Source organism: Prevotella sp. P4-67 (assembly GCF_002251325.1).
Taxonomy (GTDB): domain Bacteria; phylum Bacteroidota; class Bacteroidia; order Bacteroidales; family Bacteroidaceae; genus Prevotella.
Window position 1 is genome coordinate 57,672 of sequence record NZ_NPJL01000033.1, and the last position, 115,343, is coordinate 173,014.

The 115,343-nt window shown below is 47.2% G+C and carries 110 protein-coding genes and 3 pseudogenes (2 of these 113 cut by a window edge); 55 read left to right on the forward strand and 58 right to left on the reverse strand.

From position 1 onward, the window contains the following. The 13 genes from CIK92_RS05080 to CIK92_RS05140 form a co-directional block, all read right to left on the reverse strand. On the reverse strand, positions 1-693 hold the 5' portion of the coding sequence (locus CIK92_RS05080; protein ID WP_094388375.1) for a DUF2027 domain-containing protein. Its footprint begins 444 nt before the window's first position; 693 of the gene's 1,137 nt are visible here — the first part of the coding sequence; it begins with the start codon at positions 691-693; its stop codon lies off the left edge, out of view. 19 nt (positions 694-712) lie between these two features. Continuing rightward, the gene (locus CIK92_RS05085; protein WP_094388376.1) at positions 713-1,963 is read right to left on the reverse strand and encodes an S-adenosylmethionine:tRNA ribosyltransferase-isomerase; all 1,251 of its coding nucleotides are present in this window, start codon (positions 1,961-1,963) and stop codon (positions 713-715) included. Then, positions 1,963-2,649 carry a phosphatase PAP2 family protein gene (locus tag CIK92_RS05090; RefSeq protein WP_094388377.1) on the reverse strand — a complete coding sequence of 229 codons (687 nt, stop codon included), beginning with the start codon at positions 2,647-2,649 and terminating at the stop codon, positions 1,963-1,965. Before CIK92_RS05090 ends, CIK92_RS05085 begins: the two co-directional genes overlap by 1 nt. A gap of 16 nt (positions 2,650-2,665) precedes the next feature. Then, positions 2,666-5,248, reverse strand: a complete 2,583-nt coding sequence (locus tag CIK92_RS05095) for a BatD family protein (RefSeq protein WP_094388441.1) — start codon at positions 5,246-5,248, stop codon at positions 2,666-2,668. 40 nt (positions 5,249-5,288) lie between these two features. After that, entirely contained in the window at positions 5,289-5,963 is a 675-nt protein-coding gene (locus CIK92_RS05100) for a tetratricopeptide repeat protein (RefSeq protein WP_022311000.1), read from the reverse strand. Next, positions 5,960-6,982 carry a VWA domain-containing protein gene (locus CIK92_RS05105; RefSeq protein WP_094388378.1) on the reverse strand — a complete coding sequence of 341 codons (1,023 nt, stop codon included), beginning with the start codon at positions 6,980-6,982 and terminating at the stop codon, positions 5,960-5,962. Before CIK92_RS05105 ends, CIK92_RS05100 begins: the two co-directional genes overlap by 4 nt. Then, entirely contained in the window at positions 6,983-7,981 is a 999-nt protein-coding gene (locus tag CIK92_RS05110; RefSeq protein ID WP_022311002.1) for a VWA domain-containing protein, read from the reverse strand. 2 nt (positions 7,982-7,983) lie between these two features. Then, complete coding sequence (locus CIK92_RS05115; RefSeq protein WP_094388379.1) at positions 7,984-9,057, reverse strand: hypothetical protein; 1,074 nt, start codon at positions 9,055-9,057, stop codon at positions 7,984-7,986. Between the two features lie 24 nt (positions 9,058-9,081). Further along, positions 9,082-9,957 carry a DUF58 domain-containing protein gene (locus CIK92_RS05120; RefSeq protein WP_094388380.1) on the reverse strand — a complete coding sequence of 292 codons (876 nt, stop codon included), beginning with the start codon at positions 9,955-9,957 and terminating at the stop codon, positions 9,082-9,084. Further along, complete coding sequence (locus CIK92_RS05125; protein WP_022311005.1) at positions 9,957-10,952, reverse strand: MoxR family ATPase; 996 nt, start codon at positions 10,950-10,952, stop codon at positions 9,957-9,959. The genes CIK92_RS05120 and CIK92_RS05125 overlap by 1 nt, the downstream gene beginning before the upstream one ends. Positions 10,953-11,180: 228 nt before the next feature. Next, positions 11,181-11,750, reverse strand: coding sequence for a Maf-like protein (locus CIK92_RS05130; protein ID WP_022311006.1), 570 nt, complete (start codon positions 11,748-11,750; stop codon positions 11,181-11,183). A 19-nt stretch (positions 11,751-11,769) separates the two neighbouring features. Continuing rightward, a complete protein-coding gene (locus CIK92_RS05135; protein WP_094386424.1) occupies positions 11,770-12,288 on the reverse strand; it encodes an HAD family hydrolase in 519 nt (172 codons plus the stop codon). Then, complete coding sequence (locus CIK92_RS05140) at positions 12,281-12,811, reverse strand: nitroreductase family protein (RefSeq protein ID WP_022311008.1); 531 nt, start codon at positions 12,809-12,811, stop codon at positions 12,281-12,283. The genes CIK92_RS05135 and CIK92_RS05140 overlap by 8 nt, the downstream gene beginning before the upstream one ends. Before the next feature lie 388 nt (positions 12,812-13,199). Between CIK92_RS05140 and CIK92_RS05145 the strand changes: the two genes are divergently transcribed. The 6 genes from CIK92_RS05145 to CIK92_RS05170 all read left to right on the forward strand — a co-directional run bounded on the left by CIK92_RS05145 (position 13,200) and on the right by CIK92_RS05170 (position 18,807). After that, on the forward strand, positions 13,200-13,838 hold the full coding sequence (locus tag CIK92_RS05145) for a hypothetical protein (protein ID WP_094388381.1): 639 nt from the start codon (positions 13,200-13,202) through the stop codon (positions 13,836-13,838). Positions 13,839-13,997: 159 nt separating this feature from the next. Further along, the gene (locus tag CIK92_RS05150) at positions 13,998-14,933 is read left to right on the forward strand and encodes a GNAT family N-acetyltransferase (RefSeq protein ID WP_144289338.1); all 936 of its coding nucleotides are present in this window, start codon (positions 13,998-14,000) and stop codon (positions 14,931-14,933) included. 34 nt (positions 14,934-14,967) lie between these two features. After that, complete coding sequence (locus tag CIK92_RS05155) at positions 14,968-17,346, forward strand: TonB-dependent receptor (RefSeq protein ID WP_094388383.1); 2,379 nt, start codon at positions 14,968-14,970, stop codon at positions 17,344-17,346. 164 nt (positions 17,347-17,510) lie between these two features. Beyond that, positions 17,511-17,828, forward strand: a complete 318-nt coding sequence (gene rplU, locus CIK92_RS05160) for a 50S ribosomal protein L21 (RefSeq protein WP_022311012.1) — start codon at positions 17,511-17,513, stop codon at positions 17,826-17,828. Positions 17,829-17,843: 15 nt separating this feature from the next. Beyond that, positions 17,844-18,134: a 50S ribosomal protein L27 gene (gene rpmA / locus CIK92_RS05165; RefSeq protein WP_022311013.1), complete on the forward strand. Its 291-nt coding sequence runs from the start codon at positions 17,844-17,846 to the stop codon at positions 18,132-18,134. Between the two features lie 211 nt (positions 18,135-18,345). Beyond that, a complete protein-coding gene (locus CIK92_RS05170; RefSeq protein WP_094388384.1) occupies positions 18,346-18,807 on the forward strand; it encodes a hypothetical protein in 462 nt (153 codons plus the stop codon). Here the strand turns inward: CIK92_RS05170 and CIK92_RS05175 are convergent. Then, entirely contained in the window at positions 18,761-20,962 is a 2,202-nt protein-coding gene (locus CIK92_RS05175; RefSeq protein ID WP_094388385.1) for a BamA/TamA family outer membrane protein, read from the reverse strand. The genes CIK92_RS05170 and CIK92_RS05175 overlap by 47 nt on opposite strands. Before the next feature lie 77 nt (positions 20,963-21,039). Here CIK92_RS05175 and CIK92_RS05180 point away from each other — a divergent pair, with 77 nt between their 5' ends. From CIK92_RS05180 to CIK92_RS05195, 4 genes are read left to right on the forward strand one after another with little or no spacing between them, the layout of a single operon-like run. Next, positions 21,040-21,807 (forward strand): RNA methyltransferase, encoded by a 768-nt coding sequence (locus tag CIK92_RS05180; RefSeq protein WP_094388386.1) that lies wholly within the window; start codon positions 21,040-21,042, stop codon positions 21,805-21,807. Then, on the forward strand, positions 21,797-22,720 hold the full coding sequence (locus CIK92_RS05185) for a hypothetical protein (RefSeq protein ID WP_094388387.1): 924 nt from the start codon (positions 21,797-21,799) through the stop codon (positions 22,718-22,720). The genes CIK92_RS05180 and CIK92_RS05185 overlap by 11 nt, the downstream gene beginning before the upstream one ends. Beyond that, on the forward strand, positions 22,692-23,768 hold the full coding sequence (gene hisB, locus CIK92_RS05190) for a bifunctional histidinol-phosphatase/imidazoleglycerol-phosphate dehydratase HisB (protein WP_094388388.1): 1,077 nt from the start codon (positions 22,692-22,694) through the stop codon (positions 23,766-23,768). Before CIK92_RS05185 ends, hisB begins: the two co-directional genes overlap by 29 nt. Before the next feature lie 11 nt (positions 23,769-23,779). Next, positions 23,780-24,967: an MFS transporter gene (locus tag CIK92_RS05195; RefSeq protein ID WP_094386440.1), complete on the forward strand. Its 1,188-nt coding sequence runs from the start codon at positions 23,780-23,782 to the stop codon at positions 24,965-24,967. 7 nt (positions 24,968-24,974) lie between these two features. Here CIK92_RS05195 and cdd read toward each other — a convergent pair whose 3' ends face one another. From cdd to CIK92_RS05235, 8 genes are all read right to left on the reverse strand, one after another. After that, a complete protein-coding gene (gene cdd, locus CIK92_RS05200) occupies positions 24,975-25,457 on the reverse strand; it encodes a cytidine deaminase (protein ID WP_094386442.1) in 483 nt (160 codons plus the stop codon). A gap of 2 nt (positions 25,458-25,459) precedes the next feature. Beyond that, on the reverse strand, positions 25,460-26,719 hold the full coding sequence (locus CIK92_RS05205) for a right-handed parallel beta-helix repeat-containing protein (RefSeq protein WP_254045999.1): 1,260 nt from the start codon (positions 26,717-26,719) through the stop codon (positions 25,460-25,462). Positions 26,720-26,989: 270 nt separating this feature from the next. Continuing rightward, positions 26,990-28,258: an NADH:ubiquinone reductase (Na(+)-transporting) subunit F gene (gene nqrF, locus CIK92_RS05210; protein ID WP_094386446.1), complete on the reverse strand. Its 1,269-nt coding sequence runs from the start codon at positions 28,256-28,258 to the stop codon at positions 26,990-26,992. 18 nt (positions 28,259-28,276) lie between these two features. Then, positions 28,277-28,903: an NADH:ubiquinone reductase (Na(+)-transporting) subunit E gene (gene nqrE / locus CIK92_RS05215; protein WP_022311023.1), complete on the reverse strand. Its 627-nt coding sequence runs from the start codon at positions 28,901-28,903 to the stop codon at positions 28,277-28,279. A 6-nt stretch (positions 28,904-28,909) separates the two neighbouring features. Further along, entirely contained in the window at positions 28,910-29,533 is a 624-nt protein-coding gene (locus CIK92_RS05220) for an NADH:ubiquinone reductase (Na(+)-transporting) subunit D (protein ID WP_022311024.1), read from the reverse strand. A 24-nt stretch (positions 29,534-29,557) separates the two neighbouring features. Next, entirely contained in the window at positions 29,558-30,265 is a 708-nt protein-coding gene (gene nqrC / locus CIK92_RS05225; RefSeq protein ID WP_022311025.1) for an NADH:ubiquinone reductase (Na(+)-transporting) subunit C, read from the reverse strand. 11 nt (positions 30,266-30,276) lie between these two features. Beyond that, positions 30,277-31,431: an NADH:ubiquinone reductase (Na(+)-transporting) subunit B gene (locus tag CIK92_RS05230; RefSeq protein ID WP_094388389.1), complete on the reverse strand. Its 1,155-nt coding sequence runs from the start codon at positions 31,429-31,431 to the stop codon at positions 30,277-30,279. 3 nt (positions 31,432-31,434) lie between these two features. Continuing rightward, the gene (locus CIK92_RS05235) at positions 31,435-32,784 is read right to left on the reverse strand and encodes a Na(+)-translocating NADH-quinone reductase subunit A (RefSeq protein WP_094388390.1); all 1,350 of its coding nucleotides are present in this window, start codon (positions 32,782-32,784) and stop codon (positions 31,435-31,437) included. A 167-nt stretch (positions 32,785-32,951) separates the two neighbouring features. Here CIK92_RS05235 and CIK92_RS05240 point away from each other — a divergent pair, with 167 nt between their 5' ends. Continuing rightward, entirely contained in the window at positions 32,952-37,400 is a 4,449-nt protein-coding gene (locus tag CIK92_RS05240) for a translocation/assembly module TamB domain-containing protein (protein ID WP_144289339.1), read from the forward strand. 27 nt (positions 37,401-37,427) lie between these two features. Beyond that, positions 37,428-39,485, forward strand: a complete 2,058-nt coding sequence (locus CIK92_RS05245; RefSeq protein ID WP_094388392.1) for a family 20 glycosylhydrolase — start codon at positions 37,428-37,430, stop codon at positions 39,483-39,485. 334 nt (positions 39,486-39,819) lie between these two features. On the opposite strand, the gene tsaA is transcribed toward CIK92_RS05245, so the two are convergent. The 17 genes from tsaA to CIK92_RS05330 all read right to left on the reverse strand — a co-directional run bounded on the left by tsaA (position 39,820) and on the right by CIK92_RS05330 (position 54,901). Further along, a complete protein-coding gene (gene tsaA / locus CIK92_RS05250) occupies positions 39,820-40,494 on the reverse strand; it encodes a tRNA (N6-threonylcarbamoyladenosine(37)-N6)-methyltransferase TrmO (protein ID WP_094388393.1) in 675 nt (224 codons plus the stop codon). A gap of 70 nt (positions 40,495-40,564) precedes the next feature. Next, positions 40,565-41,377 (reverse strand): SDR family oxidoreductase, encoded by an 813-nt coding sequence (locus tag CIK92_RS05255; RefSeq protein ID WP_022311031.1) that lies wholly within the window; start codon positions 41,375-41,377, stop codon positions 40,565-40,567. A 1-nt stretch (position 41,378) separates the two neighbouring features. Further along, positions 41,379-42,578: a mannonate dehydratase gene (gene uxuA / locus CIK92_RS05260; protein WP_022311032.1), complete on the reverse strand. Its 1,200-nt coding sequence runs from the start codon at positions 42,576-42,578 to the stop codon at positions 41,379-41,381. A 155-nt stretch (positions 42,579-42,733) separates the two neighbouring features. Beyond that, on the reverse strand, positions 42,734-43,276 hold the full coding sequence (locus CIK92_RS05265; protein ID WP_094388394.1) for a 2-oxoacid:acceptor oxidoreductase family protein: 543 nt from the start codon (positions 43,274-43,276) through the stop codon (positions 42,734-42,736). A 25-nt stretch (positions 43,277-43,301) separates the two neighbouring features. Further along, positions 43,302-44,069 carry a thiamine pyrophosphate-dependent enzyme gene (locus tag CIK92_RS05270; RefSeq protein WP_022311034.1) on the reverse strand — a complete coding sequence of 256 codons (768 nt, stop codon included), beginning with the start codon at positions 44,067-44,069 and terminating at the stop codon, positions 43,302-43,304. After that, complete coding sequence (locus CIK92_RS05275; protein WP_094388442.1) at positions 44,066-45,148, reverse strand: 3-methyl-2-oxobutanoate dehydrogenase subunit VorB; 1,083 nt, start codon at positions 45,146-45,148, stop codon at positions 44,066-44,068. Before CIK92_RS05275 ends, CIK92_RS05270 begins: the two co-directional genes overlap by 4 nt. A 2-nt stretch (positions 45,149-45,150) precedes the next feature. Next, positions 45,151-45,384 (reverse strand): 4Fe-4S binding protein, encoded by a 234-nt coding sequence (locus CIK92_RS05280; protein ID WP_022311036.1) that lies wholly within the window; start codon positions 45,382-45,384, stop codon positions 45,151-45,153. Positions 45,385-45,397: 13 nt separating this feature from the next. After that, a complete protein-coding gene (locus tag CIK92_RS05285) occupies positions 45,398-45,577 on the reverse strand; it encodes a tetratricopeptide repeat protein (protein WP_022311037.1) in 180 nt (59 codons plus the stop codon). After that, positions 45,574-46,461 (reverse strand): bifunctional methylenetetrahydrofolate dehydrogenase/methenyltetrahydrofolate cyclohydrolase FolD, encoded by an 888-nt coding sequence (folD, locus tag CIK92_RS05290; protein WP_022311038.1) that lies wholly within the window; start codon positions 46,459-46,461, stop codon positions 45,574-45,576. The genes CIK92_RS05285 and folD overlap by 4 nt, the downstream gene beginning before the upstream one ends. 6 nt (positions 46,462-46,467) lie before the next feature. Further along, positions 46,468-47,811: a signal recognition particle protein gene (ffh, locus tag CIK92_RS05295; RefSeq protein WP_094388395.1), complete on the reverse strand. Its 1,344-nt coding sequence runs from the start codon at positions 47,809-47,811 to the stop codon at positions 46,468-46,470. 152 nt (positions 47,812-47,963) lie between these two features. Further along, positions 47,964-48,665 carry an SIMPL domain-containing protein gene (locus CIK92_RS05300; RefSeq protein WP_022311040.1) on the reverse strand — a complete coding sequence of 234 codons (702 nt, stop codon included), beginning with the start codon at positions 48,663-48,665 and terminating at the stop codon, positions 47,964-47,966. Between the two features lie 82 nt (positions 48,666-48,747). Then, the gene (locus tag CIK92_RS05305; protein ID WP_094388396.1) at positions 48,748-49,701 is read right to left on the reverse strand and encodes an endonuclease; all 954 of its coding nucleotides are present in this window, start codon (positions 49,699-49,701) and stop codon (positions 48,748-48,750) included. A 16-nt stretch (positions 49,702-49,717) separates the two neighbouring features. Continuing rightward, the gene (locus CIK92_RS05310) at positions 49,718-50,494 is read right to left on the reverse strand and encodes a prephenate dehydrogenase/arogenate dehydrogenase family protein (RefSeq protein ID WP_094388397.1); all 777 of its coding nucleotides are present in this window, start codon (positions 50,492-50,494) and stop codon (positions 49,718-49,720) included. Between the two features lie 28 nt (positions 50,495-50,522). Next, complete coding sequence (locus CIK92_RS05315) at positions 50,523-51,587, reverse strand: bifunctional 3-deoxy-7-phosphoheptulonate synthase/chorismate mutase type II (RefSeq protein ID WP_094388398.1); 1,065 nt, start codon at positions 51,585-51,587, stop codon at positions 50,523-50,525. 40 nt (positions 51,588-51,627) lie between these two features. Further along, on the reverse strand, positions 51,628-52,800 hold the full coding sequence (locus CIK92_RS05320) for a pyridoxal phosphate-dependent aminotransferase (RefSeq protein WP_094388399.1): 1,173 nt from the start codon (positions 52,798-52,800) through the stop codon (positions 51,628-51,630). Beyond that, a complete protein-coding gene (locus CIK92_RS05325; protein WP_094388400.1) occupies positions 52,787-53,617 on the reverse strand; it encodes a prephenate dehydratase in 831 nt (276 codons plus the stop codon). The genes CIK92_RS05320 and CIK92_RS05325 overlap by 14 nt, the downstream gene beginning before the upstream one ends. A gap of 396 nt (positions 53,618-54,013) precedes the next feature. Beyond that, complete coding sequence (locus tag CIK92_RS05330) at positions 54,014-54,901, reverse strand: lipopolysaccharide assembly protein LapB (protein WP_094388401.1); 888 nt, start codon at positions 54,899-54,901, stop codon at positions 54,014-54,016. A gap of 139 nt (positions 54,902-55,040) precedes the next feature. Between CIK92_RS05330 and CIK92_RS05335 the strand changes: the two genes are divergently transcribed. After that, positions 55,041-55,796: a hypothetical protein gene (locus CIK92_RS05335; protein WP_094388402.1), complete on the forward strand. Its 756-nt coding sequence runs from the start codon at positions 55,041-55,043 to the stop codon at positions 55,794-55,796. Positions 55,797-55,976: 180 nt separating this feature from the next. On the opposite strand, the gene CIK92_RS13900 is transcribed toward CIK92_RS05335, so the two are convergent. Together CIK92_RS13900 and uxaC are read right to left on the reverse strand one after the other, a co-directional pair. Beyond that, a complete protein-coding gene (locus CIK92_RS13900) occupies positions 55,977-56,168 on the reverse strand; it encodes a hypothetical protein (protein WP_144289340.1) in 192 nt (63 codons plus the stop codon). After that, positions 56,140-57,540 carry a glucuronate isomerase gene (gene uxaC, locus CIK92_RS05340; protein ID WP_094388403.1) on the reverse strand — a complete coding sequence of 467 codons (1,401 nt, stop codon included), beginning with the start codon at positions 57,538-57,540 and terminating at the stop codon, positions 56,140-56,142. Before uxaC ends, CIK92_RS13900 begins: the two co-directional genes overlap by 29 nt. A 125-nt stretch (positions 57,541-57,665) precedes the next feature. Here uxaC and CIK92_RS05345 point away from each other — a divergent pair, with 125 nt between their 5' ends. Further along, complete coding sequence (locus CIK92_RS05345) at positions 57,666-58,703, forward strand: type I asparaginase (protein WP_094386638.1); 1,038 nt, start codon at positions 57,666-57,668, stop codon at positions 58,701-58,703. A 73-nt stretch (positions 58,704-58,776) separates the two neighbouring features. On the opposite strand, the gene dapA is transcribed toward CIK92_RS05345, so the two are convergent. The 7 genes from dapA to CIK92_RS05380 form a co-directional block, all read right to left on the reverse strand. Beyond that, positions 58,777-59,664: a 4-hydroxy-tetrahydrodipicolinate synthase gene (gene dapA, locus CIK92_RS05350; protein ID WP_022311052.1), complete on the reverse strand. Its 888-nt coding sequence runs from the start codon at positions 59,662-59,664 to the stop codon at positions 58,777-58,779. Between the two features lie 76 nt (positions 59,665-59,740). Next, entirely contained in the window at positions 59,741-60,658 is a 918-nt protein-coding gene (locus CIK92_RS05355) for a DMT family transporter (RefSeq protein ID WP_094388404.1), read from the reverse strand. An 11-nt stretch (positions 60,659-60,669) separates the two neighbouring features. Next, the gene (gene truA, locus CIK92_RS05360) at positions 60,670-61,404 is read right to left on the reverse strand and encodes a tRNA pseudouridine(38-40) synthase TruA (protein WP_094388443.1); all 735 of its coding nucleotides are present in this window, start codon (positions 61,402-61,404) and stop codon (positions 60,670-60,672) included. Further along, the gene (locus CIK92_RS05365) at positions 61,404-62,864 is read right to left on the reverse strand and encodes a ComEC/Rec2 family competence protein (protein ID WP_144289341.1); all 1,461 of its coding nucleotides are present in this window, start codon (positions 62,862-62,864) and stop codon (positions 61,404-61,406) included. Before CIK92_RS05365 ends, truA begins: the two co-directional genes overlap by 1 nt. Positions 62,865-62,929: 65 nt before the next feature. After that, a complete protein-coding gene (locus CIK92_RS05370) occupies positions 62,930-64,495 on the reverse strand; it encodes an NAD(P)/FAD-dependent oxidoreductase (RefSeq protein ID WP_094388444.1) in 1,566 nt (521 codons plus the stop codon). Between the two features lie 173 nt (positions 64,496-64,668). After that, entirely contained in the window at positions 64,669-67,230 is a 2,562-nt protein-coding gene (glgP, locus tag CIK92_RS05375) for an alpha-glucan family phosphorylase (protein ID WP_094386485.1), read from the reverse strand. Between the two features lie 36 nt (positions 67,231-67,266). Continuing rightward, entirely contained in the window at positions 67,267-68,916 is a 1,650-nt protein-coding gene (locus CIK92_RS05380; RefSeq protein WP_094388406.1) for a glycosyltransferase, read from the reverse strand. Between the two features lie 149 nt (positions 68,917-69,065). Here CIK92_RS05380 and CIK92_RS05385 point away from each other — a divergent pair, with 149 nt between their 5' ends. Both CIK92_RS05385 and CIK92_RS05395 read left to right on the forward strand, forming a co-directional pair. Further along, positions 69,066-69,488 carry a hypothetical protein gene (locus CIK92_RS05385; RefSeq protein ID WP_094388407.1) on the forward strand — a complete coding sequence of 141 codons (423 nt, stop codon included), beginning with the start codon at positions 69,066-69,068 and terminating at the stop codon, positions 69,486-69,488. A gap of 435 nt (positions 69,489-69,923) precedes the next feature. After that, positions 69,924-70,616, forward strand: coding sequence for a tRNA1(Val) (adenine(37)-N6)-methyltransferase (locus tag CIK92_RS05395; RefSeq protein WP_094386491.1), 693 nt, complete (start codon positions 69,924-69,926; stop codon positions 70,614-70,616). A 9-nt stretch (positions 70,617-70,625) separates the two neighbouring features. Here CIK92_RS05395 and CIK92_RS05400 read toward each other — a convergent pair whose 3' ends face one another. Beyond that, the gene (locus CIK92_RS05400; RefSeq protein ID WP_094386493.1) at positions 70,626-71,654 is read right to left on the reverse strand and encodes a diacylglycerol kinase family protein; all 1,029 of its coding nucleotides are present in this window, start codon (positions 71,652-71,654) and stop codon (positions 70,626-70,628) included. A 158-nt stretch (positions 71,655-71,812) separates the two neighbouring features. On the opposite strand from CIK92_RS05400, the gene CIK92_RS05405 reads away from it, so the two are divergent. From CIK92_RS05405 to CIK92_RS05535, 26 genes are all read left to right on the forward strand, one after another. Then, positions 71,813-73,000, forward strand: a complete 1,188-nt coding sequence (locus CIK92_RS05405; protein ID WP_022311062.1) for an aminotransferase class I/II-fold pyridoxal phosphate-dependent enzyme — start codon at positions 71,813-71,815, stop codon at positions 72,998-73,000. A gap of 152 nt (positions 73,001-73,152) precedes the next feature. After that, the gene (serS, locus tag CIK92_RS05410) at positions 73,153-74,442 is read left to right on the forward strand and encodes a serine--tRNA ligase (protein ID WP_094386495.1); all 1,290 of its coding nucleotides are present in this window, start codon (positions 73,153-73,155) and stop codon (positions 74,440-74,442) included. A 76-nt stretch (positions 74,443-74,518) separates the two neighbouring features. Next, entirely contained in the window at positions 74,519-76,879 is a 2,361-nt protein-coding gene (locus CIK92_RS05415; protein WP_022311064.1) for a bifunctional dihydroorotate dehydrogenase B NAD binding subunit/NADPH-dependent glutamate synthase, read from the forward strand. Between the two features lie 10 nt (positions 76,880-76,889). Next, complete coding sequence (locus CIK92_RS05420; RefSeq protein ID WP_022311065.1) at positions 76,890-77,258, forward strand: DMT family protein; 369 nt, start codon at positions 76,890-76,892, stop codon at positions 77,256-77,258. Between the two features lie 10 nt (positions 77,259-77,268). Beyond that, positions 77,269-78,429, forward strand: coding sequence for a hypothetical protein (locus CIK92_RS05425; RefSeq protein WP_144289342.1), 1,161 nt, complete (start codon positions 77,269-77,271; stop codon positions 78,427-78,429). A 2-nt stretch (positions 78,430-78,431) separates the two neighbouring features. Next, complete coding sequence (locus tag CIK92_RS05430) at positions 78,432-79,304, forward strand: nucleoside phosphorylase (protein ID WP_094388410.1); 873 nt, start codon at positions 78,432-78,434, stop codon at positions 79,302-79,304. Between the two features lie 157 nt (positions 79,305-79,461). Then, the gene (mnmE, locus tag CIK92_RS05435; RefSeq protein ID WP_094388445.1) at positions 79,462-80,835 is read left to right on the forward strand and encodes a tRNA uridine-5-carboxymethylaminomethyl(34) synthesis GTPase MnmE; all 1,374 of its coding nucleotides are present in this window, start codon (positions 79,462-79,464) and stop codon (positions 80,833-80,835) included. A 268-nt stretch (positions 80,836-81,103) separates the two neighbouring features. Beyond that, positions 81,104-82,270 (forward strand): site-specific integrase, encoded by a 1,167-nt coding sequence (locus CIK92_RS05440; protein ID WP_094386504.1) that lies wholly within the window; start codon positions 81,104-81,106, stop codon positions 82,268-82,270. Positions 82,271-82,291: 21 nt separating this feature from the next. Further along, complete coding sequence (locus CIK92_RS05445; RefSeq protein WP_094388411.1) at positions 82,292-83,344, forward strand: hypothetical protein; 1,053 nt, start codon at positions 82,292-82,294, stop codon at positions 83,342-83,344. Positions 83,345-83,877: 533 nt separating this feature from the next. Further along, positions 83,878-84,633 (forward strand): hypothetical protein, encoded by a 756-nt coding sequence (locus tag CIK92_RS05450; protein ID WP_094388412.1) that lies wholly within the window; start codon positions 83,878-83,880, stop codon positions 84,631-84,633. Positions 84,634-84,791: 158 nt separating this feature from the next. Beyond that, positions 84,792-85,178, forward strand: a complete 387-nt coding sequence (locus tag CIK92_RS05455) for a helix-turn-helix domain-containing protein (RefSeq protein ID WP_254046000.1) — start codon at positions 84,792-84,794, stop codon at positions 85,176-85,178. Next, entirely contained in the window at positions 85,165-85,641 is a 477-nt protein-coding gene (locus tag CIK92_RS05460; RefSeq protein WP_094386510.1) for a helix-turn-helix domain-containing protein, read from the forward strand. Before CIK92_RS05455 ends, CIK92_RS05460 begins: the two co-directional genes overlap by 14 nt. Then, positions 85,638-86,744 (forward strand): AAA family ATPase, encoded by a 1,107-nt coding sequence (locus CIK92_RS05465; RefSeq protein ID WP_094388414.1) that lies wholly within the window; start codon positions 85,638-85,640, stop codon positions 86,742-86,744. The genes CIK92_RS05460 and CIK92_RS05465 overlap by 4 nt, the downstream gene beginning before the upstream one ends. Before the next feature lie 45 nt (positions 86,745-86,789). After that, the gene (locus tag CIK92_RS05470; protein ID WP_094388415.1) at positions 86,790-87,689 is read left to right on the forward strand and encodes a toprim domain-containing protein; all 900 of its coding nucleotides are present in this window, start codon (positions 86,790-86,792) and stop codon (positions 87,687-87,689) included. Positions 87,690-87,904: 215 nt separating this feature from the next. Continuing rightward, positions 87,905-88,354 (forward strand): hypothetical protein, encoded by a 450-nt coding sequence (locus CIK92_RS05475; RefSeq protein ID WP_094388416.1) that lies wholly within the window; start codon positions 87,905-87,907, stop codon positions 88,352-88,354. Beyond that, entirely contained in the window at positions 88,351-88,704 is a 354-nt protein-coding gene (locus tag CIK92_RS05480; RefSeq protein WP_094386519.1) for a DUF4134 family protein, read from the forward strand. Before CIK92_RS05475 ends, CIK92_RS05480 begins: the two co-directional genes overlap by 4 nt. 121 nt (positions 88,705-88,825) lie before the next feature. After that, positions 88,826-89,233, forward strand: coding sequence for a DUF4134 family protein (locus CIK92_RS05485; RefSeq protein ID WP_094388417.1), 408 nt, complete (start codon positions 88,826-88,828; stop codon positions 89,231-89,233). Positions 89,234-89,427: 194 nt separating this feature from the next. Then, positions 89,428-90,600 carry a site-specific integrase gene (locus CIK92_RS05495; RefSeq protein WP_094388418.1) on the forward strand — a complete coding sequence of 391 codons (1,173 nt, stop codon included), beginning with the start codon at positions 89,428-89,430 and terminating at the stop codon, positions 90,598-90,600. A 124-nt stretch (positions 90,601-90,724) separates the two neighbouring features. Next, positions 90,725-91,987, forward strand: a complete 1,263-nt coding sequence (locus CIK92_RS05500; protein WP_006743471.1) for a site-specific integrase — start codon at positions 90,725-90,727, stop codon at positions 91,985-91,987. Positions 91,988-92,135: 148 nt separating this feature from the next. After that, positions 92,136-92,456 (forward strand): helix-turn-helix domain-containing protein, encoded by a 321-nt coding sequence (locus CIK92_RS05505; protein ID WP_006743470.1) that lies wholly within the window; start codon positions 92,136-92,138, stop codon positions 92,454-92,456. Positions 92,457-92,468: 12 nt separating this feature from the next. Beyond that, complete coding sequence (locus CIK92_RS05510) at positions 92,469-92,783, forward strand: hypothetical protein (protein ID WP_006743469.1); 315 nt, start codon at positions 92,469-92,471, stop codon at positions 92,781-92,783. A 37-nt stretch (positions 92,784-92,820) separates the two neighbouring features. Next, on the forward strand, positions 92,821-94,071 hold the full coding sequence (locus CIK92_RS05515) for a site-specific integrase (RefSeq protein ID WP_006743468.1): 1,251 nt from the start codon (positions 92,821-92,823) through the stop codon (positions 94,069-94,071). A 67-nt stretch (positions 94,072-94,138) separates the two neighbouring features. Further along, on the forward strand, positions 94,139-94,966 hold the full coding sequence (locus CIK92_RS05520) for a hypothetical protein (protein WP_094388419.1): 828 nt from the start codon (positions 94,139-94,141) through the stop codon (positions 94,964-94,966). A gap of 288 nt (positions 94,967-95,254) precedes the next feature. After that, complete coding sequence (locus CIK92_RS05525; protein ID WP_094388420.1) at positions 95,255-95,653, forward strand: hypothetical protein; 399 nt, start codon at positions 95,255-95,257, stop codon at positions 95,651-95,653. Between the two features lie 50 nt (positions 95,654-95,703). Beyond that, entirely contained in the window at positions 95,704-96,888 is a 1,185-nt protein-coding gene (locus CIK92_RS05530; protein WP_254046001.1) for a hypothetical protein, read from the forward strand. Positions 96,889-96,905: 17 nt separating this feature from the next. Continuing rightward, positions 96,906-97,523: a hypothetical protein gene (locus CIK92_RS05535; RefSeq protein WP_094388422.1), complete on the forward strand. Its 618-nt coding sequence runs from the start codon at positions 96,906-96,908 to the stop codon at positions 97,521-97,523. A gap of 268 nt (positions 97,524-97,791) precedes the next feature. Here CIK92_RS05535 and CIK92_RS05540 read toward each other — a convergent pair whose 3' ends face one another. Together CIK92_RS05540 and CIK92_RS05545 are read right to left on the reverse strand one after the other, a co-directional pair. Further along, positions 97,792-98,541, reverse strand: coding sequence for a nucleoside phosphorylase (locus tag CIK92_RS05540; protein WP_006743466.1), 750 nt, complete (start codon positions 98,539-98,541; stop codon positions 97,792-97,794). A gap of 11 nt (positions 98,542-98,552) precedes the next feature. Then, complete coding sequence (locus CIK92_RS05545; RefSeq protein WP_006743465.1) at positions 98,553-99,053, reverse strand: nucleotidyltransferase domain-containing protein; 501 nt, start codon at positions 99,051-99,053, stop codon at positions 98,553-98,555. A gap of 395 nt (positions 99,054-99,448) precedes the next feature. Here CIK92_RS05545 and CIK92_RS05550 point away from each other — a divergent pair. From CIK92_RS05550 to CIK92_RS13725, 11 genes and pseudogenes are all read left to right on the forward strand, one after another. After that, positions 99,449-99,544: pseudogene (locus CIK92_RS05550) on the forward strand (DUF4134 family protein); the annotation flags it as partial. 26 nt (positions 99,545-99,570) lie between these two features. Further along, the gene (locus tag CIK92_RS05555; RefSeq protein WP_094388423.1) at positions 99,571-99,873 is read left to right on the forward strand and encodes a DUF4133 domain-containing protein; all 303 of its coding nucleotides are present in this window, start codon (positions 99,571-99,573) and stop codon (positions 99,871-99,873) included. A 106-nt stretch (positions 99,874-99,979) separates the two neighbouring features. Further along, a pseudogene (locus CIK92_RS05560) lies at positions 99,980-101,404 on the forward strand (conjugal transfer protein TraG); the annotation flags it as partial. A 231-nt stretch (positions 101,405-101,635) separates the two neighbouring features. Then, positions 101,636-102,361, forward strand: a complete 726-nt coding sequence (locus CIK92_RS05565; RefSeq protein WP_048317560.1) for a helix-turn-helix domain-containing protein — start codon at positions 101,636-101,638, stop codon at positions 102,359-102,361. A gap of 339 nt (positions 102,362-102,700) precedes the next feature. Beyond that, positions 102,701-103,840, forward strand: coding sequence for a site-specific integrase (locus CIK92_RS05570; RefSeq protein ID WP_048317558.1), 1,140 nt, complete (start codon positions 102,701-102,703; stop codon positions 103,838-103,840). A 25-nt stretch (positions 103,841-103,865) separates the two neighbouring features. Next, positions 103,866-104,315, forward strand: coding sequence for a helix-turn-helix domain-containing protein (locus CIK92_RS05575; RefSeq protein ID WP_048317556.1), 450 nt, complete (start codon positions 103,866-103,868; stop codon positions 104,313-104,315). Between the two features lie 97 nt (positions 104,316-104,412). Further along, on the forward strand, positions 104,413-105,255 hold the full coding sequence (locus tag CIK92_RS05580) for a hypothetical protein (protein ID WP_048317554.1): 843 nt from the start codon (positions 104,413-104,415) through the stop codon (positions 105,253-105,255). Between the two features lie 230 nt (positions 105,256-105,485). Continuing rightward, positions 105,486-105,881, forward strand: a complete 396-nt coding sequence (locus CIK92_RS05585) for a hypothetical protein (protein WP_049129886.1) — start codon at positions 105,486-105,488, stop codon at positions 105,879-105,881. Between the two features lie 35 nt (positions 105,882-105,916). Then, complete coding sequence (locus CIK92_RS05590; RefSeq protein ID WP_234187748.1) at positions 105,917-107,143, forward strand: relaxase/mobilization nuclease domain-containing protein; 1,227 nt, start codon at positions 105,917-105,919, stop codon at positions 107,141-107,143. Positions 107,144-107,162: 19 nt separating this feature from the next. Beyond that, positions 107,163-107,711: a hypothetical protein gene (locus CIK92_RS05595; RefSeq protein WP_048317548.1), complete on the forward strand. Its 549-nt coding sequence runs from the start codon at positions 107,163-107,165 to the stop codon at positions 107,709-107,711. 21 nt (positions 107,712-107,732) lie between these two features. Next, positions 107,733-107,888: a hypothetical protein gene (locus CIK92_RS13725; protein ID WP_153093198.1), complete on the forward strand. Its 156-nt coding sequence runs from the start codon at positions 107,733-107,735 to the stop codon at positions 107,886-107,888. Here the strand turns inward: CIK92_RS13725 and CIK92_RS05600 are convergent. Then, the gene (locus CIK92_RS05600; protein WP_094388424.1) at positions 107,840-109,006 is read right to left on the reverse strand and encodes a hypothetical protein; all 1,167 of its coding nucleotides are present in this window, start codon (positions 109,004-109,006) and stop codon (positions 107,840-107,842) included. The genes CIK92_RS13725 and CIK92_RS05600 overlap by 49 nt on opposite strands. Next, complete coding sequence (locus tag CIK92_RS05605) at positions 108,999-110,528, reverse strand: AAA family ATPase (protein WP_094388425.1); 1,530 nt, start codon at positions 110,526-110,528, stop codon at positions 108,999-109,001. Before CIK92_RS05605 ends, CIK92_RS05600 begins: the two co-directional genes overlap by 8 nt. Positions 110,529-110,724: 196 nt before the next feature. Between CIK92_RS05605 and CIK92_RS05610 the strand changes: the two genes are divergently transcribed. Beyond that, a complete protein-coding gene (locus CIK92_RS05610; protein WP_094388426.1) occupies positions 110,725-111,306 on the forward strand; it encodes a hypothetical protein in 582 nt (193 codons plus the stop codon). A 19-nt stretch (positions 111,307-111,325) separates the two neighbouring features. On the opposite strand, the gene CIK92_RS05615 is transcribed toward CIK92_RS05610, so the two are convergent. From CIK92_RS05615 to CIK92_RS05635, 5 genes are all read right to left on the reverse strand, one after another. After that, complete coding sequence (locus tag CIK92_RS05615; RefSeq protein WP_094388427.1) at positions 111,326-111,595, reverse strand: DUF1294 domain-containing protein; 270 nt, start codon at positions 111,593-111,595, stop codon at positions 111,326-111,328. Then, a complete protein-coding gene (locus CIK92_RS05620) occupies positions 111,592-111,969 on the reverse strand; it encodes a rhodanese-like domain-containing protein (protein WP_094388428.1) in 378 nt (125 codons plus the stop codon). Before CIK92_RS05620 ends, CIK92_RS05615 begins: the two co-directional genes overlap by 4 nt. Continuing rightward, entirely contained in the window at positions 111,969-112,370 is a 402-nt protein-coding gene (locus tag CIK92_RS05625; protein WP_094388429.1) for an FKBP-type peptidyl-prolyl cis-trans isomerase, read from the reverse strand. The genes CIK92_RS05620 and CIK92_RS05625 overlap by 1 nt, the downstream gene beginning before the upstream one ends. Before the next feature lie 11 nt (positions 112,371-112,381). Beyond that, the gene (locus CIK92_RS05630) at positions 112,382-112,906 is read right to left on the reverse strand and encodes a flavin reductase family protein (RefSeq protein ID WP_094388448.1); all 525 of its coding nucleotides are present in this window, start codon (positions 112,904-112,906) and stop codon (positions 112,382-112,384) included. A gap of 118 nt (positions 112,907-113,024) precedes the next feature. Next, positions 113,025-114,623 carry an ABC-F family ATP-binding cassette domain-containing protein gene (locus CIK92_RS05635; protein WP_094388430.1) on the reverse strand — a complete coding sequence of 533 codons (1,599 nt, stop codon included), beginning with the start codon at positions 114,621-114,623 and terminating at the stop codon, positions 113,025-113,027. A 165-nt stretch (positions 114,624-114,788) separates the two neighbouring features. On the opposite strand from CIK92_RS05635, the pseudogene CIK92_RS05640 reads away from it, so the two are divergent. Next, a pseudogene (locus tag CIK92_RS05640) lies at positions 114,789-115,343 on the forward strand (IS1380 family transposase) (it continues 731 nt past the right edge of the window).

The following is a 115,343-nucleotide window of genomic DNA, read 5'->3' on the forward strand; positions in this document are numbered from 1 at the left end:
TGCCGGTGTGTCGAAATAAATGGTCTTCTGGAACGAGTGGAGTTTATAGAACTTGACGGGGTCAAGCCTAAGTTGAACCTCAACGACAGGTTTAAGGATGAAAGACTTGTCTCTCTTGTAGGCAAAGAGTTGGAATCCCATCTTGAGAAGGCTGTTGAGCTCTTCTCTTCCTACCTCTTCTATATATAAAGATGTATTGGGTTCGATTTCTCCCTGTGAGTGTAGGGTCCAGGCATTACCTTCGGCAGTCATGAACGAGTATTGCAGACAATAGTTGCAGTCATTGACAAGGTAGGCTTCAAACCGGGTGGTCGTCATCTCCTTGATATTGATTGGGACAAAGGCAAGATAGCATGATAGCATGTTTCCGCCTTTGCGCTCTTCGGCTGGCATCTTAAAGGTAACTTCCTTGTCGGCGATGTCGACATATTCGACATCGGTATCGACATCGGAATCCGTACCATCTGCAAGCAGGGCCTTGACACTCTTGTTGTCTTTAGGCTTGCTTTCGGTCTTGGCAACTACCTTGGCAATGCTATAATCGTCATTGCCAATGACCACTACCTCATTGATGGGGGTTGGAATCTGGAAGCCGTCTTCATCCTCAACGAGGACAATATTCTTACCTTGAAATCCTGCAATGACTCCGCCGCCGGTTTCACTGAGGAAGCTAACTTTATCTCCTATTTTCATATCTTTACGTTTCTAATAATTAGGGAATTAATAATGAACTGTCTCCGTAGCTGAGGAAACGAAAATCGTGGCTTAGCGCGTAGTCATATATCTTGCGCCAGTCGCCATTGACAAATGCACTTACCAGCAAAAGCAATGTGCTTTGTGGCTGATGGAAATTGGTGACGAGCATCTTGACTATCTTGTACTCAAAACCCGGAGCTATAATAATCTGTGTGCTTGTATGCAGTGCCTCAAGATGGTTTGTCTCAAGATATGTCAGTATATTCAGAATCGCTTGACATGGGCTGATGCCATCAACTATCTTGCCATTACGGTTGTCGTCATAAGGCTCCCATTGATTGACATGGAGCTCGTCTTCAGTAGCATTGGGATTATACTGCAATTTGACACCCATATAATATAAACTCTCAAGTGTGCGGACGCTTGTCGTTCCCACGGCGATGGCCTTACAGTCGTGCTGCAAGAGGGTTTGCAGGGTGGTACGCTTGACGACAATATACTCGCTATGCATCTCGTGGGCACATATCTGCTCGGTCTTGACCGGCTTGAAGGTTCCTGCGCCTACGTGGAGCGTCAACTCCTCGCGGTGAATACCCTTGTCATCTAAAGCCTCAAGGACATCCTTGGTGAAATGAAGTCCTGCTGTAGGGGCTGCTACAGAACCCTTTATCTTGGAATAGACAGTCTGATATGTTGTCTTGTCACTTTCCTGTGTCTCGCGGTTAAGATATGGCGGTATAGGAAGCTCGCCGATGGAATCCAAGATTTCCGCAAAACTTACCTCGTCGGAATCCCAATCTAAGTTAATCCAGAAGTTGGTGCCAGTGGCGACCTCTGTGTTCTGAGAGTTGTCGCGGCTGACGGAGAGGACAAACTTATGGCCGTTGATGTCAAACTCGCGATGCAGAGAACCTTCCTTCCATTTCTTGAGGTTACCAATCATGCACCTCCACGCGCAGTGGCGACGTGTCTGGAATATCTGCTCATAGTCAACGGGGAAAGCAGGCTCCATCAAGAATATCTCTATCAATGCGCCGGTTTCCTTCCTGAAGTGCATACGCGCCTGTATCACTTTGGTATTATTGAATACCATCAATGCACCAGCTGGCAAATGGTCGGGCAGATGATTGAAAACATCTTCCGACACTACGCCGTGTTTATACAAGAGTAGTTTGCTATGATCACGCTGGGCAAGAGGAAATTTGGCTATCCTCTCATCGGGCAGCGGATAATTGTAATCACTGATTTTAATATGTTTTGTATCCATTATATCAAACTAAAAATGATTGCGAATATAACTAATAGCGCCATGACGCTGATTACTGTGTTGATATCTGAACGACGATACGCCATATCGGTGGTCGCGGCGTCATCGGAGGCCCTAACGCTTCTTGTGTCTTTTACCTTATTATACATAGTATAGGCAAAAAGGCCGCTGACACTGCCCCACACCACCCCAACGATAATGTCGCTCGGATAATGGACGCCAAGATAAAGCCGCGTCCAACAATTGACGAGCGCCCAGGTAATCAAGGTACATGCGAAGAGTCGGTCCTTAACTAACAAACTGAAGAAAACGGCCACAGCCATAGTGTTGGATGCATGGGCAGAGAAGAAACTATATCCCTCTGCACGATAATTGTTGACGACCTGAACACTATCTTGCATAAGTGTATCATGGATGGGGCGAAGTCGAGCAACGAGTGGCTTAACTATCAAGTCTGCCATTCCCTCGCTCAAGACTATAGCAAGCAAGGCCATGCTTATGACCAATGAGATTTGGACCACAGTTTTATGGTTATTTATGACCAACAGCAAGAGGGCAATATAAAGCGGTATCCACATATAGCCGCAAGTCAGCGTCACTGCCAATCTGTCAACAAAGGGGCAATGACTCCCATTGAAGACCATCAGCAAGGTTTTGTCTGCGGCATATAGTGTAGAATAATTCATGCTTTATTACAGCTAATTATATCTTCTCCAAAGATGAAGACTTAATCCATCCCTCTCTTCCATCAGCAAGTTTGATGCCGTACCAACCCTCTATGGACTGGTCTGTTATGTCTACCTTCGTACCTTCATGCAATACATAGACATCGGTAGATGTAGGAGCGGGCGTCTTCTTCACATTTACTGTGGAAGAAATGATAATTGCGCCTGTTCTGTGTAACAGCATCTCCTTTTGTTGTTGCGCGAAAAGCATGCTGAATGCGGTGACAACGATAAGAACTAAGGCGCCATAGAAACCTACCTTCCTGACCAATACTCGATTGCCAAATAAGTAGAAAAGGACCAAAGACAATGCTCCGATGATGGACACCAGGCTGACAATAGCCCAAGAATCAATGCCAGTGTAAAATACCAGTGACTGATACCATGTCTTAAAAAACATCTGGTCTTCTGGTACTATCTTGTCGATGGTCTTGTTGCGCGCAAACTTCAGGTTAAACCGTACATCGGCGTCTCCGGGCGACAACAACAACGCACGCTCGTAGGCGAGAATTGATTGCGAAATGTTGTCAGAACGAAAATACGCATTGCCGAGATTATAATAAATCTCAGGAGATTTACCGCTCTTCAGGAGCTCTTGATAATCCTGTATTGCCTGTTGGTAGTTACCTCTCTTATAATCCTTGTCAGCATTCTCTTTGGTAACAGCACCAACCTGGCATGAAACTGCCAGCGCCATCACTACCAACAACGCTTTCGTATTGATACGGTTCTTCTTTTTCATCACTCTCTCAATTTCAATAATGGCAGTCATTGCAGATTCAAAAGTCTTGTTCATATTGCCCGCAGGGTCTCCGGGCGCAAATCTTTCAAACTCGCATTCTGTCAAGGCATCAGTAAACTTCTGGATGGTGGCATCATCAACGCTGTGATTGGCCAATGTCTGTGAAATGTTATCTCTTGACAATTCTTCGATAGCCATATTCAACTTGTCGCCGACATATCCCCACAAGGCTCTAAGCACCTCGTCATAGAATTCTTCGGATTTACCTTGTATCATCAGTTTGCTTGCCTTCCTCAGTCGTTTAGTTGCAATTCTGTTGGCTTTCTTACCCTTGATTCTGACCACGTCGGCGTTAAGGACTGCCCTCTTTCTGAAAACAACCAGCAATACGACAAAGATTACTATTACAATAATCAATGAAGTCCAATAGGCTACGCTACCGAAGAACATTGAAGAGAAATTTTTGATTGTGACTCCGCCTTCTTTGATGCCACGGATATCAGTATTTTGATCCTTGGCATAGTCAGAGACGCTACCACTCTTGCCATCGCCTTTAGCTATCTGCAAATTAATGGCCTGCGTCTTCACGGTGCGATACTGATTGCGGTCAACATCATAGTAGACGAGTTCAACAGGAGGTATTGTATAGTTGCCTTGATTGCGTGGAACGGCAAGGAAATCATAAATCATGTTTCCCTCCAAGCCATTGGACGTAAGTTTGGTCTTGTCTGTAATCTTTGCATCATACTGGTCGAAATCTTTGGGGAACTTTACAACAGGCTGCTTGATAAGTTTCAAGTTGCCGTAACCACCGATAACGACTCTGAAGTTAAGAGGCTCACCCGCCTTGATATCCTTGTTGTCTACCTGGGCAGAGATATTGAATTTACCGACTCCGCCAGAGAAATTCGCCGGTTTTGTGGGTAACGGCTCTACCTCAACGGACAAGCCCGGGGCAACGATGTCGCGTTTTACCTCCACATAACCAGAGCCGCCATTGAAGAAAGCCTCAAAAGGATCAACCGAGCGATTTTCCTGAACCACGATACCATGGAAAGTGATGCTTGGTATCTTCAAGCTACCTGTCATTTGAGGGTACATGACATACTGGCTCCATGTTACGCATCTATATGGACGACCATTAACCCTCTCTATATGGAAACTCTTCTGTTGCGGCAACTTGACTTCTTGTGTATGGAAGCCTGTCAAGTCCGGCATCTTTCCTTCCAACTGAGTCAGCTCCAGCGTTGTATACACTTTGTAAGTCAGTAAGATAGGCTCCTGTTCATGAACCTTGCGTTTGTTAGCACTTACCTTGATAAAGAGTTCGTTACCAGATATTCTGCTACCTTGTTCATGGATGGCAGAAGTGTTTGGATTGTTGTGAGCATTGTTATTGTTGCTACGCGCCTGACCGGATATCGTTATCTTTGTACTATGAGAGGCAATAGTTTTGCCATGGATTTTAGCGTGAGCGGCGGGAACTGTGAATATTCCGGCCTTGTTGGCATATAGAGTATATGTGTATGTTATGGATGAACTGGAAGTTGTATGACCATTGACCATACTGAAACTTGAGACTTTGGAGGCATAAGGTCCAGCGATGACTTCGACTTCGTCAGTAGAACGCATGTTTGATCTGAAATCATCGACATCCTGAGTGCTTACTGTATATGCCACTCTGAAATTTTCACCGACATTAACCCGAGAAGGGGCAGCAACGTTAATATGCTGTCCCTTGATGGCCATTGTAATATAAATACCAACGAGTATCAATATATATCGTTTCATCTTCAATTCATTCAATATGTCTGTCATTATGATTGCGATTATAAAAAAGAACACGTATCTGACAAAATCACCAATTCTTGTCCAAGTTTCGCTTTTGTGGCTTCTGCATCGATTTCTTCAGTCTCTGCTGCGTAGCCTTCTCTTCCTGGATAGCTGCATTAAGCAGTTGCTCGGCATTGTCTTTGCTCATTTGCTCATTACTCTGCTGCTGCTTCTGCTGCTGATTATCCTTGTTCTCTTGTTTCTTGTCCTTGTTCTTTTTGTCCTTATTGTCGTCTTTGTTTTGTTGCTTGTCGTTTTGATTCTTCTGATTTTTCTGCAACCGCTTACACAATACATAATTGTAACGAGTCTCATTATCAGCAGGATTGTTTCTCAGACTTTCCTTATAGGCTTCGATGGCTTCCTTGTACATTTGGTGAGACTGGCAAATGACGCCTATATTGTGATAGGACTTTGACTTTCTTATCTTGTTGGTTTCGATTTTACCTGCAAGTTCATATTGTTTTATCGCTGCAGAGTCTTTCTTTTGTGCTTGCAAAGCACACCCCAAGTTGTATATGGCCTGAGTATTTCCGCCATTACTGGCTATAGCCTTACGATATTCAATTTCTGCTTTTGCGTAATTCTGTTCATAGAAGAACCTGTTACCTATGCGCACCAATTGTCTGTCATTCTGGGCTGACAGATGAGCGCTGATAGTAAGCAATATAGATATCAAGAAAATATACCGTAATCTCATTTCTTTTTAAACAATTTGATATTCTTGAATAAGGGATTGCGCACCTCCAGGAGACACGCTTCTATGATAAGAAGAAGCATTGCCAAGATTGCAAATGCTTGAAACTGCTCGTTGTATTCGCTGTAAATCACGCTGTCAGAGTCTCCCTTCTGCAACTTTTCAAGTTCGTTGTTCAGTTGGTCCTGCGCATCACTTGTATTGTCTACATGGATGTACATGCCACTTCCTGCCTGAGCGATATCACGACACATCTTTTCATTGAGAACAGACATAACCGTCTGCCCCGTATTGTCTGTCAAGTATCCACCATCGTCATTGGGAATTGGAGCACCTTTTTCGCTACCAACGCCCAAGATAAACACATTGATACCCTTCTTCTTTGCGGCTTTGGCTGCTTCCAACGCGCCACCTTCATGGTCTTCACCATCGGTGATGAGGATTATAGCCTTGCCCACCTTCTCCTGTTGCGTAAAGCTGTGCATGGATATGTCAATGGCTTTAGCGATGTCGGTGCCTTGGGTATTGATAAGCGACGGACTGATATTTTGCAGGAACATCTTGGCTGATACATAGTCACTGGTTATCGGGAGCTGCACAAAAGCATCGCCGGCGAAGACCACGAGTCCCACCTTGTCGTTATTGAAATTGTCGACCAGGCTTTCTACCATGAACTTGGCTTTGTCCAGACGCGAGGGAACCACATCCTGTGCCTTCATCGAATTTGAGATATCCATTGCAATAATCAACTCTATGCCGTTTCGCTTTTCTTGCGACACCTTAGAACCCATCTGCGGGCGCGCGAGGACAATAATCAGCAATGACAATGCGGCAAGACAAAGCCAGAATTTTACCGTAGGTCTATACGGAGAAGCATCAGGCATAAGCAACTTCAAGAGTTGGGGGTCGCCAAATTTCTTGAACTTGTTATGCCGCTGGCGGCATACTACCAATCTGATGAAGGCAAGTATCGGCACCACCCACAGTAACCATAAATATATAGAATCTTCGAATCTCATAATTTAGGGAATTCTTCTTAATACCGTTGTTCTTAATAATATTTCCAAAAGCAGACAGAGGATGGCCGCAATGGCAAATGGCTGATAAGCCTCATATCTCTTAGAGAATTTCTTTACGTTCATCTTTGTCTTCTCCAACTTGTCGATATCCTTGTAGATGTTCTTCAACTCAGCATTGTTGGTTGCTCGATAGAAATTGCCATCCGTTGTGGCAGCTATATCACTTAGCGTCTTGGTGTCTATCTCTACAGGTATGTTGACATACTGCACGCCGCCAGCAACTATCGCCGGATAACGTGCCACCTTGTTGGTACCCACTCCGATGGTATATACGCGGATGCCCATGCTTTTGGCTATCTGTGCCGAGGTCATAGGCGAGAGGTCTCCCATGTTGTTCGAACCGTCCGTGAGCAGGATTACCACTTTGCTTTTGGCCTTTGAGTCCTTCAGTCGTGCCACCGCGCTTGCCAAACCCATTCCTACAGCTGTTCCATCCTGTATCAAGCCTCTTGCCGCGATGTCCGTGCGTACGGTTTGAAGCATGTTGAGCAGCGATGTATGGTCGGTTGTCATCGGACACTGGGTAAATGCCTCGCCTGCAAATATCGTCAAGCCGATATTGTCATTAGGACGCCCATTGATAAATTCGGCGGCAACATTCTTGGCGGCTTCTATACGATTAGGGCGCAGATCTTCAGCCAACATTGAGGTCGACACGTCCATAACGAGCATGATGTCGATGCCTTCGACCTCTTTTTTATCCCACGCATTGTGGGTCTGTGGCCGAGCCAGAATGATTACTATCAGAACAAAGGTGATACATCTCAACAGCATCGGCAGGTTGATAATCCTTATACGCCAGCTTTTGGGAGCATATTGGTATGCGAATGTATCACTCATTCGTATTGTGGGCTCATTCTTCTTGCGATACAGAAAATACCAAAGCACATAAGGTATCAGCAAGAGAAGCAGAAAGAAATACTCTTTATTGGCAAATTCCATATTTAACTGATTAGTTGAATGGCACTATAAATGATGTAAGCCAACAGCACTATCACCAATGCAGAGGATAGGGCTATCACCCATTTTATGGCGCGTCGTGTATTCTTTGTTCGTTTGTCTTCCTGACTCAGTTGAGGCACTACCCTCTCTTCGGTAGGCACGTTCTCCAACTTGGTCTGGTCGATGAAGTTGATGGCGTTGACCAGGTTCAGGTCGTTTTCGTTGATGAGCGTAGAGTACTTGGCAAACTTCACGAGGTCGGCTGTCTCAAACAGCTCTTTGAGTTCACCTATCATCTTTTTGTCGCCATTCTGCCGCAAACGCTCGATAATCTCCGAGGAAGTCATCTCCATGGCGTTGAAACCAAAACGCTCATTGATATATTGTCTCAGAGCATCAGTGAGTTGCGTGTAGTAAGTCTTCTGGTCGTCCGAACGTTCCAGATGTTCTGCCTTGATTTTCTCCATGGCAGAGAGGGCGCGCTGGTGAGGAAGCACCTTCTTGACAATACGTATCTTGGCAATGATTGGCTTGTTTTCACGCAGACGGATATACAGGTAGAAGATGCCACCCATCAGTGCCAGTACCAATACGCTCATCCAGAACAGACCGCTCCATTCACTCCACAAGAACGGATTGTTCTGCACGGTCTTGGGAGGATAGAACTGATTGGGATGAAGCGTGTCGACATCGATGGTCATTACCTTCAGTGCCAACTGGTTGGCCTCATAGGGCTTTCCATCCACCTTTACCTTCATGCCGGGTATAGGATAGAGTTTCTCGTCGAAAGATGTCAATGTAATTCTTTTACTTATCCTTACGTTGTTGTCCACTTCCGACGTGTCGCCATCGGCCACATCAATGATTTCGACACCGGGAACAAGATAGTGCGACGGTTTGATGTTGGGCCATACTATTTTTGCTCCTTTGCGGGCTGTGACGGCAACCTCCAGGTTGGTCTGCTCACCCACAAGAATGCTTATGGAGTCGATTTTGGCTTCAACGCTTACCTGTGCTGACGACTTTACGCCCAGCAGCAGACAACACATTGATAAAAGCAAATATCTAAAATACATAAACTACTTATTCTCTATTCATACTTAACTATGTCCACGCTGGGCGAAGAGCAACATCAGACTGCGCACATAGTCTTCATTTGTAGCCACCGACACCCAGTCGACATTACATTTGACGAAAGTCTGCCTGAGCACACTCTCCCGCTGGCGCCAATAATTGGCATGAGCCTGGCGCAGCTTCTTGCTCGAAGTGTCGATATAAGTCTCGTGGCCGGTTTCGGCATCACACACCTTGAGCAATCCTACATCGGGTAGCTCTTTGGCACGCGGGTCATAGACCTGTATCGAGGCGATGTCGTGTTTCTGGCTGGCTATCTGCAACTGCTTTTCAAAGTCGTTGCGTGTATAGAAGTCGCTTAAGACAAAAGCCGTACAGCGACGCTTGGCCACACGGGTGAGAAACTCGATAGCCATGCCGATGTCCGTACGCTTGCTCTCGGGCTTGAAGTTGAGCATCTCACGGATAACATAGAGGATGTGCTTGCGGCCCTTCTTTGGCGGGATATATTTCTCAATCCGGTCAGAAAAGAGTATCACGCCAATCTTGTCATTGTTCTGTATGGCGCTGAAAGCCAGCGTGGCAGCAATCTCGGCAACCATCTCGCGCTTCAGCTGACGCGACGTACCGAAGTCGAGCGAACCCGAGACGTCGACAAGGAGCATCACCGTAAGTTCGCGCTCTTCTTCAAACACCTTGACATAAGGACGGTGGAAACGGGCGGTTACATTCCAATCGATATCTCTCACGTCGTCGCCATACTGGTATTCACGAACCTCGGAAAAGGCCATACCTCTTCCTTTGAAGGCTGAGTGATACTGTCCGGCGAAGATGTTCTGACTCAATCCACGAGTCTTTATCTCTATCTTCCTGACCTTCTTTAAGATTTCAGATGTTTCCATCAAGGAACTTCAACTTTATTGATAATCTTGGATACGATTTCTTCGGCAGTGACATTGTTGGCCTCTGCCTCATAGCTCAATCCTACGCGATGGCGCAAAACGTCGTGAGCGACGGCACGCACATCCTCGGGCACCACATAACCGCGATGCTTGATGAAGGCATAGGCACGGGCGGCCTTGGCCAGATTGATGCTGGCACGGGGGCTGCCACCGAAGGTAATCAGGTCGCTGAGCTCCTTGAGATTATAACGGTCGGGATAACGTGTGGCAAATACGATGTCGGCGATGTACTGCTCTATCTTTTCATCGATATAAACCTGGCTTACCACCTCACGCGCACGCATTATCTCTTCGGCGGTTGTCACAGGCATTACCTGTGGAAGACCGCCCACAAGGTTTTCACGCATAATCTTCTTCTCCTCTTCCAGTGTGGGATAGTCTATGATGACCTTGAGCATGAAACGGTCTACCTGGGCTTCGGGAAGCTGGTAGGTGCCTTCCTGTTCAATGGGGTTCTGGGTAGCCATAACCAGGAAGGGAGTAGGCAGCTTGAACGTATTGTCACCAATAGTCACCTGGTGTTCCTGCATGGCCTCGAGCAGAGCGCTTTGCACCTTGGCGGGAGCTCGGTTTATCTCATCGGCAAGTACAAAATTGGCAAATACAGGGCCCTTCTTGACCTGGAAGGCTTCCTCTTTCTGACTATAAATCATTGTTCCTACAACGTCGGCAGGCAACAAGTCGGGAGTAAACTGTATTCTGCTATATTTGGCGTCTATCAACTGTGACAGGGTCTTTATCGCCAGAGTCTTTGCCAGGCCGGGTACGCCTTCCAACAATATATGACCATCGCTCAAGAGGGAAATAAGAAGCGAGTCAACCAGATGTTTTTGTCCTACTATTACGCGATCCATACCTGTTGTCAGATTGGTGACAAAGGTACTTTGTTGTTCTATCCGCACATTGAGTTCGCGGATATCGATAGCTTCTGCCATAATCTTTTTTGCTTTTATATTGATTTTGGTGCAAAAGTACTACAAAACAAACATAGAGCCGAAAGATAGGTTCTAAATTATATTAAAAAAGGAGAAATATCACTTTATTTTAAGAAAAATTGCATGTTGCAAGCGCCGCAGATAGCCACAGCACAAGGGAAATCCCGTTTAGGCTGGCTGCATCGCGACATGCCAAAACGGGATTTGTCCTTACTTCATGGGGGATACTCAGAACTTGAATATCTCTTCGTATATGCGTTGTACTGGCAGCCCCATCACATTGAAGAAACTGCCTTTGAGCGCAGTGACACCTATGAAACCTATCCACTCTTGGATGCCATAGGCACCGGCCTTGTCCAGGGGGCGATAGGTAGTCACATAGTAATCGATTTCCTGCTGGGTAAACTGCTTGAAGGTTACCTCTGTCACCACGTGGAAGGCGTGCTGTTTGGTCAGGGTGGTAAGAGCCACGCCGGTGACCACGGCATGTGTCTTGCCGCTCAGTTTGGCCAGCATTGCTTTGGCCTCGGCTTCATCGGCAGGCTTGCCCAGCACCTCTCTGCCTAACACCACAACGGTATCGGCTGTTATCAGCATCTCTCCGGCACTCAGCGTATAGGCTTGAGCCTTCTGGCAAGCCAGATATTGGGGTATCTGCTCGGGGGTAAGTCCGTCGGGATAGTTTTCCTCGATACCGGGAACCACGCGCACTTCGTATTCCAAGTCCAATCCGCCCAGAAGTTCTTTCCTGCGGGGAGAGTTGGAGGCAAGGATTATATGATAAGGAGTATCTATCATCGTCTTGATATTAATACGATTACCAACCGAAAGCCTTGCTGTCGCTCAACCATTTTCCCTGAGCCATGAGCACCTGCTCGATGATGTCGCGGCCTACGCCGTAACCACCCTTGCAGCGGCTGACATAGGTGCTGATTTCCTGGATATCGGAACAGGCGTCGGCGGGGCAACACGGACAACCGCAGCGACGCATCACCTGATAGTCGGGGATGTCGTCGCCCACATAGATAACCTCGCTGTCATCCAGATTGTTCTTTGCCTTGAACTCCTGATAGGTCTCCATCTTCATAGAGCAGTTGATGTAGACATCGCCTACCCCGAGGTAGGTGTATCGTTTGACAATAGCTTCCGAACGGCCACCAGTCATGATGGCTATATGCAGCCCCATCTTGCAGGCAAGCTGTATGGCATAGCCATCCTTGATGTTGACCGTGCGCAGAGGCTGGCCCTCGTCATCCATGCCTATTGTTTCGGCCGAAAGCACGCCATCTACATCGAAGATGATGGCCTTGACCTTGGTTAAATCGTAATTAATCATTCCCGTTGTATATTGTAACATTTTCCCATTTCAGCGCATCTTCATTCTGAGGCTTGCGCTCATCGGTACAATGACCTATAGCGATGACACACAATACCTTGTAGGCATCATCGAGTCCCAGGATGCCGTGAATGACCTCGTCGGCGGTGGTACCGTCGGAGAGACCGCGGCCGTGCATCTGCGCCCAGCAGGAACCCAAGCCCAGGTCGGCAGCCTGATACTGTATGGTAACCGCAGCGATGGACGCGTCTTCTATCCAACATTCATCCTCGTCGGGGGGAGCGCAAACCACGATGGCCAAGGGCGCACCCTTGAGAAAAGCGGCTCCAGCCTCTTTGGCGTCGGCCATCTTCTCGAGCGCCACCTTGTCATCTACCACTACGAAATGCCATTTGCGGCTACTCTTGGATGTCGGCGACATAAGCGCCGACCGCAGTATGAGCTGCAGAGCCTCGGGGGCAATCTCTTCATCACTGAAACGGCGATGACTGCGTCGATGTGCTACTAAATCTTTGAAATCCATACGTCTTTACTGATTAATGTGACAACGGTGCTATCCGCCGTCGTTATTATCTGATACAAAGTTAGTGATAGCGAAGAAGAATTCAAAATAATTTCCGACATTTTTCCTCACTTTCACGATAATTGACCGGTTTCCGGTGGTCGTAATGAGTAAATAGACAATGCAGCCATACATGCCGCAGTCTAAGCAAAAACTGATTGCAGACCAGGCAAAAACTGATTGCAGACTACGAAACGGCGATGGCGAAGTGTGAAATAATTAAACGATGGTTGGCATCTGTTAAATCGCGCCTTAGACTAACTTTGGATTTGGTGGTAACAGAAAATTATGCTTACATTTGCACCATGAATTACACATCAAACTATTTACTGACTTATTGCATCTAACTATGGCAAAGTATTTCAAACAGGAGATGCCCGACCTCAGAAACACGGGCGAAAAGAAATTCTATTACCGCATGAAGGTCAACGAGAACATTGACTTTGACGAACTGGTAAGACGCCTCACCTATCCTGGTTCGGGCCTTGACAAGGGACAGGTGGTACAGGTAATCGCAGCCATCGGCAAGCAGATGGCGCTGGAAATGGCTTCTGGCAATTCGGTGACAATCGACGGCATCGGGACTTTCAGGGCGTCTGTCGGCATGACGATGCCCAAAGACCTGACTGGTACGGACACGGGAAAGGAAACCAACGCCAGAAGTTTGAAGGTGACGGGCATAATCTACAGGGCAGCCTCACAGCTGGTCCGCACGATTTCCTCACAATGCACCTTGGTACGCGACAAAGAGCACCGGCTGCGCAAGTCGCCCTACAGCAAGGAAGAGCGTATCGGCCTTGCCGTCGGCTATCTGGGCGATGGAGCCCATCCCTTCATGCGCGTCGGTGATTATGCTCGTCTAACCCGGCAGTCGCACTGCGCAGCTTCGCGCGAGTTGCAGGAAATCTCGCGGACGCCACAATCGCCTATCAGGAGAGACGGCAGAGCAAGTGCGCTCGTCTATGTGCTAAGCCGCGAACAGCTGTAGATAATCACAGGCCTTGACAGATGGCAGATTTTATACTCGCAAGGGGCAATATGCTCCGGCAGGTATAAAATCTGCATTTGTTTTGGCAGTTACAAATGTAATTTGTATATTTGCCAAATGCACCAAATACGAACGCGCATCATATCAAGAGGCACAGATATGCCGCAATCGACAAGCTGGCAGTTCCAGCACAGCCTTGTACTGTTCAGAATGTATGAACAGGCACCAGGCCATACCCCTTATATGGCCATAGCCGAAGATGAAAACGGACAAGTAGTGGGTCAGCTGCTGGCTGTGACCCGTTGGCGCAAGAGCCTGTTTCCGCTCTATCTGTACAAGCAAGCCCGCGTCTTCGGCACAGGCGACTATACCGACAATGCCAATCCCCAGGAGATATTCGGAATGTTGCTCGGACGACTGACAAGGATATTGAAAATGAAGTTGTGTCTATACATCGAGTTCTCCAACATACCCTATAAGATGTATGGTTACCAACATCTGAGAGCCTGCGGTTACTTCCCCACCGGCTGGATGGAGACTCACCTGGACCTGAAGGAGGCAAACCCGACAGACAGATTGAGTCTGAAAAGCAGCAGATACCTCAAAGAAGTCTCGGAAATGGGTCTGCAGACGCGCGAAGCGACCAGCGACGCAGAGGTCAAGGAGTTCTGCAAACTCCTCAAGAGGTCCTACCGCTACGTGCTTCAAAGTTTTCTGCCCAACAAGGAACTTATCCTTGAGTATCATCACAATCCACAAATCAAAATCTATGTCACGACCAACGGCAACAAAGTGGTTGCCGGATGCGTATGCCTCTTCGCCAATGGCAATGCGTATGGCTGTTATGCCGTGACGAACAAAAAATTGGTTCCCAAGAATCATTCATTCCACATCTCTGTATGGCATGCCATCGAAGAGGCCTATCGTCGGGACTGCGGCAAATTCTTCATCGTCGACGCCGGTCAGCCCTCCATGCACAACACACTGACGAAGATGATGCTAAATTTCGGTGCGGTTTCAACCAACAAGTACAGATGGTACCACCTGAATGTTCCGCTTGTCAATACGATTATTTGCAAGTGGATAGTGGGCTGACACAATAATCGGCCCTATCTTGCGTTATATGGTTATGAAACAATTCGTATTATTGGCTTTGCTGGCTTCAGTATGCCTCTCTACATATAGTCAGAGCTTTGTATTGCAAGGACGGGTTACCGACGACAAGGACAATCCCATCGAGTTTGCGTCTGTAACCTGTGCCCGCCAAGGCAAGGTGGCTCTCACGTCTGCCAAGGGTTCATTCACCCTCACCCTCCACTCTGCCGACTCGGTGGTCATACGCTTCTCGATGCTGGGTTATCGTGCCAAGACCCGCGTACTGCGCAACCCTCGTGGCAGACAGAACCTCCACGTGGTCATGTATGCCGACGTCAACACGCTCGGCGAAGTCGAAGTGAAAGGAGAAAAGATACAGACCGGCCAGACTCAGGAACTGAAGACCAAGGACATGAAGATGTCGCCCTCGGTGGGTGGCAATGCAGTGGAAGAGCTCATACAAAGTCAGGCGGGAGTATCAACCCATAGCGAACTGAGCTCTCAATACAACGTAAGAGGAGGCTCTTTTGACGAGAACAGCGTATATATTAATAATGTAGAGGTCTTCCGCCCATTCCTTGTGAGGTCTGGACAACAGGAGGGCTTATCGGTAATCAATCCAGACATGGTGGCGAAGATTGGGTTCTCGACTGGAGGATTTGAGGCAAAGTATGGCGACAAGATGTCATCGGCTCTCGACATCACCTATAAACGGCCACAGCGGTTTGAAGCCAATGCTTCGGCAAGCCTGTTGGGCGCAAGCGCCTATGTGGGCTTGGCCAACAAGAAGATAGCGTGGGCCAATGGCGTGAGATACAAAACCAATAAATATCTTTTGGGGTCGCTGCAGGAAAACGGAGAGTACAAGCCTAACTTCCTGGACTATCAGACCTATCTGAGCTATACTCCCGACAAGCGTTGGCAGATTGATTTCATCGGTAACATCTCGGAAAGTCACTACAACTTCTATCCCAAAGACCGCAACACGGCCTTCGGCACGATGCAGAACGTAATGAATTTCAAGGTCTATTTTGACGGGCAGGAGAAAGACCTCTTCCGCACCTATTTTGGTTCGTTAGCAATCAATCGAAACCTTAACAGCAAGACGCGGTTGTCACTCATTGCGTCGGCATTCTCGACCAAAGAGCGTGAGACCTACGACATACAGGGCCAATACTGGCTCACCCAGACCGAGACCAATGAGAATATGGCTGTCGGAACGTATTTCGAGAGCGCCCGCAACTATCTCGAAGCCCGCGTGCAAAGTCTGAAGCTGATGCTGACAAGCAAAATCAAGAAGCACGACATCGAGGCCGCATTGACACTCAAAAGGGAACACATCAAAGAGAACTCCATAGAATATGAGATGCGTGATTCGGCTGGTTACAACGTACCCAATACCGGCGAGGACCTGTATATGATATACTCCATGCGCACCCGAAACCAGCTGGATGCTTCTCGCATAGAGTCATATATACAGGATACGTGGCGATTTACATCGGGTACGGACAGCGCCACTACCCTCTATACGCTCAACTACGGACTGCGTATGAGCCACTGGAACTTCAACAAGGAAACAATCTTGTCGCCCCGCATCTCATTGGGCATCATTCCGGCTTGGTCGCCAAACACCACACTGCGCATCGCAACCGGCATCTACTACCAAGCGCCCTTCTTCAAAGAGCTTCGTGATACTACTACCGTCAACCATGTAACCGTGGCACGGCTGAACGAAAAGATAAAAAGCCAACGATCGATACACTTCGTTGCGGGTTATGACTATCGCTTCAGAAGCATGAACCGCCCTTTCCGATTTACAGCCGAAGCATATTACAAGATACTGCAGAACCTGATACCCTACTCTATTAATAATGTAAAGGTGGTATATTATGGTGACAACATCTGCAGCGGTTATGCAGCTGGACTGGACATGAAGCTGTATGGTGAATTTGTACCAGGAACAGACTCTTGGATATCACTATCCTTGATGAAAACCCAAATGAAGCTGAACGGCCACTCCATGCCGTTGCCCACAGACCAGCGGTGGGCCATGAACCTGTTCTTTACAGATTACTTCCCCGGAACCGACAGATGGAAGATGGCTCTTCGCCTTGCCTTTGCCGACGGTCTGCCATTCTCGGCGCCTCACAGAGAAACCGAGCGCAACTCTTTCAGAGCCCCTGCATACAAACGCGCAGATATTGGAATGAGCTATCGATTGTTTGAGAATGAAGCAAAGAGGAAGAATATGCCGTTCAGGAATGTCTGGCTTGGCGTAGACTGTCTCAACTTGCTCGGCATCAACAATGTAAACAGCTATTATTGGATTACCGACGTCACCAATCAGCAATACGCTGTCCCCAACTATCTCACCGGCCGTATGCTCAACGCCCGCGTGCTCTTTGAATTCTAACTGCAATACGTTAAATATGCTTAATATCGGAGAAATAAACAGTTGGCACAAGCGCCTATGTCCATAAAAATTAGTAATTTTGCAGCCGATTTAGTCCGTACGGGCTCGAACAAGTTCTGAAACACCATCAGGCGCCTGTCGGAAAAACTTATATTTTATAACAAATGTACGCAATTGTAGAAATTAACGGTCAGCAGTTCAAGGTAGAGGAAGGCCAGAAGCTCTTCGTTCACCGTATCAAGGATGCCGAGGCTGGTAAGACCGTTGAATTTGACAAAGTGCTCCTCGTCGACAAAGACGGAGCTGTCACAGTCGGTGCACCTACTGTTGAAGGTGCCAAAGTAGTAGTAGAGGTTGTGAATCCTCTTGTTAAGGGTGACAAGGTCATCGTTTTCAAGATGAAGCGTCGCAAGGACTATCGTAAGAAGAATGGTCACCGCGCCCAGTTCACACAGGTAGAAGTTAAACAAGTAGTCGCTTAAAAGGAGGATTTCAGAATGGCACATAAAAAAGGTGTTGGTAGTTCTAAGAACGGCCGTGAATCAGCTTCACAAAGATTAGGCGTTAAAATCTGGGGTGGTCAGAAAATCATCGCTGGTAACATCATCGTTCGTCAGCGTGGTAACAAGCACTTCCCAGGCGAGAATGTAGCACAGGGCAAGGATGATACTCTTTACGCATTGACCGACGGTGTGGTTTACTTCCACAAGGGCTCACGCAACAAGAGCACAGTATCAGTTCTCTCTCCCGAAGTTTACGCTGAGAAGACTAAGAAAGCTGAAGCTTAAATAAACAACAACTTATTCCAAACAAACAATACAGAAGCCAGTTCCATACGGAATTGGCTTCTTCTCGTATATATAAACGCATCGCGCAGAAGAAATTATAAGATTTATTTTGTTATCGGGCACGCTTTGATTAACTTTGCATACAGACAGCATCATGGCTGCTAAAAGTACATTATCATGAATATTTGTTATTAAGTCCGCTTAAACAAAGATGAAGAAAATCATAGTCCCCTTTATAATAATAGGTGTAACGTCACTCATTGCCTCTTGTCATACAACGGTCAGTGAAGATGAATGCATCAGTGAAAGAGTTGATTCGTTTGCGACATATTACTTTAACTGGCAATATGACAAAGCGGCGGCGTATTGTACTCCCCCATCGATAAAGTGGCTGGAATTCGCAGCAAGTCAAGTCAGAGAAGGTGATGTAGAACAACTCAAGGCAAAGGAAAGCCAACTTACTACGGAAATAATCTCAATAGATTATAGCCCAGACGAGCAGCAGGCTCGCGTGAAGCAGCGGGTAAGCAACTATATGGAAGCTCGCGGATTCGGAGAGCCTCCGGCAGAATGTGAAGAAGGCATCTACGAATGGACATTGGTAAAAGATAAGCGTGCATGGCTAATCAGAATGGAAGCCCTACCGCGAAATGAAAAGCAAAATCACGACTAAAATTGGGATGAACCAATGCATAATGCTCTGCCTTGGACTCATAGGCAGGGTTAATGGCCTTCATGCCCATATCCATACGCAAGATAAAATAGTCGAAATTTAGGCGCAAGCCCACACCATAGGCCACCGCTATCTGTTTGTAGAACTCGTTGAAGGCAAACTTGCCTCCGGGCTGGTCGGCGTATTCTTTCAATGTCCAGATGTTACCTGCATCAACAAATACAGCGCCATCCAGCTTCCAGAACATGTGCGTGCGATACTCCAGATTGAAATCAAGTTTCATATCACCCGTTTGGTTGATGAAATCAATGCGTCCATCTTTTCCCTTAAACTTACCTGGGCCCAAGCCACGGACAGTCCAACCTCTTACAGAGTTGGCTCCGCCCGAAAAATACCGCTTCTCAAAGGGCAGAATCTTACTGTTTCCATAAGGATAAGCTATGCCCAATCCAATGTGAGCAGCCAAAGTGTTGTGCTCATCAAACTTAAAAAGGTGCGTATAGTCAACATCCATCTTGGCGTATTGGGCATATGCAATTCCAAACAGCGTGTTCTGGCCATTGGAGTTGGTCTTAAACTTGGCTATATGCGACAATGAATTGAGCAGATTGCCCGAAGACTCGACATTGGCACGAACAGCATCACTGCCATCATTATAACTCAATCCGAAACCGAGCTTCATAACGAACAGATCTTCGTAATTGTAACGGAGAATGGCATTTCGATTGCCCTCGTCGTCCAAGTAATCACGCTTGAAAGTCTCGCTTATCCACGGCATTGACACATAATTGAGGTCGAGCAAATCAAAGCGGTAAGACAGATTATGATGCGCCTCCTCCCATCTATAACGCCAAGCGGCAGAGAAGACTCGGCGGTGAAATTCTGGACGATTTTGCAAGTTCCAACTTAAAGAAAGCTCAGAAGTAGCCTGACTGTTACGAGTAAAAGAATGAGAAAGGAATGGCGCAACAAAGCGAGGGAATGCCAGACGCGTCTCTATTCCATATTCCTTGTAGTTCTGGTCGTTGTATCCTTCAAGACCTTTAATCGCTTCATAAGCTCCACGCAACTCAATGCTCAACAACTCGCTTCCATGAAAAAGGTTCTTGTTCGTATATGTAAGAGAAACCGCCGCGCCCAAATCTCCGGCCGTGTTGGTACCTTCCGGTTGGAATGACACAGACGATGGCTTGTTCATGGTCAACTCGATTAACGTGTTCAAGACTTGGCTGTCAGGAACCTCTTCAAACTGGATATTCGTATAACGCACAGCTCCAAGTTTGGCAAAATTATTGTAAGTACGCTGAAGTTTCTGTTCGCTGAAGAAATCGTTCTGAACTAAAGCCGTATTGTTGAGCATAATCTTTCTGCGCAAATATCCGTTTGCGTTATCTGTATGATAGTCAATCCGTCCAACCTTATAACGCGGATGAAAAACAGCAGGGGCATCGTTGTATGCACGATAAGGATAGAGATGCATGGTAACATCAAGGAGCTGAGAGTTGGCTGCGCTATCTACAGTGAACTGAATAAAATCCTTGTTGAAACGGTAAAAACCGCTGTTAAGCAGATAGTCTGATATACGCTTACGTATATTGTCGAGCTTGTCAACACTAAACTTTGTACCTTTGGCTATATGGAATTTGGAATTGGGCTGCTCTATCTTTAGCAAATTGGCAATGCTGTCATCGTCAATTATATAATGTACATTGTCAATGAAATAGGCTTGCCCCGGAGTTATGGTATATGTAGCCGTGATTTTCTTTCCCTTCGTGCGCGTATTCAATTGCACCGAAGCATGCATATACCCCATGTTATGCATGGCTGCCAAGAGGTCACTCTGGCTCTGGTGAGCCTGATTTACATCATAAATGACCGGTTCTTCACCAATATTGCGAAGGGTACGGTTAATCCATTTGGCGGTGTCCTTTCCCGCTAAAGAATATGTGGCCAATGGTATCTTAAATATGGAGAACCACTTGGAGTTGGCCTTCTGCTTGATGTAGGGGCCAAGCACGGCGGCGTCAAAGCCTTTTTCGGTTGACTTCAACTCTACCTTATCCAACAAGTACTCGTTTTCGGATATGAACTTTGAGGCACTACATGACGACAGTAATGCTATAAAAAAAGCTATATATAGATTAATATATTTCAAAACATTCCAATTAGTTCCACAAAATTACAAAAAACAACAGAATAATTATTAACTTTGCAACAAATATTTTCGCAATAATGATCAGTAAAGCAAAGATAAAATATATCAAATCATTAGACCAGAAAAAATACCGTAATAATGAGCAGGTGTTTGTTGCCGAAGGGCCTAAAGTTGTTGGTGATTTGCTTGCCAAACATGACCCTAAGATTCTTGTTCATACTGAAGCGTGGAACCCTCCATGTATTGCCAAACAATATGATGACTGCGAAGAATACATAGTTACTGGAGACGAACTGAGGAAGTTGAGTTTCTTACAGCATCCACAAGAAGTATTGGCAGTATTTTCGCAAACACAAACAAAACTGCCAACGACATTTGCAAAGGAAATCATACTTGCACTCGACGGAGTACAAGACCCAGGAAATCTTGGTACAATCATACGCATCGCAGATTGGTTTGGCATAACCCAAATTGTATGTAGCAAGGATACGGTTGACGTATTCAACCCCAAGGTTGTACAAGCCACGATGGGAAGTATTGCCCACATATCTATAAGTTACGTTGATTTGTTTTCTTTCCTCAAGAGTGTACCCGAAGATGTGCCTATATATGGAACAGTACTTGACGGGGAAGACATTTATACCAAAGAACTTAGCAGCAATGGCATCATCATAATGGGCAATGAGGGTAAAGGAATTTCTGACCCTATCAAGTCGCTTATCACAGAGCGTCTGTTCATACCCAACTTTACCGATGGAAGAGATACTGCCGAGAGTCTCAATGTCGCCATTGCTACAGCCATTACTTGCAGTGAATTTAAAAGAAGGATAAGTTATGAAAGATAGTATATACGTTAACAGAAGCGTTTCTGCATGTTTGAAGGAAGCGACCGCAATGGCATTCAGCCATTTGAAAACCATATTGTTTACCACCTGGTTACCCTTGCTTCTCGTTTCAATTTCCTTTACGGGAATACTCTTGTCATTCACGCCAAACAAGCAAATATATGACCTTGGCAACGCCAACATCTGGCTTTCTTTGCTTTTCCTTGTGGCAATGTACATCCTATTATTTGTTAGCTGGCTGTGGACTGCGGCAAAGGCATTTGCCTTTGTCAATGGAGAAAAGACCAAGAACAACCTTAAGCGTTGCATAGCGCCAATCATAGTTCTCGTCGCGTTCAGTTTAGCTGTAAAGAGTTGTCTTACAGGCGTCATCTACGAAACCGTGAACAAATGGTTGACGACATTCAACATGTCTGAACAGGCAACAAGCGGGTTGGCGCTGATTCTGTTGATTTCTGTCATAGCCATCGTTGCAGCCCTGCTTTTGCCGCTGCTTTATGCGTTTACCCATTATATATTGGAACAAAAAGAAAGTTTAGCCAGCGTCTTCAAATCAGGCTATAAGACCGGAATCCGCCATTGGGGCTTCCTGTTCTTGTCTACGATGATTACCACATTAATCGTTGGAGTCCTGGCGGCAATCATTATGACCCCTTTGACCATCATATTGTTTGCCAACATACAAAACACCCTTGGTATAATCAATGGAGACGTGGACGGAACCCCTTCCGGTTTCTATTTCATGCTCATAACGACCAGCATAGTATGTTGTTTTATAACAACCTTCATCTCCCTGTGGCAATTATTATCAACTTGCTACGTATGCGGTTCGATAACGGTCCACGAAGCAGAGAAGAACAGACAAGCTAAAGAGATAAACCAACATGAAACCACAGAGAATCTTATTTATTGACAGAGACGGCACGCTTATCAAGGAGCCGGATGACGAGCAGATTGACTCCTTCGAAAAGCTGGAGTTTGTCCCTGGAGTCTTCAAGAACCTAAGATACATCAAAGAACATCTTGATTACAAGTTGGTAATGGTAAGTAATCAAGACGGCTTGGGCACCGACTCATTTCCCGAAGATACCTTCTGGCCTGTCCACAATTTCATCCTCAACACTTTGGCTGGCGAGGGCATCACATTTGACGCCCAGCATATCGACAACCATTTCCCTGATGACAATTCCCCCATGCGCAAGCCCGGAACTGGCATGCTCAAGGAATACATGGACAACGCCCAATACGACCTCCCTAACAGTTATGTCATCGGCGACCGTGATACCGACAGACAATTGGCCCACAACTTAGGATGCAAGGCCCTTATCCTGGGCGACGACTGCCCTTCGTGGGACAAGATATCTGAGATATTGCTGGGCGGAGAACGTATAGCCGAAATCAAGAGAGATACCCGCGAGACCTCTATCTACGTGAGTCTGAACATAGATGGAAGCGGCAAGAGCGACATCGATACTGGGATAGGATTCTTTGACCATATGCTCGAGCAGATTGCCAAGCATGGCACTGTGGATTTGACGGTAAAGGCCAAAGGCGACCTGAACGTAGACGAGCACCACACCATAGAGGACACAGCTATCGTCATAGGCGAATGTATCCTGAAAGCGCTCGGCGACAAGCGAGGCATAGAGCGCTTTGGTTACTGTCTGCCTATGGACGACTGCCTGTGCCAGGTGGCCCTCGACTTTGGAGGCAGACCCTGGCTGGTATGGGATGCCGAATTTAGAAGGGAGAGAATCGGGGATATGCCTACGGAGATGTTCTTGCACTTCTTCAAAAGCCTGTCCGATTCTGCAAAAATGAACCTCAACATCAAGGCCGAAGGAACCAATGAACACCACAAGATAGAAGGCATCTTCAAAGCCTTTGCCAGGTCTATCAAGATGGCAGTGCGTAGAGACATCTATCATTACGAACTGCCTTCCACTAAGGGTATGTTGTAAATCGAAGCAGTATGGAGAGACTATGGAACCGCAATTATATAAAGGTGATGATTGCCAACTTCATGTTGTACTTTGCCTTTTATGTGCTCACCCCTCTCCTACCTATATATCTTAATGAGTACTTTGCGGCCTCAAAAGACACTATCGGAATGGTATTGTCTGGTTATACGGTCGCGGCGCTCATCATACGACCCTTCAGCGGTTATCTGGTTGACAGTTTCGACCGCAAACACATACTGTTGATATTCTTCTCACTGTTTGCGGCCTGCTTTATAGGATATTTCTGGGCAGGCACGCTGTTGGCTTTCGCCATCGTCCGCACCCTGCACGGTGCGCCGTTTGGTGCAGTCACTGTCGCCAATTCCACCTGTGCCATCGATGTACTGCCTTCGTCAAGGCGCAATGAGGGTATAGGTTATTACGGATTGAGCAATAACCTCGCCATGGCTATTGCGCCGTCATTCGGACTGTACATTTATCACATTCTGCAAGACTTCAAATGGCTTTTCGGCGTAGCCCTAATCACTGCATTCATCGGACTGGCAGTATTGACCACACTGGAAACCAACAGCACGAGGCGCCCAGTCCAAACCAACAAAAAACTGTCTCTCGACCGATTCTTCCTCACAAGGGCATGGCTGCTGGCCATCAACATTGCACTGTTCGGTTTTTGCTTTGGAGTGCTGAGCAACTATCTTGCCATATACAGCAAAGAGAAATACGGTGTGATGGATGGCACCGGCACTTATTTCATGCTCCTCTCGGTGGGATTGTTCCTGTCGCGATTGCAAGGGGCCAAAGCTCTGCGAAAAGGCTATATAACCCGCAATACCGCCCATGGCATGTTGCTATCCCTGTTGGGTTACACCCTGTTTGTCGCCATGCCATTCCCGTACGGCTATTACATCTCAGCCATACTTATAGGTCTGGGCAACGGCCATATGTATCCCGGCTTCCTGAATATGTTTATCAATGTGGCCCATCACAATGAGAGAGGGACAGCCAATTCATCGATATTGACTTCGTGGGATTTCGGTTTCGGTATAGGCATCTTGGCAGGTGGTATGATAGCCGAACTCTTTGATTATACGGCAGCCTTCTGGATGGTTGCAGTGGTAAATGGCATAGGCGTGCTGCTATTCTTCACAGCAGCACGACGTTTCTTCTTGAAGCACAATCTTAACGAGGATGTGTTTTAGCTTCGTTTCAGAACTTCATATTGGCATCTACAAATGACAAGGGCAGCAAGTCCTTGACACTGCTCAGTTCGTATACGCCATTCTCACCATACAGCAGGATGCGTATAGGTCGGTTGTAGCGGTCTTCCATTTCCAATATCACCTGGCGGCAAGCCCCGCAAGGAGTAATGGGCGTAAGGATGAAGCCCGAATCATTGCGGGCTGCGATGGCAAGTGTAGTAATAGCGAGATGGGGCTGCATCGACTGTGCTGCAAATATGGCTGACCGCTCGGCGCATAAGCCTGAGGGGAAAGCAGCATTCTCCTGATTGGCGCCTATTTGAATGGTGCCATCCTCCAGTCGCAGTGCCGCTCCCACATAGAAACGGCTATAACGTGCATAGGAATGACGAGTGGCATCCTTGGCACGTTCCACAAGTTCTTTGTCTTCTACAGAAAGTTCATCATACTGATAAACCTTTACGTTGACTTCTATCTTGAACTCTTTCATAGTTATTGTTGTTTATATTCAAATGCTCCAATGTCGGGTTTGGGGTCTCTCGGGGTGCCGTGTCTGTCAATAGGAAGAGAGGTGGCAGGGTCGGCCTTGTCTATAGCCCCACTGATGCTGTCGAGAGAGAAATCATAGACGAGATTGCGCGTGTCTATCGTCTTGAAGTGTTTCTTCCCAAAGCGTATGGTGTCGGCAATATCTTCGTAGACCACGTTTATAAAATAAATGCTGTCTTTAGTTACTATTTTCGGAGTACGAATTATACAAGTTTCAAATTTGAAATGACAATCTTCTGCCGTTAAACCATTAATTTCGTCATCAGAATAACCTGTGATGATACTATTGCGACATAATAGACGTGCAATAGGACTTTCAAAGGTAAACGCTTGTTTGCGATTGCCATCAAAAGGATAGAATTGGGCGATGGTAGAATGATTGATGGTCACGTCGCCGCCCTTCACATAGACACAAGGCAGAAGGGTGTTGGTGATTTGGCAATTCTCTACGATTGCCTTGACGTAATTCAAAGACAATCCTACGCCACGGCAATTGTGTATCGTAGACTGTCTGATGGAAAGTTTGGTCTTGTCAATGTCGGCCGAATCGGCAACGATGCCGTTGAAGGCGCCATGTATATCGGTGTACTCGATGTCGTTTTCATACGACTCCGCATTGAACTTGATGCCCTGCCACTGACCCGAAACTCTATCGTAGGGCAGATAGGGGAACATGCGGTCAAGCCTTGAGCCACGAAGGACAACCGGGGCGTCCTTGGTTCCCAACGAACGCAGCGTGCCATCAACCTCTATGCCGGCTTGAGAATTGAAATAGAGGGTTGTACCTGCATGTATTTGCAACGTAGCTCCTTGGGATACGTGGATTCCTCCCCGTATAAGAATCGGATTGGCATCATAAATAGTTGTATCGCGAGTGATATCGAGCTTGTCAAAAGTCTTGGCGTTCCAGGAATATGCCTTGAGACATACCGTCTGGCTCACACCGTTTTCAAGAAGAAATGTAAGTTTGTCTTCTATCAACTGCGGGCCTGGCTCTCTTTGGGTCTTGGGCGTAACTTCGACAAAGACACGCAGGCTGTCGCCTTTGTAGAGTTCTATATTGTTGGTCTGATAACCGACCTCGGCACCAAGATATTCGCCACGCACATTGACACGGAATCCACTTTGGTTGCCGCGCTCCAGACGCACCGAGGTACAACGCAATCCTGCATCGTTGCGATTGTAGACCCAAAATGAGCGCATGGAGGAAGGGGTATTACTGAAAATCGTATCAACATTGACGGTGTCGGCAGAAAAAGAAAGGACTGCCGAGGATGACATTGTAAAAGTATCATCATCGCATGATACTATAAAAATGCCCAATAGCGCATGAAGCCAAACAATAAACAGCTTTTTCATTAACTATAAAACGTCCCGATGCAAGATTTATTGCCCTTCTGTCACTATTTATTTTATATGAAAAGATTGGTGCCGCGCCTTTTCAGACGTAACGACACCAATCCTTCTATGAATTTAACCGAAGTTATCGTACATAATTGCATCCTTATCAACGCCGAGACTGTCGAGATAATCTGTTACTGTCTTAATCAGCATGGGAGGACCGCAGAGATAGTATTCACAATCTTCTGGTGCCTCATGATCCTTCAAGTAGGTATCGCGGATGCAGTTAACCGCAAATCCGGTATAATACTTTACACCTGCAGCATCGGCTTTGGGGTCTTGGCGGTCGAGCGACAAGTGGAAATGGAAGTTGGGGAATTCCTTCTCAAGTTCCCAGAAGTCTTCCAGGAAGAAGGCCTCGCCCAGCGCGCGCGCACCATAGAAGAAATGCATCTCTCTGTCTCTTGTCTGGAGCGTCTTGGTCATGTGCATAATCTGTGCACGCAATGGCGCCATTCCTGCACCGCCACCAATCCATATCATTTCCTTACCAGAAGTGAAGTTGGGATGGAAATCTCCGTAAGGGCCGCTCATCATAACTTTGTCACCGGGCTTCAGGCTAAAGATATAGGAAGAGCCGATGCCTGTGGGAACATCCTGGAAGCCGACCTGCGGACGGGGCAGGAACGGAGTTGTGGCAATACGCACGGTAAGGGTGATGATATCTCCCTCGGCAGGATAGTTGGCCATCGAGTATGCTCTCACTGTGGGCACGGGGTTATGTGCCTTGAGCGAGAAGATGTTGAACTTTTCCCAGGCCTTGATATAGTCTTCGCCGATATCATTCTTATCGAAATCCACATTATAGTCTATGCAATCGTAAGCAGGTATCGTGATTTGGGCGTAGGAACCGGGAACAAAGTCCATGTGCTCGCCAGGAGGCAGAGCAACCTTGAATTCCTTGATGAAACTTGAGACGTTCTTGTTGGAAATGACGGTGCACTCCCACTCTTTCACGCCCATCACGCTATCAGGCACGCGGATGTCGAGATTGCCCTTCACTTTGCACTGACATCCCAGACGCCAATGCTCTTTAATCTGCTTGCGGGTAAAATGTGGACGCTCTGAATCGAGAATCTCACCTCCGCCAGACAGAACCTGAACCTTACACTGACCGCAACTTGCTTTACCACCACATGCAGAAGGCAGGAAGATGCCGTTCTCATTCAGGGTTGACATCAGGCTATTTCCCTGTTCTACAGAAAGCTGCTTGTCGCCATTTATCGTGATAGTCACATTGCCGCTTGGACTCAGATACTTCTTTGCGACAAGCAACACAATGACCAAAAGGAGTATAATCAAGAGAAAGACTCCGATACTTAACAATATAAACTGTTCCATAATTATATTCCTGCTCTATTAAATTTTCAGACCGCTAAAACACATCATAGCCATAGCCATGAGTCCTACTATAATAAATGTGATGCCGAGGCCCTGAAGCGGACGAGGCACATCGCTATACTGCAGCTTCTCTCGTATGGCACCCATGGCCACGATGGCCAGAGTCCATCCGATACCTGAGCCCAAAGCATAAACCAATGCATCAACTACGCTACCGATATACTGAGAATTGGATGGGTCCATGTTGATACGCTGTTGCATGAAAAGCGATGCGCCCATGATGGCACAGTTTACAGCTATCAAAGGCAAGAAGATACCCAGTGCAGCATAAAGAGACGGACTGTACTTCTCGACAACCATCTCAACTAACTGCACGATACCGGCAATCACCGCAATGAAGATGATGAAGCTGAGATATGAGAGGTCAACGCCATCGACCAGACAGTCGGGACCTAATACTTTAGTCTGAAGCAAGTAATCGACAGGCACGGTGACCAACAGCACGAATGTAACTGCAGCACCGAGTCCGAATGAGGTCTTCACATTCTTCGAAACCGCAAGGAATGAGCACATTCCGAGGAAGAATGCGAAGATCATATTATCTACAAAAATAGAACGGAGTAATAAGCTTAAAGCATGTTCCATAATGATTTATTTTTCAGTGTAAAAAAATGCACGGTGTACCCAAATAACGCATCCCAAAAGTATCAACGCCATTGCAGGCATAGTCATCATGCCGTTGTTGACATACCCGAAATCGTAAACGAAACCAGGGATGACGTCCATGCCAAGCAGGGTGCCGCGGCCAAGCAACTCGCGGATTCCACCGACAATGACCAGCACCATGGCGTAACCAAGACCGTTTCCGATACCATCGAGGAATGATGGCCATGGCTTGTTGGTCATGGCAAATGCTTCGAGGCGTCCCATGAGGATACAGTTGGTGATAATCAGACCTACATATACAGACAGCTGCACACTTACATCGTAGGCAAAGGCCTTGAGTATCTGGCTGACAATCGTTACCAATGCAGCAACGACAACAAGCTGTACGACAATACGAATACGCATAGGTATCGTATTGCGGATAATAGAAATGATAGTATTGGCAAAAGCGGTAATAACCGTCACTGCCAATCCCATTACTATCGCAGGCTTAAGCTGGGAAGTAACAGCCAAAGCAGAGCAGATTCCCAACACCTGGACAAGAATCGGATGGTCCAGATTGAGGGGATTAATCAATGCCTCTTTATTTTGTTTGTTGAATAATGACATAATCTTTGATTTTATATGTATACATTATTTATCCTTTAAGAAAACAAGGTACTTGCCAAGTCCTTCGTGAATCATGCGGGTAACACCATCGCAAGTCAGAGTGGCTCCACTTACTCCATCTACTTGAGTAGCAGGATTGTCAACCTTCTTGCAGACAGAGAGAGCGACAGCATCCTGATTACCATCAGCAAAGAGATGCTTGCCACAGAACTGCTGCTGCCACTTCTGGTTATCCTTGATTTCGGCTCCCAGACCAGCGGTCTCACCTTCGTGGTTAAAGTAAACGCCATAAATGGTTTCCTTATCCGCGTTGATGGCAATATATCCACTAATGCCGCCCCAAAGGCCCATGCCATAGACTGGCATTACATATTTCTTTTGTCCGTCTACATTGCATACAAACAGAGCGAGTTTACCGGCTTTGAAATCACCGCCATTGAGCTTGAAACCGTCATTTTCTCCGCCGGGCTTGCCAGCTGAAAGAACTTCATTCTTCTCATTGATGATTTCGTCGGCTTCAACGAGCTTGTTATAATACTCTTCTACTTGATTGTCATTGACATCACGGATGTTCAGGGCAGCTATGATCTGCTTCTTTTTGTCCAATGCCACATTCTTGTCCTGAATGGGTTTCAGCGCCTGAGAGAAGTAAGCCAGAACAAATGCCACGGCAATGACCAAGAGAGACGCGTATGCAAGAATGTATGTATTTGAATTTGTATTTAGTTTCATAATCGTTTCTCCTATTTATTAATACGTTTGATTCTTGCTGATACGTTGCGCTCGACAACACAGTAGTCAATCAATGGAGCAAAGACATTCATGAACAGGATGGCAAGCATCATTCCCTCTGGATATCCCGGGTTGAAAAGACGTATGACAATCGCCATAAAACCTATCAAAAAGCCATATATCCATTTTCCGGTTTCTGTGCGTGCCGATGTAACTGGATCCGTTGCCATAAATACAGCACCAAAAGCGAAACCACCCAAGAAGAGATGCTCGTACCATGCGAGGGGAGACAAGCCAAGTGACTGGAACAAGGCAGCTGTCAAGCCTCCGCCAAGGAAAACGCTCAACATGGTCTTCCAACTGGCCACTCCACTCCACAGGAGAATTATGGCTCCGACTCCTATAGCAATTACGGATGTTTCGCCGATACTACCGGGCATCAGACCTACAATCATATCCATCAGAGAAGTATTGGTCGGCAGATGTTGGCCCATCAAGCCCAGAGGCGTAGCCATTGTAAAGCCGTCAGCAAGCTGGTTTCCAAGACCAAAAATAGTATCATTAGCAACCCAAACACTCTCACCGCTCATCTTCGAAGGATAAGAGAAGAAGAGAAATGCTCGTGCTACGAGTGCAACATTAAGGAAGTTCATTCCAGTTCCACCGAAGATTTCTTTGGCAATTATCACAGCAAAAGCAATGGCAACCGCCATCATCCACAACGGAGTTGTAACAGGGATAATCAGGGGAATAATGATACCAGATACCAAATAGCCCTCCTGTATTTCTTCGTGCTTCCACTGCGCCCAGGCAAACTCGATTCCAAGGCCAACTATATAGCTGACCAATACCTTTGGGATTACAGCCAAGAAACCATAGGCAAATACTTCTATAAAGCTGGCGGACGCCAAGGTACCTGCCGCCGCATAATTCTGGTAACCCACATTGTACATGCCAAACAGCAACGCGGGCAGCAAGGCAATAACTACCATACTCATAATGCGCTTGGAATCAATCGCATCATGTATGTTTACACCACTTTTAGAGGTAGAGTTGGAGACCAACAAGAAACTTTCAAAGCCATCAAATAGGCTCCAGAAAGCATGATATTTCCCACCTTTCTCAAATTGCGGTCTTGCTTTGTCAAAAATGTTCTTTAAATTCATATCTTAAGCATTCTCTTTACGTAAAACATTCAATCCGTCACGTACAATTCTTTGCAGTTCAAGTTTAGATGAATCAACAAATTCGGCAACGGCAAAGTCTTCAGGACTAACTTCATAGATTCCAAGCTGCTCCTGACGGTCTATATCGCCTGTTATGATAGCTTTGATGAGATACTCGGCATATATGTCCATAGGCAGAACCTTGTCATATTCACCGCTCATAATCATATGGCGCTCTCCACCCTTGATACGTGCATCGAGGTCATATTCCTTACCTTTACACAACCAGCTGAAATAGCTCTTAGATGTAGAGAACTGACCAAATCTTGGCATTATCCAACCCAAGATTTCGTTCACATTGTCTCCTTCTGGGATTACGGTAACCTCGGATGCACATGGACTCAAGAAATCGTTCAAAGAAGACTTCACACCTGTCAATGGATTACCATTGATGATACGCACATGCTCATTAGTGGTCAATTTGGAATCAAGAATAACCGACAACGGAGTGCCCACCAGGGTTGACACATAAGAAGGTTCTTTCACCATACTTCCAGCAACTGCGATTGTACGTGTCAAGTCCACCTTACCGGTCATAAACAATCTTCCGAAGAAAATCACTGCAGATGGGTTAACAGTCCAAACCACCTCGCCCTTGTTGACAGGATTTATGTGGTTTACCTGTACACCTACATTACCTGCTGGACACGGGCCGTCAAAGACATTTACCTCTACATTCTTTGCATTGACCAAAGCCGCAGCCTGCTGTTTTGCTCCGATTCCGAGATATGTCTTTGCGATACGCGACAAAGCAGTAAGACCCGTTTGGAAAGCCTCTTCGTTACCCTTGAGTTCAACCTCAAAGTCGGCTGCGAGAGGCATATCTCTCAAGGCAGATACGAAGATAGCCTTAGGCATAACCGTCGGATTTGTAGAGACGGCATAAGGCAACTGGTTGATGTATCCGAAGAGACCCGCTTTGAGCAGAAGGTCTATCACTTGCGAACATTCGGCTGCCTTGACATCAAGAGTATCAAAACTCTGATAGTGCTGTTCGTCTTCGGCCTTGACCTTAACGCATAACACTTTACGTCGCTCACCACGTTCGACCGCGACAACTTGTCCGCTAACAGGAGAGGAAAATTTAACATCAGGATAATGCTTGTTCACGAAAAGCGCATCACCAGCCTTTACATAATCGCCTTCATGCACTACGACTTTGGGCGTAACGCCGACAAACCCGTCAGGAACAAGAGCATATTCACCAGACACGACCGCCTTTGACACTTGCTCCGAAGCCCGTCCCTTGAGATTTATGTTAAGGCCCTTACGCAATCTAATTACATTTGCCATACAAGTAAATATATTAATGTATTCTAATAAACGTCAGTTTTAATACCTATTGATTCCAAAAAACCTATGCAAAAATACTCAAAAAACCGCAGACATCGAAAAAAAAACAAATATATTTCAGTATAGGTTAAGAAAAACTTGTAATTTTGTACTTCATAATTGTTAATGTGACAAGAATTAAAAGGTTTTTCAACGTCTCGATATGGCTTGTTTGTGGATTCGTCATATCTCTTGCGATACTGACGCACACTCCGTCGGTGCAGAGTTTCATTGGCAAGAAGGTAGCCGAAGCCGTAGGCGACAAGTTAGGAACCAGAGTTAAAATCGGGCGTGTTGATATAGGTTTCTTAAACCGCCTTATCATCGACAATGTTATTATATATGATAAGGAGCAGGTTGACATGCTGAAGGCAGGACGCATTTCCGCCAAGTTTGACATCATAGACCTTTCGCGAGGCCGCATCACAATTACATCCGCCCAGCTCTTTGCCCTGCAGGCGCGCCTCTACAAGTCCGCCCCCGACAAGCAGCCCAATTTCCAGTTTGTCCTCGACTCATTGGCCTCCAAAGATACGGAGACCAAGAGCACACTCGACCTCGCCATCAAGTCTCTCGTTATACGCAACGGCCATGTCATTTATGATGAGAAATACGTTGCCCGAACCCAGCTTTTTTCCCCCAGCCATATCAACATCGACAAGATAAGTACCCATATTATGCTCAACAAACTGAGCAACGATTCCTTGAATATATATACCAAGAAGTTCTCTTGCGTCGAACAGAGCGGACTGGCGATCAACGACTTCACTTTCAGCCTTGTGGCTAACCGGAGCCATGCAGCGCTCAGGGAGTTTATGTTGGAGACGCCCCAAAGCAAGATTAAGATACCCGAGTTGGACCTTGCTTATCAATGCAATGACCAGGGGTTGATTCCTTCTTCGTTAGAATATCAAGGAGGATTATCGGGCACCATTACCCCATCCGATTTTGCTCCATTGGCAGTCTTCCTCAAAGATTTTTCTCGCCCTCTGTCCTTGCGCGCTGCCCTTAGCGGAACATCGTCATCACTGAAGCTAAAGAGTATCGCCATCCATCAGGGCAACGACGTCTCTCTTGAGGCCCGCGGAGAGTTACAAGATTGGAAAAAAACGCCTCGTTGGTCGGCCGTCATATCCAGATTTACGATGGATGCAGAGGCGGTAAAATACTTCACGGATGCCCTCGCGCCCAAAATCCAACTGCCAGAACTTGTCGGCCATATCGGCCAGACCACGCTGCATGGAAAATTCAGCGGGCAAGGCTCCGACATCGCCGCCGATGCCAATCTGTCAACGGCCATTGGCACAGTCATCCTAAAAGCCAAGACTATCAATCACTTGACAAGCGGCAGGATAGACGCGAAAGACTTGAACATCGGCATCATTGCCAATCAGGACAATTTAGGAGAACTTGACGGACAGCTGGATTTCAAAGCGCTGCACGCCAATGGCAAATATGAGCTCAAAAGTGTGAACGGAAACGTAACCAAGTTTGACTACAACGGATATAGATACCAGAATATAGCCCTGAAATACAACGCAGACGGCCAATATGACCATGGAGAAATCAGCATTGATGACCCCAACGCCAATGTGGTAGCCTTCGGTAAAAAGAAGAAGGCCAAAACACCCGAATTTTCTATCGGAGCCAAAATCAGAGGATTGAACCTTGCCCGACTCAATCTTACAGACCAATTCAAGGATGCCACAATTGATGCCGACATCGAAGCCGACATTCACGGTTCCAATTTCAACAATGCCTTGGGCTCGGTGTCTGTATCCAACTTCAATGTCAAGGGCGGAAACAGAGACTACCACCTATCCCAGTTGACCCTCAATGCACAGCGTAATGACAACGTGCATGAGCTGGCGATGAACAGCGATTTCGGAAACATCAAGGTTACAGGACGTTACAACTACGCCACACTGCTGCAGAGTCTCACCAACATAGTCGGAAGCAAGCTCCCTACCCTCCCAGGCTTGCCCAAAATGAACCATAATATAGACAACGACTTCCAGATCAATGCCCAAATCGTCAAGTCCGACTGGCTGAACTCGCTGTTAGGCATCCCATTATATCTCAAGCGCCCCCTGACCCTGGAAGGCAGCGTAAGAGACAGCAATCGTAAGATAGAAATGACCCTCAACCTTCCCTCGTTTGATTATGGCAAAAGCAGCTATGAGCGAGGCTACATCCGCCTTACCTCGCCAGATGACGTGCTCGAAGCCTTTGCCCATCTGCAGCAGGTAGGCAAAAACGATGGCGGCACCTATTGGAACATCCACGCGCTGGCCGAGGACAACAAGCTGCATACCCTGCTATCCTTTGAGAACAACGGCAAGAGCAACTTCTCCGGAATCATCAATACCGAGGCCAACTTCTACAACAACCATCACGGCATGGCCACGGCCAACATCAACATCCAACCCTCTACCATCGCCATTGGCGACAGCGTATGGCATGTCAAACCGGCAAGCATCAATTATTACGAGAACCACCTCACGGTCAACCACTTGTCGGTCGAGCACAACAAGCAGCACATCATCATCAACGGTGAAGCGACCCCAAATGCCAACGACACGCTGACCGTCGACCTGCACGATGTCGATGTGAGCTATATACTCAATCTCATCAACTTCCACTCGGTAGAGTTTGCCGGCAAAGCCACCGGACTGGCACATATCTCCTCACTGTTTGGCAAGCCCGACATGCGAGGCGACCTCTGGGTGCGCGACTTCAAGTTTGAAGACGGACGCATGGGCATCCTCACCGCCAATGTGGCGCTCAACCATCAGAAAGAGCAGCTCGACATCGATGCGACGGCTTTCGACGAGAACGATTCACGCACATACATTCACGGATATGTATCTCCGCAGCGCAATTATATCGACTTGAACATCAAGGCAAACAACACGCGTGGAGAATTCATTGAGAGTTTCTGCGGCAGTTTCATGCGCAATACCAATCTGCGTATTAATGGAAACGTCAGGGTATTCGGCGATTTGAGTGAAGTTAACCTTGAGGGCAACGCCATTGCCGATGGCTCCATGGACATCAAGCCGCTGAATACCACCTACACCCTTGAAGCCTGCCCCGTAAAACTGGTGCCCGACGAAATAAGATTGGCCAACTGCAACATTATGGACCGCAACGGCAACCGTGGTGTTGTCAACGGGGCGATATACCACAAGCACCTTACCCGTATGACCTACGACATAGGTATTACTGCCAACAATCTCCTGGCCTACGACTTCAAGACCTATGGCGACCAGACATTCTTCGGAACCGTATTTGCCACTGGCGACTGCCGCATCAAGGGCAAGAGTGGTGAGGTTGTCATCGACGCTCATGCCACTCCGCAGAAAGGCTCATTCATAGAATACAACGCGTCGAGCCCCGAGAGCATCAGTAATCAGTCTTTCATACACTGGCAAGACCGCGACAGCCTGAAACTGGCTTCCAATACCAGCCACAACGAGGTCGAGCAAGACACCGAGAGCGAGATAGACATCGCCAGCGACATCCACCTCAATCTGCAGATTGACTGTACCCCCGATGCCACGCTCCGGGTGCTCATGGACAAGCAGTCGGGCGACTACATAGCCCTCCACGGCAATGGTTCGATACGCGCCACCTATTTTAATAAGGGCGACTTCGACATGTTTGGCACCTACGAGGTAGAGAGTGGCGTCTACAAGCTGACCATCCAGAACATCATACGCCGCGACTTCCAGTTCCTCCCCGGTGGAACCATCGGTTTCGGCGGCGACCCTATGGATGCCATCCTCAAGCTCAAGGCCCAATATGCAGTCAACGGCGTGAGCCTGTCAGACTTGAACGTCGGCAAATCGTTTACCAGCAACAATATCCGCGTAAACTGCCTGATGAACATCACCGGAACGCCGATTATGCCCAAGGTTGACTTCGGACTCGACCTGCCCACCGTGAGCAATGACGCCAAGCAGATGATTACGCAGCTCATCAACAGCGAGGAAGGTATGAACCAACAGGTGCTCTATCTTCTTGCCGTTGGGCGTTTCTATTCACAGAACAACAACAGCAACTCATCGTTGACAACCCAGCAGCAGAGCCGTACATCGCTGGCTATGCAAAGTATTCTCAGTGGTACCATCAGCCAGCAGCTGAATACCATCCTCAACACGGTCACCAAGAACGACAACTGGAATTTCGGGGCCAACATTTCGACGGGTGATGAGGGATGGAACAACGCCGAATACGAGGGCCTGCTCAGCGGACGCATGCTCAACAACCGCCTGTTGTTCAACGGCCAGTTCGGCTATCGCGACAACGCCAATGCGACTACCAGTTTCATCGGCGACTTTGACCTTCAGTATCTTATCTATCCCAACGGCAACCTCGCCGTGAGGGTTTACAACCAGACCAATGACCGCTACTTCACCAAGAACAGTCTTAATACCCAGGGCCTTGGCATTATATTGAAGAGAGACTTCAATGGCTGGCGTGACCTGTTGGGGCTGCATCCTCAGAAGAAGGACAAGAAGGCTAAGAAGAAGGCCAAGAAAGCTAAAGACAAACGAAAGAATAAACAACAATAATAATTACTAACAATCAAGCTATTGACTATGAGATTTTCATTGTTTTCCTACATCATGCTCTGCATCATGTGTGTGTGTCCTGGTGTGGCCAGCGCCGCCGAAACGGCTGTCCCCTCGGGCGTAACCCCTCTGCCCAACGGCATCACCATCAAATCGGGTGAATATACCCTGCCCGGGAGCGGGGCGACTTTTTATATCAAAGGCAGCAGCCAGACTCTGGCATCTTATCTGCAAGACTGCAAACTCAGACTGCACCAAGCCGCCAATTATGCCAAGGCCGACATCGGAATTGTTATCAAAAGCAAGAAGTCTGTTCCCACTGGCAGCTATACCGACGAGTCCTACACGCTCAGCATCGCTCCCCGCCAGATACGCATTGAGGCCCAGACCGAGGCTGGCGCATTCTACGCCATCCAGACACTGATGCAGATGGCGGCGCAGCAGCGTAGACTGCAGTGCTGCATCATCAACGACTCGCCCGCCTACCGTTGGCGTGGACTCATGTTTGACGTGTCACGCCATTTCCGTCCAAAGGCGTTTCTGCTGAAGCAGCTCGACGCTATGGCCATGCTGAAACTCAACGTGATGCACCTTCACCTCACCGACGGAGCGGGATGGCGCATCCAGATAGACAAATACCCCAGACTCACTGAGTTTGCCGCCTGGCGCAGAGAGCGCAAATGGATGGACTGGGTTGCCCAAGGCAAGAAATACTGCGACTTCAGCAACGAGGCTTATGGCGGTTATTACACCAAAGACGACATCCGTGAAATTCTGGCCTACGCCGCCAAGCGACATATCACGGTAATACCCGAGATAGAGATGCCCGGCCACAGCGAAGAGGTGACATCGGCCTACCCCGAAATCTCGTGCAGCGGAAAGGCATATACCGACTACGATTTCTGTGCCGGCAAAGAATCCACCTTTACTTTCCTCCAGAATGTGCTCGATGAAGTCATCGACCTTTTCCCTTCCCCCTACATCCATATCGGTGGCGACGAGGCATCCAAGGGTGGCTGGCACAAGTGTGCCGACTGCAAGAAGCGCATGGAGAGCCTGCAGCTGAAGAACGTAGACGAACTGCAAAGCTATTTCATCAACCGCATAGAGAAATATGTCAACCAGCGCGGTCGCCAGATTATAGGTTGGGACGAAATACTCGAAGGCGGACTCACGCCCAATGCCACCGTGATGTCGTGGAGAGGCACCGACGGCGGTATCAAGGCCATCAACGACGGCCACGATGCCATCATGACTCCCGGCGAATACTGCTATCTCGACTATACGCAGGACGCTCCGTTCAAGGAGCCGCTCTCTATAGGTGGCTACACCCCGCTCAAGCAGGTGTATGACTACAATCCCGGCGCCACGCTGACAGACACGCAGAAGCGCCATCTCCTGGGCATCCAGGGCAACCTTTGGAGCGAGTATATCCCCGACGACAGCCACGCCGAGTATATGTACTATCCACGTGCGTTTGCCATTGCCGAGACAGGATGGACCAACGCCAATCTCAAGCAATATGACAGTTTCAAGAAGCGCGCCCTCGGTCTCTGCGAGATGATGAAGGCCGATGGTTACAAGACCTTTGACCTCGCCCATGAATATGGTAACCGTCCTGAGAGCAAGACCCAGATAGACCATCTGGCCAAGGGATGCAAGGTGAAATACAACATACCATACGGCGACAAGTGGAAGGCAGCAGGAGATGTCACACTTACCGACGGTATCGTTGGCGGATGGACTTATACAGACCGCCGCTGGCAAGGCACCACCGACAATATGGATGTTGTGGTTGACCTGGGAGCCGTCAAGGACATCCACTATATCGGCGCCAACTTCATGCACTCGACCGGACCATGGGTATACGCCCCGGAGAAGGTAGATTATTATGTATCGGAAGATGGCAGCAAATATGACCACGTGGCCACCATCCATTGCGACATACCCGAAGACTACGACGCCCTGCTCTTCAAGATGTACGGAACCGTATACAACGGCAAGGCGCGTTACGTCCGCATGGTAGCCCACAAGAACTACCGCGACGGAGCCTGGCTCTTTACCGACGAGATTATAGTCAATTAGGATATCTTCCTGAACGCTCAACCCCGAACACAGGTACGCAAGCCAGTGTTCGGGGTTTTCTATGATATTGCATGTATAAGCGGCCTCGCAAACTGTCTACCCCACTCCGCAGCATAGGATGAAGCAATCGGCAGAAATGCACAAATGTCCAGAGCATCAATTAAAACTAAGTTCAAAGTATGAAACGGATATTTCAGACTTTGAGTTTATTGTTTCCAAGCACGATTTCTTGAATTCACGCCACGCATCCAACTCAGAATTGAACTACATCGGGATGAGGCGTATCGACAACGATTTGCCGATGGCTCAGACTCGGCTTGCACTGGTGGAAAATCTACTTGATGACATCCGTGACGGTCAATACGCCATCATTGACCGTGAAATGGACATCATAGTCCATATAGGGCATGCCATACTCCTTCTGTCCGCTCTTGTGGTAATGCGGACGTGGGTCGAGTTCGAGCACCTTATAGAGAGCCTGGAGCTGGCTTTGACTGAAAAGGTTATGAAAGCAGTCGGGAATAACCACGGTCAAACGGCAGATGGCGTGGGTGTCGGTAAATCCACCTTTAGCCTCAGGGTGGCTGTCGGCATAAGGAATGTAGGGTTTGATGTCGTATATAGGCGTGCCATCCATCAGGTCGGCGCCCACCACCGTAATCACCGGCCCGCGGGTAGTGTCGGTCTCTATTCGACTGATGCGTACCGACGACAATCCCAGGGCATTGGGACGGAACGGAGAACGTGTGGCAAAGACTCCCATCTTCTCATTGCCGCCCAACAGCGGCGGTCGAACAACGAGCGAGGTGGCGGCATGCTTGTTGGCAGAAAAGCCCCAAATCAGCCAAAGATAATCAAACTCGTCAAGACCACGCAGCGCGTCGGCATTGCGATACTCAGGACAAAAGACTATTGATCCTTCAAGTTCTTCGACCAGTCCGCTCTGCTTAGGAATGCCAAACTTGGAGTGGAAAGGGGAATGAAAATAAGCTATAGGTTCAATATTCATAATCTACATATATATAAATCCCTCTTTCAAGACCTGATCCTGAAAGAGGGATATATGATTAAAAAATCTGTTACATAGCAAAGATGTTGAAACCACCATCTACCACAGCCACGGTGCCGGTGACAAACTTGCTGGCATCGCTCATCAGGTAATGGATAGTTCCACAGAGCTCCTCTGGCTGGCCCATGCGTCCGAACGGAGTCTGTCGTATCACGTCCTGACCGCGCTGGGTATAGGTTCCATCGGGATTGGTAAGCAGCGCACGGTTCTGGTCGGTGATGAAGAAACCAGGCGCAATGGCGTTGACTCTTATTCCCTCGCCAAACTTCTTGGCACACTCATGTGCCATGTATTCGGTGAAGTTGGAGATGCCGGCCTTGGCTGCCGCATAGCCACACACGCGGGTCAGCGGGCGGAAGGCTGCCATAGAGGAGAAGTTGATAATCGAGCCCTTGCCTTGTGCCACCATCGGTTTGAGAAACACCTGGGTGGGGATGACGGTGCCTACGAGGTTCAGATTGAGTACGCTCTGGAACTGGGATGGATCCAAATCGAAGAAGTTCTGTTCGGGGCCGATTGTGGCTCCCTTCTGGTTGCCTCCGGCTGCATTGAGAAGCGTGTCGACACGACCATACTCAGCCACAATGGCGTCGCAAGTGGCCTGAACCATCTCCTGGTTCATCACATCACACTTCATAAACTTGGCATTGCCGCCCTCGGCCTGGATATCGGCTACTATCTCTGCTCCAACTTCGGCTTTGCGTCCCAGGAGGACTACCTTTGCGCCATTGAGTGCCAGGTATTTGCCGATGCAGCGACCCAGCACGCCTGTTCCGCCGGTTATCACTACTACATAATCGCGGATATCAAATAAATTGTTCATACTATTCAAAAAAACCAGGTTGACTGTATTCTATTCCTAACTCTCTGTCGACGGTGGCCAATATGCCCTGGACCTGCCCCATGGCAAACATGCGCCCGAGGAAGCTGTAACCGGCGTTATAGCCGCGCTCGTCGTCGCCCAACATGGTCATGCCGTGGTCTACACGCATGGGGAGGTTGGGATTTTCCTTCTCAAAGATACGGGCGAGCTCAATAAGGTCTGCCCGACCGCCCAAGTGGCTGGCTTCGGTGAAATCGCCGTTGTCGAAAATGTGGCAAGAGCGCAGATGGACAAACCAAGTGCGGCTGCTGAACTGGCGCGCCATCTCTACCACGTTGTTGTGAATTCCGGCAGAAAGGCTTCCGGCACAGAAAGTCAGACCATTGTGAGGGTCATCTACGGCATTAAGGAACCATTGGATGTCTTCCTTGTTGGTGACGATACGCGGCAAACCCAGGATGGGGAAAGGTGGGTCGTCGGGGTGCACGCACATATACATGTCACATTCGTTGCAGACGGGCATGATGGCTTCCAGGAAGTAGCGCATATTCTCGCGCAGCTGTTCCTTGGTTATACCTTTATAGAGGTCAAGCAGCTCGCGGAAGAGTTCAACGGGGTGCTCGTCGCCCTCAGAGATATTGCCTGAGACGAAGCCTTGGGTTTTTACAATGATATTCTCCACCAGATTATGGTTGTCTTCCGGAGTCATGGTCTGCTTCAGCTTTTCCACCTCGTCCAAGACCTCTTGTGAATAGTCATTCTTGGCATTTGCCCTCTGCAGTATACAGATGTCGAAATAGGCAAACTGGGCATGAGAAAAGTACAGATTGGTGGTGCCATTGGGATTGGGGTGGCTCAAATCGGTCCTCGCCCAATCGAGAACGGGCATGAAATTATAACAAATGGTATGAATGCCCTCTGCAGATAAATTGCGAAGGCTGACTTTATACTTCTCAATCAGCTCATCGCGGTCTTTGCCGGCGTATTTTATTGATTCAGACACGGGAAGGCTCTCTACAACGCTCCATCGCATACCATAACTTTCGATATATGCCTTGAGGTCGTGTATCTTCTCACGCGTCCACACCTCACCATTAGGCACATCGTGAAGCGCGGTGACAATACCTTGCACACCTATCTGCCTTAACATGGCAAGAGTAATCTTGTCGTTCTTGCCAAACCATCTCCAAGTTCTTTCCATTATCTTTAATAGTTTTTCATTATATTGTTGATGTTGCAAAGATAACACTAATTTTAACCAAACGAAGAATAATGCGGTTAAAAAAAAGAAAAAAGGTCAAAAGCTATAGCTTTTAACCTTTTTATTATAGACTCTAAAGTTCTGCGCTGCAGGATTTAGATTTTCTGGATAATCTTCATACCCTCTTCTACAGCTTCCATGTTGAGAGGAATCAACTTGTGATGGCGCTCGGGAAGGCTTTTGTACAGGGCCTTATTCAATCCTTCGGTGCTGACAACTGGGCAAACCTTGAGCAGACCTCCGAGGACTATCATGTTGAACACCTTGGTATTCTTCATCTCTGCTGCTTTGTCCATGGCATCGATGCGATAAATCTGAATATCATCTCTTACTGGCGCATTGGCAATACCAAATCCATCGTAAATCAAGATTCCGCCCTTCTTCACTCTGGGCAGGAACTTGTCAAGCGAAGGCTGGTTCAGAACAATGGCGACATCATACTTGCTCAAGATGGGAGAAGAGATGCGCTCGTCGCTCACAATAACTGTAACATTGGCAGTTCCACCACGCTGCTCTGGGCCGTATGCGGGCATCCAGGTGATTTCCTTGCCCTCCATAAGTCCGGAATAAGCAAGTATCTTACCCATAGAAAGAACGCCCTGACCTCCGAATCCACTTATTATTATCTCTGTTTTCATAATAGATTTCCTTTAATAATTCAACTTACAGATTCGTCGTATCCTTTAAGTCGCCTTTGGGATAATTGGCAAACATATTCTCCTTCATCCACTCGTTGGCCTTGACTGGAGAGAGTTTCCAACCGCTGTTACAGGTCGCAACGATTTCTACCAGCGACGAGCCAAGGCCCTTCATGGATGCCTCGAAAGCCTTGCGGATGGCCATCTTGGCTTTGCGAATCGACGCAACACTCTCGACGCTCTGGCAAGTGACATAGCAGGTTCCCTTGAGATGGGCGGCAAGTTCGGCAATATTCAGCGGCCAGCCGTGGATTTCCGGGTCACGTCCATAGGGACAGGTACTTGTCTTCTGGCCTACGAGGGTGGTCGGGGCCATCTGTCCGCCGGTCATACCATAAATGGCATTGTTGATGAAAATCATTGCAATATTCTCGCCGCGATTGAGCGCATGTATCGTCTCACAAGTACCGATACATGCCATATCTCCATCGCCCTGGTAGGTAAACACGAGTCTGTCGGGCCATAAGCGCTTGATGCCAGTGGCAACTGCTGGAGCTCGGCCGTGGGCTGCTTCCTGCCAGTCGATATCCAAATAACGATAGGCGAAGACCGCGCATCCCACAGGACATACTCCGACGGTCTTTTCTGCCAATCCCATTTCTTCGATTACTTCAGCAACCAGTTTGTGAACAACTCCATGCGAGCAGCCGGGGCAATAGTGCATGGTGGTATCGTTCATTAATTTTGGCTTCTGATACACAAGATTTTCTTGAGATACTATTTCGTTGTTCATAGCAATTCCTCCTTTAATGCGTTAACAATCTCTTCGGGGTCAGGCACCATGCCACCAAGTCTGCCAAAATGCGCGACCTTGGTTTCACCATTGACGGCGAGGCGGACGTCCTCTATCATCTGACCAGCGTTCAACTCGGCTACCAAGAAACCTTTCTTGGTCTTGGCCAACTCGGCTATCTCCTTTTCGGGGAAGGGCCACAAGGTAATTGGGCGGAACAGTCCCACCTTTATACCTTCTTCGCGCGCCAACTCGACAGCCTTTTCCGAGATTCGGGCTACACTGCCGAAAGCGACAATGACATAATCGGCATCGTCAAGGTTGGTCTTCTCAAATCTGACTTCATTCTCCTTGATTATGTCATACTTCTTCTGAAGATGTATATTACGCTGCTCCATCACCTCGGACTGCAACTCGAGCGATGTCATAATATTAATGTCTCGGTCGGGAGTCCTGCCGATGGTTGCCCATGGACATTCTCGTCGTATCTCTTCCTCCGTGCGGCGTGGCTTCATAGGCGGAAGGACTACCTTTTCCATCATCTGGCCTATAACGCCATCCGACAAAATCATAGCTGGGTTGTGATACTTGAAAGCCAAATCAAAAGCGAGGTCCATAAAGTCTGCCATTTCCTGAACAGAGTTAGGCGCAAGCACAATCACATAGTAATCACCATTGCCACCACCTCGGGTTGACTGGAAATAATCACTCTGACTGGGCTGGATGGTTCCGAGTCCAGGACCTCCACGCTGAACGTTTACAAAGACACCGGGTATCTCTGCACCAGCCATATAGCTGATTCCCTCCTGCATTAGCGACACACCAGGTGATGAAGAAGTCGTAAATACCTTCTTTCCGGCTCCCGCGCCGCCATAAACCATGTTGATAGAAGCCACCTCGCTCTCGGCCTGAAGAACAACCATTCCCGTTGTCTCCCATGGCTTCAACACAGAGAGCGTCTCTATGATTTCTGTCTGTGGAGTAATTGGATAACCGAAGAAGCCATCAGCACCGCAACGTATTGCTGCATGAGCAATAGCTTCATTTCCTTTCATTAATTTTACTTCCTGTTCTGCCATAATCATTCCTCCATTTTTTTCTTATAGACAGTTATGCAACCGTCAGGACAGACAACACCACAACTTGCACACCCTATACAGTCGTCAGGATTAACTGCTTCGACATAGGGATAGCCATGTACGTTCACTTTCTTCTGAGCCAATGCAATAACATTCTTCGGGCAAGCGACAATGCACAATTGACATCCCTTGCATCTGTCAGTATTGACTACGATAGCACCCTTGATTTTGCTCATAATAATATAGTATTTAAGGATTATATGCGTCCTTGTTATAGAAGTTCAATATATCATCCAGCATCGCCTTAGCTTCAACGGCAGGAGAATCTCCATCCAAGGCAATTGCCTCAAGATAACAGTTCATGGCCTTTTGCCAATCGCCTTGTCTACGATATTCGTTGCCTTGCTGGTAATAATCGTTCGCTGTCATTTGTAAAATTCCTTTTTGCCGGCTGACAGAGTGTTCTTCATTAAGGAACAAATCGTCATTGGGCCCACCCCACCTGGAACTGGAGTTATATACGATGCAAGTGGAGCCACATTCTCGAAATCGACATCTCCGGTAAGTTTGAAACCACTCTTCTTGCTTGAATCTGGAACGCGCGTTGTGCCCACGTCGACTATAACCGCTCCAGGTTTCACCATATCAGCTGTAACGAAATGCGGTCTACCGATGGCAGCAATGATGATGTCTGCCTGCTTACACTCCTCTTTGAGATTCTGGGAATGGGAGTGACAGACGGTAACAGTACAATCGCCATATTGCTTCTGCATCATGAGCTGGGCCATGGGCTTTCCGACGATGTTACTTCGCCCGAGCACGACACACTTCTTTCCAGATGTCTCTATATTGTAATGGCGCAGCAACGTAAGTATACCCAATGGAGTCGCAGAGACGAAGCATGGCAAGCCTATCGACATGCGACCAACGTTGATGGGATGAAATCCGTCAACATCCTTACGATAGTCGATAGCCATAATGATTTTCTGCTCGTCAATGTGCTTAGGCAGGGGAAGCTGCACGATAAATCCATCAATATTTTCATCCGAATTCAGACGATTTACACATGCCAACAGCTCTTCTTCAGTCACGTCTTCTTCATAACGAATCAACGACGAAACGAATCCGCACTGCTCGCAGGCAATAACCTTGTTCTTGACGTAGGTTTCGCTACCACCATCGTGACCAACGAGCACAGCTGCCAGATGAGGGCGTTTACCTCCAGCGGCAACGATACGCTCTACTTCTTCAGCAATTTCCTTTTTAATGGCAATGGAAGTTGCCTTTCCATCAATTATTTTATATTCGGCCATACATTATTACATTTTAGGCATTCCAGGCATTCCCTTCATACGGCTCATCATACCCTTCATACTACCACCAGTAACCATCTTCATCATTTTACGTGTCTGGTCAAACTGCTTAATCAGTCTGTTCACCTCTTGAATATTCGTTCCGGAACCTTTGGCGATGCGCTGGCGACGGCTTGTATTCAAAATACCAGGATTACTACGCTCTTCAGGAGTCATACTATAAATGATGGCCTCAATACCCTTAAACGCATTGTCATCGATATCAATATCCTTGATGGCTTTGCCAACTCCAGGAATCATACTGGCCAAATCCTTCAGATTACCCATCTTCTTGATTTGGTTAATCTGGTTGAGGAAGTCATTAAAGTCAAACTGATTCTTTTGGATTTTCTTCTGGAGACGCTTGGCTTCTTCTTCGTCATACTGCTGCTGAGCTCGCTCAACCAAGCTGACCACGTCACCCATACCGAGGATACGGTCAGCCATACGCTCAGGATAGAAGACATCAATAGCCTCCATCTTCTCACCGGTACCGATGAACTTGATAGGCTTGTTGACAACCGTACGGATACTGAGGGCAGCACCGCCACGAGTATCACCATCGAGCTTAGTCAGTACGACACCGTCAAAGTCAAGTCTTTGGTTAAACTCCTTCGCGGTATTAACTGCATCCTGGCCGGTCATAGAGTCAACCACAAAGAGAGTCTCATCAGGATTAACAGCCTCCTTGAGACGAGAGATTTCATCCATCATCTCTTCGTCAACAGCCAGACGACCGGCTGTATCGACGATAACCAGGTCATAGCCTTTAGCCTTGGCCTCGTGGATGGCGTGGAGCGCAATCTCTACTACATCCTTGTTACCTTCTTCGGTATAGACAGGCACACCAATCTGAGCCGCAACAACCTTAAGCTGCTCAATAGCAGCAGGACGATAGACGTCGCAAGCTACGAGCAAAGGCTTCTTACCATTGTTGGTCTTCAGCCTGTTTGCAAGTTTACCAGTAAAAGTAGTTTTACCTGAACCCTGCAATCCCGACATTAAGATAACGGAAGGCTTGCCATTGAGCTTCAGTTCAACGGCCTCTCCACCCATCAGTTCTGCCAACTCGTCGTGTACAAGTTTCACCATCAGCTGACCTGGCTTTACCGCTGTAAGCACATTCATGCCAAGCGCTTTCTGCTTGACTGTATCTGTAAATTGCTTAGCTACTTTATAGTTCACGTCTGCATCTACCAATGCGCGGCGAACATCCTTCAGAGTTTCTGCAACGTTAATTTCCGTGATTTTTCCTTCACCTTTAAGTATCTTGAAGGAGCGTTCCAGTCTGTCACTTAAATTCTCAAACATTGTTTTGTATATTTTTATTGCAAAAATAACGAATTATTGGTACAAAAAGATGAATGGCGTGGATGTTTTATAGAATTTTAAAACATCCGCGCTATCCTCGCGCACACATATATATAGATATGTGCAATAATATTGGTACAATCGTGCGATTTTCAGTCCTTGAGAGAGAAAGTTATCGTAGTGACAACTCTCACTTTTTTAATCCAAGGAGTGTTCTGGTCCCTGTCCTCGATGCTGAACTGCCCCTGGTCGGCACTGATTATCTTGTTCAGATTGGAATGGCTGTTTTCAGCAAATTGCTGTGCCGTTTTCTCCGCATTGTGTATAGCCTCTTCCATCATTTTCGGCTTCATCGACGTGAAGGAGACGTACTCGTATACCGTCGGATTTTCATAATCGCCCCCGACGATGGCTATCCCCTGCTTCAGGAGCACACTTTGCTTGGCTATAATGCCCCTTACCAGTTTGACATTGCGTGAAGTCACGGTCATAATGGCTGTGATGACGTAGCGGTAAGGCTTGTTGTTAGACGAATATTGGTCTGCATTGAGGTCCACCACCTTGGATGCATTTATTGTAATGTCCTTGTCATTCAGTCCCGACTCATGCAGAAACTTGATTATCCGTGCCTGTTTGTTGGCAATATCATCATACAAAGCCGGCAGGTCATTACCGGTTTCCTTAAACAGGATTGGCCATGTCACCTTGTCTGCTTCCACTTCCTTCTCTGCCAGTCCCTTAACCGTAACCTTACGGTCTTTGTTGGCGAAGTCATCTATACCACACTTCAGGCAAAGCCCCAGCACGATAATGGAAAACGCCAAAATCGCCGATGAATAAATCCACTTTTTCATAATACCTTATATTATATTGTTAATCATCTGCAAATATAGGGAAAACTCATATATGTTCCAAATAAAAGCTGATGAAAACACACTAATTGCCACGAATTTTGAAACGTACTATCAGAGGCAGATGGTCACTGTAGCCATTCTGATACTTCATTCCTATGTAATTGCGACGAGGTTGCACGCCACCATATTTCTTGTCTTCAGTGAGCAGGAACTTGAAGGCACCCAGCTCAGCACCTATCCAGTCGTCCCACATAGGACGCGTACCGAAAATATGGTCAAGATTCTGCCATCTCCCGCGAAACCTATAAGTTCCCTTTGCACCATTGGCTGTGTGCAGTTGGGTCGAGAGCTCCACCAAGCCATGCTCCACGATTTTCTTGACCGACCTGTCTTTCTCGGTATCATTGAAATCGCCGGCTATCAATATCCTGGCTGATGGCGAGATGGCCAGCACCGAGTCTGTCGATTCCAACAGCTTGTCAGCCACGCACATTCGATGAGGCTGAGTTTCCTTCTCACCTCCCGAGCGGCTTGGCGCATGCACCAAAAAGACATGCAGCGTGTCATCCGTTATCGTCAAACCCTTGGCATACAGTATATCGCGCGTGGGCTTCATCCCTTTCATCGGTTCTATGCGTATGGCATAACTGTCCAATAGCTTGAACGTAAACGGAGAATACAGTAGCGCCACATCGATGCCACGCACGTCGGGCGAAGAGGTCATTACATATTCGTAACGAGCCTGACGCAGTATGGAGCGACGGGTGAGGTCAAAAAGCACACTGTCGTTTTCGACCTCGGTCAAAGCCACCAAGTCGGGGATTTCAAACCTGCCGCGATACTCTCCACATGCGATAATTTCCTGGCCTATGTGGTTCAGCTTGGTCCAATATCTGTAAGGAGTCCAGTGACGATAACTCGTAGGCAGATACTCAGTATCTTCCTTCAAACTGTCATGACGACAATCAAAGAGATTTTCGCAATTCAGTTCGACCATCGTGAAAATGCCCATCAGCAGAGCCAGCAGACTACACATACCCCTCCCGTGTCTTTTAGTCCTTTACATTCTTCCTGATTTTGGTGAGATATTCCTTCATCCCATCCGCATCACGATTGTCAATGATTTCGAGCAGTTCCTTCAACTCGCTGCGTATTTGCGACACCTGGTCATGGGTGTAGGGATTGAACAGAATTTCCTGGAGCAGGTAGTCGTCCTCGCTTAATACGCCTTTGGCGATGCGCATATGTCGCTTGAACGTGGTGCCGGGAGCGTCTTGATGCTTCATGACCGCCGCAAACACAAACGTACTGACGAAAGGTATACTCAGTGAATATGCCACTGTCTTGTCATGTTCTTCAAAGGTATATTCGTATATGTTCAGTCCCAACCGAGCATAGATGTCTTTATAGAAGATGCGTCCCATATAGTCGCCTTCGCTGATGATGATGGCATTCTCTTCCGACAGTTGGTTCAGATTGGCAAAGGTCGGACCAAACATCGGGTGGGTAGATACGTAGCGGTGATGCGTACTCTCATAGAATTCCTTCAACCCGGTCTTGACCGAGCTGATATCGCTCAGAATGCAGTCTTCCGGCAGATATGGAATGACCTCTCTGAATGCAGGTATGGTATACTTCACCGTCACCGCATTGATAACCAGTTCTGGGGCAAAACCTTTTATTTCATCAAGAGACGTAAACCGCTGGCAGTTATAGGTAAACCGCATGCGTTTGGCGTCCTTCTCATATACCGCAACCTCGTGCTCAAAGCTGAGCAGGTCGATGAAGAAACTCCCCATCTTCCCTGCTCCCATAATCAATATCTTCATAGATGCTGTTATTCTCTTTCTTGCCGTTTTAGTGGTTGATGATTTCTACCTGTTGGCGCACGCTCTCTTCGTGTACGTGTTCAAAAACCTGCGCGATAAACTCTGGCGACATACCCAGCAGCGCACCTTGCGCGCCACGCTTGTCCAAAATTTCCGAATAGCGGTTGGCCTGGAATACAGTCATGTTGTGCTCCTTTTTGTACTGACCTATCTCGCGGCATACACGCATTCGCTTCGACAGAAGGTTCATTAACTCGTTGTCCAGTTCATCCACCTGCTTGCGCAAGAGCGTTATGCCTTCGGTGGTTACATGTTCGTCTCTCACTATCAATAAACTTAATATATAATCCAATACTTCTGGCGTCACTTGTTGCTTGGCATCGCTCCATGCTTCATCAGGAGAGCAGTGACTTTCGACCAGCAGACCATCAAAGCCCAGATCCATAGCCTGTTGGCACAAGGGGGCAATCAGTTCGCGACGACCGCCGATGTGACTGGGGTCACAGATGATGGGAAGTGTTGGGATGCGACGATGCAACTCCATAGGTATCTGCCACATAGGCAGGTTTCGGTAAATCTTTTTATCAAAGCTGGAGAAGCCGCGATGAATGGCAGCCATACGCTTGATGCCTGCCTGATTGATACGCTCCATGGCGCCAATCCAGAGTTCCAGGTCGGGATTGACGGGGTTCTTGACAAACACGGGCACATCCACTCCTTTGAGCGCGTCTGCCAAGTCCTGCATGGCAAAGGGATTGGCTGCTGTGCGTGCGCCTACCCACAGGATGTCTATGCCATATTTCAGACAGAGTTCCACATGCTCGGGCTTTGCCACTTCGGTAGATACAAGCATGCCGGTCTCTTTCTTGACACGTTGCAACCAGGGCAACGCCTCTTCACCATTACCTTCAAAACCACCTGGCTTGGTTCTGGGTTTCCACACACCGGCGCGGAAGTTATGACATCCTTTAGCAGCCAGCTGTCGGGCTGTTTCCATTACCTGTTCTTCACTTTCAGCCGAACAAGGACCGGCTATGACCAACGGGCGTTCGTTATCGCTCGGCAGATTAAGAGGGAGAAGATCCAATTCCATATTATTCGTATTTTAATGTGTTGTTTTATCGTTAATATCATCACCATGCCAGACCGCCGATGCGTCTCAGTGCTTCCTGCATCTTATCGCCCTGGGCGCAGAGCGAAATTCTCACATAGCGTTCGCCATTGCTGCCAAATATGAAGCCTGGGGTAATGAAGACCCGGGCCTCGTGCAGCACCCTTTCGGTGAGTTGCTCGGCATTGGCATACTTGTCAGCGATTTTTCCCCAAAGAAACATACCCACCTGACTGTCATCATAAGTGCAGCCCAAAGCCTGCATGATGCGCTCGGCTATTTCGCGGCGACGGCGATACACGTTGATATTATATTCTCTATGCCACTCTTCGGTATTGGTTGTCAGGGCCTCCGCCGCAGCAAGTTGCAGTCCGCGGAAGGTACCGCTGTCTATATTGCTCTTGATTTTCAGTATCCAACTGATGAACTGTGGGTTTGATACACACATTCCCACACGCCATCCTGGCATGTTGTAGCCCTTCGACATCGAGTTGAGCTCTATACAACAGTCCTTGGCGCCTTCCACTTGGAGCAGAGACAGGGGATGCTCGTTGAGGATAAACGAGTAGGGATTGTCGTTGACCACTACGATGTCATGGCGGCGGGCAAAGTCGACCAGCTTGCGGTACGTTTCCATACGGGCATCGCCGCCGGTGGGCATGTTGGGATAATTGGTCCACATCAGCTTCACGCGCGACAGGTCTCTGTGCTCCAGTTCTTCGAAATCGGGCTGCCAGCCATTGTCTTCGTCCAGATTATAGTTGACCACCTTAGCACCGAGTATCTTGCTGAGCGAGGTATAGGTAGGATAGCCTGGATTAGGCACCAGCACCTCGTCTCCAGGATTGACAAAGGCGAGAGTGATATGCAGTATACCTTCCTTGCTGCCTATCAGGGGCTGCACCTCACTGGCGGCGTCTACCTCCACGCCGTACCATCTGTGGTAGAAGTCTGCCATAGCCTTCCTCAGTTCCATCGTACCCATCGTGGGCTGGTAGCCGTGGGCCGACGGGTCGTGAGCCACCTCGCAGAGTTTGTCGATGGTCTGGGGCGAAGGCGGCTGGTCCGGACTGCCTATAGCAAGACTTATGATATCCTGTCCTTCAGCATTGAGTCGTGCCACTTCCTTGAGTTTCCGACTGAAGTAATATTCCTGTACCGCGTCCAGGCGGCTGGCTGGTTTAATGTTGTTCATATTCTCCGATTATTTGTAGTTCTTTAGTCAGTGGTATAATGGCGTCTATCGACTGGCGGTAACGCGTGAGATTGTCGAAGGTCACATCGACATAGAAGAGATATTCCCACTCATGCCCGATGATGGGCAGAGACTGTATCTTGGTCAAGTTGATGTCGTAGAAGGAGAGAATGGTAAGCACCTTGGACAGACTTCCTTCCTCGTGGGGCAACGAGAATACGAGACTCGACTTGTTGGTATGCTCTATCTGCCTCATGAAATCGGCCTTGTTGGGATGGCATACCACCAGGAAGCGGGTAAAGTTGTGCTTGTTGTCCTCGATATGGTCTTCCAGCACCTTCATGCCATAGAGCCTGGCGGCATCGGCATGGCAGATGGCCGCCCAACCCTTGCAGCGGTTGCGGCTGATGTATTCGGCACTCCCCGCGGTGTCCTCGCCTTCCACTGCCTTGATACCGGGATGGTTGGAGAGAAAGTTGCGGCACTGCATCAGCGCCACGGGGTGCGAGTGGACCTCGGTCACGCTGGTCCAGTCGTCGTCGGGCAGACAGCAGATGGCATGCTGGATGTGCAGACGGTGTTCGCCCACGATGGTAGTACCCGACGAGCGCAGCAGTTCATAATTATGCAGCAACGAGCCGGCTATCGTGTTCTCAATGGCGAGAAAGCCAATCACGGTGGGGTCACGTCTGATATTCTCGAATATCTGTTCGAAGGTCGAGCAGCAGATGATTTGCAACTGTTCTCCTTCGAAATACTGATGTGCCGCTATATCATGAAACGACCCGATTACTCCCTGTATTGCTACTCTCTTCATTCGTATCTTTTATTTATGCAAAAATCCCGCTCCAATAGGCTTGAAGCGGGATTACTGTTATGTTAATATCCTAAGTTGATTTTATACGCAACTTCCCGCTTCACAATTGCTTGCAAAGTAAAAGTAAAAGCCATAAAAGTATGCGTTCATTGCTATCATATTATCGTTATTATTGCGTTTACGATACAAAAGTATAACTTTCCAGTGAACCATGCAAACATTTCGATAGTTTTTTTTCAATTATCTGCAATTGTCGCCACGCTGGCCATCACCTTTGCGCTCATCGCTGTCGCAGCCGTCCTCCGTTCCGGGCACCCGGCGAGTGCACTGCGTCCGTTAGTCGGCAGGACCATCATCCCGGTTTACGCGGTGGACACGTTCACAGAGCCTACTGACTTATACACCGAATGGATTGCTGTTGCGATAGGCTTCTTCGACCTTGCGCTGTATGTCCTCGGTACCGCGGGCGGCATAGTCTCCATTGACATCGGCCACCTGTTCGGGTTCCAGCTCCAGCGCAGCACGGGCGTCAGCTTCGGCGCCTTCCTTGTCGCCCTTGGCATACTTCACCGCTCCGCGCTCCTTCATGGCAGCGGCGCTGAAAGGATTGGCGTCAATCACGCGGTCGTAGTAAGCCAAAGCGCCATCGAGGTCATTCTTGGCCTTGGCCACTCTGGCAGCCAGGAGCAGCGCATCCTCATTGTCGGGCACCTTTTCCATGAGCAGTTTCACATCAGTCTCGGCACCGGCGAGGTCGCCCATCTTCAGGAGGGTCTCTCCACGCAGCAGATTGGCACCGAGGAAAGCCTCGTTGATGGCTATTGCCTTGGTAAGCATGGCTATTGCCAGTATGGGGTTGCCCTGTCCTACATACGATTGGGCCAACAAGTAATGGGCTTCGGCACTTTCAGGATTAACTTCCAAAGCCTTGTTGCTCATCTGTTGCTGGGCGTCGTAGTCTTCACGCATATAGGCCACATTGGCCATACGCAGCCATATCTGCTCATTGTCGGGCTGTGCTTCGGCGAGACGACCGAGATACTGGTAGGAGCTCTTGAGGTCGCCGAGTCGCAGATAGGCCTGGGAGAGATAGTCACAGGTCTCAAGGTCATCATGTATCTGGAGCGCATGTTCAAAGCACTTTACCGCATAATCGTTCTGACCCATACGGAGGGCGCGCACGCCGTCGTACTTGAGCACATCAAATTCCTTACTCTTGTTATCGTCGTTCTTGGCGGCGTCATCGTCGCCACGCAAGCCTAATAATGACTTCAAAAAACCCATTTCTATCGTTATATTAGTGATTAATAAAAGCTCTATAATTTACAAAGGTAACATAAATTAGGTTAACAAGGCAAACAAAACCAACTTTTTTTGCCTCGAAGTTGCCGATAAGTTATCCGAAACTATTAATTTTGCCGTTATGAAACGAATTATGCTTTTAATATGGCTCTTCAGCATGAGCCACGCCATATTTGCACAGCGTATAGCACGTGGTCCGCTCCACAGTGCAGACAATATGCGCAACGAATGGTTGCTTCCCGGCGACACCTTATATTATATAGGACAGGCGCCACGCATCTACAATGGCGAGCCACGGCTTCTGAATACCGAGCTTGCCCAACCCGAGCCCAATGTCGATACCTATATCAGTGGCATGCACGAGGGGCTCAACCTCGCGCTCGACTTCAGCGCCTTTGCCACACTGGGCAAACACGCCCCTCATCGTGGCGGCTTCGGCCAGAACATCAATGCCGCCTATCTCGCGCCCCTTACGCGCGACGGCAAGTTATGGGGTGCGGCCGGCATTTACTTCAACAACACCACTTGGGGCGGTGACGCCTACCGTGATGTCGGTCTCTATGGCATTCTGGGTTACAAAATCAATGAGAAGTGGGAACTCTATGCCTATGGCCAGCTCTCGATAGCCAACAACTATAACTCCTTCTTCAATCGTTATGGTATGCCCGGATATGGCTATTGGGGCTACAGCGCCCTACCCTTCTCCATGCGTACGGGTTATGGCTTTGCCACTCCCGGTGCCAATGTCATCGGTATCGGTGCCAAATACAATTTCAGTCCGTCGTTTTCTATCCAGGTCGATGTACAACAGGCGTGGTATGACAACAACCGCCCGTTCTATGGCGACCACCACCTCTACCCCAACCAGCGCCCCTGACCGCGCAGAGGCGCCATTTCAGTTGGAGATAAGATACAAGTTGATTGCAAAGCGCGAAACCACAAAATCATGGCGTGAAAAGACGGCATCAAAGTGTGAAAGCCATAAATCAAACCACGGAATTATCTTTAATGAGACCTCGGATGTTTTTGGTTTTTACGGATATATATTGCGTTGCTCTCACAACAAGACTATGATATGCAGCAAACACACATCCCGACTCTCGCTGCCGCCATCTACTATCAAGAACATGGCAAATGACAATGCCGCCATGCCAAAAGATAAAAAGGGCTTGCAACATGATGCTGCAAGCCCTCTCTGTTTATCTTCGGTCTGGACGGTATCAATAGAATCTGAAATATCTGCGCGCATTGTTGTAGGAGATGTCCTCCACCATGCGTGCCAAGGGTTCCTCGTCATTGGGTATAAGTCCTCGCTCCACATCTGTACCTAATAGATTGCACAGCAGACGACGGAAGTACTCATGACGGGGATAGCTCAGGAACGAGCGAGAGTCGGTCAGCATGCCCACAAACCTTGACAGGAGACCCAGGTTGGACAAGGCGTTCATCTGGCGGGTCATTCCGTCGAGCTGGTCGTTGAACCACCAGCCAGCACCAAACTGCATCTTGCCCGGCTCGCTGCCATCCTGGAAGTTGCCTATCATCGCGGCTATCATCTCATTGGCGCAGGGGTTGAGGGTGTAGATGATGGTGCGGGTAAGTTTGCCCTCGCTATTGAGATGGTCAAAGAAATGAGACATAGCCGTAGCGGTATTGAACTCACCGATGGAGTCGAATCCCGTATCTGGGCCTATGGCGTTGAACATACGCGTATTGTTGTTGCGGATAGGGCCATAATGGAACTGCTGTGTCCAGTCGTCGGCAGCGTCCATTTCAGCACTAAGGGTAAGGAAACAATGCTTGAACTGGCGAATCTCCAATGCCGACAGGCTCATGCCACGCATGGCCTTGGAGAAGATGGTCTCAATCTGTGACGCGGTGTATGGCTCGTCGTAGAACTCATCAATGCCGTGGTCGGAAAGACGGCATCCGCAGGCGTTGAAATAGTCATGACGATTCTGGAGGGCATCAACCATATCCTTGAAGTGGACGATGTTCACGCCGGCCTTCTCACCCAGTGTCTGCACATAATCGGCAAAGCCCACCTTGTCAATATTCATGGCCTTGTCGGGGCGCCAGGCGGGCAGCATGTGAATCTGGAAACCGCTTTCCTTGACTTGCTTGTGATAAGTCAGGTCATCTATGGGGTCGTCGGTTGTGCAGACGCACTCAACATTGAAGCGGGACATCAGTCCGCGTGCCGAAAACTCGGGGAGCTTAAGTTTCTCATTACATTCGTCATAGATTTCGCGCGCAGTGGCTGGGCTGAGCACCTTGTCTATGCCAAAACCCGAACGAAGTTCAAGGTGAGTCCAGTGATACAACGGATTGCGGTAGCAGTAGGAAATGGTGTCAGCCCATTTCTCAAACTTCTCCCAATCGGAAGCATCACCGGTAATATATTTTTCATCAACGCCATTGGTACGCATAGCGCGCCACTTGTAATGGTCCTCTCCAAGCCACAATTCGGTAATGCTTGAAAACTGATGATTGTCGGCCACCATTTTAGGGTCAAGATGACAATGATAATCGATAATTGGCATCTTGGCAGCGTGGTCATGGTAAAGATGTTTGGCCGTCTCCGTGTCGAGAAGGAAATCGGCATCCATAAATTGTTTCATACAATAAATCAATTAATATGTTATTTTGGTTGCAAATGTACTGATTTTTTTTGTGCAAGAACCAAAAAAAATGTAAATTTGCATGGAATATATGATTTTGACAAATCATCTTTACATTCTTAATGATGAGAAAAAAAGGAAAAGTACTGCTCATTTACACCGGTGGCACCATTGGAATGGGTGTAAACCCCGCTACCGGCGCCCTGGAGCCATTGGATTTTAAGCATCTTAAAGAGCATTTGCCGGAATTCCAATATATCAAGACTGATATAGACATCTATCAGTTCAATCCGCCAATAGATTCGAGCGACATGAGCACTGACTCATGGATAAAGCTGGTCTCTATCATCGGTGAACAGTATGATATGTATGACGGCTTTGTCATCCTGCATGGTACAGACACCATGGCCTACACCGCTTCGGCCCTATCTTTCCTCTTAGAGAACCTCACCAAACCGGTAATCCTAACCGGAAGCCAGCTGCCATTAGGCCAGTTGCGCACCGACGGCAAGGAGAATATCCTGACGAGTATAGAACTGGCGTCGACCTATCGTCAAGACGGCACCCCGATGGTGCCCGAGGTGTGTATCTACTTCAACGGCCATCTGCTGCGAGGCAACCGTGCCACCAAGCAGAATGCCGACGGGTTCAACGCTTTTGACTCGTTCAACTACCCGCACCTCTGCGATGCGGGAGTCGATTTCACCTTCCACACCCATCACATCCTTACCCCCGACTACAGCAAACCGCTTATCGTGCACAAGGAGATGGACCGCAATGTCATCATCTTCTCCCTCTTCCCGGGTATAGACGAGAATATAGTGAAGCACGTGCTTGAGGCTCCCGAACTCCGGGGTATCATCATGCGCAGTTATGGCAGCGGAAATGCACCTCACTACCCATGGATTGTCAATGAACTGCGCGAGGCGAGCAATCGCGGCGTGGTGGTGGTCAACATTAGCCAATGTATATCGGGCAAGGTGGAAATGGGAAGGTATGATACGGGACGGCAACTGCTCCAGGCGGGCATCATCTCTGGCAGAGACAGCACCGTAGAGGCTGCTGCCACCAAGTTGATGTATCTGCAAGGGAGATACGATGACTCCGAGAAAATCAGAGAGCTGATGGCTCACTCTATAGCTGGTGAACTTACCGAAGTATAAGCCAAATAGAGATACGAAAGAGGGATATGCCGACAGCATATCCCTCTTTCGTATCTTATAATGAAGTCTCGTCCTATATGCGAAGCTCCTTGAGAATGTTGGCCATCTTCTCCTTGGTCGCAATGGTAGTGGGGACCAAAGGCAGACGCAATACATTTTCGATATATCCCATGTCGTTGAGCAGAGCCTTGACTCCAGCAGGGTTGCCATCGACAAAGAGCAGTTTGTAAAGTTCGGTAAAACGGTGGTGGATGGTTCTGGCGGGGTCGTATTCGCCCTTGAACTCAAGTCTAATCATACGCGAGAACTCCTTGGGCAGTGCATTGCCTATCACAGAGATGACTCCGATGGCGCCACTTGCAACCATGGAGAACGTAAGTGCGTCGTCGCCGCTGATGACCTCAAAGCCATCTGGTTTGTTCTTGATGATTTCATCCACCTGCTCAAGCGAGCCGCTCGCCTCCTTGACTCCCACGATGTTGTGGCACTCTCGCGCCAAGCGCACGATAGTCTCAGGCTTCATGTTGACGCCGGTACGTCCTGGCACGTTATACAAAACGATGGGTAGAGGGCTTGCCTGGCTTATTGCCTTGAAATGCTGGTAAAGCCCCTCTTGTGAGGGCTTGTTGTAATACGGGCAGATACTGAGAATACCATCAATTCCAGACCAGTCGGTTTCCTGTATTTCGGCAACAACCTCACGAGTATTATTGCCACCACAATATTTAAGGATAGGCACTCTGCCATTTGTAATCTCTTTAACGACCTCCGTTATCTTGTCTTTTTCATCACGAGAGAGACAAGGTGCCTCTCCAGTGGTTGCAAGAATACAGAAAAAATCGGCACCGTTATCCAATTGATATCGTATCAGGCGCTGTAACGCAGCATAATCTACTTCACCGTCTTGTGTAAAGGGAGTTATCAGGGCAATACCCAAGCCTTTGAATATGTTTCGTGACATAATAATGTGGTTATTTATGTACAAAGTTACAAGAAATATGGCAAAAGCCAAAGTGGATGCATGTTTTTTTGATTTTTTAATGACCTCCTATCCACAAAAAGACCATGCCCACAAGCACCAACAGCAAGTCTATGGCTTTAGACTTCAGGTTCTTCTCGTGGAAAAGCAAGGCTCCACACATGAAACTGACGATAACCGAACTGCGGCGTACCATGGAAACGATGGAAATCATGGCGGCAGGAAGGCTCAAGGCATAGAAATAGACAAAGTCGGCGGCGCAGAGAAATACGGAGATGAACACGATGTACCAACTCCATCTGAAGCGCTCGGTCTTCCCCCTCTTCCACCACCAGATGAGAAGGACGATACCCATCATGGCCATCTGGTAGAGATTGTACCAGCTCTGTACGGTCATACTGTTAAGCGCGAGGCCGCCATTATCGGCAGGCGCCATAAGATACTTGTCGTACAGTCCGCTGGCGGCACCCAACAGTGCTGCTCCGACAAGAAAGATTATCCAGATGTTGTGCTTGAAGTCGATGCCTTCCTTCTTGCTGCTGCGGCTCAGCATAAAGAAAGAGATGATGGCAAAGACCACACCCACCCATTGCCACGCATTGAGTCGCTCGCCAAAAAGTAGCAGCGCACCTATCAACGTCATCACGGGGCGGGTGGCATTGATGGGGCCAACGATGGTAAGCGGCAGATGCTTCATGGCAAAATAGCCAAGCGTCCATGACGACAGGACGATACAACTCTTGAGCAGGATATACTTGTGTACCTCCCAACCCTGGGACTGTACGTAAAACATACTCCCCTCTAACAGATGGGAGTTTGCGGACAAAAGAATAAAGGGCAAGAAGATAACAGAAGAAAACAGGGTGTTAAGGAAAAGAACGGGGATGACAGCATTGCCATCGAGAGATTTCTTCTTACATGTGTCATAAAAACCTAACAGCAGCGCTGAAAGGAAAGCAAGACTTAACCAGACCATCACTTATATATTTAATAAACTATATCCCAGAGGAAAAGGGCATGAGCAGGCATGCTCTCACCTGCATTTTTACGGCTACCGGAAGCTACAACCGCACGGAACTCATCAAGAGTCATACGACCACGACCTACCTCGACCAATGTGCCAACCACGGCACGCACCATATTACGCAAGAATCGGTTGGCGATAATCTCGAAATACCAGCAGCCAGGCTCCTCCATCTTAATCCATTCGGCCTTGGTCAGGTCGCACAACGTAGTCTTGACATCTGCGCCTGCCTTGCAGAAAGAACCGAAGTCCTTGACATTGAGCAGCAGCCGGGCTGCCTCATTCATGGCTTCGAAATCAAGCTGATAAGGCATCTCCAAGGAATAAAAACGATGGAAAGGATTGCGATGGGTATGTATATAATAACGATAGGTGCGCTTGACGGCAGAGAAACGTGCATGCAAATCGTCTGCGACTTTCCTCACGTCGTGTATGGCTATGTCGCGTGGCATCATCCGGTTCAACTTATAAGCCAGTTGGGCTCCATCGAGCTCGCCGTCATAATCAAAATGGGCAACCATCAAATGGGCATGGACGCCGGCATCGGTGCGACCGGCTCCCACCACCTCGATGACACCTCTCAGCAGTGTGGACAAACGTTCTTGAAGAACCTGCTGGACAGATATTCCATTAGGCTGTATCTGCCAACCATGATAGGCGGTTCCGTCAAAACTAAGATAAATAAAATATCGACTCATCATTTGGAATGCAAAGTTAGACAAAATATGCGATACACACAAATGATTAACACATAAAGAGCAACGACCTGAACGCCATCAAAATGAATATTTTCGATAGAAGCGCCGGGCAGCATGGCAATTCCCCTCACGCTGCTGTCCATGATATGGGCGGCAGATGTGAGAATGGCCACCATCCACCGTTGGATTAGGGCGACGGGGGTAAGGAGCAATACGGCAAATGCGGAATATACTATAATGTACGCGCAAGGCACCACCACAATGTTGGCAAGAAGGAAATAACAGGACAACCGGCCGAAATGGTATAACAGCAATGGTGCCACCGCCAGCTGGGCTGACAAGGAGAGCCACAACAGTGACAGAAACCAGTTGAGGCGGCGCTTGGGTTGAAAGAAGAAGATACCCAAAACGGCCATGAAAGACAACTGAAAACCCACATCCCACAAGGATAAGGGATTGAAGAGAAGAATTACCAGGGCTGTAAACGCCAATGTATTGAATGGCTGATGTGGTCTGTTGTCTAAATCGACAACTGCATACAGGCTAATCATGGTCGCGGCTCTCGTAATGCTGGGCGAAAGTCCGACAAGGATAGTAAATCCCCATATCAATCCAAACAACAAGAGGGCCTTAATGAATTTGATAGTGAGTCTTCCTTTGCCTCCGGTGTAAGCAATCAGAAACTTGGCGATGCCATTCATAATGTAATTGACTATCGCAAACAACACCATCAGATGCAAACCGCTCAAAGCCAGGATGTGACTTGCACCGGAAATAGAGTATTCGTCACGCATTTGGTCGTCAAGGAGACTCTTGTCGCCAATAGTCATGGCGCTAATGAGTGCCAATGTCCTGTCTTCAAGACCCAGACGCCTGTAATTCTCCTGCAAGTTGCCACGCCACATCGTTGCACGCATGCGTATTTTCTCCATGGTTGGCAAATTGCTTATTTTGATTTGCTCGCGTTGCCAGTCTTGCCATACATAAGCGGTCGCATCATAGTGATTGACACGCAGCCAGCGCTGATAATCGAAATGTCCGTCACTGTAGTCTACATCGGCTACGGCTTTCAAGGCGGTGCTGACGACAAGTCCGTCGCCAGGCCTAAGCGTATCGCCATAGAGTTGGGCATCGCGCAACAGCGTGGCCTTCACCTTGATAGGCTCTGGAGTATTGACAATCCACAAGTCGCACTTGAAAGACTTGTCGGTAATGACGGGTTGGCTGACGACAACAGCCTCATAATAATGTCGCCCGACGGGAATGGCCTTGTTGTACTCTTTCGCGATGGTGACAAGCCAGGCTCCAGCGATGATGGCGCCGACATGGACACTCAGACTTGAAACAATCGGGAAGCGCATGAACCAGCTGCCGATAGCTATAGCGGAAATCAGGAGGACGGCATAAACTGCAAACGGCAACATAAGAATATCGCCCAAAGCTATGCCTAAAATGAACATAACCGCTATCACGAACAGCGGATTGTTACGATAGAAATCTACGCTATATCTCAAGCCTGACTGAATTAGATTTGTTGCAGATAGGCAGCACACTGCTCGGCACAACGCTCACCATCAACGCCGGCAGAAACGATTCCGCCTGCATACCCTGCTCCTTCTCCACAAGGGAAAAGGCCCTGGAGTCTCACATGCATAAGCGATTCCCGGTCGCGAAGTATTCTCACCGGCGAGCTGGTACGTGTTTCCATAGCTATGAGCACCGCTTCATTGGTAAGAAAACCATGAGCCTGGCGACCAAAGGTCTTGAAACCTTCCTGAAGGCGTGATGCAATCGGCTTGGGCATCCAGAAATGCAATGGGCTCGAAATCAATCCGGGCGCATAGCTGCTTGCGGGTAGGTCATAGCTCAATCTGTTGTTCACGAAGTCAGCCATTCGCTGGGCTGGAGCTGTCTGCTGACGGTTTCCTTGTTGCCAACACATCTTCTCAACTTCCTCCTGGTAGTGCATAACGGCCAATGGATTGTCTGCATCGATATCCTCGGGACGCAACTCGACAACCATACCCGAATTGCTCCACTTGGTTCCACGGTTGGCGGGGCTCATACCATTGACAACGATTTGCTCGGGTCCTGTTGCAGCGGGTATTACAAAACCGCCGGGACACATGCAAAAGCTATAAACGCCCCTTCCGTCAACCTGAGTGACCATGCTATACTCTGCAGCAGGAAGGTATTTGCCGCGACCTTGCTTACTGTGATATTGTATCTGGTCTATAAGCATGGCGGGATGCTCGAGTCTTACACCGACGGCAATGCCTTTGGCCTCAATCTCAATATTGTCACGATAAAGATAACGATAAACGTCGCGAGCACTATGACCCGTGGCAAGAATGACAGGACCATTCCAGCAACGTTGCTCACCTGTATTCAGATCTACCGCTTCTACACCGACCACGGTATCACCCTTGGTGATGAGGCTGGTCATTTTGGTCTGGAAATGCACCTGACCGCCACATCCAAGGATAGTGTTGCGCATGTTTTCTATAACTCGGGGCAACTTGTCTGTACCTATATGAGGGTGGGCGTCAACCAGAATGGATGTGGAGGCACCGTGCTGACAGAATACATTAAGTATCTTGTCGACATTGCCACGCTTCTTGCTGCGTGTAAACAACTTGCCATCCGAGTAAGCGCCAGCTCCGCCTTCGCCAAAACAATAGTTGGACTCTTCATCCACCTTTTGGATTTTGGCAATGAGTGCCATATCACGCTTACGGTCATGGACATTCTTTCCACGCTCAAGCACAATCGGCTTATACCCAAGTTCTATCAGTCGCAAAGCAGCAAACAAGCCGCCGGGGCCCTCTCCTATCACGAGCACCTGAGGCTTTTCATCTACCTGGGGATAGACGGTGCGTTGGAAGTCACCGGAAGGAAACTCATTGATGTAGACTCTGACCGTGAGGTTGATGAATATATTACGTTGACGGGCATCTATCGACCGTTTGACAATGCGCGTGGTCGTAACCTTCGTCACATCGACGCCCTTTTCGTCTGCCAAAAACTGTAATATACTCTGCTCGCTTGCCGCGACTTGCGGCGTAACTCTTATCTGGTAATCGGTGGTCATATCTATACTATATATTATTCTGACAGGCCGCATTCCAAAGACCTATCTCATCTGCAAAAATACATCATTTATGTTAATCACACAATCTATTACAAATAAAAATGCCAGATGTGGACAAAAAAAGAGGATGGTTGCTCAAACAACCACCCTCTCCATATATAAATTTAATAATGTTAGTCAAGCCACTTCACATAGCAGAAGTCCTGACGATGGGGCAGCTCAGCATTCTTGGGATACATACGAACACAAGTACGGAAGGCACCAGCAACATCGGGTTCAACATTTACCTCGAAGATATAGTTATTGCCCTCGTGGCCAACTACCTCAAACGGATGAACGCTGTAAACCTGGCGACCATCAGGAGTAAGTTCATTGTTGAGCGAAACAAGCTCCAGACCAACAGCATCCACAAGACCCTGCTCGTCGATGACATATCTCAGCTTGTAGCTTACTCCGGTCTCGCCGCCATTATCAAGGAGAGTTGTCTCCTTAGACACAACGTTGATACTATCCCAACGCTCGGCAACGGTTTCCTTCCACTGAGCCAGGTCCTTAGCCAGACGATTGTTGTCGGCAGCCAGCTTGTGGTAGCGTGCAGCCTGGGCGTTGTAGAACTTAGTGTAGTAGTCATCCAACTGACGCTTCATGGTGTAGTGGGGAGCGATAGTGGCGATAGAGTTCTTGATTACCTTAATCCAACCCTCACTATAGCCCTTCTTAGACTTCTTATAGTAGAGAGGAATAATCTCATTCTCGAGCAGACCATAGATTGTAGCTGCGTCGAGCTGGTCCTGATAACCCTGGTTCTGATAGGTACGCTTCTCGGGGAGAGCCCAACCGGCACCCTCACGATAGCCTTCAACCCACCAACCATCAAGAACAGAGAGGTTAACCACACCGTTCATCTCGGCCTTCTCACCAGATGTGCCGGAAGCCTCGAGAGGACGGGTAGGAGTATTCATCCAGATATCGACACCAGATACCAAGCGACGGGCAAGCTGCATATCGTAGTCCTCGAGGAAGATAATCTTACCGAGGAACTCTGGACGCTGGCTGATTTCAAAGATCTTCTTGATAAGTCCCTGTCCGGCGCCGTCAGCGGGGTGAGCCTTACCAGAGAAGAAGAAGAGCACTGGATGCTCGGGGTCGTTAACAATCTTGCTGAGGCGATCCAGGTCGGTGAAGAGCAGGTGGGCGCGCTTGTAAGTAGCAAAACGACGGCAGAAGCCAATCATCAACGCGTTGGGGTTGATGCGCTCCAGCAGTGATACCACGCGAGCAGGGTCGCCCTGGTTGCGGAGCCATGTCTGGGTAAACTTCTCACGGATATAGCTAATGAGCTTCTTCTTGAGAGCCATACGGGTCTCCCAGATTTCATCGTCTGGAACGTTGTAGATACCATGCCAGATAGACTCATTGCTCTGGTCGCTCATGAACGACTCGTCGAAATACTTGTCATATACCTTACGCCACTCTGTCGCTGTCCATGATGGGAAGTGAACGCCATTGGTAACATAGCCCACTGAGTTTTCCTCTGCAAAATATCCCTTCCACAAGGGCTGGAACATCTGCTGGCTAACCCAGCCATGGAGTTTGCTCACGCCATTGATACCCTGGCAGGTGTTGCAAGCGAATGTTGACATACAGAAACGCTCACTGTGGTCATCTGGATTCTGACGACCCATGCCGATAAACTCATCCCAACTGATGCCGAGACGTGAAGGATAGCCGCCCATGTACTTGCCAAACAGAGACTCATCGAAGTAGTCGTGACCGGCAGGCACAGGAGTGTGAACGGTATAGAGTGAAGAAGCCTTAACCAGCTCCATAGCCTGGTTGAAGGTAAGGCCATTGTCAACATAGTCGCAGAGACGCTGCAGGTTGCACAGGGCAGCGTGGCCCTCATTGCAGTGATAGATGTCCTTGGTAATTCCGAGCTTCTTCAGAGTAAGGATACCACCAATACCCAGCAGGATTTCCTGCTTCAGACGGTTCTCCCAGTCGCCGCCATACAGTGAATGGGTGATAGGACGGTCAAACTCAGAGTTCATATCATTGTCGGTATCGAGCAGATAGAGCTTGATACGGCCAACGTTTACCTGCCAAACATAAGCATGTACCTGATAGTTCATATAGGGTACGTCTACCACAACAGGGTTGCCATCCTTGTCCAGAACACGCTCAATAGGAAGAGAATTGAAGTTCTGGGCGTCGTATTTGGCAATCTGCTGGCCGTCCATACTCAGACTCTGAGTGAAGTAGCCGAAGCGATAGAGGAAACCTACGGCACAGAGGTCTACATTACTGTCAGAAGCCTCCTTGAGGTAGTCACCAGCCAGCATACCGAGACCACCGGAGTAAATCTTGAGCACCTGGTTGAGACCATATTCCATACAGAAATAAGCTACAGAAGGACGACTGGCATCGGGCTTGACGTTCATATAGGTCGTAAACTTCGCATATACATCCTTGATTTTCTTCATCAGCTTTGTATCGTTCACGATTTCGACCTTGCGATCATAGCTTAATCTCTCCAGAAGAAGCACTGGGTTGTGTCCAACTTCCTCATAGAGCTTTTCATCGAGACACTTAAACATGTTACGTGCTTCGTAGTTCCAGCCCCACCACATGTTGTGAGCGAGCTCATCCAGACATTTTAATTTTTCTGGCAATCTTGATTTGATTGTCAACTCCTTCCATTTCGGCTCGTTGACATAATCTGACTTTATCTTCATATATGTAATTTATTAGTATTACCTTATTAATATATATTATCTCTTTGCAGACTTGGAGAGTGCGATGTCGTAGGCTTCCTTGTAGTAGGCGATGAATTTGCTCCACAATGCCTTCTTGGAGAGGCGCACTGCCGCATCGCGGCATGTCTTTACCTCGTCGGGCGACATGGCTGCAAACTCTCTAATGGTCTCACAAAGCTCGTCGGCCACATTATTATAATTATAGTCGGTACGATGCACCACCTTGACGCCATCTCTGAGTTCGCTGTCTGCCCCCTTTACCTGGTTGGCCCACAGTCCGAAGCCTGCCAAATCGGTAGTGATACAAGGCACATGGAAAGCGATGGCCTCAAGCGGGGTATAGCCCCAAGGCTCGTAGTATGAGGGATAGACGCAGAGGTCATTGCCGAGCACTACGTCATAGTATGGCATATCGACGATGCCGTCGTCGCCAGTAAGATAACAAGGGATGAATATCACTTTGACCTTGTCATCGAGACAGTTGTGCATGTCGAGATAGTTCATCATGCCGAGCACCTTGTCGTCATTGGCATTGTGCAGCCAATGGGTGACTCTCGGATTGTCGAGGGGCGTATCAAAAGTCTTGCCTTGCTCCATCAGCGCGAGGCGTTCCTGCAAGTCCTGACGGCCCACGCCTACCCAGCCCGGCACTTCGATGAAGGCGAGCACATTGCGGTTGAGTCTGTCATTGTGACGCAGACGGTTGAGAGAGTCGATGAAGACATCGATGCCCTTGTTGCGGAACTCATAACGGCCGCTTGTCGACACGATTACGGTGTCGTCGTCCAGACTGGTACCCATCAGCGCGTTGGCTATGTTCAGGAGTTTGGCTCTTGCCAACTTCCTCTTGCGGGTAAACGCAGCGCCCTTGGGCACAAAGTCGTTTTCAAATCCATTGGGCAGAACCACATCTACGGGCTTGTCCAGCAACTCCTTGCACTCCAGAGCGGTAATGTCGCTCACAGTAGTGAAGCAGTCAACGTTGTGGGCAGTACGCAATTCGATGGAATGTTTGGACTGCATATTGAGTTCATCAGCCATCTGATTGCCATTGTAAGCGTCGAGATACTGATAGAGCGGCTTGTTGTTGCCGGCGATGCTTCGACCTATACTTGTGGCATGGGTGGTGAATATAGTGGCTATCTCGGGCACCTTGCTCTTGACGTACAGCAGACCGAGACCAGTCATCCACTCATTGCCATGATATACCACGCGACGGTTGCCATTGATGTAGTAACGATAGAAGCTCTCTACCACTCGGCCGGCAGCATAGGAGAACATCGAGGCTTCGTCGTAATCGCCATAGGCATGCAGACTATCCACCTGATAGTGTTCCCACAACCAAGTGTATATATCATTCTTCTGAGCGAAGAATGGTTTGAAGTCAACTAAGATTGCTATAGGATTGCCGGGTACATTCCATCTACCCACGCGTAAAGCCAATTCCTTCTCCAGATTAACCCAATCAATGTAAAGCCGCTTGTCTTCTGTAAAATAGGGAGTTTCCTCTCCAAAATCAGGACCTATAAAAATGAGATTGTCACCGAGTTCTTTCTGTAGTGTGAGGGCACGCGACGAGAGTACTGTGTAGATACCGCCAACCTTATTGCAAACCTCCCAACTCGACTCAAATATATATTCCGGAAACAATAATGTTCTCTTCATAACTATTTATAATACGACGCAAAGGTAATCTAAAAATCGCAGAATAAGAAATTTATGTGTTAAAATCTTCAAATATAGGCACGTTTCTTGATTTGGAATTACTAACTTTGCCCTTGAAAAGAGCAAAAACCATCTTTGGAAGTAACGAAATGAAAAAAACATACACCATCATTATATTGCTTTTGGCAGCGCTAAACTCTATTGCGCAGTCAACCAAGAACTTCAGCGGAAAGTTTGTCAACGAAGAGTTAGGGATATACCTGGTAATAGATTTTTACCAAAACAACGTGGTCGTGCCCAACCAGGAAATATACGGTGCCATGCCGGGCTTTCTGGGCGACTACAAAGACGGCCGCAAATGGCTCATTACAGACGCCAGAACCAACCACAGCGACACCGCAGCCCAGCTCGACATGGTCAATGACTATGGAAGCGAAGACCTGAAGGCAGAGCTGGTCATCGGCAAGGACGGCATCTGCATCCTGAAGCAGCTCAAGGGAAGCGCGCTGAAGGTGGCACGCAACCGCAAGTGGGTGAAGCTGCCCAAGCAGATTGTGTTCAAGAGAAAATAGGTTTGCATCGTTTATCTGCAAGCCCCCACCCCACTCTCTGTATACAAATATAAATAGGTATAAGAGACGCGCGCCTCTCCACAAGTCACGATCTTGTGAATGACAGGCGCGTTGGCGATGCCAACTTTAACCCTCATCTGCCTACGAGACGGCTTTGCGCAGATTGCAAAGCGCGAATTCTGCAAATCGCAGTTTGCAATGATGGTTTCAAGTCATGAAATCACCAAATCGCGCTTCAAAATCATATTAAAAGCCATCGCGGATAATTTCGCCGTTTCGTCCTTCATGTAACTTGCGACATGTAGAATATCATGAAGGAGCATCGTGGCGGCAAAAACGATTTGCAATGATTTGGCTGCAATGATATCGGTCGAAACGTTGTCGGTTACAGAGAAAATGATTACCTTTGTAACTAAGGAGATTACTGCAACACTTATGAAGGATTGTTTTACATTCAAGCAGTTTGTGGTCAAGCACGACATGTGCGCCATGAAAGTTGGCACCGATGGCGTGCTCTTGGGCAGTTGGGCCGATGGCGGCGACAGGATATTGGATATCGGCACAGGCACAGGCCTCATCGCCCTGATCATGGCCCAGCGCTTTGACGGCGCGCATATCGACTGTATCGACATCGACCCCAAGGCTTGCCAGCAGGCTCGGGGCAATGTCGCTGACAGTCGTTTTGCCTCGAGAATCAATGTATATCACAGCGATGTGTCATCATTTGAACCACCACAACAATATGACAGCATCGTGTGCAACCCTCCCTTCTTTTCAGAGTCACTGAAATGCCCCGACGAGCAGCGCTCCATGGCACGCCACACCGACTCGCTGCTTCCCCAAGACCTCTTCCGGCATGCCTATAGACTACTTGCCCCCAACGGATTGCTATCGATAATCATCCCCACCGACCAGTCGGCTGTCTTCCTGCAGGAAAGCAGCATCGCAGGGTTCTTCATCCACAAGAAAACACTAATCAAGACGACAGAGAAAAAAACTGCCAAACGCATGTTGGTTACGTTTGGCAAATATCAGACCGACTCCTATCTGGAGAAGTGTCACGTCCTCATGGAGGGAGGTGACCGTTCTGCTTGGTATAAAGCACTGACAGAAGAGTTTTACCTATAAAAACATCTGTCAGATATTCAATTTGCGTTGCAGCACTTTGCTGAGCGCCAGCACATGGCGTCCCTGCTTCGACAAGTCGTCACGCACGATATTTATCTCATTGAATATCTGCGCTGCGGCGCTCTGGAAGGCATTAGGCTTGCGCTTGCTTCGGTCGGCATAAGGGTTCACGACGATATTGATGCCCTTCTCCTGCAGCGTAACCTCAACGTCGGCGTCGGTCATAACAGGGTCACCGTCGAAATGTATCATCCCGGGCTTGGAGCGGTGTATATGCAGATGTTTGGTTCTGAATGTCTTGATTTTGGAGCTCTGGTCGAGCGTCTTATTGAACATGTCAATGCTTATCTGGGGCGCTTCGAGCAGGTCGAATGGCTCCATGATGATTACATCCATCAGTCCGTCACTCATGGATGCCTGTGGCGCAATGTAGCAATTGTTGCCATACTGCGACGCATTGGCACAAGAGACCAGGAAAGCCTTATAAGTAGCGGTCCCGTTCTCATCACATATCTCGTAAGTCTCTGGCTGGTACTTCAGTCCTTCCTCCAGAACCTTCTGGACATAAGTGATGGGGCCACGCTTGCCAGCTTCGGCAAACTTGTGACTGACACAAGCGTCGAAACCCATTCCACAAGTACAGAAGAAGGGATAGCCATTGATGACACCATAGTCGAGCGGTCGTATCTGGCACAGATTGATTATCTCGAGCGCCTTCCGGATATTGATAGGTATCATCAGGTGGCGCGCAAGACCATTGCCCGAGCCACAGGGGATAATGCCCAAAGCCGTATGGGAATGAACAATGGCGCGACCTACCTCATTGACAGTCCCATCGCCACCAACAGCCACGCAGACATCAACCCCATCAGCAACAGCCTGCCTTGCCAGTTGCTCGGCATGACCCGCATACTCGGTAACGCGAATCTGACAATCAAACTTGCTGCTGTCTATATATTTGTCGATTAACGGCGCAATGCCATCCTTACTCGTAGTACCCGAAATAGGGTTCATTATGAATAATACTTTCAACTTCATAAATGAATCTTTAACTGCAAAAGTACAAAAAAGCTTTCCATATTTCTTCACAAACGGTATTATTTTTATCAAAAAGAGTTATTTCTTATCACATTTCGCTCTTTTATAAGTTTTTTTTGTACCTTTGCACAAAATTTGACTAATAACGAGAGTTTAAAATGGGACAATTACAAGAAAGGTATAAGAATTACCGAGAGCCACAGAAGTATATGGCTGCAGGAGTGTATCCATATTTCCGGGCAATAACCAGCAAACAGGGTCCAGAAGTAGAAATGGACGGCCACAAGGTATTGATGTTTGGCTCAAACGCCTATACAGGTCTTACCGGTGACGAGAGAGTTATCGAGGCCGCCCACAAAGCGCTTGATAAATACGGATCCGGATGCGCCGGTAGCCGTTTTCTGAATGGTACTCTTGACATTCACGTACAATTAGAAAAAGAACTCGCCGAGTTTGAACATAAAGACGACGCTCTATGCTTTGCCACAGGTTTCTCAGTCAACGCTGGCGTTATCGCAATGGTGGTAGGCCGTGGAGATTATATTATCTGTGACGACCGCGACCACGCAAGTATCGTTGACGGCCGCCGTCTGTCATTTGCCACTCAGCTCCACTACAAGCACAACGACATGGAAGATCTGGAGCGCGTGCTTCAGAAACTGCCCAAAGAGGCCATCAAGCTCATCGTAGTCGATGGCGTTTTCTCTATGGAAGGTGATTTGGCCAAGCTGCCCGAAATCGTTGAACTCAAGCATAAATACAACTGTTCGCTCATGGTAGACGAGGCACACGGCCTTGGCGTATTCGGCAAGCAGGGACGCGGAGTCTGCGACCACTTCGGTCTGACCGACGAGGTAGACCTCATCATGGGCACATTCTCGAAGAGCCTTGCATCGATTGGCGGCTTCATTGCCGGCGATGCAGACACCATCAACTTCCTGCGCCACAGCTGCCGTACTTATATCTTCAGTGCCAGCGACACTCCCGCTGCTACCGCTGCTGCTCTCGAGGCTCTGCACATCCTTCAGGAGGAGCCCTCGCGTCTGGAGCACCTTTGGGATGTGACCAACTATGCTCTGAAGCGTTTCAAGGAAGAAGGCTTTGAAATCGGAGATACCGAAAGTCCTATCATACCTCTCTATGTAAGAGACATCGAGAAGACCTTTATGGTTACCAAGCTGGCCTTTGACAACGGTGTGTTCATCAACCCCGTTATCCCACCAGCCTGCGCACCACAGGATACGCTGGTAAGATTTGCCCTTATGGCATCTCACACCCAAGAACAGGTTGAGCGCGGTGTTCAGATATTGAAGAAAGCATTCAAAGAACTTGAGATAATCAAGTAACAATAATGACAAACAATCGGAATAAGCTGATAGAACGACGTTCTGTCAGCTTATTTCTTTTCAAGATAAAGAGAGTCACGATTATTTGTTCGTTTCAATTATTATTACTAACTTTGCTGCGTAAATATACATATTATAATAAAGTATAAGTTATGCTTACATTAAAACTTATCAGTGAAGAAACCGAGCGCGTGGTGCGCGGGTTGGAAAAGAAACACTTCAAAGGTGCTCGTGAAGCCATCGAGAAGGTACTGGAGTACGACAAGCTACGTCGTGAAACCCAGCAGAAATTAGACAACAACAAGCAACAACAGAACCTGCTGTCCAAGCAGATAGGCCAGTTGATGAAAGACGGCAAGAAGGACGAGGCCTATTCGACCAAGGAACAAGTTGCCGAGCTCAAATGTACCGACAAGGCTCTGCAAGAGATTATGGCAAAGGCACAGCAGGATATGACAGACATACTGCTCACCATCCCTAACATACCCAACGACGACGTGCCCGAAGGCAAGGATGCCGCTGACAACGTGGTAGTCAAAGAAGGAGGCCCCATGCCCGAACTTCCCGAAGACGCTCCTTGCCACTGGGATTTGCTCAAGAAATATAATCTGGTTGATTTTGACCTCGGCGTCAAGATTACCGGCGCCGGTTTCCCTCTCTATATCGGCAAGATGGCACGTTTCCAGCGCGCTCTCGAGGCTTTCTTCCTCGACGAGGCCCGCAAGAGCGGTTATCTGGAGATACAGCCTCCCTACGTAGTGAACGAAGCCAGCGGATATGGCACCGGCCAGCTGCCCGACAAGGAAGGCCAGATGTATCACGCCAATCTGGACAATCTCTATCTCATCCCTACTGCTGAAGTTCCTGTTACCAACATTTTCAGAGACGAGATACTGGACGAGAAGGACCTGCCCATCAAGCGCTGCGCCTATTCAGCCTGTTTCCGTCGTGAAGCAGGAAGCTATGGCAAGGACGTGAGAGGTCTCAACCGTCTCCACCAGTTTGACAAGGTTGAAATTGTACGCATCGACACTCCCGAACATTCATACCAAAGTCTGAACGAAATGCTCGACCATGTAGAGGGTCTGCTGAAGAAGCTGGAGCTCCCCTATCATATTCTGCGTCTGTGCGGCGGCGACATGAGTTTCACCTCTGCCATCTGCTATGACTTCGAAGTATGGAGCGCTGCACAAAAGCGTTGGCTTGAGGTTTCGTCAGTATCCAACTTTGAGAGTTATCAGGCCAACCGCCTGCACTGCCGTTTCCGTCGCAATGACACTAAGAAGATAGAAATCTGCCACACACTCAATGGCTCGGCCCTGGCTCTTCCACGTATTGTAGCCGCTATCATTGAGAACAACCAGACACCTGAAGGCATCCGCGTTCCTCGTGTACTGGTACCCTACTGCGGCTTCGAGATGCTCGACGACAAGAATTTCTAATTCCACCTTATTATATATGGGGTAAGGGCAAATAGCCCTTCCCCACTTGTTAACAACAAGAAATCATCATTCCACCATGTTCAAACTTATTTCCAAAAAACAATATTCAGAGAGAGTATTCTGCCTTGAAATAGAAGCGCCGCTTATAGCAAGAAGCTGCAAAGCCGGCAACTTCATCATCATCCGCGTCGACAAGAACAGCGAACGCGTACCCTATACTATCGCCATGTCTGATGCCGACAAAGGAACCCTTACTCTGGTAGTACAGGAAGTAGGTCTCTCTTCTACCAAATTGTGCCGATTGGAACCAGGGGCATATATAGAAGACGTAGTAGGCCCGTTGGGAACTCCATCAAAAATCGAGAACTACGGAACCGTGCTTTGTGCTGGAGGCGGCATTGGAATAGCCGCAATATTACCGATTCTTACTGCGCTGAAAAAAGCCGGTAACCGAGTAGTATCGGTACTGGCCGGTCGCACAAAGGAACTGGTGATAATGGTGGACGAAGTCGCCCAATACTCAGACGAGGTCATCATCATGACCGACGATGGTTCGTGGGGCGAAAAAGGTGTGGTCACCGCAGGTATGGAAAAGGTCATCAAGCGCGAGCATGTCGACAAGGTGCTTGCCATCGGACCTCCCATCATGATGAAGTTCTGTTCCTTGATGGCACAAAAGTACAATATCCCTAACGACGTCTCTCTGAACACGATTATGGTAGACGGAACCGGCATGTGTGGAGCATGCCGACTGACTATTGGCGGAAAGACGAAGTTTGTATGTATCGACGGCCCTGAGTTTAACGGCAACCTTGTAGATTGGGATGAAATGTTCAAGCGTATGGGTACTTTCAAGGCCGTTGAACGCGTGGAGATGGAACACTATGCCGAACACGCAACTATTCCCGTAGCTGAAGAGAAAGAGAGCTGTGATGACAACAATAGCTGCAAGTGTAACAATACTGCCGAAGCATGCGACCTCACAGACCGCAACGCTGCATGGCGTGAAGAACTGAGAAAGGCGAAGAGTGCCAAAGAGCGCAAAACGATTGCCCGTGTGGTAATGCCCGAACTGGATGCCACCTATCGCGCCACAACACGACTGGAAGAGGTCAACAAAGGCCTCACCAAAGAGATGGCTCTCGTTGAGGCTCAACGCTGTCTGGACTGTGCCAAGCCTGGATGCGTGGAAGGTTGTCCTGTAAGTATCAACATCCCCTCATTCATCAAGAATATAGAGCGCGGCGAATTCCTCGCTGCAGCCAAGGTGCTGAAACAAACCTCGGCTCTGCCCGCCGTATGTGGCCGCGTATGCCCCCAGGAGAAACAGTGTGAAAGCAAATGTATCCATCTCAAGATGAACGAACCGGCTGTGGCCATAGGTTATCTTGAGCGTTTCGCCGCCGATTATGAACGTGAAAGCAATAGTATCGCACTGCCGGATATGGCACCTAAGAACGGCATCAAAGTAGCGGTTGTCGGTTCGGGTCCTGCCGGTCTGAGTTTCGCTGGCGAAATGGCCAAGCACGGCTTTCACGTACATGTATTCGAGGCACTTCACGAAATTGGCGGAGTGCTGAAGTATGGTATTCCCGAATTCCGTTTGCCCAATAAGATTGTCGATGTTGAGATAGACAATCTTCGCAAGATGGGCGTGGAATTCCAAACCGACTGTATTGTAGGCAAGACCATAACAGTAGAGCAGCTCGAAGAACAGGGATTCAAGGGGATATTCGTCGCTTCAGGCGCAGGATTACCCAACTTCATGAACATTCCTGGCGAAAACTACATCAATATTATGTCATCCAACGAGTATCTGACCCGTGTAAATCTGATGGATGCCGCCAATGAACGGACAGACACACCCATGAATATCGGCAAGAAAGTGCTGGTAGTAGGCGGCGGAAACACGGCAATGGACTCTTGTCGCACGGCAAAGCGCTTGGGAGCAGATGTCACCCTCGCCTACCGCAGGTCGGAGACAGAGATGCCTGCCCGTCTGGAAGAAGTAAAGCATGCCAAAGAGGAAGGCATCAACTTCCTTACACTCCATAATCCCAAAGAATATCTGGCTGATGAAGAAGGACGCGTGAAGGCTGCCGTACTCGATATCATGAAGCTGGGCGAACCCGACGCAAGCGGAAGAAGAAGCCCTATAGCTACTGGGGAAACACTGACAATAGAATGTGACCAGGTAATTGTTGCTGTGGGCGTATCGCCCAACCCACTTGTACCCAAGTCGATACCCGGCTTGGAACTGGGGCGAAAGAATACCATCGTCGTGAACGAACAGATGCAGAGCAGTCGTCCAGAACTGTATGCCGGCGGCGATATAGTAAGAGGTGGCGCTACCGTAATTCTGGCAATGGGCGACGGGCGTCGCGCTGCCAAGAACATGGCTGAGCGCCTAATCAACATGTCTAACGACAACAAGTAAAGAAAAGATAATGAACGGGTTGTACACCATCATTCTACTTATACTGAGCAACGTATTTATGACATTGGCTTGGTACGGCCATCTGAAAATACAGGAAACCGGCCTCTCACGCGACTGGCCCCTAATTGGGGTTATCGTCTTCTCGTGGTCTATCGCATTCTTGGAATACTGCTGTCAGGTTCCAGCCAATCGCATAGGTTATGATGGCAATGGAGGCCCATTCTCGCTCGTACAGCTCAAGGTGATTCAAGAATGCGTCAGTCTGGTCGTGTTTGCCATTATAGCCAACATCCTCTTCCAAGGCCAGAACTTGCACTGGAACCACATTCTTGCTTTTCTGCTCATTATCTGTGCAGTTTATCTTGTGTTTATGAAATAGTATAACCATTATGAAGAAACTGATTATATTGATGATGCTCATTTCTGCCTGCGTGTCAACACAAGCCCAAAAGCATCGCAGAGTTAAACGGCCGGCTATCAAGGTGGAGACAGAGCCATCTCCCGAAAAGAAGCTATACGCATCCATGTTGCCATCAACCGCAAAAATCATGTTTATTGACAGTCTGGTGGTAGACAGAGACTCGTTCCTGACAAAGATTCCTCTCAATAAGGAGTCTGGCGAAATCATGTCTTACAACAAATTCTTCAACAAGGCCAAGAAAACATCAGTAATGATGTCGGTCTATATCAATGAATTTGGAGACCAAGCCTATTATGCGGAAGGAGACACTGTCAGAGGGAATACACTCTATCGCTTGGACTGGCTTGGCGAGAAATGGGGTAAACGCACCAAGGTAGAAGGCATCGACTCTGCCTTCCATCAAATCAATTATCCGTTTGTCTTGTCTGACGGTATCACTCTATTCTTCTCGGCAAAGGGAGCCAACAGTGTTGGCGGTTACGATATCTTCACAACTACATTCGACAGCGACAGCGGCAAGTTCTATGAGCCCCAGAATTATGGTTTCCCCTTCAATTCCACAGCCAATGACTACTTCCTTGCCATCGACGAGTATGACAATATAGGATGGTTGGTAAGCGACCGCAACCAGCCAAAGGGCAAGGTGTGTATCTATACTTTCATCCCACCTACTCTCCGCAAAAGTTTTGAAGAGGATGACTTGACGGAAGATGAGCTCAAAAAGTATGCCAATATCCAAAGCATCGCCGACACATGGAAATTTGGCAACCGCGCAGAAGGGCTGCAAAAGAAGGCCAATCTGCTGGAACGACAGGCAGCCAAGTTAAGTGACGAGTATTTCTCCTTTGTCATCAATGACAAGCTGGTCTATCATCGCCTGGATAACTTCAGGAGCAAAGCAAACCGCCAGCAATTCCTGATGTTCAACGGACAAAAGGCACTCTATCGCAAAAAGATGGAAGAACTTGACAAGATGAGGCTGAATTATGAAAGTCTCTCGAAAGGACAGAAAGCAAAAGTATCTACTGACATCATCAATAAAGAACAAGAAACAGAGCAACTGCTCAACACAATTACTGAGACAGAAAAGAGAATAAGAAACTCTGAGAACAAACTTATTAACAGATAACTATTATGAAGTATTTTGCTGAATCTGAATTAATTATTAACCCAGATGGTAGCATTTTCCATCTGCACGTTAAGCCAGAACAGCTCGCTGACAAGATTATTCTCGTTGGCGACCCTGGCAGAGTTGCACTTGTTGCCTCTCATTTTGAGACCAAGGAGTGTGAAGTAGAAAGCAGAGAGTTCAAAACCATCACAGGTACATATAAAGGAAAACGTATCACTGTACAAAGCACAGGTATTGGCTGTGACAACATCGATATCGTTGTGAATGAGATGGACGCCTTGGCCAACATTGACTTCAAGACGAGACACGAGAAGGAAACCTTCAAGCAACTCACATTTGTACGTATTGGTACATGCGGCGGTCTCCAGCCATACACACCTGTTGGAACATTTGTTGCCAGCGTGAAAAGCATCGGTTTCGACGGATTGCTCAACTTCTATGCCGGACGTAACGACGTATGCAACCTCGAACTTGAGGAGGCATTTAAGAAGCACATGAATTGGAGTCCACTTCTCTCAGCGCCCTACGTGATTGATGGTGACAAAGAGTTGGTAGACCGCATTGCAGGCGAAGATATGGTAAGAGGCATCACCATCGCATGTGGCGGTTTCTTCGGCCCCCAGGGTCGTGAATTGAGAATTCCTCTGGCAGACCCTCATCAGAACGAGAAGGTAGAGAGCTTCGTATATGGTGACTTACGTATAACCAATTTTGAAATGGAATCCAGCGCGCTCGCCGGCCTCTCCGCTCTCATGGGCCACAAAGCCATGACTTGCTGTATGGTAATTGCCAACAGGGTGGCCAAGGAAGCTAATGCTAATTACAAGAATTCTATCGACAATCTTATCATAGAAGTACTTGATAGAATCTAGTCTGACCTGACAGACATCTCGTATAAAACGAACAGCGTCATACTATTGTCCTACGTGAGAAACAAGAGACAACGGTATGACGCTGATAGAATATAGCAACACCACCATCGGCGTGGATATATATTAGAGGTACATATACATATTTATTATATAGATGATGAACAACGATACTATATGCGCTCTGGCCACACCTGCAGGCGGAGCCATCTCACTCATAAGAATCAGCGGTGACAGAGCGATTGACATTGCTGACATGGTGTTTATATCAAGCTCGAAGAGGCCTCTAAAATCTGCACGCCCAAACACAATACATTTCGGCAACATCATAGACTCCAACGGCGAGGTTGTCGATGAAGTCCTTGTTAGTGTATTCCATGCACCCCATTCCTATACAGGAGAAGATTCTATTGAAATCTCATGCCATGGGTCTACGTTCATAGCCGCCACGATTCTTAGAATGCTTATTGAAAAAGGCTGTCGCCAAGCTACACCCGGAGAATACACTATGCGCGCTTACCTCAATGGGAAAATGGACCTTAGTCAGGCAGAAGCCGTGGCAGACCTCATTGCGTCTACCAATAAAGCGACTCATAAAATAGCCATGTCCCAGCTCAAAGGTCACTTCAGCAACGACTTGGCCATACTTCGTGACAAGCTGTTGAAAATCACGTCTCTGCTTGAACTCGAGCTTGACTTCTCCGACCATGAGGAATTAGAATTTGCTGAGCGGGGAGAATTGCTTGCTTTGGCCGAAAGCATTGAGAACAAGATTGATAGTCTGTGCAAATCATTCGAGAGTGGCAAGGCCATCAAGGAAGGCGTCGCCGTTGCCATCATAGGCAAGACAAACGTTGGCAAGAGCACGTTGCTTAACAGATTGTTAGGCGAAGATAGAGCCATCGTCAGCGACATCCACGGCACCACTCGCGACGTGATTGAGGACACTACGACTATTAATGGCATCAAGTTCAGGTTTATTGATACCGCCGGTATCCGAACCACAGATGATGCCATTGAACAACTTGGAATTGAACGAACATTCGAGAAACTTAAGCAGGCGACCATCATACTCTGGCTGACCGACCAAGACACCTTTGACGAAGAAGAGCAAACTGCAATCGACGCCATTGATACCAATCAGAAGGTTATCATCGTCAGGAATAAAATAGACCACAACGCCTACACCCAGTCTCCCACTCAAGCCAAAGGCGTATTCCGCCAGATTGGCATCAGTGCCAAGTACGGTACGAATCTGGAGGAACTGCAACAAGCCATATACCAGGCCGCCAACATTCCCGAGATACATGAAAACGACTATCTCGTCACTTCCGCCCGTCATTACTATTCGCTACGCCAGTCTCAAGAAGCATTGCAGAGAGTAATCGAAGGTCTCTCCGCAAATCTTTCAGGCGACCTTATAAGCGAAGACCTACGCCAAGTCCTCTTTCATCTTTCCGAAATCACGGGCAATACCATCACCACGGATGAAGTCCTTGGCAATATCTTCTCTCATTTCTGCATCGGAAAGTAGATTTTGCGTGGGAAAGTGAAGCCACTACAAAGAAAATAATAAAATCTGCAAAAATAAGTCCGTAACACCCTTATTTTCAAGTGTTAAAGTTTGTGCTTATCTTTGCAGATTTTTGTTTCTGGTATTGTTTATTTGCAGATTTTTCTTTAACTTTGTCCCCCAGTTGTCCCCCGAAATAGTCGCAAAGGGTCAAAAACTGTCCCCCGGGGACAGAAAAAGTGTCCCTCGAAACAAAAGTCGGTGGTAATTTCTAAAACGATTAATGACTATGGCAAAGAAAAAATCAGCAAGCGTCCAAAGAGGACAAGTTAAGCTTCGCGAAAAGAAGCTTAAAGATGGAAGTTCAAGCCTGTACCTTGACATCAATGTTGGTGGCAAGCGTCATAAGGAATACCTGAAGCTTTATCAGGTAGTCCCTACTACAGCGCAGGAAAGAGAACAAAACCGTCAGGCTCTTGCAGCAGCCAATGCCATGAGAGCAAGACGTGAATTAGAAATCATCAATGGCAAATTCGACATCACACAACCCAAACAAGGCGGTGTTCGTTTCCTTGATTACTATCGTCAGATGTGTGAAGACCGTTTGAAGACTCCAGACTCAAATGGCAATTGGGGAAACTGGCATAGCTGTTTGAAGCATCTGGAAGTTTACTGTGACGAAGCAACTACCTTTGATGATATAGATGCCGAGTGGATTCAGGGATTTAAGGATTATCTGAACACAGCAGAGAAAGATGCTCAGAAGAAAACTGACCCAAAGGTTTCTTACGTATTTGTTGGTTTGTCACAGAACTCTAAGGTATCGTACTTCAATAAACTACGTGCATGTCTTAATCAGGCATTTGAAGAACATATTATCGACAAGAATCCAATCAGAGGTGTCGAAGGATTTAAGCAGGAAGAGGTTGCCCGTGAATACCTGACCCTCGATGAAGTTAAGAAGATGGCTGCAACTCCATGTAACTATCCCATTCTAAAAGCGACATTCCTGTTCTCTTGTCTGACTGGACTCCGTAAGAGCGACATTGAGAAATTGACATGGGGTGAAGTCCAGAAATTTGGAAAATACACTCGTATTGTTTTCAAACAGAAGAAAACAGGTGGTCAGGAATACCTCGATATTTCAGACCAGGCAGCAGCCTATTTAGGAACCCGTCGCAATGATGTTGACCGAGTGTTTGAGGGTTTCACCTATGGTGCATGGACTTCACTCGAATTAAAACGATGGGCACTTGCAGCAGGTATCTCTAAGAACCTAACTTTCCACTGTGCTCGTCACACATTCGCTGTAATGATGCTCGACCTCGGAGCCGACATCTACACAGTCTCTAAGCTCCTTGGCCACAGAGAACTTTCGACAACTCAGATTTACGCCAAAGTTCTTGACAAAAACAAACAAGCAGCAGTCAACTTGATTCCAGACATAAGTAAGTAGAATTCTCTATACATTATATATATGGTAACAAGACAAGAAGCAGTTTTGAGCTTTGTGAAGTTCAATAAGTTCGCGAAGCAACTCATATATGACATCTGCATAGGTGGAAACACTAAGTTAACATCCTACGCTGAAGAATTGCTTCAATTCGAGCAGTGGAAGGAGGACATAATGCTCTACATTAACTTTAATCCAGACCCAATCATCATTGAGAAGATTGCGTCACTCGGTTCTCCTGAAATGTTAGAGAACTACATAAATGATGGAAAGGACACACTTCCCAAAAATACTCTTGATGCCCTTACTGGAGTTGTTAATGCGATGAATTCTATTCATGATCTCTGCTATAACATCAATCAAGAGTCCAAAGGCAAATTCAGATACTTGGTTGACGAATTTGCCAATGAGGAAGCTGCCGCCCTTTTTGACCGTGCAGTTAGTGCAGGCTATTTGACCGCTGAATATCAACCAAAGGGCGACACAGACAACTACACGCTGAAGATTATCGCCTTTGCCATTGGTGAACTACTTCATTTAACTATGCGACATAAATGGTCACATTTCGAAGAACAATGGGGCATCAACAGGGCTAATAAACTTTCCACATTACCTATCAGCGAAAGGCAATTCAAAAGAGCCGGAAAACTTATGCAGCTCTATCCCGAAGTTGACTTTACTATGCTCACTGCACCAAATGAAGACAAATATTTTGATGCTGCCTATGGTGCCCGTCGTGTACGTGCGCTTTATCAAGAACTACTTGACCACGGCTACATAAGTCCTGATACTACGGTTGAAGACTTTCTCAGCATCTTCAACCTTGGAAACCAAACAACCAGGAAACCCATCGAATGGATGAAGAGTCAACAACACCTCTCCTACTTCATTCATTTTACATTCTCAAAGACAAACAAAGACTACTGGGTTAAGACTGTTGCATGTTTCTCTGTCAATGGTCATGCTCCTCATAAAGGAAGTCTGGTTACAGGTTTAGTGGCTATGCAGAGAAAGCCAAACTTTGGGACTTTCGATGTGGAATTAAAAAGAATCGCTTCAAAATACAACAATGGATAAACCAAATAGATATTAATTCATTCAACATAACAGAGGTGGGTAAATATATTTGTTTACCCACCTTTTGTGTTTATATATTCGATGTACAAAAATCATTATACACGGGTCCTTAATGTACAACTATGAGATTTAAAATGCCAAAATAAGCAAAGTTAGTCAATAAATCGTGCTCAGCCAATAGGTTGAGTAAGATGGACTAACATGGATATGGTTATTACACTTCAATATTATAATTTTGCAAATTATGGCGAGTTCAAAATCAAATACAGCTTCTCAAAACGGGATAATTCTTGGTGATAACAAGATAGTATGCTCCCTCATCAGCAAGGTAATAAAGACTACTGAATACGGGTCTTTAAAACGACAATAAATGGAACTTTATGAGAGAGAAATCATGTGTCGCCATAAAACTGTGATAACAATGTTCGGCAAAAGCCGTTACATTATATTTTCAATTTAATAAATATAAAAAACAATGAGAAAAGAAAAATTTTTCCTCTCTCTTTTTTGAGAGACTGACGCGGACAAGCCACTTGACCGCTGCCAAGAGCGGAGATTCGGGATTGCTCGAAATGCTCCGTGAAGCCTACGACCTCTATCAGGTCGAAGTTGTTAACCAAGGCAAACTTTATCAGCGTTATGCTGATGATTTTGTTTATAGCCATGAGTTCCACGATGCCATCGACGCATGGAGCAAGAATGAACATCAGAAGAACTACCGCATTCTTGATTCACTACTAACCAATCGACGTGACCTTGTTGAGAACTACTTCAACAAAAGCGGAGTTAGCGAAGCAGAGCTGAGGGAAATGCTTAATCTGTTTAATACTACGCTACCTTCATCCAACACTTTTGTTGCTCGTAAGAAAGTCAGAGAGGCATCAGACCTCAATTTATGCTCTTGTCTCGACAATGATGACCTTAGTGTTCTTGCTCGTTGTTGCAACGAGGCTAAAATCTTCAGCGAAGTCATCTATGCCAGCGACCTTCTTTCTCTTCTGGACGGCAAATTGTCTATGCCTCTCCATTCTCGCAACAATCGGCTTGTCGCCTTTTTCTTCGACCAGCTATCCCTCTACAATCTCATCATCCGCAACTGGCAGAACGTTCTTGCCCATCAACGCTGCATTGTCAGCTCCACAGGCAAAGACACTCTGACACAGAAGTCTCTGTCTTCCGCTCTCTACTCTATCGTAGATTTGGAGTTGTCTGCACAGGAGAAGATCATTGATGATGCTGTTCGTCCTATTGGGTTGAAATATCAAAGAAAAAGAAACACTGACAAATAACTGCAAAGAAAATGTCAGGGAGTGAGCGAGAGAATCAGATAGAGTCTCTATTATCTCTCTTTCTCATGAATGACTTTCGATGTACTTTTGCCCTCCGTAACCGGTTTACATTGGTAACGGAGGGCAACCTCTATATGTATCATCATAAAACAAAGAAAATGGGCAGACGTAAGACGACATTATCAGACAATGCATTGGAAATGATTATTTCCATAAATCAGCGACTCACAGAACTTGTTAACTGTGACATTCCCAAGCGTCTTCATTGTATTGAAGAGAAATTGGACTATATCAATCCCAAACTTTTGACGATTGAACATATTGATAGGTTTTATAGTGAAGTCAAAACGGTATTAACCGTTACAGAAGCTTGTGAATATATGGGCATAACAGAATCACATATGTACAAGCTGACCAGTAATGGAAAAATACCTCACTACAAACCTACAGGTAAGCTAATATATTTTGATAGAAGCGAGCTTGATGACTGGCTATTACAGAATAAAACATATAATGAAATAAGCAATGACAATGAAAACAAATGATTTTCCCCAAGCAAACCAACTTGACAATGTACATATCATAAGTTTGCTTGACAGACTTGAAGCAGCCAAGAAAGTTCTTGAAAAATCTGAAGACATTGAGTCAACGATTGAAAAGCTAAATAATCTTGAATACTTCCTAAGAAGATTTGGGACGCTCAAAGATCTCGCTACTCACATGCTTTTCATTGAGAAGAAAATGTATATTCTCAAAGAGTATCTGACAGTCACTGAAGCAGCGGACTATCTTAATCTCTCTCCAAGTCTGGTTTATAGATTAACCAGCAAGCACGAACTCCCCATTTACAAGCCTAATGGAAAGACCATTTTTATTCGTAGAGATGATCTTAACAGATGGATTGCAAAAACCAGAGTCATGTCTGATGACGAGATTGAGGAATATGCAGCCACCCACATGGAGAATCTGTTCAAAGGAAATTTTAATCATAAAAACAAAAAGAAATGATGGACATAACAACATTAGGCAATCAGAGAATTGACCAGAAGACGTTTGAACAATTATTAAAGCACATTAAGCTGAAGGTTACAGAGGAATATTCTTTTCCCCCAGAAATCATCACATGCGGAGGAGCAACTATAGCAACTCTGGGCAACTTCAGTGCTTCGGTCGGTAAACCAAAGAGTAAGAAGACGTTCAACGTCTCTGCTATTGTTGCTGCTGCCATATCTGGGAAAGAGATTCTTGGATATAAAGCTCACTTGCCTGAAGACAAGAAAAAGATTCTCTATATTGATACGGAGCAGAGCAAGTACCACTGTCATAAGGTTCTGGAGCGAATACTGAAGCTGGCCAACCTCCCATTAAACAAGGAAAGCGGACTCATCGACTTCTTTGTTTTGCGTGAGTACACTCCAGAACAGAGACGCGATATCATCACCCTGGCATTACGTGGTGATTCACGATATGGCTTAGTTGTCATCGATGGTGTACGTGACCTGCTCAGGGACATTAACAATCCAAGTGAGGCTCTTGACATTATCAATGATCTGATGCGATGGTCAAGTTTCTATGACCTTCACATTCACACAGTGCTTCACTTGAACAAAGGCGATGACAACACCCGTGGCCATATTGGTTCCGAGTTGAACAACAAGGCTGAGACTGTGCTCCAGATTACCAAGAATATTGATGACAGCAACATGAGCGAGGTGAAAGCCATGTTCATTAGAGACAAGGAATTTGCCCCTTTTGCGTTTCGCATCGACAACAACGGTCTTCCAGACTATGTGGAAGGCTACAAGGCTGAACTTGCCAGGCGTGACAAGAAGATGCACTTCTCCAGATTAACGGAAGAGCAGCATCGAGAGGCTATTGAAAGCGTTGTTGGCGATAATGCTCCACTGGGTTATTCAAAGATGATTAACCTTCTGATGGATGGTTATTCTAACATTGGTTATTCACGAGGTCGAAACACCATCATCAGCTTGCTCCGATACCTGATTGAGATGGGACTGATACTGAAGACTGATAAGGCTTACCAGTATGTCCCACAGAAACAGGAATCGGAAAAACAGTCAGAAGATACTGATGAGGACGGTTTAGTTTAGTTTGGATGTTTATATATATGTACTGGCATACTTACGATGTAAACTATGAACATATCACAAGCCAAACTCATCAATTTAGTGGACTTTCTTGAACAGGAAGGACACAAGGCAGTAAAGCAGAGGGGACATATTTATTGGTACAACTCCCCAATCCGTAGTGAGAGCTCACCTTCTTTCAAGGTTGACTCCAGCCGAAATGAATGGTATGACTATGGTTTAGGGGAAGGTGGTGACATCCTCGACTTAATAAAAGGGCTATACAATGTGAAGACCACCAGTGAAGCCCTTACCATACTCGCGCCTAAAAGCAATTCATTCATTAACGCTATCTATCATCGGAAAGATGCCCCACCAAAAAGGCAGGAGTCCGGGCAGATGCATAATGTAGCGTACCATCCTCTTACACATCAAGCTCTGTTATCGTATATGCTGAAGCGGAAGATTGATGTGAATCTAAGCCGAGTGTATTGTTGTGAAGTCCATTATGACCTTCGCAACAAGCACTATTTCGGTATCGCTTTTCGTAATAGAATTGGAGGGTACGAAATCAGAAACCAATATTATAAAGGATGTATAGGGCATAAAGATATAACTCTTATTCGGAAGAGTAACGAGGAGATCCAGGAGCATATCATAATATTCGAGGGATTTATGGATTTCCTTTCATACATGATGCTCTCCGACATAAAAAGCAGCCGTATTTGCTTGCCATATCAATGTGATTATATGATATTGAACTCCATCAACTGCCTTGATAAGGCTATGAGTGTGCTTTCTTCATATAAATATGTACACTCCTATCTCGACAATGACGATGGTGGCAAGCGCACATTTCAGTCTATGAAAGAAACTCTTGGTGATATTGTGATTGACGAGACGCACAGATTCAATCCTTATAATGATTTGAATGACTATCTCGTAAAACAGCCTAATTCCGAACTGTAGCCATCTTGTGCTGCCATGTATTTAAGGAGTCTCAACCGAGGCTCCTTTTTTGTTTATATACATTTTCGAGTATGATATTTTCTGCAATATTATACTCAAAACTAAACTCCTGTTAATATTCGATTGTAATTCAAATTTTCTTCATTTTATATTGATTTATCTATGTTCCTTTGCACTCGCAAATTTTAAGTCGAACCAAAAATTCAAGTATCAAAATGAGTGCATTTGCCATATTCGTATTAGTTCTGACAGTCATCTATGTCATCTACTATTCCGCAATCATCATGCAAGATTTGTACGCGAAGAAAGATGCTCCCAAGACAGAAGAGGAAGACTTTGATGTCAGTCAGATGCAGAATCAGGAAGAACCTATTAGCATTACTGAAGATGCTAACGGATTTCATCTTAATGGTGATACCACTGAAGAACAGGAAGAACCATCGTCCGTCACTTGGATTGAAAATGATGACGATGCAAACAAGTACCAGGAAAAGATTAAGAAGGAACATACCAGTGCCGAGGAAGAATGCCAACGTTTGCAGGATTCCATGGAAGACGTGGATGTTGACAGCACAGGTGAAACTGAGGCTGATGTCATGGTGAACATGCTGCTTAACCAGAAGCCTGGTGGTCCGAAAATCTTCTATTCAAGGGATAACGTATGAAAACAGGTTTGGGTGTAACACATAAGATTGTCGGTTTTTGTTCGGCTGGCATCCTGCTCTTCCAGCCAATGTTAGCATCTGCCAAATGCGGAGGTGTTGACTATAGCTGGGGAGCGGATGCTTTGGCGAATGCGCATGACTATACAGTTACAATGATGCTGTATGTGGTCTATCTCTCCTATGCCATCGCTGCTATCGTTGCCATCATTGGTGCATTGCAGATTTATTTCAAGATGACAACTGGAGAAGGTGACATCACTAAGAGCATTATGATGCTCGTCGGAGCTTGCCTGTTCATGATTGGAGCATTCATCTTATTCCCAGCCTTCTTCGGATATAATATCATTTAGGATAACGAACACGATAACAAACAGGATAACAAATAAACAGGATAACGAAAAATCTCAAATGGCCAAGAGAGAAGAATCGTGTGAATAGTAATTAACAAAATCTGTAAAACGTAAGAAAGAAATGAAGAAAATTAAAAAGTTTGCTAAGAATCTCTTCAGTGCCAATCGCATGAAGATGCTCGCCATGATGCTTCTTTGCGGTACTGCCGTAACCTTTGCGCAGAACGCAGCTGGTGACTACACCGCAGGAACCAATGCTCTCTCCACCGTCACGGAGGAGATTGCGAAGTATGTTCCTTATGTAGTGAAGCTGTGCTATGCCATCGCCGGTGTAGTTGCCGTTGTCGGTGCGATCTCCGTGTACATCGCCATGAACAACGAGGAGCAGGACGTCAAGAATATCTTAGTCCTCCAAAATTGGTTGGAAAGGATAAGAAAGGAAGTGACAAATAAAGTGCTTAGTATCAAGCGAATAAGCGATTTTTTGATTTTTCCGATTCTTGCTCAACCGACTCTTAAAAAGATATAATAAAATGATTTTTGTTTCTGATTTGTTTCTCATATATGGCTTGATTTTCATATCTTTGCACATGCTTTCAAAGGCATAATCACGATGCAGAAACGATATATCAGCATCCGAAAAGCCCAACCCTCGCAGACCCTCTGCAAAATTCATTTTCCCTTCTTTCGGGAGTAAATTACCAAAATAAAATATAAACAAGCATGGCAAGACCAAAGAAACAAGTCAAACTGAAGGAGCCGATTAAGATTCGTCTCAAACCTCTCGCAGATGGCAACAAGAGTATCTATCTTGACATCTACTGGAAGGGAGTCAGGAAGTATGAGTATCTGAAACTCTATATCATTCCTGAGGTCAATCCACTCTGCAAGGAGCAGAACAAGGAAACGATGGCACTCGCAGAACGTATCAAGGCAGAGCGCATCAAGGCTCTCCATGGTCACGGAGTGCAAGACTGGGAAACCGTCAAGCAGGGTTCTCAACTCTTGACAGGATGGATCAAGAAGTATTGTGAAGGTGGAATCAGCACCAAGAAGTCAACCCTCCATTGTCGTGTTGAAATGCTTCACACCGTGGAGAAATATCTTGAAGAGTCCAATCAGACCTTCATCACCCTTGAAGAGGTCAATGCTGATTTCTGCCGTGGGTATGTGAAGTTCCTTCGCACCTTCCCAAACTCACACTGCAAGTACATTGAGCCAAGACCTATCAGTCAGAACACGGCAAGCCGTTACCTCGGCATGTTCTCGACTACTCTCAACAATGCCGTCCGTCAAGGTATCATCCGAAACAATCCAATGAAGGAACTGGATGCCAAGGAGCGCATTCAGCCAAAGGATGGCAAGAAGGAATACCTTACCATTGAGGAACTTAAAGCCCTCATGGCAACCGACAGTTACCGCCCAGAGGTCAAGCAAGCCTTCATCTTTGCTTGTTTCACTGGTTTGCGACTCAGTGACATGTACAAACTTGCACCGATTCACATTTTCAAGACTCCTGACGGCAAGGGCGAGTACATTGACATGGAAATGCAGAAGACTGAGAAGCCTGTCATCATCCCACTCTCGGAAGAGGCAAAGCGTTGGTTACCAAAAACAAAGGGAATAACAACTCCCTTCTTTGATATACCAACTACTCAGACCGTCATAGGCAGAGCCCTTCGCAAATGGGCAGAGGCAGCAGGTGTAGAGAAGCACATCAGTTTCCACTGTTCACGTCACACCTTCGGAACAATGATGCTGACACTTGGCGCAGACCTGTTCACCACAAGCAAGTTGATGGGTCACACCAACATTCAGACCACTGAAATCTATGCGAAAATCGTAGATAAGAAGAAGGAGGAAGCCATCAACCTCATTGATGGAATGTTCAAGTAAAGGATGTACTTTGAAAGTACCCCCCCCTTCAAAGAGTTAAGGGAGGTGACTTGAAATCACCCCCTTTGATAAACCAGGGTGGTGTTTCACCCCAGTGGTATAACCAATTATAACAATCATTGATATGACCATCACACTTCGACAAAAAGACCTTGAAAACGACAACAAGAGCCTGTATCTTGACATCTATGAGAATGGCAAGCGCAAGTTTGAGTTCCTTTCCCTCTACCTAATCCCTGAGATTAACCAAGAGACAAAGGAACGCAACGAGGCTACCTTGAAACGTGCGCAGGAGATTCGTGCCGAGCGCGTCCTTCATCCCGAGACCATTCCCGAGAAAGGTCACTTGATGGTTGTACCCGACATTCCCAACGATGACTCACCCGAAGTCATTGACTGGATCCAGACTTACATGGAGTGGATGGACGGCAATCCCGAATATTCCAAGAGGACTGTCGAGCAGACTCAATACCTTCAAGAACGCATGAAGGAGTTTCTGAAAGCCAAACGCAGACCGCACATCACTCTGATGAAGTTCGATAAGACATGGTTCAAGGCATTCTTTCTTTGGCTGAAGAATGACTATGTACCTCAGAAGTATGTGAGAGTCAAGGCAAAGCCGTTGAGTAATGCCAGTTTGCGGAACATGCAGCAACGCATTGTCGCAGTATTCAACAAGGCAGTCAAGACTGGCAAGTTGAAGGCAAACCCCTTCTATCAGTTGGAGAAGGAAGACACAATCTCCAAGCCAAAGTCTGGTCACAAGCTGTACCTTACACCCGATGAACTCAAACTCTTCATGGCATCCGAAGAGACTAACGGAGTCAGGGAAACCCAGTTGGCATTTGGCTTCGCTTGCCTTACAGGACTACGCATCAGCGACATAAGGGCTTTGCGATGGTCAAACATCATGAGGAACGAGGTAACGAACACACTTGTAATCGTCCAGAAGAAGACCAAGGAACTCAATGCCGTCCCAATCTGCTCAACCGCAGAAGCATGGATGCCACCCAAGAAGGATGACAAGGTTTTCCACCTTCCTGCCCATGCCAATGTGGATGCAGCTCTCAAACGAATAGCCAAGAAGGTAGGTATCACGAAGACAATCTCCTTCCATACCTCCCGACATACCTTTGGCACATTGATCCAAGCGGCTACTGGTGACATCGAGACCACCAAGAAACTCATGGGTCACAAGTCGCTCAAATCAACCGCAGTCTATGCAGACGTGCTGACTGAGGAAAAGGTCAAGGCTATCTCCAATACCAAGACGGTATTCAGGAGTCGCAAGCCACACACCGAGAACAAGAAGATTCCACGAACCAAGCGAACGGCAGCGACCAACACGCACCCTCGCAAGGTCATAGATATACAGGATAACGAATAACGGCTAACGAGCCGATTCAGGATAACAACCAGTTTCATTTCATCAAAAGCAGTGCCCTGATTCAAGGTAGTGGTTTCCGCTACCCTTAGGGGCTTGCTATCTCAAAACCAAGCATTCAGGATAACGTAAACAACTAAATATCAAGATTATGAATAAGACTATTGACAACGAGACTCTTCTTTTGAAGGTAGAGTCATTTGAGCATCGCATCGAGGTTCTGGAGAACACTCTCAGCGCAGCCAAGGAGGTATTGACACTTGAAGAAGCAGCCCTTTTCATGGGTATATCAAAGAGCAGTCTCTACAAGATGACCCATCGTCATGAGCTTCCTTTCTTCCGTCCAAACGGCAAACTCATCTACTTTGAGAAGGCTGAACTTCTGAAGTGGATGCGTCAGAACCGCAGCATGTCTGAGGCTGAGACCAAGGAGGCAGCAGCCCAGAAGCTGAATGAACTTGCCAACCACTAATCAATGAGTATTATGAATCAGGATTTCAATCAACAGCAGTACAACGACAAACTGGCTCAGGTAGCCAGCCTTGCCGTTACCTATGCCAAGGATGGCACAGGCTATCACAGTATGAAGGATGCCTTCAATGAACTGTGCGAGATTTCACATGCCAACAAGGGCATTGACCAAGAAAACACTATCGGCAGACGAACCCTGCTTGTGCAGAGTGTCTGCATCAAGGCTATCCATGCGCTCACTCCATACCAGAACGAGCGACTTGAACAGCAGCTGAAGGACATTGCTTCGGACTATCCCGAGCATCGTCACCTGCATTTCCGCAGATAGTTTCTTCTTTCCCTTTTGTCATATCATAGACATATCAATGAGAGTTACCGCTTACATACGTCAGAAAGATACATCGAAGAACGACCTTGACAGCCGTGCTTCGGTGTACTTCCGTGTCCGTGACAAAGGGCTTGATGTCAAGTGCGCAAGCGAACTTCAGATCAATCCCAATCATTGGAGCCAAGAACGACAGGGCTACAAGAGCCGTGTCAATCTTGTGGATGACGATACCAGAAACCTCTTTGACTCACAGGTCAAGGAGATTACAGGTATCATAACCAGGGAATACTATATCGGAGCAAACTCCGACTGGCTAAGACGACTGATATTTGCCTATCACCACCCCAATGCCTATTGCATGGGCAGTGGCATGGCGGTAAGCAAATCCTTTGTCATCTGGGCAGAGAGGTACCTTCAGAACAAGCATTTCGGCAAGCATCAGGAGTGCAACACCCGATGCCTGATTGACAAGGTTACTCGTTTTGAGGATGAACACAAACACCCGATGAACATTGACAGCATGACTGCCGATGATCTTCGTGTGTTTGCGGATTTCCTGTCTTCTGACTATGACATATCTATGAATACCATCGTCACTAACATGACCTTGATGCGTACCGTCTGCAACTGGGTACGAAAGCAGGGAGTCACAAACAATGACCCCTTCTTTGGCTATGACATGCCCAAGGCACTCTATGGCACTCCATATTTCCTGACCATTCAGGAGCGTGACCAAGTTCTGGATGCAGACCTAACGGATGATGCAGAACTTGCTGAGTATCGTGATATGTTCGTGTTTCAGTGTATGGTCGGATGCCGTCATAGTGATCTTGTGACCTTCACCCCCAAGAACATTATTGACGGTGTTCTGGAATATATCCCCATCAAGACCAAGGGCAAGTTAGGTGACGTTGTAAGGGTTCCTCTTATCCCCAAGGCTATGGCTATCCTTGATGGCCATGACCATGGTGATGATGAACCAATCTTCCCCAAGCATTATAACTTCAAGTTCAACGATGCTATCCGTAGAATCTTGAAGCGTGCCAAGGTAAATCGTGTTGTCACTGTGATTAACCCTAAGACACGGCTTGAAGAGAAGAAGCCAATCTCAGATGTGGCTACCTCTCATCTTGCACGAAGGACTTTTATCGGTAATCTTTACCGCATGGTCAAAGACCCTGATTTGGTTGCTTCTATGTCTGGTCATGCCAAAGGCAGCGTTGCTTTTGCCCGATACCGAGTCATTGATGATGACATGAAGAAATCCCTGGTTGAACTTATCCAGTGATTCTCTTCTTTTTGATGGCATATTCCTTTTCCCTTTATTCGGTTACATTTCAATAATATCATAGACTATGGACGATAAAAAATTACATCGTTGCTTCACTTTCTCTGAAGAGCAGTTGAAGCATCTTCGAAGCAAGAAGTACAAGATTGACCGTATGGAATGCTTCATGTCGCTTGTGGATCTTGCCGAGCCAGTTCCAAAACTTGTGCAAATCAGCAAGACCAAGCAAGTAGAAATCTTGGCAGGTCAAGTTATGGTTGACAATACCCAACTTGCCAAACTCTGGGACAAAGACCGCAAGACGGTTCCAAAGCTGTTGGATGCTATGGAGGCTGTGGGCATTTTCTCTTCTCAGGAAGTGGAAGATAACCGCATCTACACCCTTCATTGTCTCTCAGGCTGGTATGTTGATGCCAAGTTCGTGTCGAATGCCTTTGCCTTAAAGCGCAATAACGACAGTACGGCAATCATCCATGCGGAAGTTCCTGCCTCCAAGGTCATCATCACTGAGGATCCTGATGACAAGAAGAAGGACAAGGAAGGTTCTGCTTCTGCCGATGACAAATCCAATGACTCTGCCGAGGGCAACAATCCTCAGACAACTGGCAATGTGTCGCACCAATCACCACAATCTAATGATAGTGGCAATGTGGGTAAGTCTGGAGCAGATGGCAACAAGTCACCATCACCTCCTGAAAACAATTCCCCTCAGTCTGCTGACAGCCCTTCGCCCCAAGGTGAAGCCGATGGCAAGCAGAATGAAGGGAAGGTGAACGAGCAGACTCCACCACAACAGGGAGGACAGCAGCCACAACAGCCTAACGGCAACCAAGGACAGCCTAACAACGGCTATCAGAAGCCTAACGGCTACTACCACCAGAACGGCAACAAATAGCCGTCTGAGGACTCAGGAATGCGACCTGCACCGCCAAACCATCCCAAAGGACGTTTACCGATACAGGACGATACGGCAAGCCGAAACGACCTTCTAAGCCCTGACGGGAACTTAGCAGGTAAAAGGACCGATTTTTAAGAGGTACTTTTCGAGAAATCCTTTTGTACTACATTATTTGTGACCAAATTTATGCAGTCCTAAAAGTTTCTCGGGCTACTCGCAGGCTCGCAGACCTATGTCCTTCTTTTTAACTGATTTATTTTCATCCCTTTAATCTTATTCATAGATATGGCTAAGAAAAAGAAGATTATCAAGAAGACACCCACAAGGGTGCATTCCTTCCGCTGTACCGATAAGGACTGGAAGGAGTTGAAGAAACTCGCCAAGGAATGTGGTATCAGCATTGGCAAGTATCTCGTTGAAACAGGCTTGAATCATCACCCACGTCAGCGACTCACTCCAGAGGAAAGCAAAGCCCTTAACTCTCTGACTGAGGCACGTACCGACTTGATAAAAGTCCGCAGCAAGTTGCACGATGCTTCACCCGAGGAAAAGCAGAAGATGTTCAGATCTGCAACGTTCATGAAGTGGTGGATTGAAGCCGTTGAACGTCTCATCAAACACTGGTATAGCATTGAAGACAACCTTACTTCTCCTGTACTGACCAAAGTTCAAGAAGACGAATGATCATACTCGCAAGACCAGTAGCCTATGGCGGCAATGCCGCAAGGTACGCAATGGAGAAGGAGAATGCAACCGTGGTCAAGGTAAACCACATGCCTGACTATCTCGATGCCAATGAAATCTGGTATCGGATGAAGCATCACTGCCAGTTGCATCAACAGGACAGGACTGTTGGGCGAAAGTTGGAACGCTTCATGACCACGTTTGTACTCTCCCCATCCAAGGAAGAGTCTGAGAACTACACCTTGGATGACTGGGCAAACCTCGCTGATGAAGGTTTGGATGCTTTGGATTCAGTCGGACTTTTACCCAAGGGTTTCAAGGAAAAGGTCAAGACCAATTTCCGCAATTCTATGAGTGTTGCAGCCTTGCATCGGGATTCCAAGTCAGGAACACTTCACCTGCATCTTGACTGTTGCCGTGTGGATAATGAAGGCAAGACCAACGATGTTCACGATGTTCACATCAGAGCAATGAAGGCTGCGGAAATTATCAATGCAAGGCATGGTTGGGAGCAACCTCAGGAGGTTCGTGATATGCGCAAGGATGAGATTGCGGAGTTTTGCGAATATACCCTTCAGAAGATGGATAGTTTTAACATTGACAAATACTTCAATTTGCTTCGCATGAAGGGCTATGAGGTCAAGCCCAAGTATGACAATACTAATGGCAAACTTGTGGGCTATACCATCGGCAAAAATGCCTCAGTATTCAAGGCTTCTGCCATCGGTCGAAGGTTCATGGTATCACAGCTTGAAGCCACTTGGAAGAAGATGCATCCCAAGCCTACTCAGGTCAAGATGCGACCTGCTTCACCTTCCATCACTCCGGCTCGCCCTGCTCGCCCAGTTGCTCAAACAACGAAACCTACCCAGTCCAATTCTAAGCCATTGCCTGTTGCTACCAAGACTGCTTTCAGTTTCAACGTTGGCGGTGAAATGAAGAGAATCTGGATTCCGAACACGGTCAAGGACATCTTCCTCAATGAGGCTCAGGTTCCTGACTCTGATATGACTGCAGCAAGAGAGGACATTTCTCATGTTGGTATGCTTCTCTTCCTTGATATGATTGATGCTGCAACAACAGTGTCCGAATCTTGTGGCGGTGGTGGTTCTGCTCCTTCGTCTGGTTGGGGCAAGGATGATGACGAAGACGAGCGTGAGAGGGCTCGCAGATGCCTCCAGATGGCTCATTCAATGTGCAAGCCACCGCAGAAAAGACGTTCATTCCACCGTTAGACAAATCCTACATATCAATGAGAAGAACAAAACATGTAGAAGAACTCATCGAAGATGACGAGCAGAAGCCTGACTTCGATGACATGATGAACGAAGTCCAGGAAGAGATTGAAGAGCATGATGCCGAGGATGCTGTTGTCAGTCGTGCGCCTGAACTCAGGCAGTTGAGTGAGAACATTGACAAAGCGACCAACACTTGGATCAATGCAACTCTTCAACTGGAGTCTGCCATCCGTAAGTACAATTCAGCTCAGACTGCTCTTGGCAATGCCGTTGACACTATCAGTGGTAAGGTTGACACCATCAATACCCACATTGACAATGTTCTGAAGGATGCCCCAATCAAGTTGAAGGTTTCAGTCAGAGTCGATGATGTTGACTGGAAGAAGATTCAGGACATGTTCGACAAACAACATGAATGGATGACCACTCAGATGCAGAAGCATATCCGTGAGGTCAATCAAATGTTTTATGAAGAACGTAGAAGGGTTCAGGAAAGGTACAAGGAGTACGACGGAACCTACCTCGGACACTATGTGCAGTATTTCTTCTGGTTCTTCTTTGTCCTTGGACTCGTTATTTTCGGCTTGGCTATCTTCCTGATGCTCGACAGTCACTACCACTGGACAAAGTAATCTAATGTTTATACCCTCCAAAATCCCTACGAAACTTGGCATAGTCTAAGTTTGTAGGGATATTTTTTTTCTTGAAAACGTCATTTTCTTGAAAATGTGCACTATTGCCCGTTGTGGGAGCCAGATAGCATGAGTAACTTTGCACCGTCAAAATAAACGAGTGTAAACCTAATTGTTATAAAGTAAGCATTCCGTAAACCACGTATAGATGGTTATGGAATACTTTTTATATAGTCCGCTAAATGGGAATTTACAATTCTGATATACTTCAGATGTAGGTTGCCGTTTCTAAAGCAATATAAAGTTTGTTTAAACTATGGTTGGCATTGTTCAAGCCTTTGGCTTCATATCCATTTGTATCCAAAATGTCACCTGTTTCAAAAAAAGCATACAACTTCAAATTGTAGAAGTCGCACACAGATTGAACTCCAGCCAATTCCATTTCTACAGCGATGCACCCTTCTTCCATACGTTTGCGTACAAGTCCTTTTGTTTCTCTGATCATCGAATCTGTCGTCCATATTTTACCTGTAATATATGGTACAGATAATTTGTCGAAAATTATGGAAAGTTCCTTGCTTGCGGCTATATCAATATAGTCGGATGGTGCTGCAAAATAATATGAACACCCGTCCCCTCTGTAACTTTGTGTCGGTATGATAAATCTACCTTGTGTGGTTGTACGGTCAAGACTGCCACAGGAACCGAACATAATGAACTTTGATGCTCCAGTTAGCCAGCTTGCAAGATGACATTGAGAGGATGCTACTGCTGAACCTATTCCTGACAGGTAGAAAGTTATCGTAACTCCTTTATAAGTTGTTTTATAGATATGCGTATCGCCATTGCAAGCCGGCATAGTTGCAATAATTTCAGATTCGTAGGAATCAAGTAAATGCCGATGAATCTCCTTCGAGAATATTATCAGGCATATATCTGCAAAATCTCCACGTCTGCCGTAGAAATCAAACAGATTGATCATTGGTTCAGTTTCAATATCATAACTATCAGTAATCATAGCATATTGAATCAGATGTGAGTTTTATATTGCTCCGGTATCTCAAGATTGAAAGTTCTGCATAATAACAGGACGTCGTGGACATCATTTTCATCGTATTCATATCCAAGATGGAACTGTACCTGTGCCTCCGGGTTTATGCATGTTACCTCAATATTCCCGATATTTCCTTTACCTGAGAAAGTTTCGCTTGGGAAAGTGTATCCGTCATATAGAATTCCATCTTCGACATATTCGAAACAATGCAGATCGATTATTCTTCCGTTGTCATCTTTCCAGACAGTATGGCTATCGGTCGTATAGTCCATTACAACTTCTCTGTATCCCTTCCAGGTAATCACGGATATGGCCTTACCATAGTCTTTCTTCTCTACGAACAGATCGATGTCGTTATGTATTCTTGTTTCTCTGCCTATAAGTGCATCGACACCCCAACCGCCGTCCAGAAACACCTTTACAGATGCTTCAGACAGCATTTCAAGAATCTCACATGCATCAAAATAAGTGACCATAAAATTGCAATTAAAATAAACTTTGGTGCAAAGTTAATAAAATTCCGTGAGACTAAAGAGACTTATACGTAGAAAGTTAAACATACAACTGTATTTTCGCAGAAAATACTATAAAATGCCACCTGAAAAGCCCACTTTTCGTGCACATTTTTCCAACTAAAGCCATTTTTTCAACCTGATTGCTGAAACGACAATAAGGTTCACAATACCTGATTTTGCACCTTCAGGAACGCAGCACAAAATGATAGAAAATGAAAATTTCCGTTCATTTCCGTGTTAAGATATGTTAAGCAGATGTTTTCATTTTGGGGTTTTTGAAATTTTTGTTTCCAGTTTGTTTCTTTTGGTACTTTTTGCTTTTTGGGAGTGTTGATATTCAGCACTTTACAATTCGGAAGCAGATTCTCAAGAAGAAGATTATGATGGTTGTCGGTGCTTGCATCTTCCTCGTTGCAGCTGCACAGGCTCTGCCTCTCTTCTTTGGTCTCTAAACCAGATTCAAGCGTAGATACACACTATGGCAGCAGGAACAGAACACAACGAATATGTCAGTTACCCAATGTTCAAGGGACTTCAGAAGCCTCTGGAGTTCATGGGCATCCAAGGGCGTTACATCACATGGGCAGCTTGCGCTGTTGGCGGTGCCATTCTTGGCTTCATCATTGCCTACTGCATCTTTGGATTTGTTGTTGGTCTGATTGTTCTTGCTGTTTCTCTCTGCACTGGTGCCGGACTTATCTTCTTCAAACAGAAGAAAGGTCTGCACACAAAGAAAGAAGACCACGGTGTGTTTATCTACGCTTGTTCACGAAGAATGTAATTTTCATCGAGTGTAGTTAATGAGCAAGTGTATTGAAATCTGAATAAATGTAATCGGTAGGCTCGCCCCTTCGACAGGGTGAGTCTGCCTTAATTTGGAGATAAGAATGATTCTATATGTCATCATAGCATTTACCGCGATACTCATAGGCATGGCCATTTCTGTCTATGCCTTTGGAACTGGCGGTAAGCGCAAGAAGATATTCCAGGACATCTACTTCTCCATCGAGGATGTAGATGGTATTGGTGTTCTCTACACGAAGACTGGTGAATATTCGGCTATAATCAAGATTGAGAATCCCGTTCAAAAGTACTCAGCCAATATTGACAGCTACTATGAGTTCACTCATTTGCTTACGGCTATTGCACAGACGCTTGGAGAAGGTTATGCCATACACAAGCAGGATGTGTTTGTCAGGAAGCAGTTCAAGGATGAGACCTCAGATAATCATGAGTTTCTTTCTGAAAGCTATTTCCGATACTTTACTGGCCGTACCTATACAGACAGCCAGACTTATCTGATTATCACTCAGGAGAACAAAAAGAGCCGTCTATTGTCCTTTGACAGCAAGAAATGGCGAGATTTCCTTGTAAAGATTCGCAAGGTTAAAGACCTCCTGAAGGACAGCGGTGTAGATTCCACCTATTTGGGTGGTGAAGAAGCGCGTCTTTATGTTGACCGCTATTTCTCTATGAACTTTAACGACAAGATTGTGTCGATGACCAACTTCAAGGTCGATGACGAGACCATTTCCATGGGCGATCGTCGATGCAAGGTGTATAGCCTTGTTGACGTGGACTGCATCAACATCCCTTCGATTGTCAGGCCGTTCACCAATATTGAAGTGAATAACGTCGCTATGCCTGTCGATCTTGTGTCTTTGGTTGACAGCATCCCTTCAGCAGACGTGGTTGTCTATAACCAGATGTTCTTCATGCCTAATCAAAAACGTGAACTGGCATTGTTGGAAAAAAAGAAGAACCGCCATTCCAGTATGCCCAATCCAAGTAATCTGATTGCTGTTGAGGACATCAAGAAGGTTCAGGATGTTATAGCCAGAGAGAACAAACAGCTTGTATATACCCATTTCAATTTGATTGTAGGTGTTCCCAAGGATGCCGACATTCAAAAATGTACGAACCATCTGGAGAATGCTTTTGGTCGCCTTGGCATTCATATCAGCAAACGAGCCTATAACCAGTTGGAGCTGTTCGTTAACTCCTTCCCCGGCAACTGTTATGGAATGAACCAGGACTATGACCGTTTCCTCACTTTGAGCGATGCTGCTGCTTGTTTGATGTACAAGGAGCATATTCAGCACAGTGAGGACACACCTCTTAAAATATACTATACGGACAGGCAAGGTGTGCCAGTAGCCATTGACATCAGCGGCAAGGAAGGCAAAAACAAGATTACGGATAACTCAAACTTTTTCTGCCTTGGCCCATCTGGTAGCGGTAAGTCGTTCCACATGCATGTCATATGGACTAAAACGCATCGAAAAGAACTCCAAACAAAACTTAGAGAAACGTCATAAATAGCTCATTTTCAATACATATTCATTAACATAACGCTCCAACCGCCTATTGCGAGTTTCATCCGTTTATAGTAATTTTGTACCACGGTTGTACCATGGGCAGAGGGACACACGGTTCTTAATGAGGGTTCTTATTTCCTCTTATTTCCCCTTGTTTCCTCTTAAAAGTTTCCGTCAAGGACCATCCCCCATGAGTCACTGCAAAATTCAAAAATAACGGTAAAAATGAATACTACAACTCGCATTCCAATCGTGCTGATGTCCGTAGAGGAAACAGCGCAGGCAGTAAGCATCAGCGTCAAGACAGTACGCAGTCTTATTCGTCAAGGCAGGCTAAGAGCCGTAAATTTCGGTACACGCATGACCAGGATCTATTTGCAAGACCTTCTTGAAATAGCCAAGGGACAAGGTTATCAGGTGGTTCTCCCTTCTTCCCTATCGTTAGAAGGAGCAACGTCCAAGAAAGCACAGAGGCTAAAAGATGCCGAGACTGGCTCAGTCAACAAGTTGGCAAAGTGTCGCAAGACTCCCAGGGCTGGTGAAAGAGCACCTGATGGAGTAACCCACGACACCCATTACACAATGGCAGAGGTGTTGAGCACCTTTAATATCAAGTATGGAAGATTCTATGAAGTCCGCAATCGTTACCAACTCCAGTCAGTTCACGCATGGGGAACGACCTGCTTCAAGAAAGAAGACGTGGAAAGGGTTATCGGGCTTTATAATGAAGAACAGGGTAAGAACATTTCCGATGACTGGTACACCTGCTTCGACATCATGAAACTCTACGGATTAGGCAAGACACAGGTACGCAGATTTGCGGAGACCCATGGAGTGAGAATCCGAAAGTTCAAAGGCGGAAGAGCCAACTACTATCTGAAAGCAGACTGGGAGGCTGCACGCAAGAAGGCAGAGAAAAGCAGTACTACGACCAAGGCAAAACGGAAGTGAGACACAAGTCAAGAGATGGTTCAAACAAACTCATATACGACCCATGCCGTTGCAATTGCTATGCAGCACCCATCCATGTCGGTCGAAACAAACCCACAACGCAGAGTAACGGATATAAGACAAAAAACGCATCCAATACCTGCTTTTAGTCTGATTTTGAGCGTAAAATCATACTCAAAAGCAAATTCAGGTTAAATTCTGGCTGTATTTGAAGCCATCTTTGCTTTTCTCTTTTCACGGCAATCTAACTTTGCATCGGATTTGAGAGTTAAAGCGTTGCGACCATGGCTATTCGCATCCACAGATACACATCGGTAAGAATAATAAAAGAATAACAATATGACGAACATTTGTACAAAGGTCACCGTGCGGAAACGACCTATCAAGAACGGACAGACTTCCCTCTATCTGGATTTCTATCCTCCAATCCGCAACCCGAAGACAGGCAAGCTCTCACGCAGGGAGTACCTTGGTCTTTACATCTACACCAACCCTGTTGAACGCTTTCAGCAGGAGTACAACAAAAGTATGATTCAGAAAGCGGAAATCATCAAGTGCCGCAGGACTGAGTCCATCATCAATGAGGAGTATGGCTTCCTCGACCGCAACAAGGGCAAGGAGAGCTTCTTGGAATATTTCAAGAACCTCATGATTGAGCGTGGCAGCAGCCAGAACTGGGCAACCGCCTACATGCACTTCCACAATTACACGCATGGCGAGTGCCGCTTCTGCGACCTTACCGTTCCGTACTGCCAGGGATTCCTCGACTACCTGTTGTCGGATGCCTGTATGCACAACGGCAAGCGCATGATGGGAACAACAGCCAACAACAACCTTACCAAGTTGAAGTGCATCCTTGCCATCGCATACGAGGACGGACTGCTCAAAGAGAATATCGCCAAGAAACTTGTGCGTGCCAAGGCTCATGGCAACAAGCGGCAGTTCCTCACCAAGGAAGAGTTGTTGCAGTTGTCTCAGACTCCTTGCAAGAGTGATGTCCTTCGCCGTGCAGGTCTCTTCTCCTGCCTTACAGGTCTTCGCCTTTCTGACTGCATCAGACTCCAGTGGGAGAATATCGTCAAGTTGGCTGATGGCGGCTGGGGAATGGACATTATCACAAAGAAGACTTCCACCGCTGCAATCCTGCCTATCAGCGAAGAGGCTTTGCAGCTCTGTGGCGAGCGAAGCACTGGACAGGTGTTCAAGAATCTCACGAACAGTACAGTGGCATTGTATCTCAAACCGTGGATAAAGGCTTCCGGCATCGAGAAACACATCACCTTCCACTGCTTCCGTCATACCTTTGCCACCTTGCAGTTGGCAGAGGGAACGGACATCTACACCGTGAGCAAGCTGCTTACCCATAGCAATCTTGCCACTACTCAGGTGTATGCCGATGTGGTGGACGAACTCAAACGTGATGCGGCAGAACGTATCTCGCTCAAAATACCAACAAAGGAAGAGAGTGACCAGACATAAGTGAAAAACATAATCAGGATAACAAATGGAAGAAAACAAATCATTATCGTTCGACCAACTGCCCAGTGCAGTTGGCGAACTTCTGACAAAGGTCAATACGATGATGACTCGTCTTGATGACATTGGTCAGAGAATAGGCAATGCTCCGAGCGAGAATGACCATGTTCTTATGGACATCAGAGAGGCAAGTGCCTTCGTCCGAAAGAAAGTCTCATCGCTTTATGCTTACACATCTGAAAGGCGCATTCCTTTCTACAAGAGAGGGAACACGCTCTACTTCTTCAAAGACCAGCTGATAAAATGGATTGAGGCAGGTGGCTCATGGGACAAGCCTTACGAATCGACCCAGGAGGAACAGGCAGACTTCGAGGCTCATCTGGCAATGTTGCAGAAAAGCAAGAAGAACAAGCCTGCCTCCATGAAGAGGGTCAAGGGCGAGAAAAATCCTGATGGGGAAGAATGGCATGACGGATAAGAGAATCATGTAATCTACTTTTTACGAAAGGGGAAAGAGAAACTATTCATTCTTTCTTTGCTGAGTAATCCGTTTCACTAATAATCAGTTTTTCAAGATGAGTAACCAAAGCATAAAATACGGAATCCTGCTGACCAAGGAACAGCTCGATTTCTTGAAGGATGACAGGCAGGGCTTCCACCGCATGACCGCCTTCGGCACTTTTGTATCAATGGCATCCACCAAGCCAAGTGTTTATCTGAAGACAGGCTTCTCCGCTTCTCTCTCCATCGGGCAGTTTGCCATCTCTACCGTTGAGCTGTCTGCCCTTTGGAAGTGTGACCGCAAGACAGCGGCAAAGGTGGTGGAACTGTTCAATCAGGTGGGCATCCTCTCAACCGAGAGGAACAACCGCACCTCCATACATACGATACTATGCATCGCCTTCTGGTACGTTGACGGCATCAAGGAAGCCATCAAGAACCCCTTCTACAACCGTCAATCCGTGACTTCCGCCACCCAAGAGGAATCGGTGTCCAATGTCCCATCCGATACCGCTTGCTCTTCGGAAGGCAATCTTTCCAATGGCATAGGTCAGCAGAAAGACAGCAGCGTCAATCCTGCCACTACTGACATTCTGCAGCCCCATGTTCCTGCCTCTTATAATACCTCTTCCCCTTTCGTTAATTCTCATGTTATCGGGGATGGACTTTCAGATCCTTCTCCGATACCACAAGACTTCAAACAAAGGGAAAAGGAAGGTGATGACCATTTTGAGTATGAGGTTGGACAGCCGTCAGAAGATGACTGCAATCAAGGAGAAGGGGCATCACCCATTGAGTTGCTGCCGTCTCCTGTCTATGATGACGAGGGCAACCTCTTGCAGCCACCGCCCCATGAAGGACGATGCGAGGATCACACGGAGAGACATGGCGCGCATATCACCCCAAGTCACTCATGATGTCATCTCTACTTTTCCCTTATTTCGACTATTGACGTTCCCGACAGGCAAGCTATCCAGAAGCCGCTACCTCTATTAGCCGTAGTTTTTTTTCGGAGGTCTAAACAAGAAGTACCAGTGTCAGACGGTTTCGCTTCGCCCACCGCTTCCTACTGGCATTCTTGAATGTTCGCAGGCTCACATTGGCTGTCCTGTTATATCAAGTATAAACTTTATAAACCCCATCTACAATGACAAAAGACAAGAATAACAACACGGAGAAAACCTCAAAGAAGAGACCTCCGAAGACCAGACACATTGACGTTCGTTTCACAGAAGAACACTACGACTTGGTAGTACATAATGCCCGACTGTCAGGCAGGAGCAAGAGCACATATCTTCATGACTTAGGCATCGGACACAAGCCATCCCTACCCATGACCGCAGAGCAGGAGGAAGCCTTGAAGGGCTTAATCGGGGCAAGGTCTGAACTGGTTTATGTGCGCAATGCGCTTCATGCCCTGCCACAGACCGAGAGACTAAAACTCTTCAAGAGAGCCGACTTCATGGAACGTTGGCTTCAAGGCATCAACACCCTGATAGAGGAATTGAGCCGCATTAGAGACAAATTCTTGGATATGTTATGATAGCAAAAGCGTCAGCAATTCAGCATGGTCAGGCAATGACCAATTACGCAACCAAAAACAATCGCGCGGACATCGTCAAGACCAACCATCTCAGCGAGGGTCTGCCGCCGATGGGCATGTGGGACGAGATGGTGCTGCATCAGTCCATGTTCAAGCAGAGGTATGCCAAGAAGCCCATCGAACTGACGTCCATCCGCTTTGAGCTTTCCCCATCTGAGGAGGAGGCACGTAACTGGACTATGGAGGACTGGAGAAGATTCCTTGACGAGTTCATTCGTGAGATGGATGGTATCTCCAAGGTGAACCACATCGGCAAGAAGAAAGGCAAGGCTGCAACTTCGGTCAAGCCGACCAACATAGCCAACTCACAATATTTTGCCGCCCTTCACCGTGACTCCAAGAGTGGCATTCCCCACCTGCATCTGGTGGTGAACCGCATCGACATGGACGGTAATCTCAATGATGTGAAGTTCATCGGTGAGCGTGCCGTGATGGCTGCGAAAGCCATCAATCAGCGTCATGGTTGGAAGGATGCCATGGATATTCGTCAGGAACGCATTGCAGAGGTGACCAAAGCCTGTATGGATGTGCTGCGTTCAATGCCGTTCTTTGATTGGGATGAATATGCCGACCGATTGAGGGCAAAGGGATATGACATCGAGCTTATCCGTGACAAGAATGGTCAAGGCAGGGTGCATGGCTACCGCTTCAAGTTCGGAAAAACTACCATCAAGGCTTCCGAACTGGGTGTAGGAAGGAATCTCACCGCATCGAAAATCGGGAATACCTTCCGCAAGCTGCACCCTCAGCCAACACCTGTTGCAGTTGGTCAAAGACCTTCTCCTTCTGTTTCAAACGCTACCACATTGGACAGCAGAAATACGGCATCGCAAGGTGGTCTGTCTCGTACAAGCAATGTTGCCAAACCTGACCTTCCTGCCGGATTGAGAAAGATTATTGAAGTCGATGGTGAGCGTTTCAGCATAGTCATGCCGAGAACTGCTTACGACACGATGAACAGTTGTATCGAAGTTCCCGAGAATGGATCCGCAAGCCACACTGACATTCTGAATGTAGCCATGCTGCTCTTCATGAACTACCTTGATGCTGCCACATCGATGTCTGAGTCATGTGGTGGCGGTGGCAGTCCTGGCAGTGGCTGGGGACGTGATAAGGACGATGATGACCGTGAATGGGCAAGACGTTGCGCAATGCAAGCAAACACACTCTGCAAGCCGATAAAGAGAGGCATGAAACGATAACTTTTCAAACAAGAACGGTATGGGAAGAAACAAGAAAGATGCCACACAGGATGTGCTTAACCTGTACAATCAGATGCAGGAGGACGAGAACATCGAGAGTGGCAAGGAAGAAATCAAAGTGACCCTGAAAGAGATTGAATCAGCCAAGAAAGCACTCTATGAGGCAAAGGAGGAACTGGGCAATGCCTATCGGAGGTTGGAATCAACGAAAGTGGCACTTATGGCTGCCCACAGGAGCACGGACAACATCGTGGATAGTATATGCCATGCCATAGTCAAGGCAGAGCAGAGCAACCTCAAAGTCGGCATCAACGATGAAGGAGTTGCCCAGTTGGATAAGCGGAACAACACCGCCATTTCTGCTTTCAAGCAAGCCCTTGACGAGCATGAGAAGCGGATAAACGACCTGTTCACTCACCAGCAGAAAGAGCTTAAACGAATCCGCAATATCGAGGAGGGTGCATACTTCAACGGTAGCACCTATGCCTGGATGTTCGGCTTGGCTTTCCTAAGTTGGTCTATCATCTTTGTTGAAATCACCATTTGGATATGCATCACACTTTTTTAGAAAACTCAAAACATCAGAATCATGACAGACAACGAATACAGCAAGGCAAGAAAAGCCGCTGTTGATGCCCTTATCTACTGGGCAAAGACAGGCATGAGAGAGTTCACCATGCGTGACGCAGTAAACGACTATCTGGAGGCGAGCGGTGCTAACCGCCCCTCCATCGGTGGCGAATAGACCATCCTTGCACACAGAAAAAATGCAGCCAACCGACGGGCTGACTGGAAACTGAGCTTGCGGGTCGGTTTCGACATCTTTGACTTGTAGTCGAATGTCTGAAGACGGTGACGGGTATAGCGATAATAGAATACATTCTCCATGTCCTTGTCGGCATAGGTGGCGAGTTCTATCGGCAAAAGACTGTTCAGGTCGTTGCCAATAGTAATACCCTCAATGTCGCTGCCCGAGGAGTGACTGATCTTCATTCGGCTGCCTTCATTCACAGCCAGACGGTCGCGGCCGCTGCTGTCAGCCACACGTCCCAACTTCATCACAGCCTCATGAAGCTGCGGATAGCGGTCCTGCAAACGGATAAGACTCAGCCGGCGCATAAACTCAGACTCCGACCACCTGCCATCCATCATCTTCCATGCCTGTACAGCCTGCTCGTCGCTGACGCTCTCGTCTTTCAGCGTCTTGTGGACATCTTCGAACATCCGCTGAAGATTCTGCTTCATATTGGTGCCGCGTCCGGCAATATGCTTTTCTTCCTCTTGCCTTAGATGCTCGGTGATACTCTTGCCCCAGTCGTCAAGCAGCTTGTCTTTTTTCTCCTGAGTTATCTGATCACTGAACATACGCCTGTAGAACTCACCGTCGAAGCCATCGTCTTCATGTTTCTCACCGATGGAAGAAATCCATTTCTGCCAATGATCCTGTTTTCCCTGACTCAGATTCTCCACCTCCCCCATCTTATTTGCCTCGACACGCATTGTCTGTGAGAGAAACGCCTGGTGGTGCATGCAATCAACAATAAACCGTCCTACTGTGGTAAAAAAGATCTTGACACACATCTGGCTCGAGAGTACTCGGACCTTCACCTCCGGATCACTCATCAGTCTGGCAAGATACTGCAGCATCGGGTCTTTGTACTCGCGCCACGGCTCATCTTCGGGCCATGCAATTCCCTGTCCGGCTATCTCTCCGGTCTCACAAAAATAGTTGAGCATGCTGAAGTAATAAGACAGTTCCTTGCTGTTCCCGCTGTAGTTCTGCGTGAACCGTGCAAAGTACTTCTCTCCGGCAGTGAGCATGTCACTGTCTTCCAGCTTGAGATGATCAGATAAATCAGTCATAGAGCTTCTGTGTGTCCTGTCGCGTGAATGCTACATCACGATAGATTTCCCTTACGTACTCCCCCACTCTCTTCTTGTCGTCCTCGGCAATGAAGAGGTTGTCGCTGATACGTTTCTCCATTTCCTTCAGGTCATCAGCGAGAGCGTCTATCTCCTGCTCGTAGTTGCGTCCGATGTCCTGCAGTTCTGCCCCTAACGGGAGCTTCATCTCTTTCGTCTTCTCAATGGCATAGCAGTCACCGAGAATATAGACATGGTCGTCATCACGGTTGAGCATGACGGGAGCACTACCAAGCGGAGCACCGAAGGAGCCGTCATAGGTGCGGAGAATATTAACGTTCTTACGCTTGCTGTCCTGATAAAGAATACCCTCCATATCCAGTTCATCCGTACCATGCTGTGGCAGACTCTGATAGTCGCAGGCCATGATATAGCAGTCACCCTCCGGGTAACCGACAAGCTTGTAATAGAACTCATCATAGAGCTTCTTATCCGCATCACGCTCGATCTTTCGACTGGAGATGCGGTTGGCTGCTCTTGCAGCCCGGGCAATCTTGATATCTCTCCCCAATGCCTTTTTCATTTTCGCCAAGCGCTCACTGAAGGACATGAAGGTTCCACGGATGACGATACGCCGTATCTCATCCCGCTCCTCCGGCTCTTGCCACAGACAGTTGTAAACCGGCAGAAGATCCTCCGGCTCCACCGACTCTCTGTCCTGAAGGAAGGCTGACGTACGAAGCAGGTTGACGATCTTTTTCCAGCGGCGGTCACTGACATAAACGGACCGGCGCTCATCGGTACCATCAATGGCAACGGACTGCAGTGACTTGCGGATCTGATGGATGATATGAAGGGCATCCTGACTCACGCCAATCTTACTGATTCTCTTATGCCAGTTGGTATATTCGTCATTGGTTATCAGTAACTCAGAAGGGACAGTGATTTCCTCGTTGCCATCATCCAGCAGCATCTTGTCGAAGTTATCGTCCTGTTTGATGCTCTTGCTTTCCAGGCGGATGATGAGACGGTCCCAAAGCGCCTCCAGTCCTTCGCCCTGTGCCGGCAGCTCGTTGCTGGCTGCAATGAGCAGTTTCAGCGGCAGGCTGACAAGTCGGTTGCCGTTACGGAAGACCTTCTCGTTGATAACCGTGAGCAAGGTGTTCTGGATCGCCGGTCCGGCTTTCCATATTTCATCGAGAAAGACGACATCGGCTGTAGGGAGATAGCCTTCGGTGACACGCTCGTAATCGTCGGAGTCCTTCAGTTTACTGATGCTCACGGGACCGAAGATCTCGTCGGGCGTAGAGAACCTCGACATGAGATACTCAAAAGAGCGGGCACCGGCAAAAGCTTTCGACAGCCTTCGTGCCACCATGCTCTTTGCCACACCCGGAGGGCCAAGCAGGATGATGCTCTCCCCGGCCACAGCTGCCAACAGTGACAAGGCTAACTCGTTTTCCTTCTCATAGATGCCCTTGTTCAGTGCATCGAGAAGCTGTTCTATCCGTTTCTTTATCATACTGATTTATGTCCCGAACTCAATGAAATTCTACCTATCAATACTATATATGCTTTTACAAAGATACACAATTTCTGAATTATCAGCAATGGTAAGGCCTCAAAATAAAGCGTCTTGAGAAATAATACGTATAAAACTTGCGCGCTATTATATAAATAGCACTATAGTTGTGGTAGTAATACTAACGATCGACACCATGACAGACACTAAGACTATCTTACTTAACCGCATCAAGAACATGACTCCAGAAGAAAAGGACAAAGCATTGCTCGCCTACATGCTCCGGGATGCCAGCCCCGAGCCACTGTGTACCATTGAGGTTGTAAAAAACAGCATTGGCAGAGGTGTAAGAGGAAGGTATGATGTCGTTATTGTCGACGGCGACGGAAGCCGTCATGTTGTAGACTTCAAGGAACGCAGTGCCAAGATCTTCTATATACTCCTGCTCATGGCAAAGAACGGCATCAACCGGAGCAGTGTCAGACAGGATCATTTGGACAACTACTACAATGTGGGCTGCGTCCTGTATAATAACTTCGATATCGCTAAGCTTGAATCGAAGTCTGATGAGACATTCCAGCAGTTCTTCAATAATGCCATCTCAAAAACTCGTACGGCAATCAAAAGTGCTCTGAAGGGTATCGACAAGCCTGAACATTACCTGATAGCTGACCCAAAGTCGCATAGCAGCATGCTGTTCATACCACTCGTAAAGGAGTATGACGGCAAGGTCACCTTCTGTGCAGACTTTGTAAGAGAGACGGAAGCAGCCCTTTGATCTGTACCTCAGCCTCCTCCTAATGGCATTTATATTCGATATAGCAGAAGAGTACCGCCTGCAGGAGGAGTATGATAGGCACTCCATACTTGAACTTCTTGTGCATCGTCTTATGATGCCACACCTTCATTCCTACCCATGCTCCGACACTGCCGCCTACGACAGCAAGAAACAGCAGTGTCGCTTCGGAGATGCGCCACCAATGTTCCTTGGCCTTCAGCTTGTCAACACCATATACGATGAAGGTAAAGATGTTGACAATGAGCAAATATATGCTGAACTCCTTCATTTCTTTTGAATGAATTGCTGCCATTCCTTCCATCCGCCACGGAGGTTGATAACCTTATATCCCATTTTAGCAAGGGTGTTGGCAGCCATGAGACTACGCTTGCCGGAACGGCAATAGACTGCAATCTCTTTATTCTTGGACAAAGTTTCTACTCGATCCTTGAAGTCTGACTTCAGAACATCAACGTTTTTGGCATTAGGGATATGTCCGGCAGCATACTCCTCAGCCGTGCGGACGTCTACAAGGAATACGGAGTCAGACTTGATGAATTCTGCGAACTGAGCAGCATCAACAGTCTTGATACTGTCAGACTGTGCACTGGCATTGGTTGTCAGGCCAAGCAAACCAAGCAAAAGAGCAATTATCTTCTTCATTATGCAATACTTATTAGTTCCATCTCAAATATCAACGTAGAACAGCCGGGAATGTCACCATCCGTCCGTATGCCATAACCCATCTGATAAGGAATGTAGATCTTCCACTTGTCCCCAGGAGTCATGGCCTGCAAGGCTATCTGCCAGCCCTCAATGAGGTCGCTTACCCGAAAAGCCTCAGGATAACCACGCTGCCAACTGTCGTCAAAGACATGCCCGTTGATAAGGTAACCCTTATAGTTGCACGTCACAATGCTGCGAGGGCCGGGATGCTGACTTCCACTACCCGCAGCCACCACCTCATACAATATCCCTTTCGGCAACTTATGAATGCCCTCTTTATTCTGAAGATCAAGCATAAACCGCTCATTCTTCTGCTTGTATTCTGTCTTTTTGCTCATAGCTCATGACCTCAGCCGAGGTATTCATCATCGCGGACAAGCACCTTCTCTATCTTGCCGATGTACATCGTGTGAAAATCTCTCTGAGGGTAACTCTGATCCACAGTCTCCTTATAGAAGAAATCCTCTTCCTTGAGTTCCTGGGCATACATTTTCCTACATACAAGCACGAGCTTTGCCTGCTCAAAGTAGGTAGTACCATTGGCATAGACTGGTGTCAGACCTGTCTTTGCTATCTTGTCCTCATCACGGCCCGACACAGAGCCTATATAAGCCATCTGCTTCTTGAACGACTTATCCATGACACAGAGCGTGAAATGATCCTCTTTGTCAACAAACTCCTTCGTGTATCGCGACGGGCGAAGGTAAATGGTCGCCACCGGATCGTTGTGACCCCACAGGCATCCGATACCGCCCCATGAGGCTGTCATCGTGTTGCAGCCGTCTTTCTCATTCCCGGCGGTTACCAGCATCCATTCATCACCGATAAGTCTGAACGGATTGAACTTCAGATCCTTATAGCTAACTTCTTTCAACATATTCGTAGTTCTTTTGTTTATCGATGTCAAAATTACAACATTCATTTGACAAGGAAAAATATGATAGCTAAAATTAATATTTTCTTGCCGTTGCTTTAGTGTTCATAAAGAAGATTTAATGAATACTGATTATCCGTTTGATGCCAATATCATGAATGAATTGTTCATCATGACTGACGATGAGCAATGTCCCGATATAATTCTTCAACGTGTCAGCCAATATATCCATACAGGAGATGTCTATATTGTTTGTCGGCTCATCAGCGATGATGATATCCGGAGCCTTCTCTGCGATGAGCAGACAGCACAAGGCCAGTTTCATCCGCTCGCCGCCACTCAGGCATACGCATTTCTTATCCCACGTCTGAGCTGTAAACATAAAGCGGTTGAGAAGCATTTTCAGTTCATGCTCGGGCTTCTTACTGTTGCAGCTTTCCAGCAGACCATATACGGTCTTGTCATTGTCAATACAGGAATACTCCTGGTCGAGATACAAGATATTCAATGAACCTCTTCGCCATATCTTTCCAGTGGTGGGCTGTAAGGAACCTGCAATCAGTTTGAGCAATGTAGTTTTGCCACTTCCGTTATCACCTTGAAGCCAGATCCGCTCGCCGCTTGAGATTGAAAAACTCAATGGATCATCCTGCCATAAGACATTCCGCCCTTCGTATCTGTAAGTTAAGCCATCAGCTTCTATCAGCCGTTTGCTTCCATGCATATCAGAATTGCTGATATTGATTTTCACGGATTTGTCATCGCTGATGGATGCCCGTATCTCATGTACCTCCTGACTCATCCTTTGCAGTTTCTCCTGCTGAACTTTGTTCAGATGAGAGGTTGCTGCTTCCGAGCTGTCACGTCTGTTCCCCATGGCTATGCGGGCTATACCCTGTCCTGCACTGTGCTTTTCTCCCCTTGAGGCATGTTTCTGCTGCCGTTCCATGGTCTTCTGTGCCAATTTCTCAGCTTTCTTCAGTTCTTTCTGCTCGTTCTGAAGACTTGCGACTTTAGCGGCATACTCTGCATCAACAGTCTCCTTGTATTGAGAGTAGTTCATTGGATAGAACTGCATGCCAGTGGATGACATCTCAAAGATGCCCGGCATCAGGTTCAGCAAAGCCCTATCGTGACTGACAATGACTGTGGCGCTGTTCGTCTTCTGGACAAAGTCATAGAGCTGGGCCCGGCCTTTCATGTCTAAATGATTGGTAGGCTCGTCCATCAGGATCATGTCAGGCTTGAATATCTCGATTCCTGCAAGAAACACCTTGGCCTTCTCCCCTCCGCTAAGTGAGGCCAGAGACATATCCGGAGTAATATAGTCTATGCCCCATTTAGTGAAGGCAGCTAATATCTGTTCCTCAAGGTCCCATTCGTCATTGAGAACAGCAAAGTCATTCTCTGTCCCTCGTCCGCCCAAGATGGCAGACAGTGCCTGAAGCTTTTTCGAAAGGCCTAATGCTTCTGCCACTGTCTGATCATTGTATTGACCAAAATGCTGAGGAACGAGATAGAGACGGTCATCGCACAGCACTGTACCGGCCGACGGGGCAAGTCTGCCAGCCAATATCTTTAGAAGTGTCGATTTACCTATGCCATTATTCCCTATAATGGCGCGTTTGTCTCCCGAAGTTACAGAGAAGCTAATGTTTTGGAACAGTATGTCTTTATTGGGATGGATGTACGACAAGCCTTGTACTTGTAGACTCATAACTATTTGCTATTGATGATAATATAAAACCTTAATTCCGCAGCACTTTAGTTTAACTTTCTTTATAAGTTCCTGAGCAACAAAAAGTTGCTCAGGATTTTGCCATGTCAGATTTTTCACCTATCTTAGTGTTGCAAATCAAAATATGTATCAAACCCGACAGACATGGTAAAGGTAGCAATAAAATCTGAGAAACTCTCTCCTTTTGGAGGAATTTTTTCAATAATGGAGCTATTTGACTCCAATCTCTCATCTGTAATCGACTCAACCCTCGGTATGAGATGCAGGCTGTATGGTTATCAATACAGCGAAATCATCCGTTCGCTTATGAGCGTTTATTTCTGTGGCGGCTCATGCGTGGAAGATGTAACGTCACAACTGATGCGCCTCTCTCGTATCATCCTACCCTTCGTACATGCAGCTCTGATACCATCCTCAGAGCCATCAAGGAACTGACACAGGAAAACATCTCCTATACTTCCGATAAGGGCAAGACCTATGATTTCAATACTGCAGACAAACTCAACACATTGCTTATAAACGCTTTGGTTTCTACAGGCGAGTTGAAGGAAATTGAGGAATACGATGTTGACTTTGACCATCAGTTCCTTGAAACGGAGAAGTATGATGCAAAACCGACCTACAAAAAGTTCCTCGGCTACAGGCCTGGCGTATATGTTATCGGTGACAAGATAGTCTATATCGAGAACAGCGATGGTA

Bases quoted from the DNA above. Each gene is read 5' to 3' on its own strand.
- CIK92_RS05085 (WP_094388376.1), bottom strand. From the start codon at position 1,963: ATGGATACAAAACATATTAAAATCAGTGATTACAATTATCCGCTGCCC.
- CIK92_RS05090 (WP_094388377.1), bottom strand. From the start codon at position 2,649: ATGAATTATTCTACACTATATGCCGCAGACAAAACCTTGCTGATGGTC.
- CIK92_RS05095 (WP_094388441.1), bottom strand. From the start codon at position 5,248: ATGACAGACATATTGAATGAATTGAAGATGAAACGATATATATTGATA.
- CIK92_RS05100 (WP_022311000.1), bottom strand. From the start codon at position 5,963: ATGAGATTACGGTATATTTTCTTGATATCTATATTGCTTACTATCAGC.
- CIK92_RS05110 (WP_022311002.1), bottom strand. From the start codon at position 7,981: ATGGAATTTGCCAATAAAGAGTATTTCTTTCTGCTTCTCTTGCTGATA.
- CIK92_RS05115 (WP_094388379.1), bottom strand. From the start codon at position 9,057: ATGTATTTTAGATATTTGCTTTTATCAATGTGTTGTCTGCTGCTGGGC.
- CIK92_RS05120 (WP_094388380.1), bottom strand. From the start codon at position 9,957: ATGGAAACATCTGAAATCTTAAAGAAGGTCAGGAAGATAGAGATAAAG.
- CIK92_RS05125 (WP_022311005.1), bottom strand. From the start codon at position 10,952: ATGGCAGAAGCTATCGATATCCGCGAACTCAATGTGCGGATAGAACAA.
- CIK92_RS05130 (WP_022311006.1), bottom strand. From the start codon at position 11,750: ATGATAGATACTCCTTATCATATAATCCTTGCCTCCAACTCTCCCCGC.
- CIK92_RS05135 (WP_094386424.1), bottom strand. From the start codon at position 12,288: ATGATTAATTACGATTTAACCAAGGTCAAGGCCATCATCTTCGATGTA.
- CIK92_RS05140 (WP_022311008.1), bottom strand. From the start codon at position 12,811: ATGGATTTCAAAGATTTAGTAGCACATCGACGCAGTCATCGCCGTTTC.
- CIK92_RS05145 (WP_094388381.1), top strand. From the start codon at position 13,200: ATGGCAAAGTATTTCAAACAGGAGATGCCCGACCTCAGAAACACGGGC.
- CIK92_RS05150 (WP_144289338.1), top strand. From the start codon at position 13,998: ATGCCGCAATCGACAAGCTGGCAGTTCCAGCACAGCCTTGTACTGTTC.
- CIK92_RS05155 (WP_094388383.1), top strand. From the start codon at position 14,968: ATGAAACAATTCGTATTATTGGCTTTGCTGGCTTCAGTATGCCTCTCT.
- rplU (WP_022311012.1), top strand. From the start codon at position 17,511: ATGTACGCAATTGTAGAAATTAACGGTCAGCAGTTCAAGGTAGAGGAA.
- rpmA (WP_022311013.1), top strand. From the start codon at position 17,844: ATGGCACATAAAAAAGGTGTTGGTAGTTCTAAGAACGGCCGTGAATCA.
- CIK92_RS05170 (WP_094388384.1), top strand. From the start codon at position 18,346: ATGAAGAAAATCATAGTCCCCTTTATAATAATAGGTGTAACGTCACTC.
- CIK92_RS05180 (WP_094388386.1), top strand. From the start codon at position 21,040: ATGATCAGTAAAGCAAAGATAAAATATATCAAATCATTAGACCAGAAA.
- CIK92_RS05185 (WP_094388387.1), top strand. From the start codon at position 21,797: ATGAAAGATAGTATATACGTTAACAGAAGCGTTTCTGCATGTTTGAAG.
- hisB (WP_094388388.1), top strand. From the start codon at position 22,692: ATGAAACCACAGAGAATCTTATTTATTGACAGAGACGGCACGCTTATC.
- CIK92_RS05195 (WP_094386440.1), top strand. From the start codon at position 23,780: ATGGAGAGACTATGGAACCGCAATTATATAAAGGTGATGATTGCCAAC.
- cdd (WP_094386442.1), bottom strand. From the start codon at position 25,457: ATGAAAGAGTTCAAGATAGAAGTCAACGTAAAGGTTTATCAGTATGAT.
- CIK92_RS05205 (WP_254045999.1), bottom strand. From the start codon at position 26,719: ATGCGCTCATTTTGGGTCTACAATCGCAACGATGCAGGATTGCGTTGT.
- nqrF (WP_094386446.1), bottom strand. From the start codon at position 28,258: ATGGAACAGTTTATATTGTTAAGTATCGGAGTCTTTCTCTTGATTATA.
- nqrE (WP_022311023.1), bottom strand. From the start codon at position 28,903: ATGGAACATGCTTTAAGCTTATTACTCCGTTCTATTTTTGTAGATAAT.
- CIK92_RS05220 (WP_022311024.1), bottom strand. From the start codon at position 29,533: ATGTCATTATTCAACAAACAAAATAAAGAGGCATTGATTAATCCCCTC.
- nqrC (WP_022311025.1), bottom strand. From the start codon at position 30,265: ATGAAACTAAATACAAATTCAAATACATACATTCTTGCATACGCGTCT.
- CIK92_RS05230 (WP_094388389.1), bottom strand. From the start codon at position 31,431: ATGAATTTAAAGAACATTTTTGACAAAGCAAGACCGCAATTTGAGAAA.
- CIK92_RS05235 (WP_094388390.1), bottom strand. From the start codon at position 32,784: ATGGCAAATGTAATTAGATTGCGTAAGGGCCTTAACATAAATCTCAAG.
- CIK92_RS05245 (WP_094388392.1), top strand. From the start codon at position 37,428: ATGAGATTTTCATTGTTTTCCTACATCATGCTCTGCATCATGTGTGTG.
- tsaA (WP_094388393.1), bottom strand. From the start codon at position 40,494: ATGAATATTGAACCTATAGCTTATTTTCATTCCCCTTTCCACTCCAAG.
- CIK92_RS05255 (WP_022311031.1), bottom strand. From the start codon at position 41,377: ATGAACAATTTATTTGATATCCGCGATTATGTAGTAGTGATAACCGGC.
- uxuA (WP_022311032.1), bottom strand. From the start codon at position 42,578: ATGGAAAGAACTTGGAGATGGTTTGGCAAGAACGACAAGATTACTCTT.
- CIK92_RS05265 (WP_094388394.1), bottom strand. From the start codon at position 43,276: ATGAAAACAGAGATAATAATAAGTGGATTCGGAGGTCAGGGCGTTCTT.
- CIK92_RS05270 (WP_022311034.1), bottom strand. From the start codon at position 44,069: ATGAACAACGAAATAGTATCTCAAGAAAATCTTGTGTATCAGAAGCCA.
- CIK92_RS05275 (WP_094388442.1), bottom strand. From the start codon at position 45,148: ATGGCAGAACAGGAAGTAAAATTAATGAAAGGAAATGAAGCTATTGCT.
- CIK92_RS05280 (WP_022311036.1), bottom strand. From the start codon at position 45,384: ATGAGCAAAATCAAGGGTGCTATCGTAGTCAATACTGACAGATGCAAG.
- CIK92_RS05285 (WP_022311037.1), bottom strand. From the start codon at position 45,577: ATGACAGCGAACGATTATTACCAGCAAGGCAACGAATATCGTAGACAA.
- folD (WP_022311038.1), bottom strand. From the start codon at position 46,461: ATGGCCGAATATAAAATAATTGATGGAAAGGCAACTTCCATTGCCATT.
- ffh (WP_094388395.1), bottom strand. From the start codon at position 47,811: ATGTTTGAGAATTTAAGTGACAGACTGGAACGCTCCTTCAAGATACTT.
- CIK92_RS05300 (WP_022311040.1), bottom strand. From the start codon at position 48,665: ATGAAAAAGTGGATTTATTCATCGGCGATTTTGGCGTTTTCCATTATC.
- CIK92_RS05305 (WP_094388396.1), bottom strand. From the start codon at position 49,701: ATGTGTAGTCTGCTGGCTCTGCTGATGGGCATTTTCACGATGGTCGAA.
- CIK92_RS05310 (WP_094388397.1), bottom strand. From the start codon at position 50,494: ATGAAGATATTGATTATGGGAGCAGGGAAGATGGGGAGTTTCTTCATC.
- CIK92_RS05315 (WP_094388398.1), bottom strand. From the start codon at position 51,587: ATGGAATTGGATCTTCTCCCTCTTAATCTGCCGAGCGATAACGAACGC.
- CIK92_RS05320 (WP_094388399.1), bottom strand. From the start codon at position 52,800: ATGAACAACATTAAACCAGCCAGCCGCCTGGACGCGGTACAGGAATAT.
- CIK92_RS05325 (WP_094388400.1), bottom strand. From the start codon at position 53,617: ATGAAGAGAGTAGCAATACAGGGAGTAATCGGGTCGTTTCATGATATA.
- CIK92_RS05330 (WP_094388401.1), bottom strand. From the start codon at position 54,901: ATGGGTTTTTTGAAGTCATTATTAGGCTTGCGTGGCGACGATGACGCC.
- CIK92_RS05335 (WP_094388402.1), top strand. From the start codon at position 55,041: ATGAAACGAATTATGCTTTTAATATGGCTCTTCAGCATGAGCCACGCC.
- CIK92_RS13900 (WP_144289340.1), bottom strand. From the start codon at position 56,168: ATGCGCGCAGATATTTCAGATTCTATTGATACCGTCCAGACCGAAGAT.
- uxaC (WP_094388403.1), bottom strand. From the start codon at position 57,540: ATGAAACAATTTATGGATGCCGATTTCCTTCTCGACACGGAGACGGCC.
- CIK92_RS05345 (WP_094386638.1), top strand. From the start codon at position 57,666: ATGAGAAAAAAAGGAAAAGTACTGCTCATTTACACCGGTGGCACCATT.
- dapA (WP_022311052.1), bottom strand. From the start codon at position 59,664: ATGTCACGAAACATATTCAAAGGCTTGGGTATTGCCCTGATAACTCCC.
- CIK92_RS05355 (WP_094388404.1), bottom strand. From the start codon at position 60,658: ATGGTCTGGTTAAGTCTTGCTTTCCTTTCAGCGCTGCTGTTAGGTTTT.
- truA (WP_094388443.1), bottom strand. From the start codon at position 61,404: ATGAGTCGATATTTTATTTATCTTAGTTTTGACGGAACCGCCTATCAT.
- CIK92_RS05365 (WP_144289341.1), bottom strand. From the start codon at position 62,864: ATGTTCATTTTAGGCATAGCTTTGGGCGATATTCTTATGTTGCCGTTT.
- CIK92_RS05370 (WP_094388444.1), bottom strand. From the start codon at position 64,495: ATGACCACCGATTACCAGATAAGAGTTACGCCGCAAGTCGCGGCAAGC.
- glgP (WP_094386485.1), bottom strand. From the start codon at position 67,230: ATGAAGATAAAGTCAGATTATGTCAACGAGCCGAAATGGAAGGAGTTG.
- CIK92_RS05380 (WP_094388406.1), bottom strand. From the start codon at position 68,916: ATGAAGAGAACATTATTGTTTCCGGAATATATATTTGAGTCGAGTTGG.
- CIK92_RS05385 (WP_094388407.1), top strand. From the start codon at position 69,066: ATGAAAAAAACATACACCATCATTATATTGCTTTTGGCAGCGCTAAAC.
- CIK92_RS05395 (WP_094386491.1), top strand. From the start codon at position 69,924: ATGAAGGATTGTTTTACATTCAAGCAGTTTGTGGTCAAGCACGACATG.
- CIK92_RS05400 (WP_094386493.1), bottom strand. From the start codon at position 71,654: ATGAAGTTGAAAGTATTATTCATAATGAACCCTATTTCGGGTACTACG.
- CIK92_RS05405 (WP_022311062.1), top strand. From the start codon at position 71,813: ATGGGACAATTACAAGAAAGGTATAAGAATTACCGAGAGCCACAGAAG.
- serS (WP_094386495.1), top strand. From the start codon at position 73,153: ATGCTTACATTAAAACTTATCAGTGAAGAAACCGAGCGCGTGGTGCGC.
- CIK92_RS05415 (WP_022311064.1), top strand. From the start codon at position 74,519: ATGTTCAAACTTATTTCCAAAAAACAATATTCAGAGAGAGTATTCTGC.
- CIK92_RS05420 (WP_022311065.1), top strand. From the start codon at position 76,890: ATGAACGGGTTGTACACCATCATTCTACTTATACTGAGCAACGTATTT.
- CIK92_RS05425 (WP_144289342.1), top strand. From the start codon at position 77,269: ATGAAGAAACTGATTATATTGATGATGCTCATTTCTGCCTGCGTGTCA.
- mnmE (WP_094388445.1), top strand. From the start codon at position 79,462: ATGAACAACGATACTATATGCGCTCTGGCCACACCTGCAGGCGGAGCC.
- CIK92_RS05440 (WP_094386504.1), top strand. From the start codon at position 81,104: ATGGCAAAGAAAAAATCAGCAAGCGTCCAAAGAGGACAAGTTAAGCTT.
- CIK92_RS05445 (WP_094388411.1), top strand. From the start codon at position 82,292: ATGGTAACAAGACAAGAAGCAGTTTTGAGCTTTGTGAAGTTCAATAAG.
- CIK92_RS05455 (WP_254046000.1), top strand. From the start codon at position 84,792: ATGGGCAGACGTAAGACGACATTATCAGACAATGCATTGGAAATGATT.
- CIK92_RS05460 (WP_094386510.1), top strand. From the start codon at position 85,165: ATGAAAACAAATGATTTTCCCCAAGCAAACCAACTTGACAATGTACAT.
- CIK92_RS05465 (WP_094388414.1), top strand. From the start codon at position 85,638: ATGATGGACATAACAACATTAGGCAATCAGAGAATTGACCAGAAGACG.
- CIK92_RS05470 (WP_094388415.1), top strand. From the start codon at position 86,790: ATGAACATATCACAAGCCAAACTCATCAATTTAGTGGACTTTCTTGAA.
- CIK92_RS05475 (WP_094388416.1), top strand. From the start codon at position 87,905: ATGAGTGCATTTGCCATATTCGTATTAGTTCTGACAGTCATCTATGTC.
- CIK92_RS05480 (WP_094386519.1), top strand. From the start codon at position 88,351: ATGAAAACAGGTTTGGGTGTAACACATAAGATTGTCGGTTTTTGTTCG.
- CIK92_RS05485 (WP_094388417.1), top strand. From the start codon at position 88,826: ATGAAGAAAATTAAAAAGTTTGCTAAGAATCTCTTCAGTGCCAATCGC.
- CIK92_RS05495 (WP_094388418.1), top strand. From the start codon at position 89,428: ATGGCAAGACCAAAGAAACAAGTCAAACTGAAGGAGCCGATTAAGATT.
- CIK92_RS05500 (WP_006743471.1), top strand. From the start codon at position 90,725: ATGACCATCACACTTCGACAAAAAGACCTTGAAAACGACAACAAGAGC.
- CIK92_RS05505 (WP_006743470.1), top strand. From the start codon at position 92,136: ATGAATAAGACTATTGACAACGAGACTCTTCTTTTGAAGGTAGAGTCA.
- CIK92_RS05510 (WP_006743469.1), top strand. From the start codon at position 92,469: ATGAATCAGGATTTCAATCAACAGCAGTACAACGACAAACTGGCTCAG.
- CIK92_RS05515 (WP_006743468.1), top strand. From the start codon at position 92,821: ATGAGAGTTACCGCTTACATACGTCAGAAAGATACATCGAAGAACGAC.
- CIK92_RS05520 (WP_094388419.1), top strand. From the start codon at position 94,139: ATGGACGATAAAAAATTACATCGTTGCTTCACTTTCTCTGAAGAGCAG.
- CIK92_RS05525 (WP_094388420.1), top strand. From the start codon at position 95,255: ATGGCTAAGAAAAAGAAGATTATCAAGAAGACACCCACAAGGGTGCAT.
- CIK92_RS05530 (WP_254046001.1), top strand. From the start codon at position 95,704: ATGGAGAAGGAGAATGCAACCGTGGTCAAGGTAAACCACATGCCTGAC.
- CIK92_RS05535 (WP_094388422.1), top strand. From the start codon at position 96,906: ATGAGAAGAACAAAACATGTAGAAGAACTCATCGAAGATGACGAGCAG.
- CIK92_RS05540 (WP_006743466.1), bottom strand. From the start codon at position 98,541: ATGATTACTGATAGTTATGATATTGAAACTGAACCAATGATCAATCTG.
- CIK92_RS05545 (WP_006743465.1), bottom strand. From the start codon at position 99,053: ATGGTCACTTATTTTGATGCATGTGAGATTCTTGAAATGCTGTCTGAA.
- CIK92_RS05555 (WP_094388423.1), top strand. From the start codon at position 99,571: ATGGCAGCAGGAACAGAACACAACGAATATGTCAGTTACCCAATGTTC.
- CIK92_RS05565 (WP_048317560.1), top strand. From the start codon at position 101,636: ATGAATACTACAACTCGCATTCCAATCGTGCTGATGTCCGTAGAGGAA.
- CIK92_RS05570 (WP_048317558.1), top strand. From the start codon at position 102,701: ATGACGAACATTTGTACAAAGGTCACCGTGCGGAAACGACCTATCAAG.
- CIK92_RS05575 (WP_048317556.1), top strand. From the start codon at position 103,866: ATGGAAGAAAACAAATCATTATCGTTCGACCAACTGCCCAGTGCAGTT.
- CIK92_RS05580 (WP_048317554.1), top strand. From the start codon at position 104,413: ATGAGTAACCAAAGCATAAAATACGGAATCCTGCTGACCAAGGAACAG.
- CIK92_RS05585 (WP_049129886.1), top strand. From the start codon at position 105,486: ATGACAAAAGACAAGAATAACAACACGGAGAAAACCTCAAAGAAGAGA.
- CIK92_RS05590 (WP_234187748.1), top strand. From the start codon at position 105,917: ATGACCAATTACGCAACCAAAAACAATCGCGCGGACATCGTCAAGACC.
- CIK92_RS05595 (WP_048317548.1), top strand. From the start codon at position 107,163: ATGGGAAGAAACAAGAAAGATGCCACACAGGATGTGCTTAACCTGTAC.
- CIK92_RS13725 (WP_153093198.1), top strand. From the start codon at position 107,733: ATGACAGACAACGAATACAGCAAGGCAAGAAAAGCCGCTGTTGATGCC.
- CIK92_RS05600 (WP_094388424.1), bottom strand. From the start codon at position 109,006: ATGACTGATTTATCTGATCATCTCAAGCTGGAAGACAGTGACATGCTC.
- CIK92_RS05605 (WP_094388425.1), bottom strand. From the start codon at position 110,528: ATGATAAAGAAACGGATAGAACAGCTTCTCGATGCACTGAACAAGGGC.
- CIK92_RS05610 (WP_094388426.1), top strand. From the start codon at position 110,725: ATGACAGACACTAAGACTATCTTACTTAACCGCATCAAGAACATGACT.
- CIK92_RS05615 (WP_094388427.1), bottom strand. From the start codon at position 111,595: ATGAAGGAGTTCAGCATATATTTGCTCATTGTCAACATCTTTACCTTC.
- CIK92_RS05620 (WP_094388428.1), bottom strand. From the start codon at position 111,969: ATGAAGAAGATAATTGCTCTTTTGCTTGGTTTGCTTGGCCTGACAACC.
- CIK92_RS05625 (WP_094388429.1), bottom strand. From the start codon at position 112,370: ATGAGCAAAAAGACAGAATACAAGCAGAAGAATGAGCGGTTTATGCTT.
- CIK92_RS05635 (WP_094388430.1), bottom strand. From the start codon at position 114,623: ATGAGTCTACAAGTACAAGGCTTGTCGTACATCCATCCCAATAAAGAC.